Source organism: Streptomyces sp. NPDC020917, from assembly GCF_044333795.1.
Taxonomy (GTDB): Bacteria; Actinomycetota; Actinomycetes; order Streptomycetales; family Streptomycetaceae; genus Actinacidiphila.
On sequence record NZ_JBIRRR010000012.1, the window covers coordinates 1 to 114,343 of the forward strand.

The window sequence follows — 114,343 nt, forward strand, 5'->3', positions numbered from 1 at the left end:
GCCCCGGAGGGGCGATGCTCCAGGAGCGCGGGGAACTCCGCGCCCAGCCATGCACGCACGTCGCAGACGGCAAAGCACCCCCGGGGGCAGCCCGGTTGCCGCAGGGGTGCGGGGAACTACGCGACAAGCAACGGTGGACCGCTGGGCGGGAAGGGGTCCCGGGGGTGGTCAGGTGGGGGTGGGGGCGGAAGCCCAGAGGTGGTGGGTGGCGTAGGAACTCCAGGGGCGCCAAAAAGCGGCACTGGGAGCGTCAGGGAAGGGCAGGACATCGGGATCGCCCAGCGCCCGCATGCGGATGACCGCGGCAACCCCCGGGCTCACCCCGGGCAAAGCCAGCAACTCCCGTTCCGCTTCCTCCCGATCGGCGCCCGGGTCCAGCCGGACCGCGCCAGCGGCAAGGGCGCCGGCCAACGCGCGGACGGCCGCCGCGCGTTCCGGCGGAAGGCCCAGGCGCCTGAGATCCGCCTCGGCCAACTCGCAGGGGCGGGGGAAGAGATGGGTGAGGCCGCCACCTGCCTCGGAGACCGGCGGGCCGAAGGCCGCGACCAGTTCCGCGGCCAGCCGGCGCGTCCCGGCGGGGTCGGCGCCCGCGCCGAGGACCTCCCGGACGGCCAGTTCCTCCGGGTCCGCCGCGCCCGGCGACCGCAGCCCCGGCCGCGCCGCGACGAGCGCCGCCAGACTGGGATCGGCGCCGAGCCGTTCCGCGACCGCGTACGGATCCGCGTCCAGATCGAACAGACGCCGGATCCGCTGCGTCGCCGTCGTCAGGTCCCGCAGGTCGCCCAGGTGCAGCCGGCATTCCAACCAGGCGCCGGCGCCGCGCCGTTCGGCCACCTCGGCCACGCCCGGGGCGTGCGGCAGCCGCAGGGTGCGGCGGTAGATGCGGGCGCCGGCGTCACCCGTCACCTCCTCCACCCCGGGCACGGCCCGGGCGGCGAGGAAGTCGAAGACCTGGCCGCGGTCGTAGGGTCCGCGGTACGCCAGCCGCAGCGGCACCCCCGACGCGCCGTCCGCGCCGGCCTGCCCGCTCCGCCCGGGGCGCGCCGCGCGCAACTGGGTCGGGGTCGCCGCGTAGATCTCCCGGATCGTCTCGTTGAACTGCCGCACGCTGGCGAATCCGGCCGCGAAGGCCACCTCCGCCGCCTGCATCGTGGTGGTCTGCAGCAGCACCCGCGCGGTGTGGCCGCGCTGGGCGCGGGCGAGCGCGATCGGCCCGGCGCCCAGCTCCGCGTTGAGCTGCCGCTGGACCTGGCGGGCGCTGTACCCGAGGCGGGAGGCGAGTCCGGCGACCCCCTCGCGGTCCACCACGCCGTCGCCGATCAGCCGGACCGCACGCCCCACCACGTCGGCCCGCACGTTCCAGTCCGCCGAGCCCGGCACCGCGTCCGGCCGGCAGCGCCGGCACGCCCGGAACCCGGCGCCCTGGGCCGCCGCGGCGGTCGGGAAGAACGACACGTTGGGCCGCTTCGGGGTGACCGCGGGGCAGCTCGGGCGGCAGTAGATCCCGGTCGTCGCGACGGCGAAGAAGAAGACCCCGTCGAACCGCGCGTCACGGCTCCGCACCGCCTCGTACCTGCTGTCCTCGCTCATCATGTGTTCCAGTATGTGCACCCACCTCCCCGATCGCTGGCGGATTTCGGACGCCACATCCGCAGGGCCCGCCAGGCCGTCTCGGCCCCGCGCCGACGCCGCGCCGCGGCCCCGGCGGGGTGGCCGGAGACGACCCGCCGGTCCGCCGGCGGAAGGTGAGGCCCGAGGGCGCTCAGCGCGGGCGGACCGTGCGCGGGCCCGCGCAGACCGCCCCGGTCGCCACGACCCGCTCGCGCAGCCCGCGGTCGGCGGTGACGACCAGGCAGGGGCGGTCCGGACGGCTGTCCCGCGCCGCGGCGGCAAGCCGGGCGATCAGGTCGTCGCCGCTGCCGGAGGCCGACTCCACGCACACTCCCGGCACGGGCGCCACGCCGCGGGCCGCGCCCTCCACCACCAGCACGATCTCGATCGGGGTGCCCACGGCCCAGGGCGGGATGCCGGAGCCCGCGGGCAGTCCCGTGGCGGCCAGCGGCACCAAGGCGTCCCGCAGCCGCTCCGCGGCCCCGCGGCGGTCGCGCCACCAGCCGTCCGGCACGGACCCGACGACGTTCGCGCCGTCCACGATCAGCAACGGCCGGTCCGCCACCTGCCCGCCTCCACACGTCGCCGCCTGAGGCGCGTCCTGCCGGACCCGGCCGTCCGGCGCGCCGTGCGCCAGTCTGCCGGAAGGCCGGGGCGGCCCGCAGCCGGGCGCGCCCCGTGACACGCCGGGGCGGGCCACGCGCCCACCCGGCCCGTTGCGGTCCGTCCGCCTCGCGGGCGAACCGCAGGCACCCCGCCCTGACCCCGACTTTTCAACGTTATAAGAGCACGCGCCGCGCCGACAAGAGCCCCGGCGTGATCGCGTTCGCCGGGCGACACAGCGTCAGGGATCGCTCCTAGCCTGGCGCCCACCCGATTCTGCGGAACTTCGGTCCAAGCTCTGGACATGCCTGCCCGGCCATGCTGTCATGCCGGTTGGCATCATTCTTACAACGTTGGAACGGCGATCGAGGCGCCAGGAGGCCACCCCCCATGCCCCTGAACCGCAGGCACTTCGTCGGCACCGCGGTCACCGCCGCGGCCGCCGGCGCACTTCCGCTGTCCGTTGCCGCACCGGCCCAGGCGGCGGGCGGGCGCGGGCGTACCCGCAGCACCGTGCTGCCCCGGGTCGCTCCGGCCGCCGGCGGTCTGTACACGCCGAACGCCGCACCGCTGGCCCCCACCGCCTTCCTGCGGCTGCCGCCCGGCGCGGTCACCGCCCGCGGCTGGCTCGACGGGCAGTTGCGCCGCCAACTGGCCGGACTCTGCGGCCAGTACGCCTCCCTGTCGCACTTCCTCGTGATGGACACCACTGGCTGGGTGCACCCGGACCGCACCGGCTGGGAGGAAGTGCCCTACTGGCTGCGCGGCTACGTCGACCTGGCCGTGCTCACCCAGGACGCGACCGCGCTCGCCGCCGTGCGCCGCTGGGTCGACGCGATCGTCGCCACCCAGCAGTCCGACGGCTTCTTCGGACCCACCGCGCTGCGCACCTCGCTGGGCGGCGGCCCGGACTTCTGGCCGTTCCTCCCGCTGACCTGGGCGCTGCGCAACTGGCAGGAGTACAGCGGCGACACCCGCATCGTCCCGCTGCTCAGCGCCTTCCTGCGGTACATGAACGCGCAGGGGCCGAGCGCCTTCAACCAGAGCTGGGTCTCGGTGCGTTGGGGCGACGGGCTGGACACCGTCTTCTGGGTCTACAACCGCACCGGCGACGCCTTCCTGCTCGACCTCGCCGACAAGATCCACGCCAACGGCGCCAACTGGGTCGACAACCTGCCGACGCTGCACAACGTCAACGTCGCCCAGGGCTTCCGCGAGCCCGCGCAGTACGCGCTGCGCTCGCCGTCCAGCACCCTCACGCAGGCCGCGTACCGCAACTACACGTCGGTGATGACGAGTTACGGCCAGTTCCCGGGCGGCGGATTCGCCGGCGACGAGAACGCACGGCCCGGGTTCGGCGACCCCCGGCAGGGCTTCGAGACGTGCGGCATCGTCGAGTTCATGGCCAGCCACCAGCTGCTCACCCGGATCACCGGCGACCCGCTGTGGGCCGACCGCTGCGAGGACCTGGCCTTCAACTCGCTCCCCGCGGCCCTGGACCCGGAGGGCAAGGGGGTGCACTACATCACCAGCGCCAACAGCATCGACCTGGACGACACCGTCAAGTCGCAGGGGCAGTTCCAGAACAACTTCGCGATGCAGGCGTACATGCCCGGCGTCGACCAGTACCGCTGCTGCCCGCACAACTACGGCATGGGCTGGCCCTACTTCACCGAGGAACTCTGGCTCGCCACCTCCGGCAACGGGCTCGCCGCCGCGATGTACGCACCCAGCACGGTGACGGCCGCGGTCGGCGACGGCACCGAGGTCACGGTCACCGAGACCACCGACTACCCGTTCGACGACACCGTCACCCTCACCCTGAGCGCCCCGCACTCCGTGACGTTCCCGCTGCTGCTGCGCATCCCCGGGTGGTGCTCCGCGCCCCAACTGACCGTCAACGGGCAGGCGGTGAGCGCCGCCGCCGGGCCGGCGTTCGTGACGCTGCAACGCACCTGGCACGACGGCGACGTCGTCGTCCTGCACCTGCCGCAGAACATCGCGCTGCGCACCTGGCAGGGCAACAACGGCGCGACCGCGGTCGACCGCGGCCCGCTCACCTACGCCCTGTCGATCGGCGAGAACTACGCGCAGTACGCCGGGACTTCGCAGTTCCCCGAGTACGCGGTGCACGCCACCACGCCATGGAACTACGGACTGGCCCCGAACGACGGCAGCTGGACGTTCCGCAAGGCCGGCGGACCGCTCGCGGACAACCCGTTCACCCACACCGGCACGCCCTTCACCATCAGCGCGCCGGTCCGGCAGATCGCCGAGTGGCAGTCCGACAGCCAGCACGTGGTGAGCCCGCTGCAGGCCGCGCCCGCGCTCAGCACGGCCGCGGTGCAGAACGTCGACCTCATCCCGATGGGCGCCGCGCGGCTGCGCATCTCGGCCTTCCCCACCGCGGGCCCCGGCGGCCACCGCTGGACCCGCACCCTGGACTACCTGAAGATCCGCAACAAGAACTCCGGCAAGCTGATGGGCGTCGACCTGATGTCGACCGCGAACAGCGCCCATGTGGTGCAGTTCGACGACAACGGGACCGACGACCACCTCTGGCAGTTCGTGCCGAACGGCGACGGCTGGTACCGGATCCGCAACCTCAACTCCCAGAAGATGCTGGGCGTCGACCTGATGTCGACCGCCAACAGCGCCCAGGTCGTGCAGTTCGACGACAACGGCACCGCCGACCACCTGTGGCAGCTGGTCGACAACGGCGACGGCTGGTACCGGATCCGCAACAAGAACTCCGGCAAGGTGCTCGGCGTCGACCTGATGTCCACCGCGAACAGCGCGCCCGTCGTGCAGTTCGACGACAACGGGACGGCCGACCATCTCTGGCAGTTGATCTGACGTGCCGTCCGGCCGCCCTCGGGCGGCCGGACGGCGGCAAGCTCCGCGGGCGGTGCGAGTGGGCGCGCGCCGCCCGCGGAAGAGGCGTGGCGGTGGACCTGACGGCTTCAGCAGGTCCGCCGCCACGCCCGTTCCTGGCCGGCGGTCACCCGCGGGCGGCGTCGGTCACGAGGTGAGGGCCGCCCGGGTGCACGGCCCGTACACGCCCCGCGGGTCGCAGGTCAGCCCGCGGTCCTGCTGGACCTGCGTCACCCCGCGCACGGTCGCCGCGTCGTACACGCCGGTGACCGACACATAGGTGAACCCCTGTGTGAACAGCAGCTGTTGGAGCTCCCGGACGTCGCTTCCGGCGTCTCCGGCCCGCAGCGTGCGCGGCGCGGTGGCGGTGGGGGCAGGCGGGCCGGACGGGGAGGCGGTGGGGGTGGCCGGTGCGGTGCGCGGCGGGGTGCCGGACGGCGCCGCGGGCGGGGGAGCGGCGCCGGTGCCGTCCAGGTCGGACGGCGGTTGCGAGGTGGTGCGACGGGGTGTCCCGGCGGGTGTGGCGGCACGTTTCTGCACCGGCGTCGCCGTGTGCGGCAGGGGCAGCGGGGCGTAGGAGGGCGCCGGCAGCGGCCGGTACACGTCCTGCGCGGCCGGATACCGCGGCCACACATCCCACGCCAGCAGCACCGCCAGCGCGACCCCGACGAGGGCCAGCCCGCCCAACAGCAAGGGGAGCAGAGGCCGTTCACGGGACTCCTCGCGACGGGAGCGGTGGGACGGCACCGGGCCCCGGGCCGCCGGCGGGCCCGGCGCCGGATCGGGCGCCGGGGCCGCGGGCCCGGAGGGGAACACCACCTCGATCACGTCGGGCGGCTCGTCGCCCGCGGCATGCGGCGCCCGTATGACCTCCATACGCGGCGTCCCCGTGTCCTCACGCCTGTCCCTCACCGCAGCACCGCTCCCGCCCGCGTCCGCCCCGTCAGTCCCCGTCAGTCCGCCGATCCCGTCCTACCACCGGCGGAACGATCTCCCGCGACCATCGGCGTTCGCCCCGCACCCCGGCCCCGGACAGGGCAGACTGGCGCGTTCGGACCGCGTGCCGGATGCGGTCTTGCGCCGGGGCGCGTGCTGACGGGACGTCATGCGACGGAGGATCGGCGGGCGCCGGCCTTCGGTGTGCGGCCGCCGCCCGCGGCGGTCCCGGTGCGGTCAGTACAGCGGCGGCGTGGGCGGGACCGGCGACGGCGTCGGCGAGGGCGGGATGGGATCCGGCGCGGGACCCGGAGGCGCGGGTTCGGGACCGGGCGGCGACGGCGGGACCGGGCTGGGCGCCGGGCCCGGGACCGGCCGCGGTTCCGGCGGCGGCATCGGATCCGGGCCCGGCGAGGGCTCGCCCGGCGGGCTGAGGGGAAGGGGACTGGGGAAGGGCTCGGTCATCGTGACCTCCGTCGGTCGGGCGGGAACGGGCCTGCGATCCCGCGGCTGGACGCCCCCACACGTACCCGTTGGCCGCCGCGACATGCCGTGGGCGGGCGGAGTGCGCCCCGGCGCGCGCTCCCGTGCGGGTGAACCGTGCTCCGAACGGCAACCGCGCCCCGGCGCACCCCAGTCCCTCGGATCAGCAGCCACCACGCGACGCGGAAGGAGCCTGCCGTGGCCGAGGAGTGGGATCACCGGCAGACGTCCGGCCTGGTGCACGTCCTGATCACCGCCGGGGACGAGGCCAGCGCGTACCGGGTCTTCGACGCCCTGGTCGAACGCTTCCCGGGGATGGACCCGCCGACCCCGCAGCCCGCGCGGCCCGGCACCGTGGTCCTGGCGGTGCTGGCGCCCACTTGGGACGCGATCCCGGGACAGCGCCGGCGTCACCCGGGCGGCGCATCCGGGCGGCCGTGATCGCGGTGGCGCCGGGACCCGGCCAACGCGGCCCCCCCGCGAGGAGAGTTGAGGGTGGCCGGTGGCCGGGGAGGCACCCGCCTGCGTGCCCGGCGGGGCTGACCTGGCCGCGCGGACGGGTCCACGGGGGCGTTGGATACCGAGCGTGCCGGTCAACCCACGAGCGGTCACCGGGCCGCCCCGGCACGCGGAGAACGCCATGCGTCCCCTGCGTATATCCGCCGCCGCGCTCCTCGCCTCCCCCGTACTGGCCCTCACCGCCCCGGTTGCGGTCGCCGACTCGGTCACCGCCCCCGGCGTGCTGGGCGGACCGGTCGCCTCGTTCGGCTTCAGCGTCACTCCCAGCTCGGCCGCGCCGGGTGCCACGATCACCCTCCGCGCCACCGGTTGCGCGGCCCGGCCCACCGCCGGGGCCTCGGCGCTGTTCGCCACCGCGCCCCTGACCGTGGCCGACGGCCCCGGCCAGTCCGCGAAGGTCACCCTTCCCGCAGGGGCCAGACCCGGCACCCGCTACGACATCACCTTCACCTGCGGCAACGAGCAGGGCACCACGCCCCTCACCGTCATCCCCCCGAGCACCCCCGCCACCACGGTGCGCACCAGCCTCGGCAGCGGCCTCTCCGGCCCGGACGCCGCCGAGGTCATCCTCGGCGCCGGCCTCGTCGGCACCGCCGGCGTCCTCATCTTCCGTCGCGCCCGCACCCACCCCTGACCTTCGCCCGCCGCCGACCCTTCCGCCCCACGCCCCCTCGCCGTCCTCGCCGTCCTCGCCGCCCGGCCACCCGCAGAGGCGACAGCGCCCACCGCCCGGAACTCCGCGGCCACCCACCGCGGACTCCGCCCCCGGCGGTCTCGACGGCCGCGGCGGTGGGAAAGGGAGAGTAAAGGGATAATGTCAGGATGTGCATGAAATGCGGTGAGATCGTGGCCTTCGTTCGCCGGGTGGACCGGGCGGGTCCTGCGGGCGGGCGGGGGGCCGGAGCGCCTGGATGACGGACGAGGGGCGGCAGGGGCGCGACTGGTACGACCCCCGGGTGGGGCGGCCCGGGTCGCGGCGCCGGGTGCCGCCACCCGAGATCGGCCCGGGCGAGCGGCTGGCCATCAACGGGATGGGCAGCTTCGACTGGGACCTCGACCAGGGCGTCTTCGACCTGGACGCCACCGGCCTCGCCGTCTTCGACCTGCGCCCCGAGGAGTACGACGGGCGGCCCGACTCGCTGGTGCTGCGGGTGACCCCGCAGGAGGGCGCGCGGCTGGACATCGCCCTGCGGCGCGCCCTGCTGTCCGGGAAGCGCAGCTACAGCGGGTACTTCGAGATCACCCGGCGCGACGGCGTCAAGCAGTGGATCCACACGCAGGGCACGATCCTGCGTGACGCGTCCGGCACCGCGCACCGCGTGGTCGGCATCGTCCGCGACGCCACCGACGAGCTGGAGCAGCTCCCGCCCCGGCTCGGCGGGGAAAGCGGCCGGCAGTCCGCGGGGCAGGGCACCGGCGGGCGCCCGGGTCCCCGCACCTCCGTCGAGCCGGCCCCGGAGATGGACGGCCGCAGCCTGTCCGCCCTGGTGCGCCGCACCACCGAAGCCCTCTCCCACGCGGTCACCGTCGACGACGTGACCGCGGTCCTCACCGGCGCCGGCGCCCTGGAGCGCTTCGGCGCCGACGGGCTGATCCTGGGCCTGCTGGAAGGCGGCAGCCTGCGGATCGGCGCGGTCGGCGGCGAGCCCATGGCCGCGTTCCGCAGCCTTGCGGTGCGGCGCCTGGACGACTCCCTGCCGCTGTCGGAGGCCGTGCTGACGCAGCAGCCCCGGTTCGTGACCTCCTCCGAGGAACTCTTCGGCCGCTTCCCGCTGCTGCGCCCCTTCCTGGAGCGGGTCGGCCCGGAGGCCGCCGCGTTCCTCCCGCTGGTCGCGCAGGCCCGCGCGATCGGCGCGCTCGGCCTGTACTTCCGCCGGCGCGAGCGGTTCACGCAGGAGGACCGCGAGACGTACGGGGCGCTGGCCGGCGTCCTGGCCCAGTCGCTGCAGCGGGCCATCCTCTTCGACCAGGAACGCGAGTTCGCCACCGACCTTCAGGCGTCCATGCTGCCGCGGCACATCCCGCGGTTCGACGGCGCCGAGATCGCCGTGCGCTACCACAGCGCGTGGAGCGGGCGGGAGGTCGGCGGCGACTGGTACGACGTGGTGGCGCTGCCGCAGAACCGGGTGGGGCTGGTCGTCGGCGACGTCCAGGGGCACGACACCCACGCCGCCGCCGTGATGGGCCAGTTGCGCATCGCGCTGCGCGCGTACGCGGCCGAGGGGCACCCGCCGTCGACCGTGCTGGCCCGCGGCTCCCAGTTCCTCGCGGAACTCGACACCGAGCGGTTCGCCACCTGCGCCTACGCCGAGGTCGACCTGGTGACCGGCACGGTGCGCACGGTGCGCGCCGGGCATCTCGGCCCGCTCATCCGGCACACCGACGGCCGCACCGGCTGGCCCAACGTCCGCGGCGGCCTGCCGCTCGGCCTGGCCACCGCGCTGGACCTGCACGAGTTCCCGGAGACCCGGCTGGACCTGGTGCCGGGCGAGACCCTGGTGTTCTGCACCGACGGCCTGGTCGAGGAGCGCGGCACGGACATCACCATCGGCATGGAGGCGCTCGCGGAGTCCGTGCACCACGGACCGGAGCGCGCCGAGGAACTCGCCGACCACCTCGCGGACGCGCTCTGGCAGCGCTGGGGCTCCAACGACGACGTGGCGCTGCTGATCCTGCGCCGCGCCCCCGATCCCGGGCCCCGGCACGCCCCGCGCATCCACCAGTACGTGCACCAGGCGGACCCCGAGGGCCTGGCCGACGCCCGCGGCGCGCTGCGCCAGGCGCTCACCGCCTGGGGCCTGGCCGGGCTCGCCGACGATGTCGAACTCGCCGCCGGCGAACTGCTCGTGAACGTGCTGCTGCACACCGAGGGCGGCGCGGTGCTCACCCTGGAGGTGCTGCCGGAGCCGGTGCGGCGGGTGCGCCTGTCGGTGCAGGACCGCTCCAGCGTGTGGCCGCGCCGCCGGTCGCCCGGCGAGGCGGCCACGTCCGGCCGCGGGCTGCTGATGATCGACGCGCTCGCCGCCCGGTGGGGCGTCGAGCCGCGGGGCGACGGCAAGGCGGTGTGGTGCGAGTTCGCCCCCGCCGAGGCCGCCGCGCCCGCGGCCGGCGCCGGTTCGCCCGCGGTCAGCTGACGTTGAGCGCGGTGTCGTCGACCACGAACGACGTCTGCAGCTTCGAGCCCTCGACGCCGTTGAACTTCAGCGTCACCGTCTGCCCTGCGTACGCGCTCAGGTCCACGGTGTGCTGCGCGTAACCGGAGTTGGCGTTGACGTTGGAGTACGACCCGATCGTGCCGAGCACCGTGCCCGAGGAGTTGAGCACCTGGACCTTCAGCGTGTCGTACGCCGTCGAGCCGGTCTCCGCGGTGTCGATGTGCAGCCAGTACGAGAACGTCGCGGCGCAGCCGGCCGGTATCGTCACCGACTGCGACAGGGTGTTGGTGGTCGCGGTGCCGTAGCCGTCGAGCCACGCCTTGTACGAGCCGCTGTGCGCCGGTTCTGCCGACGCGTTGGTGATGACGCTGGCGGACGCCGACCACGAGGTGTTGCCGGACTCGAACCCGGGGTTGAGCAGCAGCTGGCCCGGGGTGCAGCCGCCGGTGGGCGGCGTGGTGGGCGGCGTGGTGGGCGGGGTGGTCGGCGGGGTCGTGGTGCCCGAGCCGCTGCCGGCCAGCCAGGCCGTGGCGTTCAGCGCGAGCGCCGCGTCCGTGCCCGCCGGGTCGTCCCAGCCGTTGTACAGGGTGTTGCCGGACTGGCCGGTGCCGTCGTCGACCGGGGAGCTGTCACCCCAGATCGCGACGTGGCCGCTGCCGAAGGAGCTGGTGACGAAGAACGCGCCGGTGTTGCCGGAGTAACCGGTGCGGTACAGCAGCCCCTTGACGGCCGGGTTGTCGGCCGGCTTGAGGGTGAAGGTGGTGCCGTCCCGCAGGATGCTGCCGGTCACCGTGCCGAACGGGCCGTGCAGCACCGGGTCCGAACTGTCGCTGATCGCCCGCGGGTTGTCGGTGCTGATGTCGAGCAGGTCGACGGAGAAGCCGAACGGGTCGGTGTTGTCGACGCCGTTGTTGGTCAGCAGGTCGTTGATGACGCACGGCGAGTCGCAACCGTCGTTGTTGCGGTCGCTGTTGTTGTGGTCGGAGATCAGGAACAGGCCGCCGCCGTTCTTCACGAAGTTCATCACCGCGGTCTTCTCCGCGGCGGTGAGCTTCACGTTCGGCTCGTCGACGACGAACTCGTCGAAGTTGCTGAGGTCCTGGGGGTTCGAGGAGTTGCCGTAGGTGATGGTCTTCCCCGACGGCAGTGTGTTGAGGCTGTAGCCGCCGGCCTTCTGCAGCGCTACGCCCCAGGCCGACAGGGCGCCGGTCCAGTCGGTCTCCTTGGTGGGCGACGGGTTCTGGGCGAGCGGGTCGGGCTGGCTGGTGCTGATGATCCAGTCCGCGTTGCCTGCCGTCTCGGCCTTGGTGTTGTCGAACAGCACGCGGTGGGTGGTCGCGGCGGCCGGCGCGGCGGAACCGGCCGGGGCGGCCTGAGCGTTGCCGGCCGCGACGCCGGCTGCCGCCAGGCCGATCGTGCCGGCCGCGGCGAGCGCGGCGATCAGCACGCGGCGGGGGGAACGGGATCCAGGCATCCGTCAACCTCCAGGTGAGGGTGGGGGAGTGGTGAGGGGGGTGAGTGGGGGGACAGGGACGGTGCTCGAACGAGTCTGCGCGCGTAGAACCTGACATGTATGTGCCAGGAGTTAAGGATGGATGAACGGTACCGGTCAAGGACAGTCCTGTGACAGCGGTGGCGAGAGCGCGCGGGAGTGCCCGATTCGGGTGGGTGTGCGCCGAGCGGGTGCCCTGACCTGGCACCCGGGCGCGCGCCCTCGCGGGAGCAGGCCGCGGGGAGCAGGATGGAGCGGGGCGCGTGAGCCGCCGCACGTCCTGGAGCGCCGGGCGTGTCGGCGCGCCGGGACGCCCGCCGGCCCGGTGCGTCGGTCCGCCGTGTCACTCGCCGCAAGGCATCCGCCCGAGGAGGAGCAGCAGCATGCCCATCGCCACCGTCAACCCCGTGACGGGGGAGACCGTCAAGACCTTCGAACCGCTGGGACCCGACGGGATCGAGGAGCGTGTCGCCCGGGCCGAGCGCACCTTCCGCAGCTACCGCGGCACCGACTTCGCCTCCCGGGCCGCCCTCCTCGCGGCCGCCGCCGATCTGCTGGACAAGGAGCGCGAGGACATCGCGCGCATCATGACCCTGGAGATGGGCAAGACGCTGGCGGCCGCCCGCGCCGAGGCGGCCAAGTGCGCCAAGGCGATGCGCTGGTACGCCGCCAACGGTGAGCGACTGCTCGCCGACGAGCACCCCGCCGACGCCGACGTGCAGGACAGCGGCGCCCACCGCGCCCTGGTGCGGTACCGCCCGCTGGGCGTCGTCCTCGCGGTGATGCCGTGGAACTTCCCGCTGTGGCAGGTCGTCAGGTTCGCCGCCCCCGCGCTGATGGCGGGCAACACCGGGCTGCTCAAGCACGCCTCCAACGTGCCGCAGACCGCGCTGTACCTCGGCGACCTGTTCCACCGCGCGGGCTTCCCCGAGGGCTGCTTCCAGACGCTGCTGATCGCCTCCGGTGCCGTCGAGTCGGTGCTGCGCGACCCGCGGGTGGCCGCGGCCACCCTCACCGGCAGCGAGGGCGCCGGCCGCTCGGTCGCCGCGGTCGCCGGCGACGAGATCAAGCCCACGGTCCTCGAACTCGGCGGCAGCGACCCGTTCGTGGTGATGCCGTCGGCCGCCGGCGAGCTGGACCACGCGGTCGCGACCGCGGTGACCGCCCGGGTGCAGAACAACGGCCAGTCCTGCATCGCGGCCAAGCGCTTCATCGTCCACGAGGACGTCTACGACGCGTTCGCGCAGCGCTTCACCCGCGCCATGGGCGACCTCGTCGTCGGCGACCCGATGGAGGAGTCCACGGACATCGGCCCGCTCTCCACCGAGCAGGGCCGGGCGGACCTCGAGGAACTGGTGGACGAGGCACTCTCCCGGGGCGCCCAGGCGCTGTGCGGGGCCCGGCGTCCCGAGTCGCGGCCGGCCGGCTGGTTCTACGAGCCGACCGTGCTGGCCGGGGTCACCCCGCAGATGCGGATCCACCGCGAGGAGGCGTTCGGCCCGGTCGCCACCCTCTACCGGGTCCGCGACCTGGACGCCGCCGTGGACCTCGCCAACGACACGTCGTTCGGCCTGAGTTCCAACGTCTGGACCCGCGACGAGGACGAGCAGCGCCGGTTCGCCGACGATCTGCAGGCCGGCGGTGTGTACTTCAACGGCATGACCGCCTCGCACCCCGCGTTCCCGTTCGGCGGGGTCAAGCGCTCCGGCTACGGCCGCGAGCTGTCCGGCCAGGGCATCCGGGCGTTCTGCAACGTGACCACGCTCTGGTACGGCCGCTGAGCCGGCGACCGGATCGGCCCGGGAGGGGGCGGCGGCGGGAGCCCGCCGCCGCCTCTCCCGCGGCGTCAGCCGCAGGTGAGGACCGGGCCGGCCCAGTCCGCGTGGTCGTAGGTGTTGCCGTCGCCCGCGTCGGTGACCACCAGCCGCAGCTCGGCCCCGCCGGCCAGGTTCGCCGTCAGACGCCGCGGACCGTCGTTCCCGGTCACCACGCCGCTGTCCGCCGCGAGCGTCCCGTCGCGGTAGATCTGGAAGTCCACCGAGCCGTTGGCGCCGACCTCGTCGTCGACCCCGACGTCGGTCGACAGCGAGGAGCAGCCGCCGCCGAGGTAGTACGTGATGTCGCTGGCTGCGTGCACGCCGAGGCCCTTGGCGTAGGTGGTGCCGCCGATGGTGAGGGTCTTCCCGTCGCTGGCGGCCTGCTCGCCGTTGCTGCGGTCGTGTTCGACCGGGCCCCAGGCGCTGACCGCCGACTCCCACGCGAGGTCGCTGAGCGCGTGGGTGCCCGCCGAGGGGCCGGAGCCGCAGGACAGCTTGGCCTCGGCCCAGTCCGCGTGGTCGTAGTTGATGCCGTCGCCGGCGTCGGTGACCACCAGCCGGAGCGCGCTGCCGCCGCCGAGGGCGGCCGTCAGGTGCAGCGCCGGGTCGTTGCCGGTCCTGGTGCCGCTGTCGGCGACCTTGGTGCCGTCGCGGTAGATCTGGAAGTCCACCGAGCCGTTGGCGCCGACCTCGTCGTCCACCCCGACGTCCACCGACAGCGAGGAGCACTGGCCGCCGAGGTAGTAGCCGATGTCGCTGGCGGCGTGCACGCCGAGGCCCTTGGCGTAGGTGGTGCCGCCGATGGTGAGGGTCTTCCCGTCACCCGCGGCCTGCTCGCCGTTGCTGCGGTCGCGTTCGACCGGGCCCCAGGCGCTGACCGCCGAGGTCCAGGGCAGGTTGCTCAGCTCGTTGACGCCGGTGGGCGGCGGCACCGGGCTGCCCGGCGTGACGCGGAACATCACGGTGCCGTGGGCGGGCACCGAGGCGCTGATGCCGCCGCTGGTCGATGAGGTCGCCTTGGACCACAGGTCCTTGAGCGCGTACGAGGCGGCGCCGCCGAGGCCGACCGCGTCCGCCGTGGTGCTGATCGTGGCCGTCGAGGCGTTCTCGTTCGTGAGGGTGACCGCCCGGCCGCCGTCGGCCAGCGGCTTGGACATCACCACCAGGCCGCCGGAGGAGGACACCACGCTGCCCTGGCGGCCCAGCGAGTCCTGGTCGACGGCGATCACGTCGGTGTTCTTCAGGATGGCCAGCGTCGCCGCGGTCGCCGACCTGAGGTCGGTGCCGATCAGCAGCGGCGAGGCCATCTCCGCCCAGAGGCTGAAGTGGGTGCGGTACTCGGTGTCGGTCATGCCGCCGTTGCCGACCTCCAGCATGTCCGGGTCGTTCCACGCCCCGGTGCCGGCGTAGGGGGCCAGCGGCTGGTTCTGGTGCGCGATGCCGATCATGCTGGACCAGCTGTCGCTGATGTCGCCGGTGGTGCGCCAGGAGTTGCCGATGCTCCCGGCCCACTCCCAGGGGTTGTTGACGCCCCACTCGCACAGCGAGTAGACGATCGGGCGCCCGGTGGCCTTCAGCGCGTTGCCCATGGCCGTGTAGCGGTTGACGTAGTCCTGGCGGGTGCCGTCGCTGTTGTTGTTGCAGTTGTCGTATTTCAGGTAGTCCACGCCCCAGTCGGCGAAGGTCTGGGCGTCGGTGGTCTCGTGGCCGAGGCTGCCCGGGTAGCCGGCGCACGTGGAGGTGCCGGCGTCCTCGTAGATGCCGAGCTTGAGGCCCTTGGAGTGGACGTAGTCGGCCGTGCCCTTGATGCCGTCGGGGAACTTGGCGGGGTCGGGGACCAGACGTCCCTGGCTGTCGCGGGAGTGCGTCATCCAGCAGTCGTCGATGTTGACATAGGTGTAGCCGGCGTCCTTCAGGCCCGAGCTGACGAAGGTGTCCGCGGTCTGCTCGATCAGCTGCTCGCTGACGTTGCAGCCGAAGGCGTTCCAGTCGTTGAAGCCCATCGGCGGGGTGGCGGCCAGCCCGTTGGCGACGGCGGCCGCCGGTGGCGCCGCGGCGATCTGCAGGGCGAGCGCGCCGGCTCCGGTGAGCCCGGTGGCGGCGAGCGCCAGGGAGGCGAGCGCGGCCAGCGGCCTGGTGAGGCGGCGCGGACGGGCTGCGCTGACGGTGTGTCCGATCCTGTCGCGTGGGTGCGGCATCTGCGGCTCCAGATTCGTGGTGGGGGGCGCACAACCAAACGAATTCGAACGAAAGCAACCACATGACAGCGTCGCCCTGGCGACCTGTCAAGGGTCCCCGTGAGGTGAAGGTGTGAACCCGCCAAGCCCCGCCGCGCCGCCGCAGGTCGCCGGGCCCGGCCGAACCTAGGCTGACCGCAGCGCCGAGCCGGGACGTGCGACGCCCGGGCCGTGAGATCGCCGAGAGCGGGAAAGGGCACGGGATGCCCGACGTACCAGAGCCCATGGTCAAGCTGGTCCGGTGGAGCACCGAACCGGCCGCCGTCCAGATCCTGCGGTCGACCGCCGCCGCCGTCATCTCCTATGCCGTCGCCCTGGGACTGACCCCGCAGCCGGCTCCGCTGACGGCGCCGCTGACCGCCCTGCTGGTGGTCCAGGTGACGCTGTACTCCACGCTCACCACCGGGATCCGCCGGGTCAACTCGGTGGTCAGCGGCGTCATCATCGCGATCGGCTTCAGCGCCCTGGTGGGCCTGACGTGGTGGAGTCTGGGCCTGATCATCTTCACCGCGCTGCTGGTCGGGCGGGTGGTCTACGTCGGGGACTTCCAGGTCGAGGTGGCGATCAGCGCGATGCTGGTGCTCGGTGTGACCCGGGTGGCGAACACCGCCTGGGACCGGGTGCTGGAGACGCTGATCGGCGCGGCCGTCGGGCTGCTGTTCAACCTGCTCTTCGCGCCTCCCGTGTGGGTGCAGACGGCCGGCAGCTCGATCGAGGCGCTGTCGCGCCGGATGGCCGCGCTGTTCCGCGACATGGCCGGCGAGGTCGGCGGCCACCTGCCGGTCGAGCGGGCCGCCGACCGGCTGCACGAGGCGCGCCGGGTCGACCACGACATCGCCGAGGTCGACGCCTCGCTGCGCCAGGCCGAGGACAGCCTGCGGTGGAACCCGCGGGTGCGGGAGGGACTCCTGTCCCGGATCGTGCTGCGCACGGGGCTGGACACCCTGGAGATCTGCGCCGTGGTGATGCGGGTGCTCTCCCGCACCCTGACGGATCTCGCCAAGCACCGCACCGAGGAGGAGCTGTTCCCGGCGGAGACCGCCCGGGCGCTGGAGGAGCTTCTCGGCCATGTCGCCAACGCGATCGAGAGCTTCGCGGTGCTGATCACCACGCAGGTCGCGGCCAGCGCCGACGCCGCGGAGGAGCGGCTGACGCAGGCGCTCGCGGACAGCGCCGTCAGCCGCGACCGCACCGCCGACCTGCTGCTGCACGGCGTGCAGCAGCACCCGCGGCAGTGGCAGTTGCACGGCGCCCTGCTGGCCGAGGTGGACCGGATCCTGGACGAACTGGCGGTGGAGAAGCGCTCGGAGCGGCTGGTGGAGGAGCTGGACCGCAGCTCGTCCGGGTTCGGCGAGCGGCACCCCCGGCTGCAGATGATCCGGCGCAGGCTCAGCGGCAGCACCGTGGTCCAGCGGACCGCGGCCCCGGTGCGCGCGGCCTTCCGCGGCCTCGACGACGAGGACTGAATCCGAACCGCCGCGCGCGGTGGCCGGATTCCGCCGGCCGGTCGCGGGGCGACCGGCGCCGTGGCCTGGCCGGGCGCCGGCTGCTGTGCGGCGCATGTGAATCCGTGCCGTCACAGGCATAGACGCCGCCGTAGCCCGTCTGTAACACTGCGCCAACACGCGCGCAAATTCTGAGCAGATCGACGACGGATCTGCATGGAAGAGGCGCAACTTACCCAGTTGAATGCGCACGTTTCGGATTGTCGAGTGAAGCGCCACCAGAGATCGCCTCAGATCACCTGGTCCTCCTGACCCCACGACATCGAGGGACGCTATGAGATCGAAGCGCTCCATCCCGCGCCTGATAGCGGGGGTGATCGCGACCAGCCTGCTGTTCCTCGGCGGGCAGGTCCTCCCCGCGTCCGCCGCGGGAGGCCCGAAAGCGGACACCGACCGAGCGGCGTCGGCCAGCTCCGCCGACTCAGGGCACTCCGCCTCCCGGCTCGACGACGGCGACCAGAACTCCTACTGGCAGAGCAAGAGCGGCGCGCTGCCGCAGTGGGCCCAGATCGACCTGGGCGAGACCACCCGCATCGACCAGGTCAACCTCAAGGTGCCGGCCTCCTGGACGTCCCGCACCGAGACCCTCGCGCTGCAGACCAGCGCCGACGGCAAGGGCTTCGACACCCTGGTCCCCTCGAAGGCGTACACCTTCAAGCCCTCCGCCAAGAACACCGTGACCGTCTCCTTCCCGGCCACCCTCGCCCGCTACGTCCGGGCCCAGGTCACCGGGAACTCCGCCGCGTCGACCGCGCAGCTGTCCGAGCTGACCGTGCACGCGGCCGCCGCCTCGACCGTCAACCTGGCCGCCGGCAAGCCGACCGCCGAGTCCGGCCACGCCGACGTGTACCCGTCCGGCAACGCGGTCGACGGGAACGCCGGCACGTACTGGGAGAGCACCGACAACGCGTTCCCGCAGTGGCTGCGGGTCGACCTGGGCAGCGCCGTCGCGGTCAACCAGGTGGTGCTGAAGCTCCCGCCGTCCTCTTCGTGGGCGACCCGCACCCAGACCCTGGCGGTCCAGGGCAGCACCGACGGGTCGACGTTCAGCGACCTCGTCGCGTCGGCCGGGTACACCTTCAACCCGGACACCGGCAACACCGTCACCATCAACTTCAACCAGGCGACGACCCGGTACGTCCGGCTGTACTTCACGGCCAACACCGGCTGGCCGGCCGGCCAGATCTCCGAGTTCGAGGTGTACGGGCCCACCACCGGCGACACCCAGGCGCCCACCGCGCCGGCCAACCTGGCGTACACGCAGCCGGCTTCGGGCCAGGTCAAGCTGACCTGGTCCGCCGCCACCGACAACGTCGGCGTCACCGGGTACGACGTCTACGCCAACGGCACCCTGCGCACCTCGGTCGCCGGCAACGTGCTGACGTACACCGACAGCCAGCCCGACACCGCGACCGTGACGTACTACGTCAAGGCCAAGGACGCGGCCGGCAACCAGTCTCCGGCGAGCAACAGCGTGACCCGCACCGGGACGTCGGGCGACACCCAGGCGCCCACCGCACCGGCCAACCTGGCGTACACGCAGCCCGGTTCGGGCCAGGTCAAGCTGACCTGGTCGGCCGCGAGCGACAACGTCGGCGTCACCGGCTACGAGGTGTTCGCCAACGGCACCCAGGTCGGCACCACCGCCGGCAACGTGCTCACCTACACCGACAACCAGCCCGACAGCGCGACGGTGTCCTACTTCGTCCGGGCCAAGGACGCGGCCGGCAACGAGTCGGCCAACAGCAACACCGTGACCCGCACCGGCAGCACGCCCACCGGCACCAACCTGGCGCTGGGCAAGCCGATCACGGCCACCTCCACCGTGCAGAACTTCGTCGCCGCCAACGCCGACGACGGCGACGTGACCACGTACTGGGAGGGCACCGGCACCAGCTCGCTCACCGTCCAGCTGGGCTCCAACGTCGACACCAGCTCCGTGGTCGTCAAGCTCAACCCGGACGCGGCCTGGGGCGCGCGCACCCAGACCATCGAGGTCCAGGGGCGCGAGCAGAGCGCGTCCGGCTTCACCCAGCTGGTGGCGCCCAAGAGCTACTCCTTCGACCCGGCCACCGGCAACTCGGTGACCATCCCGGTCACCGCGCGGGTCGCCGACGTGCGACTGGTGTTCTCCGCCAACTCCGGTGCCGGCGGCGGCCAGGCCGCCGAGCTGCAGGTGATCGGCGTGCCGGGGCCCAACCCCGACCTGACCGTCAGTAGCCTGACCACCACCCCCGCGGCCCCCGTGGAGACCGACCCGATCACCGTCAACGCCACCGTGAAGAACATCGGCACCAGCGCCTCCGGCGCGACCGACGTCAACTTCTACCTGGGCACCACCAAGGTCGGCACCGCCAGTGTCGGCGCCCTGGCGGCAGGCGCGAGCACCACGGTCTCGGCGAGCATCGGCGCCAAGGACGCGGCCACCTACCAGCTCACCGCCAAGGTCGACGAGTCCAACGCGGTGATCGAGCAGAACGAGAGCAACAACAGCACCACCACCTCGCTGGTGGTCAAGCCGGTCGACACCTCCGACCTGGTCGCCTCCCCGGTCGCCTGGTCGCCCGGCAACCCGTCCGCCGGGCAGAACGTCACCTTCACGGTCGCGCTGAAGAACCAGGGCACGGTCGCCTCGGCCGCCGGCGCGCACGGCATCACCCTGTCCGTCCTGGACGCCACCTCCGGCAGCGTCGTCAAGACGTTCACCGGCTCCTACAGCGGCACCATCGCGCCGGGGGCCACCACCGCCCCGGTCACCCTGGGCAGTTGGACCGCGGCCAACGGCAAGTACACCGTCAAGACGGTGATCGCGGTGGACGGCAACGAGGTGGCCACCAAGCAGGCCAACAACACCACCAGCCAGCCGTTCTTCGTGGGCCGCGGCGCCAACATGCCGTACGACACCTACGAGGCCGAGGACGGCGCGCTCGGCGGCGGGGCCACCGTGCTCGGGCCGAACCGCACCATCGGCGACCCCGCCGGTGAGGCGTCCGGCCGCAAGGCGGTGCACCTGGCCGCCAACGGCGACAAGGTCTCCTTCACCACCCGGTCCAGCACCAACACCCTGGTCGTGCGGTTCAACATCCCGGACGGCCCGGACACCACGCTGGACGTCTACGTCGACGGCACCTTCCTCAAGGCGGTCCCGCTCACGGCCCGTTACGCGTGGCTGTACGGAGCCGAGGCCAGCCCGAGCAACTCGCCCGGATCCGGCGCCCCGCGGCACATCTACGACGAGGCGAACCTGATGCTGGGCACGACCGTCGCGGCCGGCCACACCATCACCCTGCAGAAGGACTCCGCCAACTCGGCCGCCTACTACAACATCGACTACATCAACCTGGAGCAGGTCACCGCGGTCCCGAACCCGGACCCGACGAAGTACGTGGTGCCGGCCGGCTTCACCCAGCAGGACGTGCAGAACGCCCTGGACGCCGCGCGCCAGGACACCACCAAGCTCGGCGTCTACCTGCCCGCGGGCGACTACCAGACGTCGAACAAGTTCACCGTCTACCTCCGCCCGATCAAGGTGATCGGAGCAGGCCCGTGGTTCACCCGGTTCGTCACCCCGCAGGGCCAGGAGAACACCGACGGCGGGTTCAGCGTCCAGTCCACCGCCAACGGCTCGACGTTCAGCGGGTTCGGCTTCTTCGGGAACTACACCAGCCGGATCGACGGTCCCGGCAAGGTCTTCGACCTCAACGGGGTCGCGAACCTGACGGTCGACAACCTGTGGATCGAGCACACCATCTGCGCGGTGTGGGCGACCAACGTCGACAACTCCACCTTCACCAACATGCGGATCCGCGACACCTTCGCGGACGGCATCAACCTCACCAACGGCAGCACCGGCAACCTGATCAGCAACGACGAGGCCAGGAGCACCGGCGACGACAGCTTCGCGCTGTTCCCGGCCATCGACAACCACAACGAGCAGGAGACCGGCAACACCTTCCAGAACCTGACCGTGCAGACCACCTGGCGCGCCGCCGGGCTCGCGGTCTACGGCGGTGGCGGCAACTCGTTCAGCAACCTGTACATCGCCGACACCCTCACCTACCCGGGCATCACCATCGGCTCGCTGCAGTTCGGCGGCATCCCGGCGCTCGGGTTCGAGTCCTCGCCCCAGACGACCTTCGACAACATCTCGCTGGTCAGGGACGGCGGCCACTTCTGGGGGGCGCAGACCTTCCCGGCGCTGTGGATCTTCTCCGCCGAGTTCACGCTCCAGGGCCTGCGGATCAGCAACGTCGACATCACCGGCCCGACCTACTCCGGGATCATGTTCCAGACCAAGTGGAACGGCTCCACCTCGCTCAACCCGATCCAGGACACGGTCTTCACCAACATCAGCGTCAGCGGCGCCCACAAGAGCGGCGACGACTACGACGCCAAGTCCGGATTCGGTCTGTGGGCCAACCCGCAGCCGGAGTCCGGCCAGGGACCGGCGGTCGGTTCCGTGACCTTCAACGGACTGCAGGAGAGTGACAACGCGGTCGACATCCAGAACACCACGTCGACCTTCACCATCACCGTGAAGTAGGCATGATCGGCCCGCCGCGCGGGCGGGTATCGGTGTGGGTGGTCCGTCGACCACCCACACCGAGTCATGTCTGGAGCCCTGATGAACACCGCGGAACTGCTCGCCGACGCCTTCGACCGGATCCGGCAGGACGTGCACGGCGCCGTCGACTCGCTGACCACCGCCGAACTGGCCGAGCAGATCGAGCCGGGCGCGAACACCGTCGCCTGGCTGGTCTGGCACCTCACCCGGGTGCAGGACGACCATGTGGCGGACGTCGCCGGCCGCGAGCAGGTGTGGACCGCCGGCGGCTGGCACGAGCGCCTCGGGCTGCCGTTCCGGCCCCCGGCCACCGGCTACGGCCACCGCCCCCGCCAGGTCGCGCAGGTCACCGTGGACGACCCAGGCCTGCTCACCGGCTACTACGACGCGGTGCACGCGGCCACCCTGGAGTACGTGCGCGGGCTGCGGGACGCCGACCTGGACCGGATCGTCGACGACCGCTGGGACCCGCCGGTGACCCTCGGCGTCCGGCTGGTCAGCGTGGTCAACGACGACACCCAGCACGCCGGGCAGGCCGCCTTCGTCCGCGGGGTCCTGCTGCGCCGCCGCTGAACGCGCCCCTCGCACGCCTGTGCGCCACCGTGCCCGCCTGCCGCCGGAATGCGGCCGGTGATAGAGTTACTTAGCCTAAGTTAAGTAATGACCGCCTCGGGTGGGGAGCACCGGCCACATGGCTACTGAAGAAGACGCGGCGACACGAATACAGCGGAAGACACCGCGTTTCTCCACAGACCACCCCGCCTACAAGTGGGTGGCGCTGTCCAACACCACGCTCGGCATGCTGATCGCCACGATCAACTCCTCGATCGTGCTGATCTCGCTGCCGGCGATCTTCAACGGCATCGGACTCGACCCCCTCCAGCCCGGCAACGTCAGCTACCTGCTCTGGATGCTGATGGGGTACATGCTGGTCACCGCGGTGCTCGTGGTGACCCTCGGCCGCCTCGGCGACATCCTCGGCCGGGTCAAGATCTACAACCTCGGCTTCCTGATCTTCACGGTCACCTCGGTGATCCTGTCCGTCGACCCGATGCACGGCGGCGGCGGCGCGCTCTGGCTGATCGGCTGGCGCGTCGCCCAGGCCGTCGGCGGGTCGATGCTGATGGCCAACTCCGCCGCGATCATCACCGACGCCTTCCCGGCCCGGCAGCGCGGCATGGCGCTCGGCGTCAACATGGTCGCCGGCATCGCCGGCTCCTTCATCGGCCTGGTCCTCGGCGGCCTGCTCGCCGAGTGGAACTGGCGCTCCATCTTCTGGGTGAACGTGCCCATCGGCCTGATCGGCACCGTCTGGGCGTACCGGTCCCTGCACGACACCGGCGTGCGCCGCCCGGCCAAGATGGACTGGTGGGGCAACATCACTTTCGCCGTCGGCCTGACCGCCCTGCTGGCCGGCATCACCTACGGCATCCAGCCCTACGGCGGCCACACCATGGGATGGACCAACCCCTGGGTGCTCGCCGGACTCATCGGCGGCGTCGCCATGCTCGTCACCTTCTGCCTGATCGAGGCGCGGGTCGCCGAACCCATGTTCCCGCTCAAGCTGTTCCGCAACGCCGCGTTCGCCGGCGGCAACGCCGCCACCCTGCTCGGCTCGATCGCCCGCGGCGGCCTGCAGTTCATGCTGATCATCTGGCTGCAGGGCATCTGGCTGCCGCTGCACGGCTACAACTACGCCGACACCCCGCTGTGGGCCGGCATCTACCTGCTGCCGCTGACCGTCGGCTTCCTCGCCGCCGGCCCGATCGCCGGCGCCCTGTCCGACCGCTACGGCGCCCGGCTGTTCGCGGCCGCCGGCTTCGTGGTGATGGCCGGGTCCTTCGCCGGACTGCTGCTGATCCCGACGAACTTCAGCTACTGGGTGTTCGCCCTGGTGGTCTTCCTCAACGGGCTCGGCGGCGGCCTGTTCGCCGCGCCCAACACCTCGATCATCATGGCGAGCGTGCCGGCGGAGTCCCGCGGCGCCGCGTCGGGCATGCGCGCCACCTTCCAGAACGCCGGCATGGTGCTGTCCATCGGCGTGTTCTTCTCGCTGATGGTGGCCGGCCTCGCCGGCTCGCTGCCCGGCACCCTCAGCTCCGGCCTCACCGCCCAGGGCGTGCCGGCCGCCAACGCCCACCAGATCGCGCAACTGCCGCCGGTCGGCACGCTCTTCGCGGCCTTCCTCGGCTACAACCCGATCCAGCAACTGCTCGGCCCGGACCTGCTGGGCCAGCTGCCGGCCGCCAACGCGCACCGGCTCATCGGGCGGGAGTTCTTCCCGCACCTGATCTCCGGGCCCTTCCACGACGGACTGGTCGTGGTGTTCACCCTCGCGATCGTGATGTCCTTGGTCGCGGCCGCGGCCTCGCTGATCCGCAGCCGCACGTCCCGTACCGTGCGGGACTGACACCGACGGACGAGGAGGCGCCCCGCCATGAACCACTCCGACGGGCGCGGGGCGCCCACCGAGCAGCCCGCGCCACCGTCCTTCGCGGCGGTGGGCCGGCTGCGGCTCGTCGTGGCGCGGCTCTACCGCCAGATGGCCCAGGCGTCCGGCGACGACCTCAACCTCACCTACGCCCAGCTCTCGGCGCTCGCCCGGGTGCAGGAGTTCGGGCCGCTGCGGCTGGGCGAACTGGCCGCGCGCGAGCAGGTCGCGGCGCCGACGCTGACCCGCACGCTGCGGCCGCTGGCCGCGGCCGGCCTGCTCACCAAGGAGGCCGACCCGTCCGACGGCCGGTCGCTGCTGGTCAGCGTCACCTCCGACGGCGCCGAGCTGCTGAGCCGGATCCGCCGCGAGCGCTCCGAGCTGCTGGCCCGCCGGATGGCCGGGCTCACCGCCGAGCAGACCGAGGCGCTGATGGCCGCGCTGCCGGTGCTGGAACTGCTGCTCACCGAGCCGCAACCGCCGGCGCACCACCGGGACTGAACCACCGCGCAGGGCCCGGCAGTCAGCTCGCGGCCGTCTCGCGGCCCGGGCCCGGCTCCAGCGGCGGAGCCGGGAACCCGCAGTTGGTGAGGCACTCCGGCCGGGCGTTCCGCGGCTGGTCCTCCTCCTGCTGCAGCGCCCCGGTCGGCACCAGCAGGTAGGCCGTCAACCCGGCCAGGACGCACAGGACCGCGCAGATCACCATGGACTTGCCGAACGCCGCGTTCAGCTGGTGCGCGTTCTGGTACGCGGTCCCGGACAGGCCCACCGCCAGCGGCAGCGCGGCCACGATCAGCAGTTGCGCGACCCGGGCCGCCGCGTTGTTCACGCCGCTGGCGACCCCCGCGTGGTCCACGTCCACCGACGCCAGCACGGTCGCGGTCAGCGGCGCCACGAACAGGCTCATCCCCAGGCCCTGCACCACCACCGCGGGCAGCACGTCGAGCAGGTACGAGGACGAGCCGGGGGAGATCCGGGTGAGGAGCAGGATGCCGCCCCCGGCGACGAGCGGCCCCACGGTCAGCGGCAGCCGCGGTCCGATCTTCTGCGCCAGCGCGCCCGCCGGCGCCGACAGCAGCAGCATCAGCACCGTCACCGGCAGCGTCGCCAGACCCGCGCGCACCGCGCTGTACCCGGCGGCCACCTGCAGCTGGGTCGGCAGCAGGAAGAAGACCCCGCCGATCGCCGCGTACAGGCACAGCGTCACGATGTTCATCGACGTGAACAGCCGGGAGGAGAACACCGACAGCGGCAGCATCGGGTTGGGCCGGCGCCTCTCGGTACGCACGAACGCGACACCGCAGACCAGCCCGACCGCCGCCGCCACCACCACGGACGGCCATGCGGCATGCCCGGAGGCGGCGATCAGCGCGTAGGTGACCCCCGCCAGCGACAGCGCGGCCAGCGCGGCACCGGGCACGTCGAACCGGCCCGAGGCGGTCCGGTCCCGGCTCTCCGGCACGTGGCGCAGCGCGATGGCGACGACCACCGCGGCGACCGGCAGGTTGACGTAGAAGATCCACCGCCAGCCCGGCCCGTCGACCAGGTACCCGCCGAGGAACGGCCCGACCGCGCCCGCCACACCTCCCAGGCCCGACCACGCGCCGACCGCCTTCGCCCGGTCCTCCTGGCGGAACGTCGACTGCACCAGCGCCAGCGAGCCGGGGGTGAGCAGGGCGCCGCCGACGCCCTGCAGCGCGCGGGCGGCGATCAGCAGGCCCGGGTCCCGCGCCGCGCCGCACGCCGCGGACGCCAGCGCGAACCACACCACGCCGATCACGAACACCCGGCGCCGCCCGTACCGGTCGCCGAGGCTGCCGCCCAGCAGGATCAGGCCCGCCAGGGTGAGGAGGTAGCCGTTCACCGTCCACTGCAACTCGGCCAGCGACGCGCCGAGGTCCTTGCCGAGTCGCGGCAGCGCGATGTTGACGGCGGTGCCGTCCAGCAGCGCCATCCCGGAGCCCAGGACCGAGCAGGCGAGCACCCACCGGCCCGTCGCGGACGCGAGCGGCACACCCTGCGGCTCGGGCGGTCCGGGGGCAGTGGTGGTCATCGCAAGGCCTCCCCTGAGGGCGGTGCGCCGTGCCGCGCACCGGCGAAGCGCCCTCACCCTATCGCCGCCGGGCCGCCGCCACCCCCGGCGGCCGCGCCGCCGGGCGGCTCCGTTCCGCTTCGCGTCACCCGCGCGCCCGTTGACGGCCCGCCGCCCGCGGCACGCACGCTGCGGGCAGGGAGAATGGCCCCAGCGACACAGCAGCCCCAGCACCAGCGAAGGAGACGCGGATGCCGCACGAGCGTGCCGGAACACCGGCCGGGCCCGAGGACCTGGTGGACGTACCCCGCCTGGTGACCGCCTACTACGCTCTGCACCCCGATCCCGGCGACCCCGCCCAGGCGGTCGCCTTCGGCACCTCAGGACACCGCGGCTCCTCGCTGGCCACGGCGTTCAACGAGGACCACATCGCCGCCACCAGCCAGGCCATCTGCGAGTACCGGGCCCGGCGGGGGACGACCGGCCCGCTGTTCCTCGGCGTGGACACCCACGCCCTGTCCGAGCCCGCACGGGTCACCGCGCTCGAGGTGTTCGCCGCCAACGGCGTGACGGTGCTGATCGACGAGCACGACGGGTTCACCCCGACGCCCGCGGTCTCGCACGCGATCCTGACCCACAACCGCGGGCGCACCGAGCGCCTCGCGGACGGCGTGGTCGTCACTCCCTCGCACAACCCGCCCACCGACGGCGGCTTCAAGTACAACCCGCCGACCGGCGGCCCGGCCGGCTCCGACGCCACCGGCTGGATCCAGGACCGCGCCAACGTCCTCATCGCCGAGGGCCTGAAGGGCGTACGCCGGATCCCCTACCAGCGGGCGCTGGCCGCCGACACCACCGGGCGGTACGACTTCCTCGGGACCTACGTCGGCGACCTGCCGTCGGTGCTCGACCTGGACGCGGTGCGGCGCGCCGGGGTGTCCATCGGCGCCGACCCGCTCGGCGGCGCCTCGGTCGACTACTGGGGCCGCATCGGCGAGACCCACGGCCTCGACCTCACCGTGGTGAACCCGCACACCGACCCCACCTGGCGGTTCATGACCCTGGACTGGGACGGCAAGATCCGGATGGACTGCTCGTCGCCGTACGCGATGGCGTCGCTGATCGCCCGCAAGGACGAGTACCGCATCGCCACCGGCAACGACGCCGACGCCGACCGGCACGGCATCGTCACCCCCGACGGCGGCCTGATGAACCCCAACCACTACCTGGCGGTGGCCATTTCCTACCTCGCGCGGCACCGCCCGCAGTGGGGGCCGGAGTTGGCCGTCGGCAAGACCCTGGTGTCCTCGTCGATGATCGACAAGGTGGTCGCCGGACTCGGCCGCCCGCTCACCGAAGTGCCGGTCGGCTTCAAGTGGTTCGTCGACGGGCTGCTCGGCGGCACGCTCGCCTTCGGCGGCGAGGAGTCCGCGGGCGCCTCCTTCCTGCGGCGCGACGGCAGCGTGTGGACCACCGACAAGGACGGCATCCTGCTGGCGCTGCTGGCCGCCGAGATCACCGCGGTCACCGGCCGCACCCCGTCGGAGCACTACGCCGACCTGACCGCCGAGTTCGGCGCGCCCGCCTACGCCCGCATCGACGCGCCGGCCGACCGCGAGCAGAAGGCCGTGCTCGCCAAGCTGTCCCCGGACCAGGTGCCGGCCCGCGAGCTGGCCGGGGAGCAGGTCACCGCGATCCTCACCGAGGCGCCCGGCAACGGCGCGCCGATCGGCGGGATCAAGGTGTGCACCGACAACTCCTGGTTCGCCGCGCGGCCTTCGGGCACCGAGGACGTCTACAAGGTCTACGCCGAGTCCTTCCTCGGCGCCGACCACCTCACCCGGGTCCAGGAGGAGGCCAAGGCGATCGTGGCCGGCGCCCTCGGCGGCAGCTGACCGCGTCGCGCGGCCGGGACCCCGGCCGGGCGCCGGGGGAGACCGCGGGACCCGCCGCACCCGGCGCCGCTGAGGCGCGGGGGGCGGCGGGCCGGCGGCCTCAGGCCAGTTGCGCGGACTGCAGGCCCGCGTACGCCCCGCCGCGGCACAGCAGTTCGGCGTGCGAGCCCACCTCCATGATCCGGCCCTCGTCCATGACCACGATCCGGTCGGCGTTCCTGATCGTGGACAGCCGGTGCGCGACGACGAACACCGTGCGCCCGCGCACCAGCCGGGCCAGCGCCTGCTGCACCAGCGCCTCGGAGCGGGAGTCCAGCGCGGACGTGGCCTCGTCGAGCACCAGCACCCGCGGATCGCGGATCAGCGCGCGGGCGATCGCCAGGCGCTGCTTCTGCCCGCCCGACAGCCGCGCGCCGCGCTCACCGACCACCGTGTCCAGTCCCTGCGGCATCCGGTCGATGAACTCCAGCGCGTTGGCGTCCCGCAGGGCCGCCCGCACGGTCTCCTCGGGCACGTCGTTCATGCCGTAGGTGACGTTCTCCCGCACGCTGCCCTCGAACAGGATCGACTCCTGCGGCACCACCGACAGCCAGGTGCGGTAGTCGCGCAGGTCCAGCGTCTCCATGTCGACGCCGTCCAGGAGAATCCGGCCGCTGGTCGGCCGCAGGAAGCCGATCACCAGGTTGAGCACCGTGGACTTGCCGGCGCCCGAACCGCCGACCAGCGCGATCGTCTCGCCGGGCCGCACGTCCAGGTCGAAGCCGTCCACCGACGGGTGGTTGCTCTCGGGGTAGACGTGGCCGACCCCGCGGAACTCGAAGCGGCCCACCACGCCGGCCACCGGCGCCTTGCCGTCGTTCTGCTCCAGGTCCGGCGCCTGGAGCACCTCGCCGATGGAGCGCACCGACTCCAGGCCCTTGCCGATCTGCGGGGTGAGGGTCAGCAGCGTGGTGACCGAGGCGGTGAGGCTGGAGAAGTACGCGCTGAGCATCACCACCGTCCCCGGTGTGACGCTCAGCCAGCCGTAGTAGGCCACCATCGCCGAACCCGCCAGGCAGGCCACGCCGATCGCGTTGAGCAGCACCCAGGCCAGCGAACCGAACCAGCCGTTGAGCCGGTCCAGCCGCAGGCCGGCGTGCAGGACCTCGCCCAGGGTGCGGTCCACCCGCAACAGGGCGGTGTTCTCCAGGCCGTGGGCCCGGGTGATGGGGATCAGGGTCGTCATCTCGCTGACCCGGGAGGACAGTTGCTCGATCTGCTGGCGGAAGTCCTCGTTGCGGCTGCGCAGCCGGCGCCGCAACTTGACCACGAGCAGGGCGGACGCCGGCACCACGACCAGGTACACCGGCAGGAACGCGGTCGCCTGCAGGCCGATGACGACCAGCCCGCCGGAGAGCGTGGCGACGGCGCCGAGTCCGTTGTCCGCGGTCTGCTGGGCCGCGGTCTCGATGGTCTCGACATCCCGGATCACCTTGGCCTGCAGCACCCCGGCGCTGACCCGGGAGTGGTAGCCGAGGGACAGCTGCTGCATCCGGTGGCACAGGGCGCTGCGCAGCCGGGTGCCGGTCCGGCGGATCGAGCCCTGCATGCACCGCACGTACGCCAGGTGCAGCGGCAGGTTGAGGGACAGGATGACCAGCAGCACCGCCGCGTTCCACCACAGCACCGATATCGGCTTGTGCTGGACGACGACGTCGACGACGTTCGCGGTGATCAGCGGCAGCAGCCACACGGGGGTGTGCTTGCCGAAGAAGGCCAGGACGGCCAGGCCGACCCGGCCCCGGTCGGGATGGAAGAGGTAGAGGAGGGTTCGTACAGGGTGCTCGCCACGGTAGCGGTGGCTGAGCGTGCCTTGCGGCAACGCCATTGCGGGGCTCCTCGAATCGCGTCTTGGCGTAGAGCGGTGGAGAGCGCACCGCGGCCCCCTCGGCGCTGAGTCGAGCCGCTGCCCATGCGCCCGCATGAATCCTAGGGGCGACGGCGGCGCCGATGACACTTCGTTTCCGGGCGGTCGGGGGACCGGCACCTGCGTCGGGATGCGGACCCTGCACGTCACCTGGCGCGCTGGACGGTGGAGCGCGGCCTGGCCCGCGCGTCCGGCGCGATCCGGTGGGCCCCGGGTCAACGGCCGCCGCCGGACAGGCGAGAGGGGCCGGGCGCTCCGCGGCACCCGGCCCCTCCATGGCGATGTCAGCCGCGAACGGGCCGGAACCTCCGGTACAGCGACGCGCCAGCGATCAGCGTGCTGACGCTGCCCGCACCGGCCCAGCCCAGACCGTCCGCGCCGGTGTGCGCCAGCGTCGGGGCCGACTGCGCGACCGACGCGGGCGGCGCCGGGATCGGCAGGTGCGCCGGCGGGGCGTTGTGCTGCGGCGGCGTCGACTCGCTGGTGACGCCCGTGTTGCCGGACGCGGGGTTGCCCACGCCCACCACGTTCACCGAGTTGCCCACGACGTTGACCGGCACGTCGATCGGGAGTTGCAGCGTGTTGCCCGACAGCAGGCCGGGGGAGCGCTGCGCGGCTGCGGAGGCGTGCGCGCCGCCACCCGACCGGGTCCCGGACTCATCGGCCGCCGCGCCCGCGTGCCGCCCCTTGCGGGGGGCGTCCGCCTGCTGGTCCTGGTGGGCCTGGTCCGGCGAGCCGGGCGGGCACGCGGCGGTGTCCGACGTGTTCGCGCACGCGTTGCCCGACGCGGGGTTGAGCAGGCCGATCACGTCGATCGTGTTGCCGCACACGTTGACCGGGATGTCCACCGGCACCTGCACCGAGTTGCCCGACAGGACTCCCGGCGAGCCCGCCGTGCCGCCATCGGCCGCCGCGTCCGCCTGGGCGTAGCCTGCCGAGGCCAGTACGCCACCGGCGACCATCGCGGTGACGAGCCCCTTTCGGGCGAGCCTGTCCATACGCTTCCTGCCTTCCGGAAAACCTCAACGGACCGGACGTCCGCACCGGGGACAACGCGGCACAGGGCCATTCGGGTCATGCCGCCCGGGCATTTCATCCCAACGGGTGACTCTCCGTCGACTGCCGGCCACACGCCCCTCAGGCAGGGGCGACCCCGTACCCGGCGAGCCACTCCAGCAGGTCCGCGCGGGTCGCGGTGGCCAGCCGCCCGCCGGTGAACAGCGGGTCACCGGTCACCTCGGCGACGGCGAAGGACGGGACCGCGAACGCCCGTGCGGCCGCGTCGGAGTCGAACTCCGCCTCGGCGAGCACGAGTCCGCGCAGCGGCGCCTCGAACACGTCGACGCCCAGCGGCGGCATGCTGTACCGGGTCTTGGCGAGCACCGCGGCCGGAAGGCCGGCGAACACCTGGTACTCGGCGGGCGACAGGTAGGCGGTGGTGATCAGTCCCTGCACCGCGCCCGGACGGTCCGCCGGGATCTTCTGGGTGAGCTTGAACTCCAGCTCGGCGCCCGGGCGTTCGACCCTGCGCAGCCGCATGCGGGTGCCGGTGAGATAGCGGTCGGTGATCCGCCGGGCCTCCGTGTAGGGCAACGTGGGCGGGGCGGCGAGCAGGAAGCGCCGCTCCCGCTCCACCCGCGCGTACTTGCCTGCTGCAGGTTCCTCCATGCCGCCCACGGTACGGGCCCGCGGGCGGCGGTGAGGGGGCCGGGGCGTCAGGCCGCCGACTCGCCCAGCTCCTCCGCGTCCGCGAAGGTGTGGCCCTCGATGTGCGCGCGGGCCGCCGCCAGGGCCGGGCCGATCTCCCGGGTGCCCGTCGACACGCACAACGTGTAGACGGTGTCGAGCAGTTGCTGCCGCACCTCCGGATCGACCCCGTCGACCACCTCGCCGCCCTGTGCCGTCTTCGATTGCCGGCGCCCGGTGAGTGCGCTGAGTGTCTCGTAGCGCTGCACCAGGGTTCGCAGTACGGTCGGGTGGGCCATCAACATGCTTGTACTCCTCGGTTCTCCGGCGAGTCCAGGCGCGTCTGCCCGCTTTCGGGACACCCATGCCCCGGAGAACGCGAACCATGGTGTGGTCTCCAACACACTGGCGGAGAAAGCCTCTTGACGGACGCTCTCGTTCGGCGGCGGTGACTGGCCGCTGACTGCGCGTCCGGGACCGGAACGGCGGCACTCCAGGGAGGCACGGCACACCATGGGGACACGGGCCGGGGGTGCAGGAGGCCCGCCCGGACGGAATCCGGACGGGCCCGCTCGCACCTGGTGGAGCCGCGCCCCGCGATGACCGGTCGGGGTCAGTCGATGCCGCGCAGGATGTGGGTCTCGTTCGGATCGTCCTCGTAGCCGGCGAGCCTGATCGGTGCGCACCGCGACCAGGCGTCCAGCGCGCGTTCCTCGTCCGCGAGCGAGGCGCCGTCACTGCCGCGCTCGCCCCACTTCTCCCGTGGCTTGACGTTCTCTCCTGACACCGGGCACTCCTTAGCGTCGCGTGGACCGGATACGCCGGACGCGGCCATGACACTCGCGTCGGCGCCCGGCATGAGGGGTCCTTCGGGCGGTACGGACGCGGTGGCGCCTTGGTGTTGCCCTGCCGCGAGGCGGGGCAGAACCGGAAGCGCGGCCGAGGTGGCGACTCGTTCCGGGACGGGCTTCGGGGCCAGGTACTTCCCCGGGGAGCCTGCTCGTCCCGCTCAGCGTATGCGGCCGCGCCCCTTGCCACCAGCCGGTTTTCCTCACATCCGGTCCGGCCGGAACCGACCCGGCACCGCCGTGCACAGGCGGGATTGCTACGGTTTCCCGTGCTCAACAGTGACAAGGTCCGCCGCGACCGGGTTCGGCCATCCGGGTCAGCGCCCGTGCCCCAGGCGGATGCGCAGCCCCGCTCCCGGCTCACCCGGATGCTCGCCGACATCACCCCGCTACGGGTGAACCCCGACTTCCGCCGGCTGTGGTTCGGCAACACGGTGTCCTACATAGGCCAGCAGATGACGGCGATGGCCGTGGCCCTGCAGGTCTACGCGATCACCGGCTCCAGCTTCTACGTCGGCCTGGTGGGCCTGTGCTCGCTCGTCCCGCTCATCGTCTTCGGCCTGTACGGCGGGGCGGTCGCCGACGTCGTGGACCGCCGCCGGCTCGGCCTGATCACCGCGTGCGGTGCGACCGTGCTGTCCGCGGCGCTGGCCGCGGTGGCCATCGCCGGCCTGCGCTCGGTCGGCGTGCTCTACGCGATCGTCGCCCTCCAGGCGGTCTGCTTCGCCATGAACTCCCCGGCCCGCTCCTCGATGATCCCGCGGCTGCTGCCCGCCGAGCAGCTACCGGCGGCCAACGCGCTGGCCTCGCTGGCCGGCGGGGTCGGGCAGATGGCCGGACCGATGCTCGGCGGCGTGTTCGTCGGCCTGTGGGGCTACCAGGCCGCGTACCTCATCGACGTCGCCGCGTTCACCGCGTCCCTGTACGCGATGTGGCGGCTGCCGGCGATGCTTCCGGGTGATCCGTCGCGGGAGGGGGAGGCGCCGGCGGCTGCCCGGCGCCGGCCCTCGGTCGTGGAGGGCCTGCGGTACCTCGCTTCCCGGCCGAACCTGCGCACCACGTTCGTCTCCGACCTGTGCGCGATGGTGCTGGCGCAGCCGCGGGTCCTGTTCCCGGCGATCGCCGGGCTCTGGTACGGCGGCGACACCCGCACGGTCGGCCTGCTCGCCGCGGCGCCCGCGGCGGGGGCCCTGCTCGGCAGCGTCTTCTCCGGCTGGCTCGGCCGGGTGCAGCGGCAGGGCATGGCCGTGCTGATCGCCGTCGCGTCCTGGGGTGCGGCCGTGGCCGTCTTCGGGCTCACGCGGAACCTCTGGCTCGGCCTGTTCTTCCTGGCGCTCGCCGGGTGCGCGGACACGGTCAGCATGGTGTTCCGCAACACGATGGTCCAGGCGGCCGCGCCGGACGACATGAGGGGACGGCTCCAGGGCGTCTTCCTCGTGGTCGTCGTCGGCGGGCCGCGCCTCGGGGACTTCCTGGCGGGGTCCGCAGCCGACGTCTTCACGCCTGCGGGGGCGGTGATCGGTGGGGGGCTGGCGTGCATCGTGGCGATCTCCCTGATCGCTCTCCTTCAGCGGTCCTTCCTCACGTATGACGCGAGGCGGCCGGTCGCCTGAGGCCTCGCCTCCCGCTGGGGTTCCCTCGCCTCCACCTACCCCTTCTCCCTCGCGCCGTTCCCCGCGCCCCTGCGGGGTTCGGGGTGCCCCGGGGGGGCTTTGCCGTCGTGTGGCGTCGTTGTGGCTTGTGGCGCAGTTCCTCGCGCCCCTGGCGGTGCACCTTCGGTGGGTGGGGTCGGGGCCGCCACGGGAGTATCTCCTCGGAACTGTGCGTGCGGGTTCTTTCGCGAAGTGGGCCGGGTGTGTGCACAGTTCCTGCGGGGACACTCCCGCACCGTCCCCTCCCGGGCCGGCCCCCGTCTGCGGGAGGCATTTGGGCGGGGGTCACCCTGCGGGGAAACTGCGCGACCAGCCACCGCCGGTCCGCACCCGGCAATGCACCTCCGGGGCAGCCCGGATGCCCGCCCCGGAGGGGCGATGCTCCAGGAGCGCGGGGAACTCCGCGCCCAAGCAGCCACGCACGTGGTGGACGGCAACGCACCCTCAGGGGCTGCCCGGTTGCCGAAGGGGCGCGGGGAACTGCGCGACAAGCCACCCAGGCACGGCTTACCCGGCAACGTACTCCTGGGGGCACCCCGGAGACCCGACCCGGCGGGGTGGCTGGGGGGAGTTAGGGGAGGAGGGTGAGGAGGCGGGTGGCGAAAAGGGATTGGGTGGGGTCGAGGGTGGTGGCCGCGGCGGCGAGGAGGGGGAGGTCGGTGGCGAGGGTGCCGCCGGGGGGACGGGTGGCCCCGACACGGGGGAAGGCCCGGTCGAGGAGAGCCCCGGCCAGGTCCTCGCGGCCGCGCCGTGCCCATTTGACCGCAGCGACGCCGTTGGCCAGGGCGCTGGCGGCGGGGGGCCAGGGAAGGGTGGTGGAGGGGCGGGTGGAGCCCGCGGCCGGCTCGCCGCGGACGTCGAGGTCGAGCCGCCAGAAGAGCGGAACGTCCGCGAAGGAGGCGAAGAGCAGCCGGTGCCCCGGGGCGTCGGCGAACTCGGGGTCGGACCGCAGCGAGGCCACCGGCCGGACCCGGCCCAGGACGTCCGCGACCTCGTCCACGCACGTCCCGAAGCGGTCGCCCGGAACGGTCCAGGCGATGTCGATGTCGCTGTAGGCGTCCGCGGTCCCCGCGGCCATGGAGCCGCGCAGTTCCGCGCGCGCTCCGGGACAGGCGGCGGTCAGTGCGGCCAGGACGCGGCGGGCGAGACCGGCCCGCGTCTCCGCGTCGTTCATCCGGCGGCGTCCAGGTAGACCCAGCTCCCGGCCTCGCGGACGAAGCGGCTGTTCTCGTGCTGCTCCCCGGTCTCCCCGCCGATCCGGTAGTGCGCGGTGAACTCCACCGTGCCCTCGGTGTGGAAGGCGGAGCCGCCGGTGGTGGCGAGCACGTCGAGGCCGGTCCAGCGCACGGCGCCGTCCAGGTCGAGGTCCGCGGGCCTGGTCGAGGAGTGCCAGGTGCGCAACAGGTAGCCGGTGTCCCCGACGGCGAACGCGCTGTACCGCGACCGCATCAGGCGTTCCGCGGTGGGCGCGGCGGTGGTGCCCGCGTGGAAGGGGCCGCAGCAGCCGGCGTAGGACGTGCCGAGCCCGCACGGGCATGCGGCGGGGGCGGCAGGGCGGGGGGAGCGTCGGGCCATACCCAGATGGTAAAGATCCACCGGGCGGCCCGCGTCCATCCGGGTCACCGGGTGTTTCCCCGGCCGCCTGCCGGAAATGCGCAGAGCGTAGTGATACGTCAGCCCGACCGGAACCGATGAGTCCGCACCGGCGCCCGGCCCGATCCGGAAGGAACCATCGTGAGCACCCAGCAGGATCTGCCCGCCGGCACCGCCGCGGAGGTCGCGGTCACCCTCGACAGCTGCTGCAAGGAGGACGCGCGCGCCGTGCTCGCCGCCCTCCAGGCCAGCTTCTCCTCGGACCGCGCGCCCGAGGACGCGCCGGCCGACGCGCCGAACGGCCGTCCCATCGTGTGGGCCGCGACGTTCGACGTGTCCCGCACGCTCGGCCTGCCCGGGCCGAGCCGGCTCACCGAACCCGTCGTCGTCACCGCGCAGGGCGGCTACCGGGCCGTGGACCGGCTGCGCGCGGGCCTGGCGGAGGCCTTCTCCGTCCGGGTGATCGGCACCGCCTCGGGCGACCAGGAGGAAGAGGTACGGCTGCGGGTGGAGACGGCCGCCGGGTAGTGCGGGGTCCCGGGCGGCCGGTCAGCCCCCGCCGTGCGCGGACCGCACGGCCGCCACGGTGTCCGCTTCCGCCGCCGGCTTGTCCTCGCGGTAGCGCACCACGCGCGCGAACCGCAGCGTCAGCCCGGCCGGGTAGCGCGGCGACGTCTGCACGCCGTCGTAGGCGATCTCCACCACCAGTTCGGGCCGCACCGTGACGGTGTAGCCGTCGTCGTCCACCGCGAGGGCGCCGAGGTGCTCGGTCTGCCAGTCGAGCATCGCGTCGGTGAGGCCCTTGAACGTCTTGCCGAGCATCACGAACGAGCCGTCCTCGCCGCGCGCCCCCAGGTGGAGGTTGGAGAGCTTGCCGGTGCGGCGGCCGTGGCCGCGTTCCACCGCGAGCACGACCAGGTCGAGCGTGTGCACCGGCTTGACCTTCAGCCAGGACGCGCCGCGCCGTCCCGCCGCGTAGGGGGCGTCGGCGGACTTCACGACGACGCCCTCGTGACCGCGGTCCAGCGCGTGCCGGAAGAATTCGGTCGCGGCCCGCACCTGCGCCGGGTCGGCGGGATCGGCGACCACCGCACGCCGTACCCGCAGCCCCTCGGGGACCAGCGCCTCGAGTGCCGTGTGCCGCTCGGCGTACGGCAGGTCCAGCAGGTCCCGGCCGTCCACGGACAGCACGTCGAAGAAGACGGCGTGCACCGGCATCGCCGCGGCGGCGGCCGCCACGTCGACACGGGAGCCGACCCGGCCGGCGGTCTCCTGGAACGGGCGGGGCCGACCGGCGGCGTCGAACGCCAGCACCTCGCCGTCGAGGATGAACCGGTCGGCGGGTAGGCCGGCCGCGACCGCGGCGATCTCCGGCAGCCGCTCCGTCACGTCGTCCAGGGTGCGGGTGTAGACGCCGACCGAGCCGTGGTCGGCGTGCACCTGCACGCGGATGCCGTCGAGCTTCTCCTCGACGGCGCAGGGCCCGGCCTTGGCCACCGCCTCCTCCACGGACTTGGCGCTCGCGGCCAGCATGGGGAGCAGCGGCTGTCCGACGGTCAGCGCGAAGCCGGCGAGGGCCGCGGGCCCGCGGGCCAGCAGCGCCTGGGCCACCGGTTCCAGCGCGCCGGCCAGCATCACCGCTCGCCGCACGGCCGCCGGCGGTGCGTCCGTGGCCGCGGCCAGCCCCTCGGCGGCGACGGCGTCCAGCGCCCCCTGGCGCACCTCGCCGGTCACCAGGCCCAGCAGGTACTGCTGCTCGCGCTCGGTCGCCGCCCCGAACAGGTCCTGCAGCAGGGCCCGTCGCCCCGCCTGCGCCCCGGTGCCGGACACCTCGGCGACCGCGGTGAGCGCCGCGTCCACGTCCCGCACGGTCAAAGTGGCCTCCGCGGTTGGCGCGGCGCGGTCCCGCAGCGCCGCCCAGCCGACGCCGAGCCGGCCCTGCGGCAGCCGGCCGGCCAGGTACGCGATGGCGATCGGCACGTCGTCGGGTTCCGCGGCCCGGAAGAACTCGGCGAGCAGCGCCGTCTTGCGGGACCGCGCGGACGTCCGCGCGATCTCCCCTGACACCCGGGCGACATCCGCGAAGAGCATGACCCCATCGTGCGTCCCGGCGCCCGTTCCCGCCCCCGACACGGCCGGAACCGCGCGGATCGAGGGGACGGGAGCCGGGGAGCCGTTCCGCGTCAGGCGCCGACGTACTCCGCGAGGTGCTCGCCGGTCAGCGTGGCGCGGGAGGCGACGAGGTCGGCGGGCGTGCCCTCGAAGACGATCCGGCCGCCGTCGTGGCCCGCCCCGGGACCCAGGTCCACGATCCAGTCCGCGTGCGCCATGACCGCCTGGTGGTGCTCGATGACGATCACCGACTTCCCGGAGTCCACCAGCCGGTCGAGCAGCTCCAGCAGCTGCTCGACGTCGGCGAGGTGGAGGCCCGTGGTGGGCTCGTCGAGGATGTAGACGCCGCCCTTCTCGCCCATGTGGGTGGCCAGCTTCAGCCGCTGCCGCTCGCCCCCGGACAGCGTGGTGAGCGGCTGCCCGAGGGTGAGGTAGCCGAGCCCGACGTCGGCGAGCCGGGCGAGGATCCGCTGCGCGGCGGGGGTGTGCGCCTCGCCGTCGGCGAAGAACTCCCGGGCCTCGTCGACCGGCATCGCCAGCACCTCGCTGATGTCCCGCCCGCCGAGGCGGTACTCCAGCACCGACGCGTCGAACCGCTTCCCGTCGCACACCTCGCAGGTCGTGGCGACCCCGGCCATCATCGCCAGGTCGGTGTAGACGACGCCGGCGCCGTTGCAGTTCGGGCAGGCACCCTCGGAGTTGGCGCTGAACAGGGCCGGCTTGACCCCGTTGGCCTTGGCGAACGCCTTGCGGATCGGGTCGAGCAGCCCGGTGTAGGTCGCCGGGTTGCTCCGCCGGGAGCCGCGGATCGGGGCCTGGTCGACCGTGACCACGCCCTCCCGGCCGGACACCGAGCCCCGGATCAGCGAACTCTTCCCCGACCCCGCCACGCCGGTGAGCACGGTGAGCACGCCCAGCGGAAGGTCCACGTCGACGTCCTGCAGGTTGTTGGTGCTCGCGCCGCGGACCTCCAGCGCACCCGACGGTTTGCGCACCGCCCCCTTGACCGCGGCCCGGTCGTCCAGGTGCCGGCCGGTGAGCGTCCCGGCCGCCCGCAGTGCCTCGACGGTGCCCTCGAAGCACACCGCGCCGCCGGCCGTGCCCGCGCCCGGCCCGAGGTCCACCACATGGTCGGCGATGGCGATGGTCTCCGGCTTGTGCTCCACGACCAGCACGGTGTTGCCCTTGTCCCGCAGTTGCAGCAGCAGGCGGTTCATCCGCTGGATGTCGTGCGGGTGCAGGCCGACGGTCGGTTCGTCGAAGACGTAGGTGACGTCGGTGAGCGAGGAGCCGAGGTGGCGGATCATCTTGGTGCGCTGCGCCTCACCGCCGGACAGGGTGCCGGCCGGCCGGTCCAGCGACAGGTAGCCGAGGCCGATCTCCACGAACGAGTCGAGGCTCTGCTGGAGGGCGGTCAGCAGCGGTGCGACCGAGGGTTCGTCGAGGCCGCGCACCCACGCGGCCAGGTCGCTTATCTGCAGGGCGCACGCGTCGGCGATGCTGATGCCCTTGATCTTCGACGACCGGGCGCCCTCGCTGAGCCGGGTGCCGTCGCACTCCGGGCAGGCGGTGAAGGTGACCGCGCGGGACACGAACTCCCGGATGTGCGGCTGCATCGCCTCGGGGTCCTTGGACAGCATCGACTTCTGGATGCGCGGGATCAGGCCCTCGTAGGTCATGTTGATGCCGGCGATCTTCATCCGCACCGGCTCGTGGTACAGGAAGTCGTGCAGTTCCTTCTCGGTGAAGTCGCGGATCGGCTTGTCCGGGTCGTAGAAGCCGGACTCGGTGAAGAGGCGGTAGTTCCAGCCGCCGCCCTTGTAGCCGGGGACGGTGATCGCGTCCTCGTTGAGCGACCTCGACTCGTCGTAGAACTGGCTGAGGTCGACGTCGGAGACGCTGCCGCGGCCCTCGCAGCGCGTGCACATGCCGCCGGTGCGGGTGAAGGTGGCGCGCACCGCCTTCTTGTCGCCGCGCTCGACGGTGATGGCGCCGCTCGCCTTCACCGACGGGACGTTGAACGCGTACGCGCTGGGCGGGCCGATGTGCGGGGTGCCCAGCCGGCTGAAGAGGATGCGCAGCATCGCGTTGGCGTCGGTGGCGGTGCCGACGGTGGACCGCGGGTCGCCGCCCATCCGCTGCTGGTCGACGGCGATCGCGGTGGTCAGGCCGTCGAGGACGTCGACCTCGGGACGTGCCAGGGTGGGCATGAAGCCCTGCACGAAGGCGCTGTACGTCTCGTTGATCAGCCGCTGCGACTCGGCGGCGATGGTGTCGAACACCAGCGAGCTCTTGCCCGAGCCGGACACACCGGTGAACACGGTCAGCCGGCGCTTGGGGAGTTCGATGCTGACGTCCTTGAGGTTGTTCTCCCGCGCGCCGTGCACGCGGATGACGTCGTGGGCGTCGGCGTCGTGCCGTACCGGGGACTGCGGGTCCGCGGACGTCTTCCGGGCGTTGCTCATGATGTCTCCTGTCGGGCCGAGCCGCCGGCGGACGGCATCACCTGCACTGATCCAACCACCCCTGAGGGGCCCGGAACGGTTGTCCACAGGGAAAAGAATCGAATGGGTGTACGAGAGTGCGTTAGGCTGACGTCATGCACCACCAGCAGGCGTCCCTCTTCGACACCGGGCAGACCGGTCTCGGCGACCTCGCGGCCGTGCGCCGCACGCCGCTGTCCCACGGCGCCTGGATCGACACCCTGCCCGGCTGGCTGGGCGGTGCCGACGACCTCTTCCAGGACCTCGCCGAGAGCGTGCCCTGGCGGGAGGAGCGCCGCCGGATGTACGAGAACGTGGTCGCCGTCCCGCGCCTGCTCGCCCACTACGACGCCGGCGACCCGCTGCCGGACCCGGTGCTCGACGAGGCCCGGGAGATGCTCAGTGCGCACTACGCCGCCGAACTCGGCGAGCCCTTCGTCACCGCGGGGCTCTGCTACTACCGCGACGGCAGGGACAGCGTGGCCTGGCACGGCGACCGGTTCGGGCGCGGCCGCACGCAGGACACGATGGTGGCGATCCTCTCGCTCGGCGAGCCGCGGGCGCTGATGCTGCGCCCGCGCGACGGACACGGGGCGACCGTCCGTCAGCCGCTCGGCCACGGCGACCTGATCGTGATGGGCGGCTCCTGCCAGCGCACCTGGGACCACGCCGTCCCCAAGACCCGGGCCGGGGTCGGCGGCCGGATCAGCGTGCAGTTCCGGCCGCGCGGGGTGCGCTGAGACCCCCGGCGCCGGTCGTGCCGCCTCGGCCGGATCCTCAGCCGTCCCCTCAGGGCCCGTCAGCTCGGGCCGGCGCCGGCGCCCTCCTGCGCCACGGGCACGGCGACCGGCTCCGGGGCCCGGCGGCCGCGGATGTCGGCCAGCGCCACCACCAGCGCGAGCGCGGCCAGCGCGGTCGCGCTGAGCAGCCCCGCCTGGAATCCGCCGGACCAGTCGGGGTGCGCGCCGGTGCCGACCCCGTCGAAGAACACCGAGCCGACCGCGGCGATGCCGGCCGCCGACCCGATGCGCTGCGCGGTCTGCAGCACGCCGCCGGCGCTGCCCGCCCTGGCCACCGGGACCTGGCTGAGCGTGAGCGTCTGGTTCGGTGCGACGACCAGGCCGCTGCCCAGGCCCGCGAGCAGCAGCGGGGCCGCGGTCGCCCAGCCTGCCGAGCGGCCCGTGTCCAGGTGTACGGCGAGCGCGGTCGCCAGCAGCCCGACCAGCACGGTCGCCAGGCCGGCCGCCACCAGCGGGCGCCCGTACCGGCCCACGATCCGGCCGCCGACCGCGGCCGTGGCGACCGAGCCGAGCGCGAACGGCACGATCGACAGGCCCGCCTGCAGCGCGCTGTAGTGCAGGCCGTTCTGCAGGTAGAGCGTGAGGATGAAGAACACCGCGGTGAACCCGGCGAAGTACAGCAAGGACAGCAGGACCCCCAGGCCGTACGCCCGCTGCCGGAACAGCCGCAGGTCCACCAGCGGGTCGCGGCTGCGGGCGTAGCGCCGCTCCCACGCCGTGAAGCCGGCCAGCACGAGCAGCGCGAGCGGGACCAGCAGCCACTTCTGCGAGCCGTGCCACTCCTCCTGCTCCATGAACGGCAGCAGCAGCACCGCGGTGCCGGTGCCGAGCAGCACCACGCCGACCGGGTCGAGGTCGCTGCGCCGCCCGGCGCCCCGCGCCGCGGCCTTCGCGCCGTCCGGCGCGTCCGCAGGCCCCGGCAGCAGGCGCCGGGCCAGTGGCAGCGCGACCAGCCCGATCGGCAGGTTCACGTAGAACACCCAGCGCCAGCCCTCCTGCGGGCCGAACGCCTCGATGAGCAGGCCGCCCAGCAGCGGGCCGACCGCGGTGGACACCCCGATGGTGGCGCCGAGCAGGCCGAAGGCCCGGCCGCGCTCCGGGCCGCGGAACATCTGCTGGATGAAGCCGGAGACCTGGGGGACCAGGATGCCGCCCGCGACGCCCTGGACCAGGCGCGTGGCGACCAGCCACGTCTCGTTCTGCGCCGCCCCCGCGAGCGCGCTCATCGCCGTGAACAGCGCGAGTCCGGTGAGGAAGACGGCGCGGCGGCTGCGGACGTCGCCCAGCCGCCCGGCCGGCACCAGCAGCAGGCCGCACATCAGGGCGTAGCCGGACAGCACCCACTGCAGCCCGCTCTGCGAGGCGTGCAGACCCGTCCGGATGGACGGGACGGCCACGTTGACGATGCTGACGTCCAGCAGGGTCATGAAGCCGGCGGCCAGGCAGACGGCCAGCGCGGGCCAGCGGTGGTCGTGGCCGCGGTCCGGGGGCGGCGGGGCCGCGGAGGCTGAGGTCACCCCGTCTCCCTTCCCTGCGCCGCCCGGTTTGTACCGGTCCGCATGCTTCGGCGCCCTTGGCGGCCCAGTCGCCGCCAAAGGAGCGCGGCGGCCACGAAGGGAGTACGGCCGCCTGTACGGCCTACGGCCGCGCGGTTCCGTGTGTCCCGCCGCCACCGGGGGTGTGGGCCGCAGGAGTGCGGGGAGGCGCACAGGGGGAGGCCGCGCGCATGATGGAGATGTGCGCGATCCGCTACGGAAGAGGGCGAGATGTCCGTACGTATCGAAAATCGGGCAGAGCGCTGTGAAGCGGGTGTGCGGCGATGACGCACCCCGGTGAGGAGGGCGGCATGGGAGACGACGTCTACCAGCCCGACGGCAGCGAGATCCGCGAGGACACCGGACCGCTCGACCCCGAGGACACCCTGCTGGACCGCGGCCTGAAGGAGGCGCTGGACGAGGGCTACTCGCCGCCCGACCGGCCCCTGGCCGTCGAGGACACCGGCACCACCGCCCGCGAGCAGCGCACCGGCGAGTCCCTCGAACGGCGGCTGCGCCGCGAGCGGCCCGACGACGGCCCCTCGCCGGGTGACGGACTCGGCGACACCAGCGACACCGACGGCGAACTGCTGGACGCCGAGACCGGCGACCGCAGGTCCGGCCGGCTGGTGGCGCCTGACGAGGGCGCGCACTCCCGGCACAGCGGGCTGATCGGCGACGACATCGGCATCGACGGCGGAGCCGCGTCGGCCGAGGAGGCCGCCGTGCACCTGGTGCCCGACGAGGACGACCCGTGGCTGACCGGGGCCGAACCGCCACCCGACGCCGGCGAGCGTCCCTGAGAGCACACGACCTGGACCCCAGCGAGGAGAGGAGCGGGTGGCATGAGCGAAGCCAGCGACCCCAGAAAGTCCGGCGGGGGACCGGGCCCCGACCGCACCGCGGCGTTCCCGGAGGCGGCCGCGCCACCGGACGCGGCGGCTCCCGGCGGCTCCCGCCACGGCCGGTTCCACTGGCCGCACCGCGGCCGGACCGACCGCGCCCCCGACGGCGGCGGCCCGGCGGCGACCGCTCCCGGTCCCGGCGGTTCCACCGAGGCGGGCGTGGCGCGCGCCGCCCGTGACGCGCGCAGAGTCCCCACCGGGCTCGGCGCCAGCCTGGCCACCTCCGGCGGGGTGCTGCTGGCGATGGTCGAGGACGTGCGGATGCGCGAGGCGAACCAGCCCGAGGACCTCCGCCCGCTCGCCGACGCCTTCGCCCGACACAACGCGGCCAAGGAGGCCACCGTCCGCAAGGTGCTGCTCCGGCACGGCGCGCCGGAGAACGTCGTGGAGCGGGACCGGCAGGAGGGCGACCTGATCCAGGGGATCCTGGACCGGGCGCTGGTGGGCCGGCACCCCTCGGACACCCATGTGCTGACCGTCGACGGCGCGCTCGCGCAGGCGTACCAGTACCTCTTCCACGAGCGGCGCGACCTGGTCCCGGCGATCGAGCGCTGGGTGCCGGCCGACGAGAGCGAGACCCTGTCCGCGGCTTTCGAGGCCATCGCCGACAACTGATCCCGGGCGCGAGTCCCGCTTCATCTCCTGCGGTTGCCGCACCGGGTCGGCCGCGCGCCCGATGTGCGCGCGTTCGGATTCCGACACCGGGTGAGGGGAGTGGCGCGTCCGCGCGATCGCGGGAAGGCGCCGTGCGCCGCCGTGCTGCGCCCGGTCACGGCCTTTTGCCTGGTACGGGCCCCTGTCGGCGGGCTGCTGCCGCCCCTGGCGGGCGGCGTTCACCTCATGAAGGCGACGCGGAGTCTTGACGCCGCGTGGACGCCCTGGCTTCATGTGTTGCGGCGTCGCATGGGAGCGCTCCCACTGACTCCTGTGGACCGGCCCATCCCCCCACACGCACGGTGAAGGGACCACGCAGTGAAACGCCTTCTCGCCCGCCCCCGACTGCCGCGCCTGCGACTGCGCTCGGCCGCCGCGGCCCTGACCGCGGCGGCCGCGATGCTGCTGCCGCTGACGGTGTCGCAGTCCGCGCACGCGGCCACCACCACGTGCGAGCCGCAGGGCACCGTCTCCGCCGGGGACTACACGATCCAGGCGAACGAGTGGAACTCCACGGCCCAGCAGTGCCTCACGTACAACGGCGGCACCGCCTGGTCGCTCGACACGGCGAACTTCAACCTGCCGACGAACGGCGCGCCCGCCACCTACCCGTCGATCTTCAAGGGCTGCCACTGGGGCGACTGCACCCCGAACAGCGGACTGCCCATCCAGATCAGCCAGTTGGGCAGCGCGACCAGTTCCTGGGACACCACCCAGGTCGGATCGGGGGCGTACGACGTCGCCTACGACCTGTGGATCAACTCGACGCCGACCACCAAGGGCCAGCCGGACGGCACCGAGATCATGATCTGGCTCAACAGCCGCGGCGGCGTCCAGCCGTTCGGCGGCAAGACCGGCACCTCGTCGGCGGCCGGGCACAACTGGGACGTCTGGACCGGCAACCAGACCTCCTGGAAGATCATCTCCTATGTGCTGCAGGGCGGTTCGACGTCGGTCAGCGCGCTCGACGTCAAGGCGCTCATCGACGACGCGGTGAGCCGCGGCTCGGTCAATCCCGCGCACTACCTCATCGACGCCGAAGCCGGGTTCGAGGTCTGGCAGGGCGGCCAGGGGCTGGCCACCAAGAGCTTCTCGTTCAGCGCGTCCACCGGGGGCGGCTCCACCGGCGACACCCAGGCGCCGACGGCCCCCGGCGGCCTGACCGTCACCGGTACCACGGCGTCCTCGGCTTCGCTGTCGTGGTCGCCGGCCTCGGACAACGTCGGCGTGACCGGCTACGACGTGTACCGGGGAAGCCAGTTGGCCGGTTCGGTCACCGGCACCTCGTTCACCGACAGCGGGCTCAGCGCCTCGACGGCCTACAGCTACACCGTCAAGGCCCGTGACGCGGCGGGCAACGTCTCGCCGGCCTCCGCGGCCGTGTCCGCCACCACCGCCTCCGGCGGCGGCAACCCGCCCCCGAGCGGCGGATGTTCGGCCACCTACACGGTGTCCAACGACTGGGGCAGCGGCTTCACCGCGGACGTCACCGTGACCAGCGGCAGTGCGGCCATCCACGGCTGGACCGTCGGCTGGACCTACGGCGGCAGCCAGAAGATCACCAACGCGTGGAACGCCACCGTCACCCAGTCCGGCGCGTCGGTGGCCGCCGCCAACGCGTCGTACAACGGCTCCCTGGGGGCCTCCGCCAGTACCAGCTTCGGCTTCCAGGGCACGGGTTCGGGCGCCGTTCCGACGCTGACCTGCACCGCGAGCTGACCGACCGCTGAGAGCGCCGGCCCGGCCGGCGGGGGACGCCCCCGTCCGCCGGGCCCGCGTGCGTGCGGATGCGGGCGTGCACCGGTCCGGCGCCGAGCCGGGGGCTCAGGCGGGGCGCGGGCTGTAGTACGAGAGGAACATGTCGACGCCCGAGGTGATCAGCCGGTCGGCCAGCGCGTCGTCCACGCCCGTGCCGTAGGCGTGGAACACCAGGTGCGGGAAGACCAGCAGCGAGTACAGCTGGAGGATCGCCACCTCGGGGTCCGGGATGGCGAGCTGGCCCGAGGCGGTCAGCTTCGCCAGGGCGTCGCGGGCGGCCGGGTGGTGCAGCGACGGTCCTCCCCGCCGCCACGCCTGCTCCAGCTCCGGGACGCGGTGGGCCTCGCGGGCCATCAGGGTGCGCAGGGCCAGGACGTCCGGGTCGGAGCGGATCTCCCGGACCCAGGCCCGGGCCGCCTCGGTCACCGCGGACCGCAGGTCGCCGCCGCCCTCGAGGCGGTCGACGGCACCGAGCAGGGTGTCGCCGAGCGGCGCGTCCAGGCCCGCCTTGACGATCTCCACGAACAGCGCCTGCTTGGTGCCGAAGTGGTTGTAGACGGTCACCTTCGAGACGCCCGCCTCGGCCGCGATCTGGTCCACGCTCGCGTCGAAGCCGTCGCGCAGGAACAGGGTGCGGGCAGCGGCCACGATCGCCTGCCGCTTGCGCTCGGCGCGCGGGCCCGAGGGGGCGCCCCGCCGCTCGCCGTCGGTTGCGGTGTCGTTCATGGACAGCAGTCTAGCGGGCGAACTGAACTGAACCGTTGAGTTCATCTGTACTGTGCCGTACAGTTCAGTTATGACCGACTCAACGCTCAGCGCAAGCCATGCTCCGCAGTACGCCGCGCCGCCGGACCCGCGCCGCTGGGCGGCGCTGACCGTGCTGTGCCTGGCCCAGTTCATGCTGATCCTGGACGTGACGGTGGTGAACGTGGCGCTGCCCGACATCGGCGCCGACCTGCATCTCAGCCGCTCGGCGCTCACCTGGGTGGTGACGTCCTACACGCTCGCCTTCGGCGGCCTGATGCTGCTCGGCGGCCGGCTGGCCGACGCCCTCGGCGCACGCCGCACCTTCCTCGCCGGACTCGTCCTGTTCACCGGGGCCTCGCTGGCCGCCGGCCTCGCGGGCGGGGCCGGCACCCTGCTCACCGCGCGCGTTGCGCAGGGCGTGGGCGCGGCGCTGCTCTCGCCCGCCGCCCTGTCCCTGGTCACCTCCACCTTCGAGGGTGAGGAACGCCGCCGCGCGCTCGGCGTGTGGGCGGGCATCGGCGGGGGCGGCGCGGCCGTCGGCGTGCTGCTCGGCGGGCTGCTCACCAGCGGTCCCGGCTGGCACTGGATCTTCTACGTCAACGTTCCGGTGGGGGGCGCGGTGCTGGCCGTACTGCCGTCGCTGGTGGCCGCGCGCCCGCCCCGGCCCGCGCGGCTGGACCTGAAGGGCGCCGTGCTCGTCACGGGCGGCACCGTCGCCCTGATCAAGGGCGTGGTCGCGGCGGGCGACCAGGGCTGGTCCTCGGCGCAGACGCTGATCCCGCTCGCCCTGGCCGCGGTCCTCTACGCCGCCTTCGCCGTCGCCGAGCGGGCCGCGGGCGCGCCGCTGATCGACGTCCGCCTGCTCGCGCGGCGGCCGGTGCTGGCCGGCGCCTTCCTCATCCTGGTGGCCACCGCCCTGCTCATCTCGACGTTCTTCCTCACCTCGGTGCACCTCCAGCAGGACCGCGGCTACAGCGCGCTGCGCACCGGACTGGCCTTCCTGCCGGTCGCCGTCGCCACCGGCGCGGGCGCGCACATCGCCGGGCGCCTGCTCGGCACGGTCGGCGCGCGGCAACTGGCCGCGGCAGGCATGACCGTCGCGGCCCTCGGCCTCGTCCCGGTGGCATGGACACACCTGGGCACCGGGGTCTGGTCGACGGTGGTCCCGGCACTGTCGGTGGCCACCTTCGGCATCGGCGCGGTCTTCGTCACCGCCTTCACCACCGGGCTGGCCATGGTGCCGGCGGCCGAGTCGGGCCTGGCGTCCGGCGCCCTCAACACCTTCCACGAGGTGGGCGGTTCGATCGGCGTCGCCGTCGTCTCGACGATCGCCGCGAGCGGTATCCAGGGCGGCGTCCCGAGCGCCTTCGCCCACGCCTACGCCGCCTGCGCGATCGCGGCCGGCGCCGCGGCCCTGGTCGCCCTCGTCGTGGTGCCGCCCGGCAAGCCGCGGATGGCGGGCGGAGCGCACGCCCACTGACGCCCGCGGCCGGAGGCGGTCGCGCGTGCCGGCTTCCGGCCCGGACACCGCGAGCCGTGGCGCCGCTGCCGGGAACGGCGGGGCCGCGGCCGTCGCGGAGGCGGGGCACCGGGCGAGGTCCCGTCCCGGACCGCCGGCGCGCAGGGGCCGCCGCCCTGCTCGTGCAGGACGGCGGCCCCTGGGTTCACGCTCGCGGCCGCGGCCGCGGCACCCTCACCGTCATCACGACGGTCACGGGTACGACGTCACCGTCGACGGCACCGTGGAGGTACCCGACGTCGGCGAACCGGTGTTGTTGATGACATGGGCGTACTGGCCCATGCCGCCGAGCGACACCACGAGCAGGTCGTGGAACTTCACCCCTGGCGTGGCCGGCGACTCGAACCCGTGGTCCTGGACGATCGACGGATCCGCGGTGAAGTTGCAGTAGCTGCCGAGCCCCCAGCCCTCGTGCGTGGTCACGTTGTCGTCGACCTTGTACGCCGCGAAGCCCCGGATGCTGCCGTTCTGGATCGCCGCCTGGTTCGGCGGATCGTAGGCGATCTCGTTCTGGAAGAAGATCGTCCTGCCGTTCTGGCCGGCCCACTCGACGTCGTACTTCTCGAAGTGCTCCACGAACAGGCCGGTGGCCAGGACGTTGTTGCCGTTGACCTTCAGGCCCTCGTCCGCTGGGTTGGTGGTCCACCCCACGCCCGCCCCGTGGTCGGCGCGCCACAGCCACGTGTGGTCGATGATCACGTCGTTGCTGTTGATCTCGAAGGCCGTGCTGGCCTGGCCCGGGCCCGCGCCCCCGATCCGGGCGAACACGTCCTGGATCGTGGTCGGGTTGCCGGAATGGCTCGCCGACGAGCCGGGCGCGCCCACCTGCAGCAGCTGCGGAGACTTGCCGGCGCCCGCGTCGATCAGGAAGCCGGCCAACCGCACGCCGTCGACGTCGGCGACCTTCATCGCGTCCACGCCGTTGTCCGGCACGACGGTGGCGTAACCCAGGCCGAGCACAACGGTGTTGGCGCGGGTCACGTTGATCGGCTGGTCGACGTGGTAGATGCCGGGCGTGAACAGCAGGTTGAGGCCCTGGGCGAGAGCCGCGTTGATGGTCGCCGCGGACACGCCGGGCTTGGCCACGTAGAACTGGCTCAGCGGGATCGAGGTGCCGGGCGTGTTCGGCCAGGAGACGCCGCTGGCGTTGGTGCGCAGGTTCGGCACGAACACCGCGTAGTTGCCGCTGTCGTCGAGGTACATGTACGGCTTCTCGCGCGACTCCGGAGTGGTGCTGAGCGTGGTGTACACCGGGTTCGGGAAGCCCTGCGCGGGCGCGCCCTGGACACCGGAGAAGACCATGTTCCACACGCCGTTGGTCCAGCCGCCGACGGAGCTGTCACGGGTGTACCACTGCTGCTGCGAGTACGGGCCCACCGTGCCGTCGATCTTGCTGTCGGCGATGTAGCCGCCGCTCGCCCAGCCGTAGCCGTTCGGCGCCAGGTTCAGCCCGCCCTTGACGTGGATCCGGCGGAACGGCGCGGCCTGCGCGACCGCCCACCGGTCGGTGCCGTTGGACGGCGTGATGGCCAGGTTCTCCACCGAACGCCAGAAGTTCTGCGTGGCGTTGCCGTTGAACCAGCCCGCGTCGACGGTGATGTCACCGTTGATCTGCACGTCGTCCGGGTTCTTGCCGAGGCCGGAGACCGACGTGTAGAAGCCCACCTGGTCGTTGAGCCCGTTGTAGGTGCCCGGCTTGAAGAAGACCTGGTAGCGGGCGTCGCCGAACTGGTTGCTCTCCTGCTGCGAGAACATCTGGTCCAGCTGCGCCTGGATGTTCGGTGTCGAGGGGTCGAAGACCTTGACGTTCGGGCCGAGGTCGCCGCCGCCCTGGATCGGGCCGGTGCCGCCGCCGTTGTTGCCGGTGGTGCCGTAGACCTGGAACTCCCAGAGGGAGTAGCCGTATTGGGTGGCGCGGGTGGTGCCGTACATGCGGACATAGCGCCCGGAACCGTTTACGGCGAGTGTCTGTGTGCCGCCGGTTCCGGTGGTGGTGGAGTAGGCGTCGGTCCAGGTGGTGCCGTCGGCCGAGGTCTGGATCTTGAAGGCGGTGGCGTAGGCGGTTTCCCAGTTGAGGGTGACGGAGCTGATGGTCGAGGTGCTGCCCAGGTCGACCTGGAGCCACTGGGGGTCGGAGGCGGCGCTGGACCAGCGGGTGCCGGTGTTGCCGTCGACCGCGGCCGATGCCGGGGTGCCGGCGTTCTCGGTCGAGGACGCGGTCGCCGTCTTGCCCTGCGAGAGCAGCGAGCCCTGTGGGGGCGTGCCGCCGTCGCTGCCGGTGGTGCCGTAGACCTGGAACTCCCAGAGGGAGTAGCCGTATTGGGTGGCGCGGGTGGTGCCGTACATGCGGACATAGCGCCCGGAACCGTTTACGGCGAGTGTCTGTGTGCCGCCGGTTCCGGTGGTGGTGGAGTAGGCGTCGGTCCAGGTGGTGCCGTCGGCCGAGGTCTGGATCTTGAAGGCGGTGGCGTAGGCGGTCTCCCAGTTGAGGGTGACGGAGCTGATGGTCGAGGTGCTGCCCAGGTCGACCTGGAGCCACTGGGGGTCGGAGGCGGCGCTGGACCAGCGGGTGCCGGTGTTGCCGTCCACGGCCGCCGATGCCGGGGTGCCGGCGTTCTCGGTCGAGGACGCGGTCGCCGTCTTGCCCTGCGAGAGCAGGGTGTCGGCGGCGTGGGCCGAGCGCATCGGCACGACGAGGAGCAGTGAGGCGAGGAGCGCGGTGACCACCGCGGCGACGGTGTTGCGCCGGCGCCACGGAGCCGCTGATCTCAGCGCCGTCGTGCCGGTGGGGGGAGCGAGCATGAGCAACTCTCCTGGTTCCACGGGTGGGGGGCAGGGTGCGGGTCGCCCGGCCGCGGGGCGGCCGGGCGGTGAGATGCCGTGAACAACGCGAAGTCCGGTCGGGTGCCTGTCGATTGACGACTGAGAGCGCTCTCCCGGTGCACTCCGGAATGTTTCTCCCTGTGTTTCATCCATGTCAAGAGTTGTGCACAGGGCCGGTTGACCGAACGGCCGCAGCGGTGGCCGGGCGCCGCCGGGCCGGAATTGCCTTCAATTCATGGAGGCAGCAAGGGTCTTGACAACCCGGCAGTGTTCAAGTCCGAATCGGTGGACGGGTGGCGCGAACAGCGAAGGGGGCCGCCCCGGCGTCGTGCCGGAGCGGCCCCCTCAGGGCCTCACGTCAGGCCGCCCGAAGGGCGGCAGGCGTGTGACGGGTCAGGCGGTGGCGGCCACCTGCCGGCGGTGCCGGCGGGCGTAGTAGAGCGCACCGGCGCCGAAGACGAGCGCGGCCCCGGTGATGCCGACCGGGAGGGCCGGGGACGTGCCGCCGGTCTCCGCCAGGGTCTGCGTGGTGGGGTTGTTGCCGGAACCCGAGCCGGTGCCGCCGCTGGTCGCGTTGCTCGCGGGCGCGGCCGGGTTGGTGTGCTTGTTGATGTGCTTGACCGACTTCACCGAACCGTTGTCGTTCAGCAGCACCTGGAGGTTGTTCGGGTGCTTGAAGTCGAAGGCGCCGTTGAGGGAGTTGGCCCGCTGGTCGAACGAGGCGTCGCCGACGCGGCCGGTCTTCCAGTTGTCCTCGATGAACTTGGTGACCGACGCCTGCTCGGTGCGGGTGTGGTCGACCGAGTTCACCTTGCTGTAGGGCGAGATGACCAGCAGCGGCTGGCGGGTGCCCGGGCCGCAGCGGTCGGCGTAGCCGCCGGCCGAGGCCGGACCGGCCTGGCACGCCGGGCTGTCGGTGGCCTTGCCGTTGGAGCCGACGGTGCTGTCCTTCGAGCCGTTCTGCGGCGCGGCGTAGGCGTGGTCGTACCAGCCGTCCGAGTCGTCGTAGGCCACGACGACCGCGGTGTCCTTCCAGGAGGACGAGGACTGGATCGCGTTGATCTCCTTGACCAGGAAGTCCTGCTCGTCCTTCGGGTCCGAGTAGGCGGCGTGGCCGTCCTGGAACTCCGCGGCCTTCAGGAAGCTGACGGCCGGCAGGCTGCCCGCCTTGAGGGCGGAGTCGAAGTCGGTCAGGTCGTAGTTGTGGTTCGCCTGGCCGTTGTGCCCGATCTCGGCCGTGTTCTTCGGCGCGAGGTGGTGCGGGTTCGACGTGGACTTGTAGTACTGGAACGGCGAGTGGTGGGGGCTGTAGTCCACCGAGGAGGCGCCGCCGATGTTGGTGTGGGTGCTGCCGGCGCAGCTGGCGTAGTCACCCTGCTTGCCGTCCCACGCGGTGGAGGGACGGAAGCCGCCCTGGAACCAGCCCCACGTGACGTTCTTGGAGTTGAGCAGGTCGCCGATGTTCTTGCCCTGCATGACGGCCAGGGCGTTGCTGCTGGAGTGGCTGTTGTCCGAGCAGTCGTCGAACGCCGGGTCGGGGTCGTTGATGACCGTGCCGACGCCCTGCGCGTCCGGGGACAGGACCGTGTACGGGTCCGGGGTCGCCGTCTGCTTCGGGTTCTCGGTGCCGGTCTTCGGGTCGACCGAGATCACGCCGTGCGTCTGGCCCGCGATCAGGTTCAGCGCGCCCGGGGTGGAGGGACCGTAGGTGCTGCTCCACGAGTTGTCGCCGAGCGAGTAGTGCTGGGCGTAGTTCCACAGGCCCGTGACGGTGTTGCCGTCGTAGTAGTCCATGACCAGGCCCGGCTCGCCGAACAGGCCGCCGGAGCACTTGCTGGTCTCGGTGTTCTGCACGTACGCGTCGGCCTTGCCGCCGTTGGCCGCGTACTGCTCGGGACCGTAGCCGTGGTTCTGGTCGCAGGTGAGGGCCTGCGAGGGGGTCAGCCGCTTGGGGGCGTACTGGTTCGGGTTGGTCTTCAGCAGACCGGCGTGGCCGAGGGTGTCGATGTCCTTCGGCGTCTTCTTGTCGGCCGTGAACGTCGTGCCGTCGGTGTTCGCCGCCACCGGGTAGCTGCCGAAGTAGTGGTCGAACGACACGTTCTCGTCGTAGATGACGACCAGGTGCTTGATCGGGGTCGAGGTGCTGTCGCCCCCGTGCGCGGGGGAGTCGGCGTAGGCCGGCGCCGTGCCGCCCAGCAGTACGAGCGCCGCCGTGCCGGCGTACGCCCCCCAGCGTGCCGCACGCAGGCGTGCGCCCGCCCGCCTTCTCCTGCCCGTACCGCTCGTGGTGCTCATGCTGTGTCAGCCTCCGCTAACTGGTGCTTTCCGGCGTGCTGTGTGGATCTCGTGCACGTGTCGAACGCGATCGTCTTGGGGGTCAACTACGTGGCATCGGCCCCATGGTGGCGTCCGGGTGAACAGCGGGTCAGATAATCATGGGAAATGCTTGACCATCCCTTTGCTTGCCATCGGGGCCGGTCGGAGAGGTCTCAGGCCAGCAGGGTGCGCCCCAGCCAGTCGCTGCGGTCGCGCACGCCCGGTAGCGCGAAGAAGTAGCCGCCGCCGAACGGGGTGATGTAGTCGACCAGGGGCTCCCCGGCGAGCCGCTTCTGCACCGTCTCGAACTGCCGTGTGAGGTCCTGCTGGTAGCAGACGAAGATCAGCCCGACGTCCAGGTTCCCGTTCGCGTCCATGCCGCGGTCGTAGTTGTAGCCGCGGCGCAGCAGCCGGGAGCCGTCGGTCTTCGCGGTGCGCGGGTTGGCCATCCGTATGTGGCTGTCCAGCGGGATGACGTCGCCCATCGGGTCGTCGGCGAACTTCGGGATGTCGAACTCCCGCGAGCCGTCCAGCGGCGCGCCGGTGTCCTTCGCCCGGCCGAACATCCGCTCCTGCTCGGTGATCGAGACCCGGTCCCAGAACTCCACCAGCATCCTGATCAGCCGCACCACCTGGTACGTGCCGCCGGTCGTCCAGGTGGGCTCGCCGCCGCCGTCCACCCACAGCAGGCGCTGCGCGGTCGCGGCGTCCCCGACGTCCGGGTTGGCGGTGCCGTCCTTGAACCCCAGGTGGTTGCGCGGGGTTCCGCTGGGCCGCGGCGGGCTGGTGAAGCCGTCGAGCCGCCAGCGGACCTGCAGGCCGCCCCGGGTGTGCCGGGCGATGTCGCGCAGCGCGTGCAGCACCGCGTCCTGGTGCGGCGCGCTCAGCTGCAGGCTCAGGTCGCCGTGGCACCAGGCCGGGTCCAGGTCGTCGTCGGGGAACGCCGGCATCGTGCCCAGCCGCAGCGGCTTGCGGTCCGTGAGGCCGAACCGGCCGTCGAACAGCGAGGCGCCGACCCCGGCGGTGACGGTCAGCCCGTCGCCGGGCACCTGCGGGCCGAGGGTGCCGCTGTCCGAGGGCGGGGCGGTGATGCCGAACGCCTGCGGGGTGCCGCCCGCGGTCAGGAACCGGGCCCGCTCGGTGAGGGTGCGCAGCAGCTCGGTCAGCTCGCGCCGGTCGGCGGCCGTCACGTCGAACGAGACGAAGGCCGTGGCCTGCTGGACGGTCCGGGTGATGCCGGCCTGGTGCTCGCCGTGGAAGGCGGCATCCTGCCCGCCGGCCTGCCCGCCGGATGCGCCGTCGCTCCCGGTGGCGGACGGCGCCGGCGTGGCCGCGTGCGCGCTCTGGCCGGTGAGTGCCGCGGCCGCGGCTCCCGCCCCGGCCACCGCGCCCACGGTCCCGACACCGAGCGCCGCCCCGCGCAGGAATCCGCGCCTGCGCAGCTCTCCTGCCGCGTCACGGGTGTCGCTCATGCCGTCCTCCGTACGTCGAAGATCGCCGCCACCGGGGCGAGTTGTTCCAGGAGTGCGCCGGTGTCGGCGTTGATCTGCTCGCGCCGGGCCTGGCCGAGCCGGTCCAGCGGGGTCCAGCTGCCGCCGTGGTCGGCGGCGTCCAGCGCGTGCTGCAGCCGGTCGAGGGCCGCGTCGAGCTGCGGCAGCGCCGGGTCGCGCGGGGCGAGCAGGGAGCGCAGCCGGGTGAGGATCTCGCGCGTGCCGTCGAGGTTGGCGCGTGCGGTCGCCAGGTTGGTGCCGCTGCCGTAGTCGGTGCGCCCGGTCAGCTCGAACTGCTCGGTGTTCTCCATGATCTCGTGGGCCCGCAGGCCCATGTCGGCCGGATCCATCCGGGCCTGCGACCAGCTGTCGCGCAACGCCCGTACGTCGCTGTCGAGTTTCGTCGCCGGCGCCTTCAGCGACGAGGCCGCGGCGCCGTGCCACAGCCCGTACTCCACCCGGTGGAAGCCGGTGAAGGACGGGTCGTCCACCGCGCCCTGCGTGCGGGCCGCGGTGCCGTTGATCGCGCCGTCGGCGTCGCCGAACGTCCCGTACGCCGCGCCCATCCGCTCGTACACCAGGTGCGCGGTGAGCCAGTCCTGCTTGGCGGCGGTGAGGTCGCCGCGGTCGATGTCCGCCTTGAGGACGGCCGTGCCGCGGGCCAGTTCGGACATCCGGGCGCCGATCCACTGCTGGTAGCCCAGGGTCGGCGGGATCATGTCGTGCTGCGTCACCGGCAGCGTCGCCGGGCCCTGCGGGACGGTGCCGGGCACGGTGACCGAAGGGCCGGTCACCGCGTCGGTGTCCTCCTGAAGGCACTTGAACGCGTACGTGCCGCTGCCCAGGTCCACCAGCATCGACCGGGTGGTCCCGGGAGCCAGCCCCTCCAGCTCGCCGTACAGCTTCCCCGACTTGGGATCGGCGAGGTACACCTCGCTCGCGCTGCCACCGGAGTTGTGCAGGTCGAAGACCTGGGTCCCGGTGCGGGGGCGGGTCCAGCCCTTGCCGCAGCTTCCGGTCGACACGTCGACCGCCGTGTGCGGCAGCCCGTCGGCGGCCGGGGTGGGCGTGCCGCCCTTGCCGTCGGCGCCGTCGGCGGAGTCCGTGCCGTGCCCGCCGCCGGCGAGCACCGCGACGGTGACCACCGCCGCGACCGCCACCACCGCGCCGGCGGCGAGGACGAGGGTGCGCGGCCTGCGGGAGAGCGGCGGCGGGGGATCGGCGGTTATGCCGCCCGGTTCGGCGTCCGGCTCCGCGACCTGCTCGGGGTCGGGCTCCGCGGCTGCGGGCGCGGGTTCGCTGTCGGATTCGGCGGGCACGCCGGCCTCCGGTGATGTTGCAGTGGGTTCGTGGCGCCGCTCATGCTAGGCACGCGGTGCCGTGCGCACCCACCCGCTCAAGGGGCGGCGGCCCATAATTCCCGCGCAGTTCACCCGCTCGACACTGTTAGGGCACCCTAACCTGGGTTTCGGGGCCGGTCCGCCCGTCAGCCGGCGGTTCCCGCCGATCCGCTGGCCGGCGCGTCGCCGCCGTCCGGAACCGAGGGCGCCGGCGGCTCCCCAACCGCGGCTCCGTGCCCCGGCTCCGCCCCTTCCGCGTCCAGGAGTTCGGCGGCGAGAAGCGCGTCGATCCGGCGCCACGCGTCGGCCGCCCGGTCCAGCCGGTTGAGCAGCGCGTAGCCCTGGGCCCGTCCCGCCTCGTCCGCGACGCCCGAGAACCCCGGGGCCGTGCGGTGGTGGAAGTCTGGCACGATCGCCAGGAAGCCGCGGGCGGCGAGGCGGTCGGCGGTGCGCCGGATGTAGCCGGTGAGCCCGAACATCTCGAAGCCGACGACGACCGCCGGGCGGCGGCGAGTCCGCGGGCGCGCCGGCCGAACGCGCGCCGCGCCCCGGGGTCAGCCGCAGCTGAGCAGCCCGGCCGAGTGCTTCTCGTTGAGGACGCGGAGGACGGCGTTCTGCACGTCCTTGGCGAACGTGCTGTTCTGCGGGATGCGGTTGATGACCGCGGCCGTCATCGGGGCGATGTCGCTGGGCTTGACGGTCAGGACGATGTCGCCGCCCGCGGTGATGAAGTCGATCGCGCGCTGGGCGGGGGTGTGGTCCTGGACCGCGACCGCGTTGCCGAGGTCGTCGGAGATGACCACGCCCTTGAAGCCCAGCGAGCCGCGCAGCAGGCCCTGGATCACCTTGGAGGAGAAGGCCGCCTGGCTGGCCGGGTCGATCCTGGTGTAGATCGCGGACGACACCATGATGAACGGGCTGCCGGCCTGCACCGCGCTGCGGAAGGGCGCCAGGTACGGGTCGGTGGTGGTGGTGACGGTGTCCTTGACGTTCGCCGTCGTGTCCGTGTTGCCGGTGACCCGGCCCAGCCCCGGGAAGTGCTTGGCCGTGGGCAGCACGCCGCCCTGCTGCATCCCGCGCAGGAACGCGGTGCTGTGCGTGGCGACGACGGCGGGGTCGGTGCTGTAGTAGCGCTGGAGCCGGCCGATCGGCTGGTTGACGTTCACCAGGTTCGGCGGCACGGTGTCCGCGACCGGCGCCAGGTTCATGTTGACGCCGGCGGCCTTCAACTGCCGGGCCCAGGTCGCGGCGTTCGACTGCAGCGTCGAGGTGGTCCAGGTGCCCTGCGTCGTCGCGCTGGGGATGGTGCTGAAGCCCGGTCCGCTGAGGACCTGGACCTTGCCGCCCTCCTGGTCGGTGGAGACCAGCATGTGCACGGCGACACCGCGCACCGTCGGCGAGAACCGCTGGGCCTGGTTGGTCACCGTCTTGAACGCCGAGGCTCCGGCGGCACTGTGGCCCATCAGGAAGACGGAGCCGACCCTGCCCTGGGTGATCGCCGTCGACTCCGACGACGTCATCCCGGACGAGGTCACCGCCGTCATGAAGAGCTGGCCCACCCGCTGGGCCTGGGTCATCCCGTCGTAGACCCGGCTCACGCAGCTCTGCACCGCCGGGGGCGTCGGCGAGGTGTGCGGGGGCGGGGGCACGGGCTTGTGCGTGCTGCCGCTGGCGGCCGGCGTGGTGGGGGAGGTGGTCGCCGGCGTCGTGGTGGTCGGCGACGGTGAGGTGGGGGAGGCGCTGGTGACGCCGGCGGCGGACGAGGTGCCCGGCGCGGAGGTGGTGCCGTTGCCGCAGGCGGCGACGGCGACGAGCACTCCGAGGGCTATCGCTGCCTGGCCCCCGCGGGCCACGGCTCGGGGCCTGGCGGCACGGCGCCGTGAGGCGGTGGCGTGGACGGTCGGCTTGCGCACGGCGGAACCTCGCACCTCGTCGAAGGGTAGGGACGTCGGGGCCAGGGGCGGAACCTGGATGCGGCCCCTGCTCTCCGCGGCACATGAGGCAGCTGTCACCTCCTGTGACACGGAGAAACCCCCGTGAGATGGCCAGGATGCCCCCTGGGTACCCCCTCGCGCATCCCCAGAGGATGATTTCCGTACTGATGGGACGGTATTCCGGGTCCCATCACCCCCGCTGCGACCTGCGTGTACGTGGAGGCACGGGGATGCGGGGGCGGGCAGGCCGCCGGACGGGTCAGGGACGCCGGGTACCCGGGGCGGGCGGGCCTTCCACCTCGGACAGCCGGCGCAGCAGGAAGCGGCGCTCCGCCTCGGTCGGGGCCAGCGCCAGCGCCTCCCGGTAGGCGGACGCGGCCGGATGCCGCTCGCCGAGCCGGCGCAGGAGGTCCGCCCGGGTCGCGGGCAGCAGGTGGTAGCCGGTGAGTTCGCCGGACGCGGCCAGCGCCTCGACGAGTTCCAGCCCGCGGGCCGGCCCCTCGTCCATCGCCACCGCCACGGCGCGGTTCAGCTCCACCACCGGGCCCGGCGCCCTCCGGGCCAGCTCCGCGTACAGCAGGGCGATCTGCTTCCAGTCGGTCTCCCGCGGGCCGGGCGCGTCTGCATGGCAGGCGGCGATCGCGGCCTGCACCTGGTACGGCCCCGGCCGGCGGAGCGCCAGCGCACCGTCCAGCACGGCCACGCCCTCGGCGATCCGCGCGCGGTCCCACAGCGTGCGGTCCTGCTCCTCCAGCGGAACCAGGTCGCCGGCCTCGTCGGTACGTGCCGCGGCCCGGGCGTCGTGCAGCAGCATGAGCGCCAGCAGCCCGGCGGCCTCCGGCTCCCGCGGCATCAGGCGGGCCACCAGGCGGGCCAGGCGGATCGCCTCGGCGGTCACCCGCCGCTGGTCGGGGCCGGCCGCGCCGGGCGCGTACCCCGCGTTGAACAGCAGGTACAGCACGGCCAGGACCGCCGACGTCCGCTCCGGCAGCACCTCGCGGCGCGGCACCCGGAACGGGATGCCGGCGTTGCGGATCTTGCTCTTCGCGCGCGTCAGCCGCTGCGCCATCGTCTTCTCGGGCACCAGGAAGGCCCGCGCGATCTCCGCGGTGCCGAGCCCCGTCAGCGTCCGCAGGGTCAGCGCGACCTGGGCGGGCAGCGGGAGTGCCGGGTGGCAGCAGGTGAAGATCAGCCGCAGCCGGTCGTCGGGCAGCGCGTCCCCGCCGGCGTCCGCGGGGACGAGATCGCCGGTCGCCACCGGTTCCGGGGCGAGGCGGGCGGCCTGGCGCAGTTTCAGCGCCTCGTTGGCGGCGCGGCGCAGCCGGTCCACGGCGCGGTTGCGGGCGGTCGTGGTCAGCCAGGCGCCCGGGCTGCGCGGCACGCCGTCCCGCGGCCAGCGCTCCAGGGCCCGCTCGAACGCGTCCTGCGCGCACTCCTCGGCCAGGTCCCAGTCTCCGGTCACGGCGATGACGGCCGCCACCACCCGCCCCCACTCCTCGGACCAGGCCGCGGCGACCGCCTCCTTGACCCGGCCGTCGGGCGCCCCCTCGGGCCGGGCGCCGCCCGGAGCGCCGGGCCGCGGGGCGGCGTCCCCGCCGCCCCGCGCGCCCCCGGCACTCCCGTCGCTCATCGGGCGCTCACTCCGTCCAGAACGGCCGCACCTCGACCATCCCGTACTTGGCGACCGGGTGCTTCGAGGCGACCTCGATGGCCTCGTCGAGGTCGGCGCACTCGATGATGTCGAAGCCGCCCATCTGCTCCTTGGTCTCGGCGTACGGCCCGTCGGTGGTGAGCACCGCGCCCTCCCTGACCCGCACGGTCGTGGCGTCCTCGGCGTCGCGGGTGCGGCTGCCGGTCAGCCGCACGCCGCGCCCGGTCATCTCGTCGACCCACGGCTGCGCGTCCAGCTCCTGCGGGGTGGCGTCGAAGCCCTGGCCCTCGCTGCAGATCAACAGCAGGTACTTCATGGCCCGTCTCCTTGTCTCGGTGCCGCCGCGGGTCCTTCACCCGCGCGGTCACCCCTACGACGATCGGGATCCGGCCGGGACGACACTTCGGCCGGAGGAATTTTCGTCCCCCTCAGGAAGCCTGCGCCCATCGGGCCGTCGCCGAGCGGAACGGCATCAGCGCGCCGGCGACGACCACCAGCGCGACCACCGCGCACAGCAGCGTGGCGTCCGGGTGGCCGTGCCCGATCAGCGCGGCCCCGGCCAGCGCCCCGAGGAACATCGCCGCCGCGGACAGCAGCCGCGCGCCCACCTTGCCGGACCGGCCGCCGCCGAGCGCCGAGTCCGCGGCCATGCCGGTGATCGTCAACGTCAGCACCGTCGTGGTCAGATCGGGCACCCCCAGCCGGCGCACCACCGCGTTCTGGCCGCCCATCGCCAGCCCCAGCAGCACGATCAGGCCCCCACGCGCCGCGCCCTGGGCCGGCAGGTCCACCGTCGCGCCCAGCACGCTCGCCCCGGCGACCAGCACCACCTGCACGGTGGTGACGGCCAGCAGCAGCCGCGCCCGCTGACCCGGCATCACCAGGACGAGCCGCCCGCCCGCCGCCGCCCCCACCACGAACGCGGCGAGCGCCAGCACCGAGGCGCTCACCGAGAACCCGCTCGACCCGGCGAGGGAGAAGGCGAGGAAGACCACGTTGCCGGTCATGTTCGCCACGAAGACCCGGCCCAGGGCCAGATAGCTGAACGCGTCGACCAGACCGGTGACGACGGTCAGCACGAGCAGCAGCGGCGGGAGCGGGCCGTGCGGCCCTGAGAGGTCGGGGACGAGCGTGGCACGGGCTTCGCGGAGCGTGGTCTGCACGGCTCCATGATGGGGGACGGCCGGCGCGCCGGAGCCCCCGTGCCGCGCGAGAATCCCGAGCCGTGCCGAGCCGGGCCGAGCCGGGCGCACGCCCCGCGGCGGGACGCGTCGGCGGGGCCGGGGGCCGGGGGGGGGGGGGCCCCGGCCCCCCGGGGGGGGGGGGGGGGGGGGGGGGGCCGGGGGGGGGGGGGCCCCGCCCCCCCCCGGGCGGGGGAGCGGGCCCTGCGGGCCCGCGGGTAGGTCAGGCCTGGGTGAGCAGGCCGGCCCGCAGTCTGCCCAGCGTCCGGCTGAGCAGCCGCGACACGTGCATCTGCGAGTAGCCGAGCCGCTCACCGATCTGTGCCTGGGTGAGCTCCTCGCCGAACCGCAGCTGGAGCAGCACCCGGTCGCGTTCCGGAAGCTCCTCGATCAGCGGGGCCAGGCTGTGGAAGTCCTCCACCAGTTCCAACGCCGGATCGCACTCGCCGATCGCGTCCGCGAGGGTGCGGCCCTCGCCCTCGGCGCTGCTCTCCGCGTCGTTGTACGGGGTGTCGAGCGAGCCGGCGGTGTAGCCGTTGGCCGCGACCAGCCCCTCCAGCACCTCCTCCTCGGTCAGCTCCAGGTGCTCGGCCAGCTCGGGCACCGTCGGCTCGCGGTCGAGCAGCACCGACAGGTGCTCCTTGGCCTTGCTCAACTCGACCCGCAACTCCTGCAGCCGGCGCGGCACATGGACCGCCCACGAGGTGTCGCGGAAGAAGCGCTTCATCTCGCCCACGATGTACGGGATCGCGAACGTGGTGAACTCCGTCTCGCGGGACAGGTCGAACCGGTCGATCGCCTTGATCAGCCCGATCGTGCCGACCTGCACGATCTCCTCGTGGTCGGTGGCGGGCCTGTTGCGGTACCGGGCGGCGGCGAAGTGCACCAGCGCCAGGTTCATCTCGATCAGGGTGTTGCGCGCATAGGCATAGGCATGGGTGCCCTCCTCCAGTTCCTGGAGCCTGTCGAAGAAGAGCCTCGACAGTTCCCGGGCGTCCTTGGGAGCCACTCCTGTTGCATCGTCGATCCAGGGGAGGCCGCCTGTGGCGTCGTCCACCGGCGCGGGCCGGGGGACGACAGCGGTCGTTCCGTCCGTGCTCTCCGACTGCTCAACCTTTGCGGTCACGTCATCGCCTCGCACTCTTCCGACTGTTCGACGCCCGCCTGCCCCCGAAGCCGCGCCTTATGCCTGGGTGGTTGCCGAACTGCCGTCCGCGGAGGCCGCACCGAGCCGCTCCGCGAACCACTTCAGCTGGCTGACCTGCTGGAACGGGCCGCCGCCGTCATGGCCGTTGAAGTCGTACACCTCGATCTGCTTGCTGCTGCCGGCGTAGGCGTTGTACGCCGCGAACACCGTCGACGGCGGGCACACGTCGTCCTCCAGAGCGGTGGAGAACAGCGCGGGCGCGGTGGCGCGGGCGGCGAAGTGCACGCCGTCGAAGTACGACAGCGTCTCGAACGCGCGTGCCCTGCGGTCCCGGTGGACCGCCAGGTAGCGGCCGATCTCGCGGTACGGGTTCTTGTCCGTGAGGGTGGCGGCACGCGGGAAGTCGCACAGGAACGGCACGTCGGGCGCGACCGCCACGAGGTCCGGCACCAGCCCGGCCACCGCCAGCGTGATGCCGCCGCCCTGGCTGATCCCGGTCACCGCGGTGCGCGTCCCGTCGGCCAGCGGGTGCGAGCGGGCGGCCTCGACGGCCCGCACGGCGTCGGTGAACACCCGCCGGTAGTAGAACTCCCGCGGGTCCTCTATACCGCGGGTCAGGAAGCCGGGGGAGGACGGCGCGCTGCCCACCGGGTCGGGGGTGTCGCCGGACGACCAGCCGCTGCCCTGGCCGCGGGTGTCCATCACGAAGTGCGCGAAGCCCGCCGACGCCCACAGCAGATGGCTGTGCGCGTGCCCCCGGCCGCCGCCGTAGCCGACGAACTCGACCAGCAGCGGCAGCGGTTCGGTGGATCCGGCGGGCAGCACCAGCCAGCCCTTGACCCGGTGGCCGCCGAACCCGGAGTACGTCACGTCGTACGTCTCCAGCGTGGTGAGCCCGGTCGGCACGCGGGTGAACACCGCGTCCAGGTCGTGCCCGCGCGTCTCGGCGAGCGTCTGCGCCCAGAACGGGTCGAAGCCGTCCGGCTCGGCGGCGGCGCTGCGGTAGGCACGGAGCTTGTCCAGGGGCAGGTCGAACAGGGCCATCGGGATCCTTCGCGGGTGAGCCGGCTGGTGATCGCCCTCACCGTACGACCGCGGCTGCCGCCTCCAGCAGGGGAGTCTCACGAGGTGGGACCGGCCGGGCGCGCCTCGCGCCCGCCCGAGCCCGGGCGCGGCCCGGCGGGATCAGGCGGCGGGTCCCGGGTGCCGGCGCAGTCCGGCCACCAGCAGGTCGAGCAGGCGCCCCGCCTGCTCCCGCTGCTCGGGCGTGCCGGCGGCCATGCCGATGCCGCCGAGGCCGGTCACCACGTCGGCGGCGCTCACGTCGTCGCGCAGCGACCCTTCGGCGGCGCCGGCGGCCAGCAGTGCGCCCACCGCGCCGGTCAGCCGATCGCGGCTGTGGGCGAACGGGTTTCCGCCGGAGGCGATCACGGCCTTGAGCGCGTCACCCATCCCCCGTTTGGCCGCCATGTAGTCGATGAAGTGATCCATCCACGTCCGCAGCGCCTGGACGGCGGTGCCGGTCTCCAGCAGTTCGGGTGCCGAGTCGCACAGCCGGTCCAGCTCGTTGCGGTAGGCGGCGTCGACGAGCGCCTCCCGCGTGGGGAAGTGACGGTAGAGGGTGCCGATGCCGACGCCCGCCTCCTTGGCGATGGCGTCGAGTGTGACGTCCGCGCCGTCCTCGGAGAACGCGCGCACCGCCACGGCCAGCAGCCGGTCCCGGTTGCGCTGGGCGTCCGCGCGCAGCGGACGGGGTGCGGTGTCCGCCACGTGTGCCTCCTCGCCGTCCCGCCGTCACGGAACGTGCCGTGCCTGGCGGAGCCTGTGCCATCGATACGGAGCTGGCTCCGCTTGCAACCGGAGTTGCCTCCGTTTACCCTGGCGGGCGTAGCGGAGGAACCTCCGGATATCCATCGTACCCGGCCGCGTCCCCGCCGCGCACGCCCCGGCCGCGTCAGGTGCCGGGGCCTTGGAGGAACGGAACGACATGACTGACAGCACGCGCATCACCACGCCCTTCGACCGGACGTCCACGGCTGCCGAGGTCGTGGCGGGCATCCCGCTGTCCGGGAAGAAGGCGGTCGTGACCGGCGGGGGCTCGGGTATCGGTGTGGAGACCGCCCGTGCGCTGGCCGGCGCCGGCGCCGAGGTGACCCTCGCGGTGCGCTCGGCCCAGGCGGGCGAGGAGGCCGCCCGCGACATCACGGCCACCACCGGCAACCAGCAGGTACGGGTCGCGCTGGTGGACCTGGCCGACCCGGCCTCGGTCGCCGCCTTCGCGGCCGCCTGGTACGGGCCGCTGGACATCCTCGTCAACAACGCGGGCGTGATGGCGGCCCCCGAGACCCGCACCGCGCGGGGGTGGGAGCTGCAGTTCGCCACCAACCACCTGGGGCACTTCGCCCTGGCGCGCGGCCTGCACCGGGCGCTCGCCCTGGCCGGCGGCGCGCGGGTCGTCTCGGTCAGTTCCAGCGGCCACCTGCAGTCGCCGGTGGTCTTCGAGGACATCCAGTTCGCCCACCGCCCCTATGACCCCTGGCTCGCCTACGGCCAGTCCAAGACGGCGAACGTCTTGTTCGGGGTCGAGGGCAGCAAGCGCTGGGCGTCGGACGGCATCACCGTCAACTCCCTGATGCCGGGGGCCATCCAGACCAACCTGCAGCGGCATGTGTCGACCGGCGAGCTGGACGCCCTGCGCGCCCGGGTGGGCGGCGGCGGGCCCAGCTGGAAGACCCCGGAGCAGGGCGCCGCGACGTCCGTGCTGGTCGCGACGTCCCCGCTGCTGGAGGGCGTGGGCGGCCGGTACTTCGAGGACTGCGCGGAGGCCGGCCCGCACGAGGAGGGCGGTCCGCGCCGCGGCTATGCCGCGTACGCGGTCGACCCGGAGGCGGCGGCCCGGCTGTGGCAGGTCTCCGAGGACCTGCTGGACGGCTGACCGGGCGCGGGCCGGGGACGGAGCCGGGCCGCCCACGTGGGCCTGCCGGGACCGCCGGCGGCCCTGCGCCGCCGGCCGTCCCGCGCCGCGCGCGGGAGCGCTCCCGCGTGAGCGCGCTACTTGCCCTTGGCGCCGCCGGCGGGCCGGCCGCGGCCCGGGTCGGTGGTGCAGCCGCCCTTGCGGCAGTTCACATCGGGGCAGGACATGTTGATCACCTCTTCTGAGCCGGATGTCGTTCGGGAGGGCGTGCGGTCACCGAGTCGTCGGGGCGGGCGGACCCGGTGGACCCGGTGGGACGGCCGGGCCGTGCGGACTCCGCGGTGTCACGGAGGTGGGGCAGGTCGGCGGGGACGCAGTCCATCAGGAGCTTGTCGACACGCCGGCCCTGCCACAGGCCGGCGCTGCGCAGCCGGCCCGCGGTGCGGAAGCCGGCCTTGAGATAGGCGGTCACCGCCGCGGTGTGCGGGGCGAGGACCTCGAGCCACACCGAGTTGAGCGACGCGATGGTGAAGGCCCAGTCGAGGGTGAGTGCGGTTGCTTCGGTGGCGTAGCCCCGGCCGCGCTGCTCCGGAGCGATGACGACGGTGAACTCGGCGCTGTTGACGGCCTGGTCGACACTCAGCGACGTGGTCCCGACCGGGACCGCGCCGTCGGCGGTGACGACTTCGAAGAGCTGGTAGTGGGCGGAGGTGTGACTGCTGCGGAAGCGTGCCCGGAACACGTCCCAGGACACCGGCCAGCGGGCCCCGAAGCCGACGACGGTCGCCGGATCGGTCTCCCACCGGTGGTAGTCCTGCATCATCTCTTCCCTCGCGAGCGCCAGTGCCAACCGCTCTCCGGCACGCAGCGGGAGGGGCGCGGTGGGGCGCGGGTCGGTCATCACACTCGGTCTCTCCTCCGTGTGCCCGGACGGGGCGCGGTGCAGCCGTCCACAAAGCGTCAATCCCCGATGGCCCGCAGGGCACGGGAACGGCGGTTTCTGCCCGGTGCCGTCAGGTGTGTGCTTAGCGGGTGCGCGGGCCGGGCCGTGTCGCGCTCGGCACCAGCAGCCCCGTGCATACGCTGACACCCCACGGGTGACGACGACTTGAGAGGCGCCGGAGCCGCGGGGGGCCGGGAACGGGACGCCCGGGAAGTGGCCGGATCCGGCCCGACCGTCGCCTGCCCGGCTGCCGTTCCCGCCCTACGCCCCAAGGTGTGAAGGCCGCACGGACTCTTGACGGCCCGTTCAGTTCAGCAGTTGAATCCCTGCGTACCTCGAACCACCTTTCCTCATCTCCTCGGCGTGGTGCCGGTCAGCGGCGTGTCAGCTGATTTTGTGCACCTTCCCCCACCGCTGACGGGTGCAAATGGAGCGGAATTCACCTGCGGGCCGTGCCGTGCGGCGGGCCCGCCGTGGGGGCGCTGGGTTCACCTGCTGAACATCGGAGTCTTCCATGGGAGTGTCACGTCGCACGTTCGTCGGCGCCGCCGCAGGCGCCTCGGCCGCCGGGGGCCTCGCCGCCCTGGGCATGGCGAGCACCGCACGGGCGTCCACCGCCGTCCCGGCCGCGAGCGGCCCGGGGGACGTGGTCGGCAAGACCACGGTCGGCTACCAGGGCTGGTTCGCGTGCATCGGCGACGGAGCGCCGATCAACGCGTGGTGGCACTGGAGCCCCGACTCGGCCCAGCCGCCGTCCCCGTCCAACACCGGCATCGTCGCCTGGCCGGACGTCCGGGACTTCACCCGCACCTACCGGACGTCGTACGCGAATCTGGGCAACGGGCAGCCGGCGACGCTGTTCTCGTCGTACGACCAGCAGACGGTGGACACGCACTTCCAGTGGATGCAGCAGTACGGCATCGACACCGCGGCGCTGCAGCGGTTCAACCCCACGGGCGGGGAGGGGCCGACGCGGGACGCGATGGCGGCGAAGGTGCGCAGCGCGGCCGAGTCGCACGGCGTGAAGTTCTACGTCATGTACGACGTCACCGACTGGACGGCCATGCAGTCCGAGATCAAGACGGACTGGACGAACAAGATGTCGGCGCACACGGCGAGTTCGGCGTACGCACGGCAGAACGGCAAGCCGGTGGTCTGCATCTGGGGCTTCGGCTTCAACGACGACAAGCGGCCGTGGGCACCCGCCCCGTGCCTGGACGTCGTCAACTGGTTCAAGTCCCAGGGCTGCTACGTCATCGGCGGCGTGCCGACCTGGTGGCGGACCGGCGACCGGGACTCGCGCCCGGGCTTCAGCGACGTCTACCACGCCTTCCACATGCTCTCGCCGTGGATGGTCGGCAGGATCGGAAACGTTTCCGACGCGGACAACTTCTTCAACGTCGCCACCGTCCCCGATCTCGCGGAGTGCGCCGCGCACGGCATCGACTACCAGCCGTGCGTGCTGCCCGGCGCGGTCACCCTGCGCCAGCGGGCGCACGGCGACTTCATGTGGCGGCAGTTCTACAACATGTGCCGGGCCGGGGTGCAGGGCGTCTACATCTCGATGTTCGACGAGTACAACGAGGGCAACCAGATCGCCAAGACCGCCGAGTCCCAGGCCTGGGTGCCCACCGACTCCGGTTTCCTGGCGCTGGACGAGGACGGCACCGCCTGCTCCTCGGACTACTACCTGCGGCTGACCGGCGACGGCGGCCTCATGCTCAAGGGCCAGATCGCGCTCACCGCCACCCGCCCCACCCAGCCGACCACCGGCGGCAACACCGGTACCGGCACCGTCGTCTCGCTGCGGGCCCGGGCGAACGGCGACTACGTCACCGCCGAGAACGCCGGCGCCTCGCCGCTGATCGCCAACCGCACCTCCGTCGGCCCGTGGGAGCAGTTCGACCTCATCGACCGGGGCAGCGGCAACGTCGCGCTGCGCGCCCACGCCAACAACCAGTACGTGACGGCCGAGAACGCCGGCGCGTCCCCGCTGATCGCCAACCGCACGTCCGCCGGCCAGTGGGAGACCTTCCAACTGGTGCACAACGCCAACGGCACCGTCAGCCTCCTCGCGCTGGCCGACAACCAGTACGTCACCGCGGAGAACGGCGGGGCCGCGGCGCTGATCGCCAACCGCGCGGCGATCGGCACCTGGGAGCAGTTCGACCTGATCACCAACTGACGGGGTAGGGCTCCCGCCAACCGGGGAAGGCAACAGGCACGCGTTGTCGACGGCGGGAGGTCTCGGTGAAGGTCGGGCTGCTGACCCGGGAGTACCCGCCGGACGTCTACGGCGGGGCCGGCGTCCACGTGGAGTTCCTCGCCCGCGAACTGCGCGCGCTGGTCGACCTGGAGGTGCACTGCTGGGGCGAGGGCGCGGAGGACGGAGTGGTCCGCCACCGCGCCCCCGCCACGCTCGACGGCGCCAACGACGCGCTGCGCACCTTCGCCGTCGACCTGGCGATGGCCGCCGCCCTCCAGGGCCGGGACCTGGTGCACTCCCACACCTGGTACGCCAACCTCGGCGGCCACGTCGGCAAGATGCTGCACGGCATGCCGCACGTGCTCACCGCGCACTCGCTGGAGCCGCTGCGCCCCTGGAAGGCCGAGCAACTGGGCGGCGGCTACGCCCTGTCCTCCTGGGCCGAGCGCACCGCGATGGAGTCCGCGGACGCCGTGGTCGCGGTGTCCGACGGCATGCGCCGCGACATCCTCGGCTGCTACCCGGAACTCGACCCCGACCGGGTGCACGTCATCCGCAACGGCATCGACACCGCGGCCTACCGGCCCGACCCGCGCACCGACGCCCTCGCCCGCATCGGCGTGGATCCGGAACGCCCCTACGTGCTGTTCGTCGGCCGCATCACCCGCCAGAAGGGCGTGCCGCACCTGCTGCGCGCCGCCCGCGGGATCGACCCGTCGATCCAGCTCGTGCTGTGCGCCGGCGCCCCCGACACGCCGGCCCTGGACCGGGAGTTCCGCGGCCTGTTCGACGAGCTGAACGCGGTCCGCCAGGGCGTGCACTGGATCCCGGCGATGCTGCCGCGCCCGGTGGTGGTCCAACTCCTCACGCACGCGGCGGTGTTCGTCTGCCCCTCGGTGTACGAGCCGCTCGGCATCGTCAACCTGGAGGCGATGGCCTGTGGCACCGCCGTGGTGGCTTCGGCCGTCGGCGGCATCCCCGAGGTCGTCGACGACGGCGTGACCGGGCTGCTGGTGCCGTACGACGAGCAGCGGCCGGAGGCGTTCGAGAGCGGGCTCGCGGCGGCGATCGACCGGCTGGCCGGCGACCCGGACGGCGCCGCGCGGATGGGTGCGGCGGGACGCGACCGGGCCGTGCGGGAGTTCGGCTGGGACGCCGTCGCGCGCCGCACCGCCGACCTGTACTCCGCGGTCCTCGATGGCAGCTGAGGGCGGCGGCGCCGTGCGGAAGCGGCCGTACGGCGGGCACAGACGGACACGATGGAGGGGGCCCTGATGCGCGGTGGACCTTCGGTACTGGGCATAGTGCTGGCCGGGGGCGCGGGAAAGCGGCTGATGCCGCTCACCGCCGACCGGGCCAAACCGGCGGTGACCTTCGGCGGCACCTACCGCCTGGTGGACTTCGTGCTGTCCAACCTGGTCAACGGCGACGTGATGAAGGTGTGCGTGCTCACCCAGTACAAGTCGCACTCGCTCGACCGGCACATCACCACCACCTGGCGGATGTCCAGCCTGCTCGGCAACTACGTGACGCCGGTGCCGGCCCAGCAGCGGCTCGGCCCGCGCTGGTACCTCGGCAGCGCCGACGCGATCCTGCAGTCGCTGAACCTCGTCCACGACGAACAGCCGGACTACATCGCCGTGTTCGGCGCGGACCACGTCTACCGGATGGACCCGCGGCAGATGCTCGCCCAGCACATCGAGCACGGCGCGGGGGTCACCGTCGCCGGCATCAAGGTACCCAGGGCCGACGCGTCCTCGTTCGGGATCATCACGCCGGCCGGGGACGGCCTGCGGGTCGAGCGGTTCCTGGAGAAGCCCTCCGACCCGCCGGGCCTGCCGAACGACCCGCACCGGGTCTTCGCCTCCATGGGGAACTACCTGTTCAGCACCAAGACCCTGCTGGACGCGCTGCACGAGGACGCCGAGGACAGCCAGTCGCTGCACGACATGGGCGGCAGCATCCTGCCGCGGCTCACCGACAAGGGCGTCGCCCAGGTCTACGACTTCGACACCAACCACGTGCCCGGTGAGACGGCCCGCGACCACGGCTACTGGCGGGACGTCGGCACCCTGGAGGCGTACTACGAGGCGCACATGGACCTGGTGTCCGACCAGCCGGCGTTCAACCTGGACAACCGCCGCTGGCCGATCTACACCCACCCAGGCCAGCTGCCGCCCGCCAAGATCGCGGCGGGCGGGATCGTCGGCGAGTCGGTGATCAGCCCCGGGTGCGTGGTCCGCGGCCAGGTCACCAGGTCGGTGCTCTCGCCGGGCGTGGTGGTGGACTCCGGCGCCGTCGTCCAGGGCTCGGTGCTGCACGACAACGTTCGCGTGGGACGCGGCGCGATCGTGCGCGGCGCAGTGCTCGACAAGAACGTGGACGTGCCGCCCGGCGCCACGATCGGCGTCAGCCCGGAGCGGGACCGCGAGCTGTACACCGTCTCGCCCGGCGGGGTGATCGCGCTGGGCAAGGGCCAGCGGGTGGAGTGACGCCCGCTGCCCGCTGCCCGCCGCGCGGAGGGCTCCCGGCGTGCCCGCCCCGGCACGGCACGGCGGCCGCCCCGGCTAGGGGGACGGCCGCCGTCGCGCACGGCGTGGACCCGCCCGGGCACGGCGCCGTCGTCGGCTTCGTCGAGTGCGGCTCCGGGCGGCGCCGGGGCACGTAGCCGCGTCAGGGCACCCAGTTGAAGGTGTCGGGGTCGGGGCCGGTGCGCTCGTCGCGGTTCAGCGCGGTGATCGCGGCCACGTCGTCGGGCGCCAGCTCGAAGTCGAACAGGCGGAAGTTCTCCGCCACCCGCTCCGGCGTCACCGACTTCGGGAAGACGATGTCACCGCGTTGCAGGTGCCAGCGCAGCACGACCTGGGCCGGCGTCCGCTGCACCCGGTCCGCGATCGCGGTGATCACCGGGACGTCCAGCACCTTGCCCTGCGCGATGGGCGACCACGCCTCGGTGGCGATGCCGTGCTCCCGGCCGAACTCCCGCAGCGGATCCTGGACCAGGTAGGGGTGGATCTCGATCTGGTTCACCGCCGGCACCACGTCGGTCTCCCGGAACAGCCGCTCCAGATGGGCCTGCTGGAAGTTGGACACGCCGATCGCCTTGACCCGGCCCGAGCGGTAGATCTCCTCCATCGCCCTCCAGGTCTCGACGTAGTCGCCCACCCCGGGCAGCGGCCAGTGCACCAGGAACAGGTCGAGGTACTCCAGGCCCAGGTCGTCCATGGTGCGGGCGAACGCGGCGAGCGCGTCCTCGTACGCGTGGTAGCCGTTGTTCAGCTTGCTGGTCACGAACACGTCCCCGCGCGGCAGGCCGGAGTCCCGGACCGCCTGGCCGACCCCTTTCTCGTTGCCGTACATCTCGGCGGTGTCAACGTGCCGGTAGCCGGTCTCCAGGGCCACGCGCACCGCTTCCCGGGTGCGGTCCGGCGGGATCTGGAACACCCCGAAGCCCAGCTGAGGGATGGTGACGCCGTTGTTGAGGGTGACGGTGGGAACTGAGGTCATGAGCGCGACTTCCTTGCTCGGATCCCCCCTGTGCCTGCCGGTCCGGATCCCCCGCGGGCGCCCCCGGCGCGCTCCTGCGCGTCCGGCTCTCCCGCCACCGTAATCCCGCCGCGCCACCGGGGCCCGCCGGGGCCGGCCGGACGCGCCCGCCCCGCCGCCGGGTGCCGCGCTCCCGGCCGGGCGCCCCCGGGCGCCCGTCCACCGTGCCCGCCGCAGCCCGGGGAGCGATGATCAGAGGATGACGCGGACCGGTGGCGGGGGTGTGCCCGAGCTGGAGCCGGAGGTCTTCGACGACGCCATCGTGGCGGTCGCGCTCACCTCCGGTGCCGAGCACCGCCTCGTCTACTACAACGACGCCTTCCGCAATCTCTTCGGGCCCCGCAAGATGGGCGCCCGCGCCGCCGACGCGTTCCCCGAGGAGCGGGCCGTCCGCTACGTGCGGATGCTCGACGAGGTCTTCCACGACGGCCTGGGCCGCCAGGTCACCGGGCCGCGCACCACCGAGGGCCTCTTTCCCGGCGCCCCCGGACGCCGCCACTTCATCTACAGCTGCTCCCCGGTCCTGTCCCGCTTCGGCCGCGGCGTGCTCACCGTCTGCGTCGACACCACCGCGCAGGTGGAGGCCGTGGAGCGGGCCGAGCGGCTCTCCACCGAGCGGCACCAGGCGCTGCACCGGTACGAGGCTCTGATGGGCGCGGTGACGCAGACCGTGTGGCTGATGCAGCCCGACGGCTCCATCTCCGAGCTGGTCGGCGACTTCGAGGACTTCACCGGCAAGCGGTGGCGGCCGGTGATCGACGAGCAGTGGCTGACCCTCGTCCACCCCCACGATCGCGGCCACCTCGTCCGCACCTGGCAGGAGGCGGCCGAGGGCACCCCCTCCATGTTCGTCTGCACCTTCCGGCTGCGCACCACCGCGCACGACTACCGCCACGTCCAGTCCCGGGCCGTGCCCATCGTGCGCGACGGCGAGATCGTCGAGTGGATCGGCGCGACCGCCGACATCGAGGACCAGTGGCGCAACCGGCTGCGCGAGCGGCTGCTGGCCAGGGTCGCCACCGTCACCGCTGCCGACGACGTGCCCCAGGCGTTCGGCGCCGTCGCCGGCGCCGTCGTCCCGGAACTGACCGACGCCTGCGCCGTCTTCCTGCTGCCGTCGTCCGGGGCGACCGGCAGCGGCGAGCCGCTCACCGCCGTACGCGTCGCCTCCACCGCCCGCCCCGGCCTGCCCGACCTGCCGCCGCTGATCGACCAGAGCTACGCGGTCGGGCCGATCGCCCGCCAGGTCATCGAGAGCCGCCGGCCGAAACTGCTGGTCTTCCCGGCCGGCAGCCCGCCGGCCGGCATCCTGCCGGAGGTGTCGCTGGACTGGCTGCGGGCCGCCCGCGCCACCAGCCTGACCGTGGTGCCGCTCATCATCGACTCGGCGGTCGTCGCCTTCGCCTGCGCGGCCGGCTGCGCCGACAGCCCGCCGCCGGGCCCCCGCGACCTGGCGCTCCTGGGCGAGGTGCTGCACGAGGTGCGCGACCCGCTGCGGCAGGCGCTGGAGCTGCAGCGCACCCGGCACACCGCGCTCACCCTTCAACGCGCCCTGCTCACCCCCACCCCGAGCGTGCCCGGCGCGGAGATGGCCGCGCACTACCAGCCGGCCAGCAAGACCGCCGAGGTCGGCGGCGACTGGTACGACGCGCTGCTGCTCCCGGACGGCTCGGTCACCCTCAGCATCGGCGACATCGCCGGTCACGACCTCGACGCGGCGACGTCGATGAGCCAGCTGCGCAGCATGCTGCGGGTCATCGCCTACGACCAGTCGCGGCCGCACGACCCGGCCGAGAGCCTGGCCCGGCTCGACCGGGTCGTGGACGGCCTCGCCATCGCGCCGCTGGTCACCGCCGTGCACGTGCGGTTGCGGCGGCGCGCCGGCGGCGGCTGGCACGCGGCGTGGTCCAACGCCGGCCATCCGCCCCCGCTGCTGCTGCCCGCCGAGGGCCGCCCCCGCTTCCTCGAGGGCGCGGGCCCCGACCTCCCCCTGTGCGTCGCCCCCGCGCTGCCCCGCACCACGTGGCACTACGACCTGGACCTCGGCGACACGCTGCTCCTCTACACCGACGGCCTGATCGAGGTCCCCGGCACCGACCTCGCCGACGGCATGGCCGGCCTCGCCGAAGCGGCCGCCTCCGCCACCCGCAGAGGCATGCCCCTCGCCGACATCTGCGCCCTGCTCCTCGCCGGAGTCACCGACCGCCGCGACGACGCCGCCCTCATCGCCTTCCGCCCCACCCCCCACCTCTAGCCGAACATTGCGGGGTGCGCCCGGACTGCCCGAGCGTTGTTGTGGGTGCGCGGGTCTGGCCGAGCGTTGTGGTTGCGCGGGGACTGGCCGAGCACTGTGGGTCCGTTGGACTGCCCGAGCGCTGCGGGGGCGCGGGGAACTGCGCGGCCGGCCACGGTCGGGCGGGTGGTCCGGTGCGGCGGGGCCGGCCCCTCCGGGGCGGGGGTGCGCGGGGACTGCCCGAGCGCTGCGGGGGCGCGGGGTCTGCTCGTGCGCTGCGGGGGCGCGGGGTCTGCCCGAGCGTTGTGGGGGCGCGGGGAACTGCGCGGCTGGCCACGGTCGGGCGGGTGGTCCGGTGCGGCGGGGCCGGCCCCTTCGGGGCGGGGGTGCGCGGGGACTGCCCGAGCGCGAGGGCTGCCGGGGGCGAAACGCAGTGGCTACGTGCGGGAAAGCATGACCAGGCCCAGCGTGACCATGGTGGCCGCAATGCACGCGTCGAGGACGCGCCAGGCTGCCGGCCTGGAGAAGGGGCGCCGCAGCAGCCGCGCCCCGAAGCCGAGGCCGCTGAACCAGACGACGCTGCCGGTCGCGGCACCGACACCGAAGGGCCACCGGCCACCGCCGTACCCGTTGGCCACGGACCCGAGCAGCAGCAGCGTATCCAGGTACACGTGCGGGTTCAGCCACGTCATCGCGAGACACGTGAGCACCGCGCCCCGCAGCGACGTCCCCACCGCGCCGCCGTCCGCCGTCAGCGCGGCGGCCGGACGCAGCGCCCGGCGCGCGGCCAGCGCCCCGTACCCGATCAGGAACGCCCCGCCGGCCCAGGCGATGACCGTCACCGCCGAGGGGAAGTGCCTGAGGACGGTGCCCACCCCGCCGATGCCCGCGGCGATGAGCACCGCGTCCGAGACCGCGCAGATCGCCACGACCGCGGGCACGTGCTCGCGCCGGATGCCCTGCCGCAGCACGAACGCGTTCTGGGCGCCGATGGCGACGATGAGCGACAGCCCGGTGCCGAGCCCGGCCAGGGCCGCGATGAGTACCTCACGCATGCCTTGAGGCTAGGAGCCGCATGGCGATCAGACCAGCTAATGATTCTTAGGCGGCATCAGCATCACTTAAGATTCCGTCAAGGCGGCCACCGCGGCGCGGTCCCGCGCCGCACGTCACCGATGAGGGGCCCGCGATGATCGACCTTCCTCTGGACCAGGTACGGACCCTGCTCGCCGCGGTCGACGAAGGGACCTTCGAGGCCGCAGCCGAGACCCTGCACCTGACGCCGTCCGCGGTCAGCCAGCGGATCAAGGGCCTGGAGCAGCGCACCGGGCGGGTGCTGCTGCTGCGCACCAAGCCGGTCAGGCCGACGCCGTCGGGCGAGATCGTGGTGCGGTTCGGCCGCCAACTGGCCCGGCTGGAACGGGACGCCGGCGCCGAACTCGGGCTCAGCGCCGCCGCCGGCCCCACCGCCCTGCCGGTCGCGGTCAACGCCGACTCGCTCGCCACGTGGTTCCTGCCCGCCCTCACCGAGGTCGCCGGCCGGTACGACGTCACGTTCGACCTGCACCGCGAGGACCAGGACCACACCACCGTGCTGCTGCGGCAGGGGCTCGTCATGGCGGCGGTGACCTCCTCGCCGGAGGCGGTGCAGGGCTGCACGGTGCGCCCGCTGGGCACCATGCGGTACCGGGCGATGGCGAGCCCGGCGTTCACCGCCCGCCACCTGCCGGGCGGCCCACTGGCACAACTGCTGGCCGCGGCGCCCGTCGTGGTCTTCGACCGCAAGGACGACCTTCAGGACCGCTTCCTGCGCGCGCTCGCCACGCCCGGCACCACCGGGCGCGGCGGCGCCGGCCGGATCCGGCACCACGTGCCGTCGTCCGAGGCGTTCGTCGGGGCCGTCGTCGCGGGCCTGGGCTGGGGCATGATCCCGGACGCGCAGTCCGGGCCGCACCGCGCGGCGGGCACGCTGCTCGACGTGCCGGAGGGCCCGCCCGTGGACGTGCCGCTGTACTGGCAGCAGTGGAAGCTCGACTCGCCCGCCCTGGCCGCGGTCGCCGACGCCGTGGCGGGCGCCGCCCACGGCGCGCTGATCCCGCCGGCCTGATCCGCCGCCCCGATTCCGCGGGGCGGCGCACGCCGGCGGTCAGCCCAGCGACGCGGCCCAGGCGTCGATCGTCGTCACCTCGGCCTGGCGCGGGAAGACCCTCTCAGTCGGGCATGGCGATGCGGCCGACGATGTTCTCCTGGACGTCCATCACGAGCAGTGCGGACTTGGACATGCTGGTGTACCTCTCGGGGGCGGGTGCCGCGGCCGGACCACCGCGGCGGGCCGGGGGCGGACGGCGGTCACGCAATCGAGACTGCGTAGCTGTACCTGTACATCTGCCAGGGTTCTTCGGGCGGGGAAGCGGGCGCGGACGGGACGGCGGACACGCGAGCGCCCCGCGGGCCGGGTGGCGTCGCGGGGCGCTGCGGTTCTCGTCAGGGGTGTTCGGGAGGCGGGACGGTGGAGGACGGGCGGGACCTGCGTCAGGCGGGGGACCCGCCGTGCTCGTCCCCGTCGGAGCTGCCGTCCTCGTGGACGTCGTCGGGTCCGGTGAAGTCCGGGCTGGAGAAGCCGGGGCTGGAGAAGCCCGCCTCGTCGGGCACCAGCTCGTCCGCGTCCCCGGCCTCGTAGTCGGGGCCCTCGAAGGGCGGGACGACGAAGTCCGGCACGGTGAAGCCGTCCGCGGAGTCGTCGGGTCCGGTGAAGTCCGGGCTCGAGAAGTCGGGGCTGGAGAACCCGGGACTGGAGAAGTCCGGGCCGTCGTCCTGCGCTCCGCCGTCCGGCCGCCGCGGTTCCTCGCCCATGCCTGGCCCCTCCGCCCCATCAGGAATGAACGCGGCAGTGCCGCGGTTGTCGTGCCTGCACGAACAGTACGGCCTGGAACGCTCGTACGGGGCGTGCACCGGCAGATACCGGCCGCTACGACGAGAAAGGCAACCCGATGAAGGTACGCAACTCGCTCCGCTCCCTGAAGAACCGTCCGGGAGCCCAGATCGTGCGGCGCCGCGGGAAGGTCTACGTGATCAACCGCAAGGACCCGCGCTCCAAGGCCCGCCAGGGCTGACCCCGCATGCCGCGCGGACCCCGCCCGTGGGCGGGGTCCGCGGCGTGCCGACCGGCCGCCGGCCCGCGCAACGGCGCGGGACGGCGGGCCTACTTCGCCGCGACGGCGCGGGCGGCGCCGTCCTCGGGATCGGAATGCGTCCCGTTGATCTGCTCCAGCTGCGCCCGGGAGACGGCAGGACCGGAGGCCGGCGTGCCGGGGGAGCGCAGGCCGGCCAGGTGGATGTCGAGGTAGCGCTGCCACGCGTCGGGGACCACCTCGCCGCTGGTCTCCACGACCCCGCGCAGGCCCCAGAACAGCGCCATCACGTCGCCGAGCTCGACCCCCGGCGCGACCCGGCCCGCCTCCTGGGCGCGTACCAGCAGATCCGTGATCAGATCCCGCAGCTGCTCCACGCACGCGGCCTTGGAGTGGCCGACGAGCTTGTCGGCGTAGCCGCGGTGCGCGCTCAGCGAGCGGCCGACGACCCGCATGAACGTGTCCAGCCCGGCGCCGTCGGGCAGTTCGAGGGCGTTGCGCGCCTCGACGACCAGCTCGCGCAGCATCTCGCCGGCGATCTCGTCCACCAGCGCCTGCTTGTTGGGGAACCGGCGGTAGACCGTGCCGACGCCGACCCCGGCCCGGGAGGCGATCAGCTCCATGCTCGCGTCGGTGCCGAACTCGGCCAGCACCTCCCGGGCGGCCGCCATCACCAGTTGGTGGTTGCGTACCGCGTCCCGGCGCAGCGGCCGGGTCTGCGAGTCGGCGGCTGCCATGGTCACTCCGCTCGTCCGTGCTTGCTCCCGTGCGGGGGTGCGGGTCCCCGGCCCGCACTCCCGCACGCCGTCATTCGGCGCTGTCGCCCCCGACCGTACCGCGCACGGCCGCGACCGCAGCCGTGCCGGCGGCCTCGGCCTGCGGCGCCGCCGCGTGCTCCGGCTCGCCGGAGACCGCGATCCGGCTGGTGTGCCGGGTCACCGGGATGAGTACGGCGGCGAGCGCGGCGACCAGCAGCGCCCCGCCGAGCATCGCGAAGCCGTGGGTGTAGCCCGCCTCGCGGGGCAGGCCGTCGGCCGCCGGGCTCGCGGTGACCACGCTGGCCATCAGCGCGGCACCGATCGAGCCGCCGATCGTCCGGATGTTGGCGTTCATGCCGCTGGCCACGCCGGTCTGCTCGGCCGGCACCGCGCTCACGATGAGGCTGGACATCGCGGCGAACGCCAGGCCGAAGCCGGCGCCCATGATCGCGGTGGCCAGGTACAGCTCCCAGGTCTGGCTGTGCGCGAAGGCCAGCAGCGCCATCGAGACCGTGCCGACGAGGGCGCCCAGCAGCACCACGACCTTGCCGCCGACGCGCGCAGCGAAGCGGCTGGAGACCATGCCCACCAGGAACATGGCGATGCTCATCGGCAGCAGGATCAGCCCGGACTGGGTGATGCTCGCGCCGAAGCCGTAGCCGGTGGACTTGGGCGACTGCACGAACTCCGGGAGGAACGCGAAGACCGCGTACATCCCGACGCCGAACAGCAGCGCCACCAGGTTGTTGGTCCACACCGCGGGGCGGCGCATCATCGTCATGTCGATCAGCGGCATCGCCGACCTGCGCTCGACCTCCACCCAGCCGACGGCCAGCACCGCAGCAGCGGTGAACAGCCCGATGACCTTGCCGGACCCCCAGCCCCAGACCGGGGCCTGGCTCAGGGCGACCAGCAGTGCCACCAGCCACGCGGACAGCAGCACCGCGGGTGCCCAGCTGATCCGGCCGGGCGTGCGCACCGGCGAGCGGGGGATGAACACGGCCGCGGCGACGGCCGCCGCCACGGTGACGATCATCGGCAGCCAGAACAGCCAGTGGTAGTCGAGGGCGTTCACGATCGGGCCGGCGAGGACGATGCCCAGCCCCGCGCCCACCGCGCTCAGCGAGGCGATCGCACCGATGGCGCCGTTGAGCTTCTCCCGCGGGAACTCGTCGCGCACGATGCCGAAGGCCAGCGGCAGCACGCCGCCGCCGATGCCCTGGATCACCCGCGCGATGATCATGACCTGCACGTTCGTGGCGAGCGCGGCCAGCAGCGAACCCGCCGCCAGCGCGCCGAGGGTCGCGACGAAGACGCGTTCCTTGCCGACCATGTCGCCGATCCGGCCCATGATCGGGGTGAATATCGAAGCGGACAGCAGATAGGCGGTCAGCACCCACGTGACGGTGTTCTGAGTGGTGTGCAGATCGGCCTGGATGGTCGGAAGCACCGGGGTGACCAGGGACTGCAACAGCGCGTACGCGGTGACGCTGGCCGCCAGGACCACGAAGGTGACCTGGTGGTGCGTGCGCCGTGTCTCGGACGCCATGGAACTCCTTCCCAGCAAAGCCAGAAGCGGAACTGTGATTCCGGTAGGTGATCCAGGCTAGCCCATCTGGAATGCCAATTCCGTTTCCTTCCGGTTGCGGAGGGTGCGGGAAAGAGCACATCGGGAGCGGGAACAAATCGGGGTCGCGCGCCGGCGGACCGGCGGCCGCTGCTCACGCCGGGGGCCGGGCACGGCTGCGGGGCCGGCGCCGGGCCCGCGGCGGCGGCCGTGCCGGGGTGCGGCTCGAACCGTTGTCGAGCGCGCGTCGAGGAGTTCTGTGGCGGCTACCCGATCCCGCACGTGTTCCCGCCGGTGGTCCCGCCTGCGGTCCGTGCGACGGTAACGGCCCCCTGCAGGGAAGGGACGTGCCCCGGAGGGGCGCGGGGAACTGCGTGCCCAGCCAGTGCGGCGCCGCACTCCGCCACCTGCCCCGAAGGGCAGCTCGGTCCGTCCCGGACCCCGGCCGGTGCCGTGCTCGCGCTGGGGGCACCTCCCAGTCGCTCTGGGGGACCCCGCGCCCCTGGTGGGCACACCGCCGGCGTCCTCGTCGACGTCCCCCTAGCCGAGGTCCTCGCGTGCCCGCGCGGCCGACTCGCGGCGCCTGGCGCGCAGGAAGTCCTGCTCGGCGGCGTTGCCGGTGCGGGCCAGTGCCGCCTCGTAGGCGTCGGCGGCCTCCGCGTCCCGGCCCAGGCGGCGCAGCAGGTCGGCCCGCACCGCGTGCAGCAGGTAGTAGCCGGCCGGCTCCCCGGCCAGCGCGTCGACCAGTTCCAGGCCCGCGGCCGGGCCCTCGACCTCCGCGACCGCCACCGCGCGGTGCAGTGCCACGACCGGGCCGGGGTCGATCGCGGCCAGCTGGTCGTACAGCGCGACGACCTGCCGCCAGTCGGTCGCGGCGGCCGACGGGGCGTCGCTGTGCACCGCGTTGATCGCGGCCTGGATCTGGTACGGGCCGGGCCGGCCCCGGCGCAGGCAGCGCCGCACCAGGTCCTGTCCCTCGGCGACCTCGGCCGCGTCCCAGCGGCTGCGGTCCTGGTCCGCGAGCAGCACCAGGCCGCCGTCCGGGGCGACTCGGGCGGGCCGCCGCGCGTCCGCGAGCAGCATCAGCGCCAGCAGGCCCAGCGCCTCCGGCTCGTCCGGCATCAGCGCCACGAGCAGCCGGCCCAGCCGGATCGCCTCCGCGCACAGCGGTTCGCGGACCAGCCGGTCGCCCGAACTGGCCGCGTACCCCTCGTTGAAGACCAGGTACACCACCGCCAGGACCGCCCGCAGCCGGTCGGGCAGGTCCGCCTCGCGCGGCACGCGGTACGGGATCCCGGCCTTGCGGATCTTGCCCTTGGCCCGCACCAGCCGCTGGGCCATGGTCGGTTCCGGCACCAGGAACGCGCGGGCGATCTCGGCGGTGGTCAGCCCGCCCAGCAGTCGCAGGGTCAGGGCCACCCGGGCACTGGTGGACAGCGCCGGGTGGCAGCAGGTGAAGATCAGTCGCAGCCGGTCGTCCTGCACGGCGCCCTCACCCTCCGCGTCGTCCCGGTCCGCGCCGTCCGCGGCCCGGGCGGCCATCAGTGCGGCGGCCCTGGCCTGCCGCTCGTCCCGGCCGGCCTCGCGGCGCAGCCGGTCGATCGCGCGGTTGCGCGCGGTGGTGATGATCCAGCCGGCCGGGCTGGGGGGCGGGCCGGCCGCCGGCCAGCGCTCCAGGGCCACCGCGAACGCGTCCTGGACCGCCTCCTCGGCGAGGTCGATGTCCCCGAACACACCGACCAGCACCGACACCGCGCGCCCGTACTCCGCCCGGAAGACCTCCTCGACCTCCCGGCCCGGCTCGTGCGTTCGCATGCCGCTCAGCTGCCGGACTCCTCGTCCACGAAGGGCCGGACCTCGATCGGCAGCGGGATGGCGGTGGCGGCCTTGCGGCCCCACTCCAGGGCGGCGTCCAGGTCCGGCGCCTTCACGATGCAGATGCCGCCCAGGTACTCCTTGCCCTCGATGAAGGGGCCGTCCGTCATGACCGTCTCGCCGCCGTCCACCCGCACCACCGTCGCCGTGTCCGGCGCGTGCAGGCCACCCGCGAAGACCCAGGCGCCCGCGGCCTTCAGCTCGTCGTGGAACGCGGCGACGTCCGTCATGATCTCCTTGAGCGCCTCGGGGGAGGGCGGCTCGGCGCCGGTGGGGGTGACCACGCTCAGCAGGTACTGCTTCATGGTGTGCTCCTCGGTTCGGCCACCGGCCGGTCGCCGGTGTCCCACCTTCTACACGAACGGGGGGCCGCCGGATCGACACCGAGCGCCCCGGCGATTTCCCCCGAGGTTTACACCCGTTCCCGCGCACGCTAACTTTCAGGTGTGGGAGCGCTCCCACGCCTGTGGCTACCCGGCCTGCCGCCTCAATCCCTTTCCCCGCATCGGCGGCAGGCCGGGTACCGCCTTTTCCGGGCCGGGGAACCGTAAGCTCGGACCAGGCGAAAGGAGCCTGGCATGCGGATCTCCGACCCCCTGTACTCCCTGTACGCCCGCCGCCTGCGACGGCAGGTCCAGGGGGGAGGGCTGCCCCGGCACGTCGGCCTGATCATGGACGGAAACCGGCGCTGGGCACGGCAGATGAAGATGGCCAACCCCAGCCTCGGGCACAAGTACGGTGCCGAGCACGTCGACGAGGTCCTCTCCTGGTGCGAGTCGCTGGGCATCCAGCACGTGACCGTCTTCGTCTGCTCCACGGAGAACCTGCAGCGCCGCGGGGACAACGAGGTCACCTTCCTGATGCAGCTGATCGAACAGGTCGTCACCGACAAGCTGGCGCGGCCCGACGCGCAGTGGCAGGTGCACATCGCCGGCACCCTGGACGTGCTGCCGGACTCCACCGCGCACGCCCTCAAGGGCGCGGTCGACGCCACCCGGGACTGCGCCACCGGATGCCACGTCACCCTGGCCATCGGCTACGGCGGCCGGCAGGAGGTGATCGACGCGCTGCGCGAGCTGATGACCGAGCGCGCCGAGGCGGGGGAGACCCTCGCCGACCTCGCGGCCTCGCTGGACGTCGACGACATCGCCCGGCACCTGTACACCGCCGGCCGCCCCGACCCCGACCTGGTCATCCGCACCAGCGGCGAGCAGCGCATGTCCAACTTCCTGCTGTGGCAGAGCGCCTACTCCGAGCTGTACTTCTGCGACGCCTACTGGCCGGCGTTCCGCGAGATCGACTTCCTGCGCGCGCTGCGCAGTTACTCGGCCCGCGAGCGGCGGTACGGCAGCTGACCGGGCCGGTCCGCCTATCCTGAGCCGGTGTTCTCCCCCCAGGGCCCCTCGCTCCGTGAACTCGCCGTGCAGGCGCTGTCGTCCGTCGAGCACGGATACGACCTGCTGGCACCGAAGTTCGACCAGACGCCGTTCCGTACCCCGGACCGCGTGCTGGACGCCGTCGCCGAAGCGCTGGCCCCGCTCGGGCCGTTCGGCGACGGGCTCGACGTGTGCTGCGGCACCGGCGCCGGACTGCGGGTCCTGGAGCCGCTGTGCCGGACCGTCACCGGCGTGGACTTCAGCGCCGGGATGATGGCCGCCGCCCGCAACGCGGGCCGGGCGCCGGGGGGTTCGGGCGGCGCGGACGTGCGCTGGGTGCAGGCGGACGTGCGGGCGATGCCGTTCACCGCGGCCTTCGACCTCGCGTTAAGCTTCGGCGCGTTCGGGCACTTCCTGCCGGCCGAGCGGCCCGGCCTGTTCGCCGGCGTGCTGCGGAGCCTGCGTCCCGGCGGCCTGTTCGCCTTCCCGGTCGGCGCGCCGCCGCCGGTCACCTCGCCGTGGCACTGGGCGCTCGCCGGGTTCGACGCGGGCATGCGGGTGCGCAACCTGCTGTGGCGGCCGCCGTTCGTGATGTACTACCGGACCTTCCCGCTCGCCGCGGTGCGGGACGACCTGCGGCGGGCCGGCTTCCTCGTGGGATCGGTGCCGCTGGAGGAGTTCGGCCGCCGGGCCGACGGCAGCCCGCGCTGCCGCCTGGTGCTGGCCCGGCGGCCGGACTCCCCGGCGGCGGACGCCCGTTGACGGCCCGGCCGGTGCAGGGGCCGCGGGTGCGGGGCGCCGCCGCCGGGCGGGTTCAGCAGGTACCGTCGGCGATCACGTAGGAGTCCGAGCCGGTCTGCTTCAGGGTGTGGACGATGAAGACGTTCCACAGGCCCATGTTCTGGTCGGACCCGTCGGCGTAGGCGTAGCCGCCGCTCTGGTGGGCGCGGCCCGCGGCCACCTGGTTGTAGTTGTTGTCGGTGAAGCACCCCCCGCTGCCGCCACCGCCACCGGTGGTGGTGGCCGTCACGGCGGCCGAGGCCGGCCCTGGCGTCCCCGAGGAGTCGACGGCGGCGACCGTGTAGGTGTACGAAGTGCCCGCCGTCAGGCCGGTGTCGGTGAAGGTGGTGCCGGTCGCGGAACCGGCGGCCGTGCCGTTGCGGTACACCGTGTACGAGGCGGCGCCGCCGACCGCGGTCCAGCTCAGCGAGGCGCTGGTGCCCGTGGTCCCGGTCACCGCAAGACCGGTCGGCGCGGGCAGCGTTCCGGTGCCGCCACCGCCGCCGGAGCCGTCCAGGCCCCAGAAGCGCGCCGTGTAGTAGCTGGAGCAGATCGTGGCGAGGTAGTAGCTGCCGGTGCTGCCGCACTGCTCGGTGCCGGAGCCCGGATCGACCGCCAGGCCGTGGCTCATCCCCGAGATCTGGTACAGCTCCACCGCGGGGTTGCCCTGGGGGTCGTTGTAGATGCTGAGTGTGGTGCTGCCCGGCAGCGACTGGGTGCTGGACGCGCTCTGGCTGATGCCCCAGGCGTTGGTCCACTGGTCGCGCAACTCGGTGCCGTTGACCGGCTGCACGGTGGTGTCCGAGGTGCCCTGCCAGATCGCGACCCGCGGCCACGGCCCCGAGTAACCGGCGTCGGAGGAGCGGACCTTGTCGCCCCACTGCGCGGGCGTCAGGTTCATGCTGCCGTATTGGCACTGCGAGGCGGCGGTCTGCGTGGTGGCGCACTGGGCGGGGAGCCCGGAGTCGACGGCGCCGCCCGCGAACACGTCCGGGTAGTCGGCGAGCAGGTCGGCGGTCATCCCGCCACCGGCCGACAGGCCCGTCACGAACACCCGGTGGGTGTCCGAACCGTACTGGGACGCGGCCGCATCGACCATCGAGACCACCGAGGCGGCCTCGCCCTTGCCGCGGGTGTCCTTGGCGGAGTCGAACCAGCTGAAGCAGGACAGGGAGTTGTTCGTGGCGCTGGTCTGCGGGAAGACCAGCGCGAAGCCCCACAGGTCGGCGTACTTCTGCCAGCCGGAGTGGGTGAAGTAGTCGCCGGCGCTCTGCGTGCAGCCGTGCAGCGCGACGACCAGCGGCGCGCCGGCCGGCAGGTTCGCCGGGGCGTACTCGTACATCGCCAGGTTGCCCGGGTTGGACCCGAAGGAGGTGACCTGGGTCAGCCCGGCAGCGCTCGCCGGGGCGGCGGAGGCGACCACGCCGAGTCCCGCGGCGAGCAGCGCGAGCACGGAGAGCAGCGCCGCCAGCGCGGGGTGCCGCCGCGATCGGCGGGCGGGCGCGGCGGTGGTGGTGGCGGTGTCGGGAGGGGGAGCTTCATCAGGGGGGACGGGTGTCACGGGTGGCGTCGGGGGAGTGGCGGGCAGGTGCATGGTCGGCTCCATGGGGGGATCCGTTCGTCCGGCTGGCGAGGACGGTAGAACCGGGCCGCGACGCCGGACACGTGACGGAACGCCACCTCGCCGCCCGCCGAGTGGCGGCCGGCGCCATTGCGGGACGGTGCGCGCGGTGGGACCGCCGCCCGGCGCCGCTGCCCGCGCCCGCGTGGTCCGGTGGGCGGCCGTCGCGACATGGGGTCCGCCGCCATGGTTTCCCGGGGAAGTATGGCCGCCGCCCACGTGTGCGCCTTCCCGCAACGTTCCTAGCGTGGCGGCCATGGAGAGCACTCAGAGCCCAGGTCCCGCCGGTGCGTCCGCGGACGCACCGGACGGCGCGCGCTTCCTGGCCGGGCGCACGGCGATGGTCACCGGGGCCGCCAGCGGTATCGGGCGGGCCTGCGCGGTGGCCTTCGCCCAGGCCGGCGCCACCGTGTACGTGGTCGACCGGGCCGCCGACGCCGCCAAGGAGGTGGCCGCCGAGATCGGCGGGACCTGCCTGGTCACCGACCTGTCCGACCCGGAGGCGGTGGACGCGCTGCCGGCGGACGCCGACATCGTCGTCAACAACGCGGGGCTCCAGCACGTCGCCCCGGTCCACGAGTTCCCGCCGGAGCGGTTCGCGCTGATCCAGCGGGTGATGGTCGAGGCGCCCTTCCGTATCCTGCGCCGCACCCTGCCGCACATGTACACCCGGGGCTGGGGACGGGTGGTCAACATCTCCTCCGTGCACGGGCTGCGCGCCAGCCCGTACAAGGCGGCCTACATCGTGGCCAAGCACGGGCTCGAAGGACTCAGCAAGACCGTCGCGCTGGAAGGCGCCGCGCACGGCGTGACCAGCAACTGCATCAACCCCGGATACGTCCGCACGCCGCTGGTCGAGGACCAGATCGCCGGGCAGGCCGCCACCCACGGCATCCCCGAGACCGAGGTGGTGGCGCGCGTGATGCTCGAACGGACCGCGATCAAGCGGCTGATCGAGCCGTCCGAGGTCGCGGCCGCGGCCCTGTGGCTGTGCTCCCCGCACACCGGTTACATCACCGGCGCCTCCCTCCCCGTGGACGGCGGCTGGACCGCTCACTAGCCGCCGCCCCGCTCCCCTCCTCAGCCGCCCCGCCCCCCGAGCTTCCTGTTTCCGTCCCCCCGCTCCCTCCCTCAGAGATCGGTGACACCATGGCCCCTCACACCGGCGTGAACGGACCGCAGCCCGCCGGACCGCCCGGCGCCGCAGGCCCCGCCCGCACCCGCCCCGCCGACCTGCGCCGCGTCGTGGCCGCCAGCCTCATCGGCACCACGGTCGAGTGGTACGACTACTTCCTGTACGGCTCCGCCGCCGCGCTCGTCTTCGGCAAGGTCTTCTTCCCGGACTCCGACCCGCTGACCGGCACCCTGCTGTCGTTCCTCACCTACGCCATCGGGTTCGCCGCGCGGCCCATCGGCGCCATGGTGTTCGGGCACTTCGGCGACCGGATCGGCCGCAAGAAACTGCTGGTGGTCAGCCTGCTGATGATGGGCGGCGCGACCACCCTGATCGGCTGCGTGCCCAGCTACGCCAGCATCGGCGTCGCCGCCCCGGTCCTGCTCACCACCCTCCGCGTGTTCCAGGGCTTCGCCCTCGGCGGGGAATGGGGCGGCGCCGTCCTGCTGGTGTCCGAACACGGCGACGTCCGGCGCCGCGGGTTCTGGGCCTCCTGGCCCCAGGGCGGCGCCCCCGCGGGCAACCTCATCGCGGTCGGCGTGCTGTCCCTGATGACCACCCTGCAGAGCGACGCGACGTTCACCGCCTGGGGCTGGCGCATCCCGTTCCTGTTCTCCGCCGTCCTGGTCGGCATCGGCCTGTGGATCCGGCTGTCGGTCGACGAGTCCCCGCTGTTCAAGGACGCGCTGGCGAAGGCCGAGCAGCGCAAGGCGGAGGAGCGCGAGCAGCAGGGCGCCGTCGACCGGATACCGGGCCTGGCGGTGCTGCGCGACCACTGGCGGGACGTCCTGGTCGCGATGGGCGCGCGCATGGCGGAGAACATCTCCTACTACGTCATCACCACCTTCGTCCTCGCCTACTGCGTCGACCACCTCGACCTCGGCAAGCAGACCGCGCTCAACGCGGTGCTGATCGGCTCGGGCATCCAGTTCTGCCTCATCCCGCTGTTCGGCGCGCTCTCCGACCGGGTCGGACGCAAGCCGGTGTACCTGGTGGGCGCGGTCGGCACCGGCGCGTGGGCCTGGGCCTTCTTCACGCTGCTCGACACCCGGGACTTCCCGTCCCTGGTGCTGGCCGTCACCGTCGGCCTGGTCTTCCACAGCGCGATGTACGCGCCTCAGGCGGCCTTCTTCTCCGAGCTGTTCGCGACCCGGATGCGCTACTCCGGCGCCTCGTTCGGCGCCCAGTTCGCCTCGGTGGCGGCCGGCGCGCCCGCACCGCTGATCGCGGTGGCGCTGCTCAAGTCGTACGGCGACGCCACCCCGGTGTCGGTGTACGTCTCGCTGGCGGCGATCGTCACCGTCGTGGCGCTGCTGTTCGCCCGCGAGACCAGGGGCCGCGACCTGACGGACCTGCGCGACCCCGCGGACGACGCGGCCGGCGACGCGGCCGGGTCCTCCTCGGTAGTCTCTGCGTCCACGGAAGTCCCCGCCCCACCCGCGTGACGTGGGACGACCGCCCGCAACCCCCGGTGAGGGGCCGCAACCGCGGCCCCTCACCGGCCCGTTCCTACCCGCCACGGTGGCCCCGATGTCAGAACCCCCCGCCCCCATCGCCCCCTACCTGCGCCGGCTGCTCGAACTCATCGCCGAGGACGCGCCCGCCGAGGAGTACGGGGCCGTCGCGGTGCAGGCCAGGGCCGCCGGCGCGGGTCCGGCCGACCTGGCCGAACTCGAACGGGCCGTCGGGACCGCACTGCGGGTGCGGCGCGTGCTGCGCCAGCACCGGCGCCGCGAGACCGAACTGGCCGCGCTCTTCGACACCGCGGGCGACCTGGCCGCGCTGCGCGACCTCGACGCGGTGCTGCAGTCCATCGTGCGCAGGGCGCGCATGCTGCTCGGCACGGACACCGCCTACCTGACCCTGCGGGACGACGAGGCCGGCGACACCTACATGCGGGTCACCGACGGATCGGTGTCGCCGCTGTTCCAGACGCTGCGGCTGAGCTACGGCGACGGGCTCGGCGGGCTCGTCGCCCAGACCGCCCGGCCCTACGCCACCCCCGACTACCGCACCGACCAGCGCTTCCGGCACACCGGCTCGATCGACGAGGGCGTGCTCGACGAGGGCCTGGTCGGCATCCTCGGCGTGCCGCTGCTGCTCGGCGGGCGCGGCGGCGCCCGCAACGGCCAGGCCGGGCAGGCTCCGGCCGCCAACGGCGCCCGGTCCGGCGGCGGCGCCGCGGGGGCGGCAGAAGGCGACGTGATCGGCGTGCTGTTCGCCGCCGACCGCACGCCGCGCCCCTTCACCCCGGAGGAGGTGGCGCTGCTGTGCTCGCTGGCCGCGCACGCCGCCATCGCCATCGACACCGCCAAGTCCATCACCGAACTCGCCGAGGCCGGTGCGGTGATCCGCGAGCACGCCGCCGCCATGCAGCGCGCGGAGGAGGCCCACGACCGGCTCACCGACCTGGTGCTGCGCGGCGGGGACCTGTCGGAGGTGGCGGCCGCGGTGGCCGGCCTGCTCGACGGGCCGATCACCATCCACGACCCCGAGGGCCGCACCCTTGCCGCGGTCGGACGGCGCGGCGAGGACTTCGACGGCCCCGTGCCCGAGCCCGCGTCCCTGGTCAGGCACGCCGCCGACTCGCACGCCGCGGCCCGGGCGGTCTTCCGCGACAGCCGCTGGACCTGCGCGGTGCTCGCCGGGCAGGAACTGCTGGGCAGCCTCGTGCTGTACGGGCGCGGCCGGCTCGACGACTCCGACCGGCGGCTGTTCGAGCGCGCCGGCGTGGTCACCGCGCTCCTGCTGCTGCTCAGCCGCTCCGTCGCCGAGACCGAGAACCGGGTCCGCGGCGAGCTGGTCGCCGACCTGCTGACCGCGCCCGACCGCGACCCGGCCGGACTCGTGGTCCGCGGCCGGCGGCTCGGCATCGACCTCGGGCGCCCCTGCCTGCTGCTGGTCGCCGAGACCGCCGCGGGACACCACGACAAGCTGGCCGCAGCCGCGGGCCGCTACCTGTTCGGCAGCAACGGCATCAGCGCCGAGCAGTCCGGCACGGTCGTGCTGCTGCTCCCGCACGACGGCACCCGGCCCGGCGACGCGGCCCGCACCGCCGTCGGCCAGCTGACCCCGCTCGTCGGCGCGGACGTCACCGTGGCCGCGGGCGGTCCCGCCGCGGGGCCGCGGGCCATCGCCGACGCGCACGAGGAGGCGCTCCGCTGCCTGCGGGCGCTGCAGTCGCTCGGCCGGACCGGCGACGGCGCCAGCGCCGCCGAACTCGGCTTCCTCGGTGTGCTGCTGGGCAACGACCGCGACGTGGAGTCGTTCGTCACCGCGACGCTCGGGCCGCTGCTGGAGTACGACGCCCGGCGCGGCACCGAACTCGTACGCACCCTCGGCGCCTACTTCGCCTGCGGCGGCACCCTGACCCGGACCAAGGACGAACTCCACCTGCACGTCAACACGGTCGTGCAGCGCCTGGACCGGATCCAGGCGCTGCTGGGGGCCGGCTGGAACGACCCGGAGCGCGCGCTGGAACTCCAGCTCGCGCTCCGGCTGCACCTGCTGTCCGGCTCCGGCTAGGCGCGGCTTTGGGCCGCGCGCCCGTCAAGCGAGCCGGCACTGGTTCAGGCCGCGGCCCCGGCGCTCCGCGCCCGTGCCGCACGCAGTCGCTGCGGAAGCCGCGCCACACCGCCCGGCAGGACGTAGACCACGACCACGAACAGGGTGCCGAGCAGGAACAACGGCTGGGACAGGGGCACCCGCAGCACCGAGGGCAGCCCGGCGACCGTCCCGGAGCCGGCGAGGTCGCCGAGCCGCTGGTCGGCCCACGTGTACACCACCCCGCCGAGCAACGGGCCCCAGCGGGAGCCGGAACCGCCGAGCACCACCATCACCAGCAGCGACAGGGTGAAGTCGGAGGTGGTGGTCTGCGGGGTCGCGCCGCCGGTGAGAAGCAGGTGCACCACACCGCCGGCCGCCGCGAGCGCTCCCGCGAGCACGAACGCGGTCAGCTTGAAGCCGTACGGGCGCAGGCCCAGCACCTCCACCCGCCGCTCGTTCTCCTTGATGCCCTCCCACACCCGGCCGGTGGGCGAGCGCACCGCCCAGTGCACCACGGCCAGGGTCACGACCAGGTAGGCCAGCGCGATCCAGTACAGGTTGGCGGTGTTGCCGATGCCGGCCAGCGACGACGGCAACCGGTCCGCCGGGATCGCCCGGCCCTCCTCGCCGCCGGTCACCCCGCCCGGGTCGCGCTCCACCAGCAGCGAGCCCGCCTGCGCGAAGGCCAGGGTGACCATCGAGAACGCGATGCCCGACACCCGCAGCGACACCGACCCGAGCAGCGCGGCAAGCGCCGTGCCCGACAGCAGGCCCAGCACGACCGAGGGCACGAACGGCAGCCCCGCCTCGGTCATGAAGGCGTTGGTCAGATAGCTGCCCGCGGCGAAGTACAGGGCGTGCCCGAACGACAGCAGGCCGGTCCGGCCGAGCAGCAGGTCGTAGCCGGTGGCGAGGGCGCCGAACACCAGGCAGAGCGCCAGGAGTTGCAGGCTGCCGGCGGAGCCGATCGGGCCGTCGAGCAGCCCCGGCAGCGGCAGTGCGCTGTACGGGACCGCGATCAGGGCCAGCAGGACCGCGCCCGGCCACCAGCGCGTCCAGCGGCGGGCGCCGGGCGGCGCCACCGGCTCGTCACGGGCGGCCTCGCGGACCGGAGTGGCGGTGGTCATGCGAGCCTCCCGGTGAGTCCGCTCGGCCGCAGGAGCAGCAGAACGGCGAGCAGCACGACCACGGCGAGGTCGCCGAGGCCGGACGCGGCGTAGTAGTTGGCGAACTGCTGGACGAGACCGACACCCGCGGCGGCCAGGGCCGCCCCGGCGACCGAGCCCATGCCGCCCATCACCACGACCACGAACGCGAAGATGAGCAGCGACGTGCCCTGACCCGGATCGACCGAGCCGTAGTAGAGCCCGCCGAGCGCGCCGCCCAGTGCGGCCGCCGCCCCGCCGATGGCGAAGACCAGGGTGAACGCCCTGCGGACGTCGATGCCGAGCGCGGTGACCATCGCCCGGTCCTCCACCCCGGCCCGCACGACCAGGCCGTGCCGGGTCCGGCCGAGGAACAGCCGCAGCGCGGCCAGCACCACCAGCGCGGCCCCCACCAGCACCAGCCGGTTGACCGGGATCCGCGCCCCCAGCAGCCCGAACGTGCCGGACAGGGCGTGCGGCCCGGGGAAGGGACGCGCGTCGGAGCCCCAGATCGCGGACAGCAGCGCCGGCACGGCCAGGCCCACGCCGACCGTGGCCAGCACCTGCTCCCTCGGCCGCTCGTACAGCGGCCTGATCAGGGCGAGTTCGAGCACCACCGCGGCCAGCGTGCCGACCGCGGTGCCGAACGCGACGGCCAGCACGAAGCCCGCGCCCGAGAAGCCGGCCCCCGGCACGTGCCCGGAGGCCGCCCACCAGCTGCCGTACGCGCCGATCGACAGCAGCGCGCCGTGCGCGAAGTTGAGCACGTCCATCAGGCCGAAGATCAGCGAAAGGCCGGAGGCCACCAGGAAGTACAGGGCGCCCAGGCCGAGTCCGGTGACGGCGAGCAGTACGACGGTGGACATCAGGCGTCCGCCTCCTCGGGCGCGGGGGAGTCCGCGGTTCGCGGTGGCACGGTCGGTCCTTCCGGGCTGTCGGGACGGGGGCGGCGCGCGGCGGTGGCCGCGGCCGTTGCCTCTGCGCCTGCGTCGGGCGCGCCTGCGTCGGGCGCGCCGGCGTTCGCGGTGCCGCGCGCCGAGCCGACACCCAGCAGCAGGCGGGTCGCCTCCGCGTCGGCCAGCAGCTCGGCGGCCGGGCCGCGGTGGGCCGTCCGGCCGTCGGCCAGCACCACGCAGGACGTCGCGAGCCGCCGCACCAGGGCGAGGTTCTGCTCGACCAGCAGCACCGGCACGGCCTGCGCCGCGCGCTCCAGCACCTGGGCGACCTCGGTGACCACCCGCGGGGCCAGGCCCTTGGTCGGCTCGTCGGCGATGATCAGCCGGTTCCCGTTCAGCAGGGTGCGGCCGATGGCCACCATCTGCTGCTGGCCGCCGGACAGCGTGCCCGCCAACTGCCGGGCCCGTTGCTTGAGTTCGGGGAACAGCTCGTGCACCAGGGGGTAGTCCGGCGCGCCCGCGCCCGGCCGCTCGGCCAGCCGCAGGTTCTCCGCCACGGTCAGCCCGGCGAACACCCCGCGGTCCTCCGGCGCGTAGCCGATGCCGCGGCGCACCAGCGTGTGGGTGGCCAGGCCCGCGGTCTCCTCGCTGCGGAACCGGACGCTTCCGGTGCGCGGCACCAGGCCGAGCACCCCGCGGACCGTGGTGGTCTTGCCCGCGCCGTTGCGGCCGAGCAGCGCGGTGACGCCGGCCGGCGCCACGTCCAGGTCCACGCCGTGCAGGATGTGCCGGCCGCCCAGCACGACCCGCAACCCCCGTACCGCCAGCAGCGGTTCGGCCCCTGCGCCGGCCGCCTGCGATGCCGTGCTCACAACGCCTCCCCGAGGTACGCCGACTGCACCGTCGCGTCGGCCATGACCGCCTGCGGGGTGTCCAGCGCCAGCAGCGTGCCGTGGTGCATCACCGCGAGCCGGTCCGCCAGGCCCAGCAGCACGTCCATGTGGTGCTCGACCATCAGCACCGTGCGGCCCTCGTCGCGGTGCAGCGAGCGGATCAGCGCGGTGAGCGCCGGCACCTCCTCGGCGCTCACCCCCGCCATCGGCTCGTCGAGCAGCATCAGCCGCGGCTCGCCGACCAGCAGCACGGCCAGTTCGAGCTTGCGCTTCTCGCCGTGCGACAGGGACCCGGCGACGGCGTCCGCCCGGTGCGCGAGCCCGGTGCGGTCCAGCACCCGGGCCACCTGGCCGGAGTACGACGACGCCCGCCGCCACAGCCGGTACGAGCCGCCGCCCGCGGCCTGCGCCGCCAGCCGCACGTGGTCGGCGACCGTCATCGCCGGCCACAGGCTGGACGTCTGGAACGTGCGGCCCAGGCCGCGGCGGGCCCTGGCCGCCACGCCCTCGGCCGTGATGTCGGCGCCGTCCAGCGCCAGGGACCCCCGGTCCGCCGGGACGAGGCCGCTGATCAGGTTGAACAGGGAGGTCTTGCCGGCGCCGTTGGGACCGATGAAGGCCAGGAACTCGCCCTCATGCACGTCGAAGGAGACGTCCTCGACGATGGTCGCGCCGCCGACCGACCAGCCCAGGTCGTGCAGGTGCAGTACCGGGGTCACCGCTCAGCCCTTCATCGGCTGCTGCGGCGGCGTCACCGAGGCCATCGGCAGCCGGCCGATCAGCTGGGGCTTGGCCGCCGCGCCGGTGCCGGCGAGCTTCGCGGTGAACATCGGCTGCAGCAGCGCGTGGTCGGCGGCGCGGATCTGCTCGTCGCCCTTCGGGCCCTGGAACGACCAGCCCTCCAGCGCCTTGGCCATGGCCGTCGGGTCGGTCGCGCTGCCCGCCTCGATGGCGTGCACGATCATCTGCGCCGCGGTGAAGCCGTCCGGGCTGAACAGGTCGGGCGTCCCGCCGGCCGCGGTGATGCCGTCCAGCATCGCCTTCTCCACCGGGGTGCCGGCCGCGCCGGGGAAGTAGTGCGCCAGGAAAGACACCTTGGAGCCCGCCGATCCGAACAGCGGGTACGAGGCGACCCCGGCCAGGCCCGTGACGACCTTGGTGGACGTCACCACGCCCTGCTGGTCCAGCGCCGTCCACAGCGCCGGCGCGCTCGCGCCGGCCCACGCGACGAACACCAGGTCCGGCTTCTTCGACTTCACGGCTTGCGCGAACGGCGTCAGGTCGCCCGCGCTGGGCGGCGCGAGCACCGAGTCGACCCGCGCGCCCTGACCGCCCAGGACCTGCTTGACCGCGGCCACGTTCGCCTGCCCGAACGCCGAGTTCTGGCTGAGGACGACGACCTTCCTGCCCTTGGAGTCGCCGAGCAGCGACCCCGCGGTCAGGATGTCCTGGTAGGACTGCCGGCCCGAGCGGAACGTGTACGCGTTCACTCCGGTCAGCGCGTCCGTCGCGGCCGGGCCCGCGATGTACAGCACCTTGTTCTGCGCGGCCAGCGGCGCGAGTTGCAGCGCCACACCCGAGTCGGTGGTGCCGGCGATGATCCGGGTGCCCTTGCCGATCAGCGACTTGGTCTCGGCCACGGCCTTCGCCGGGTCGCCCGCGTCGTCCTGCTCGGTGACCTCCACCTTGTGCCCCGCCACCTTGCCGGTGTTGTGCGTGGCGTACGCCAGCCCGGCGTCGAAGCCCTGGAGGTACTGCTTGCCGTAGGCGGCCAGCGGGCCGCTGCGCGAGTAGACCAGGCCCACCTTGACCGGTGCGGAGGCGGTGCTGCCGCCGCCGTCGTCGGAGGACGAACTGCCGGCCTGGCCGGCCTTGCTGCAGCCGGCCAGCATGACTCCGGCCGCCAGCAGCGCGAGTGCGGTGAGGGATCTGCTCCTGGACGGGCCCGAAGGCCCCGGCGTGGTGGACGTACGGATGCGACGCATGGCGGACGGCTCCCGGGGAGGTGGATGGTTGGGTGAACCGTAGAAGCGCCCCGGCGAACCGGACATGTGGGCGGCACACGCACTGTGCCCGCGAGCGGTGTCGGCGGGGACCATGGCGGGCGCGGTGCGGGCTCGGAAAAGGTGGCAGGACCGGGCACCGTCGCCACAGACGGGCCCGCGGCCCCGGACCAGGCGCGCCACGTGCGGTCCGGCTCTCGCACCCTCATTTCGACAACGCACCCTCGCTTCGGCACACCCTCGCTTCGACGGCACACCCTCACTTCGATCCCCACGGGGAAGGCGGACGCATGGACAAGGTGGTGGCCTCGGCCGGCCACGCGGTGGCGGACATCCCGGACGGCGCGACGCTCGCCGTCGGCGGCTTCGGGCTCTGCGGCATCCCCTCGACGCTCATCGCCGCACTGGTGGGCGCCGGTTGCGGGGACCTGCGGGTGGTGTCCAACAACTGCGGCGTCGACGACTGGGGGCTGGGACTGCTGCTCGGCCTCGGCCGGATCAGCCGCATGACCTCCTCGTACGTCGGCGAGAACAAGGAGTTCGCACGCCGGTACCTGTCCGGCGAGCTGGAGGTCGAACTCACCCCGCAGGGCACCCTCGCCGAGCGGCTGCGGGCCGGCGGCGCCGGCATCCCGGCCTTCTACACCCCGGCGGGCGCGGGCACCCAGGTGGAGGAGGGCGGGCTGCCGTGGCGGTACGCCGCGGACGGCTCCGTCGCGCTGGCCTCACCGCCCAAGGAGGTACGGGAGTTCGGCGGCGTCCGGCACCTGATGGAGGAGGCGATCACCGCCGACTTCGCCCTGGTGCGGGCCGCCGTCGCCGACCGGCACGGCAACTGCGCCTTCCACGCCGCCGCCCGCAACTTCAACCCGCTGTGCGCGGCCGCCGCGCGGACCACCCTGGTCGAGGCCGAACGCATCGTGGAACCCGGTGAGTTGCCGCCCGACGCGGTCCATCTGCCCGGGGTGTACGTGGACCGGGTCGTGGCCGCGGACCCGCAGGACAAGCGCATCGAGCGCCGGACCGTCAGCACCCCGCAGGAGGAGAAGTGACCGTGCCCCTGGACCGCGACCGGCTCGCCGCCCGGGCCGCCCGCGAACTGCGCGACGGCGAGTACGTGAACCTCGGCATCGGCCTGCCCACGCTCATCCCCGACCACCTGCCCGAGGGCGTGCACGTGGTGCTGCACTCCGAGAACGGCATCCTCGGCACCGGCCCCTACCCGGTCGCCGGCGAGGAGCACCCCGACCTGATCAACGCGGGCAAGGAGACGGTCACCGTGGCGCCCGGCGCCGCGTACTTCGACTCGGCCCAGTCCTTCGGCATGGTGCGCTCCGGGCGGATCGACGTCAGCGTCCTCGGTGCCATGCAGGTCTCGGCGCACGGCGACCTCGCCAACTGGATGATCCCCGGCAGGATGGTCAAGGGCATGGGCGGCGCCATGGACCTGGTGCACGGCGCGCGCCGGCTGATCGTGGTGATGGAGCACGTCGCCAAGGACGGCTCGCCGAAGATCGTGAAGGAGCTGACGCTGCCCGCGACGGGGCGGGGGGTGGTCGACCGCATCGTCACCGACCTCGCCGTCATCGACGTGGCCCCGGGCGGCCTGCGCCTGGCCGAACTCGCCCCCGGCGTCAGCGTGGAGCAGGTGCGGGCGGCCACCGAAGCCGACCTGCTGGTGCCGCAGCGGCTCGTGGAGGCGGCCTGACCAGACAGGTGACTGGAGAGCCGCGGCGTCCGGTGGTCGAGTGCCCGGTGGTCGAGTGTCCGGAGGTGCGGCGTCCGGACGCCCGACGTGCCGGCGGCCGGGCGCGGGAGGCCGACTCCCGTGCCCGGCCGCGGAGTCCGGCCCGGTGCGCCCGGCCGGGTCAGCCGCCGGCCGGCGTGGAAGCGGCGGCCAGCGCCTCCCGGACGTGCCCGGCGACGACCTGCGCGCCGCCGTGGCCCAGCACCACCGAGTAGTGGTTCACCCCGGGGACGAAGTGCAGCGCCACGCCCTCGTCCCGCAGACCGCTCGCCTCGACCACCGCGGGCGCGTACAGGCCCACCGGCTCGTCCTGCAGGCCGCGTTCCGCCCACAACAGCCGGGCCGGCACGGTCAGTTCGTGGACGGCCGCGAACACGTCGGGGTTGCGCAGCTCGTCCTCCGCGTCCTCGCGGATGGCCGCGGCCCGGCACGCGGACCTCAACTTCGGTGCGGTGCCGGTCAGATCGCGGTCCAGGTAGGCGGCGACGTCCGGGCCCCGGAGCTCCGTGAACGCCGGGTGCGCGGCCCAGAAGGCGTGGTAGGCGGCCCGGTCCTCGAACGTCATCTCCAGCTTGCGCATCGCGGGCCCGATCACCGCGTGCAGCACCGCGTCGATGTCCGCGTCGGGCGGGACGGGGAAGCCCAACCCGCCGTCGACCAGGATGAGTTCGCTGTAGCGCCCGGGGTCGCGGCGGCCGGCGACGCAGGCCACGAACCCGCCCATCGAGTGCCCGGCGAGCACCGCCCGGTCCACCCCGAAGTGATCGAGCACCGCGCGCAGGTCGTCGGCGTGGCGCGCCATCGTGCACGTCCCGGCGACCTCACGGCTCAGACCGCGCCCGCGCAGGTCGGGGGCGATCACCTCCACGCCGTCGAGCTGCTCCGCGACGCGCGTCCAGGCCAGCCCGTTGCTGGCGATGCCGTGCACGGCCAGCAGGGTGCCGGCACCCGGCCGCCCCGGCCAGCGCCGCACCGCGAGGCGCCCGCCGGCCACCTCGACACCCGTGTCCTCGTACTCCCGGTACTCCTGCTGCTCCGGCATCTGCCGCCCGCCCTTTCCGCCGTCCGCACGGCCCGAGCAGGATAGGCACCCCTGCCTTCCTGGGGCATGGGTTCGTCCCACACACCGCGGCACCGCGGTGTGTGGGCCCGGGGCAGCGCGCGCCTGCCACGCGGTGCGTCGCGCGGAATGGCGGCGTGACGTCCTTCCTTTCCCGCGCGGCGGACGCCGGCTCCGACCGGCCCTGCCAAGGGAGTTGGACGAGTCCCTGCCGGTGGGCGTGCGATCAGGCCGTGGGCCCGTCCGCGCCGCGGGCGGCGCCGGCGAAGCCCGGAGTGCACCACGTCGTGCCGTCCGGGCGGATCGCGAACGCCTCGGTCGCCCGCAGGCCGCGCAGCCAGGACGGGGCCGCCGCGCCCATCGCGCAGGCCGCGGTGGCCAGCACGTCGGCGTCCGCGAGGCCGGCGCACACCACCGTCACCGAGGCGAACTCCGGATCGGCGGCTTCGTGCGTGCGCGGGTCCAGGATGTGCGCGCCGCGCTCCGCCGGGCCCGACGTGGCCACGGCCACGTCGCCGTCCGCGTGCACGACCGTGGCGAGCGTCCCGGGCCGCAGCGGGTCGGTGACGCCGATCCGCCAGGGCCCGCCGTGGACCTGGACGTCACCTCCGCCGTTGACGCAGACCGCGTCGGCACCGGCCGACCGCAGCATCGCGGCGGCCCGCTCCACCGCCCAGCCCTTGACCAGACCCGTCGGGTCGAAGCCGCCCGCGTACTCCGCGTCGAACCAGCCGTCGGTGCGGCGGCGCGCCACGTCGCACAGCCGGTGCACCTCCCACACCTCCGGCGAGCAGGCCGACAGCGCCAGCGTGCCGGCCGCCAGCCGGCTGATCTGGCTCTCCGGCCGGTAGGTGGAGAACACCGCGTCCACGTGCCGCAGCCACTCCACCGCCGCGTCCAGGGCGGCGGCGACGCGCGGGCGGCCGCCGCCGCGGACGTGGAAGGAGAAGACCGTGCCCATGGTGTGCTCGACGCGCCGCAGCCGGTCGTCCGCGGGCGAGGCCGGCAGCGGTTCGGGCGCGCGCACCGGCACCCGAGCCCGGGCGGGCGCCCGTGTCACCGCGGCCGCGCCCTCACGAGGGGTGTCCGGCGCCATCTCAGCTCCCCGCCTTGTCCAGCGCGCTCTGCAGCGACTGCACGTAGCCGTCGCTGGTGTAGGTCGCACCGGACACGGAGTCGATGTGCGCGCTCTGCGCCGCCAGCGCCTCCTGGGTGAGCTGCGGCACCGCGAAGCCGGAGATCTCGGTGTCGCGCGGATTGTCCTGCGGAAGCTGGATCGCGGTCACCGCGGTGAGCTTCCCGCCGGTGAGGGTGATCCGCAGTTGGACCGGGCCGTAGCGGGTCTGCACCGCGTCGCCGTCCACGGTCTTCGTCGTGGACGTGCCCGAGCCGCCGCTCTTGCCGCTGCCGCCGCTTCCCGAGGCGGACGGGGACGTGGAGGGACTGGCGGAGGACGTGCCGGAAGGCGCGGGGGACGGCGAGGCCGTCGAGGCGGGCCCGGTCGCCGGGGCCCCGCCGTCCGTCGGCGCCGCGGCGCTCGCGGTGGTGTGGGGCTTGAGGGACAGCAGCAGCAGGCCGCCGGCGACCGTGGAGACGGCCGTCAGCAGGATGCGCCGCAGCGGGCGGGACGGGAGTGCGCTCATGGACCGGGCCTCACAGCTCGAAGGACTCGTGGTGGATGTGCGCGGCGGGGACCCCCGCCTCGCGAAGCGCCGTGTACGAGGCGCGCATCAGGCCCGGCGGCCCGCACAGGTACACGTCGTGGTGGGCGATGTCCGGCAGCGCGGCCCGCAGCCCGCGCGCGGTGAGCACAGGGCGCCGGCCGTCGGGCGCGTTCAGCGCGAACTGCAGCCGCGCCCCGCGGGCCGCGGCGATCGCCTCCAGCTCGCTCCGCAGCGCCAGGTCGGACTCCGAACGGGCCCGGTACAGCAGCGTGAGGTCGCCGGGCTTCGCCGGCAGCGACTCGAACAGCGCCCGCAGCGGCGTGACTCCCACACCGCCCGCGAGCAGCAGCACCTTCTGCCGGGTCCGGCGTTCCGCGGTCAGCGCCCCGTACGGGCCCTCCGCCCAGATCCGCGTCCCGGGCCGCAGCCGGGCGAGGGCGGCGCTGTGCCCGCCGACCTCCTTCACCGTGATCCGCAGCAGGTCCGGGCGGGGCGCCGCCGACAGCGAGTACGGGCTCGCCGTCCACCACAGTCCGGGCGCCAGGAACCGCCAGCGGAAGAACTGGCCGGGACGCGCCGCCAGCTCCGGCAGCCGCTGCCCGCTCACCACCACCGACACCACGTCCGGCGCCTCCCGCACCACGGCGTGCACCCGCAGCCGGTGCCGCAGGTTCTGCCGCAGCGGCACGAGCAGCCGGTACCAGACCACGGCCGCGGCCGACCCCAGGTACAGCGCGTACCACAGCATCCGGGCCGCGGCGCCGCCCGCGAAGTCCGCGCCCAGGGCCAGTTGGTGCCAGAAGGCCAGGAAGATCGCCGCGTACGTCAGCAGGTGCAGGTAGTACCAGGTCTCGTAGCGGACCCGGCGCCGTACCGCCCCGGCCGACACCACGCCCACCACGAGCAGCGTCAGACCGCCGATCGAGCCCTTGACCATCTCGGGGTAGGTGAAGGCGACCGTCCACGCCTCATGGACCACGCCGGAGCGCGCCTGCACCGCGTAGCCCCACAGGATCAGCACGATGTGCGCGAGCAGCAGGCAGATGGTGTAGCGGCCCGCCATCGCGTGCCAGCGGGCCACCCGGTCGCTGCCCACGCCCCGCTCCAGCACCGGGATGCGTGCCATCAGCACAACGAGCAGCGCGCAGCAGTAGCCGGTCAGCAGCCCGGCGATCCGCCCCGCGCCGATCAGCCAGTCCGCCTGCCCGACCACGGCGGTCGTGTCGTGCCACCACAGGGCGATCACGGCCGCCGCCCCGAGCCAGCCCAGGGCCAGCACCGCCGCCGCGGGCGACCGCCGCCCGGGGTAGGTCGGGCCGACCGCGTGCCGGGCGGGACGCGGGGGAGAGGCGGTGCTCATGCGGTGGTTCCTTTCGTGGCCGTACGCCCGCCACTGTGCGCGGGAAACCTCTGAGCCAGCTCTGAATCGCCCGGTCAGCGCCACATTCACAGCTGATCCAGAGCGCCGGGTGTCCCGCGGCGGGCCCCGGTCGTGGATCCTGGAGGCACCATGGAGAGCACCGCACACCCCCTCGCCCATCCGGACGGCAGCCCGATCCGCGTCCTCGTCGTCGACGACGAGCCCGACCTCGCGGAAGTGCTGGCCGGCGTCCTCGCCTACGAGGGCTGGGAAGTGCGCACGGCCGGCGACGTCGCCTCCGCGGTCGCCGAGGCCCGGTCGTTCCGGCCCGACGCCGTGGTGCTCGACGTGATGCTGCCCGACGGGGACGGGCTCGCGGTGCTGCGCGAGCTGCGGGCCGGGCAGCCCGAGGTCTGTGTGCTGTTCCTCACCGCACGGGACTCGGTCGAGGACCGCATCGCCGGCATCACGGCCGGCGGCGACGACTACGTCACCAAGCCGTTCAGCCTGGAGGAGGTGCTCGCCCGGCTGCGCGGCCTGCTGCGCCGGGCCGGCATGACGCGGGCGCGCGGCGACGCGGCCGTCCTCTCCGTCGGCGACCTGGTGATGGACGAGGACGCCCGCGAGGTGACCCGCGCCGGCGAGGTCGTGGAGCTGTCGCCGACCGAGTTCGAGCTGCTGCGCTATCTGATGCGCAACCCGCGGCGCGTGCTCAGCAAGGCGCAGATACTCGACCGCGTCTGGTCGTACGACTTCGGCGGGCAGGCCCACATCGTCGAGCTGTACATCTCCTACCTGCGGCGCAAGATCGACGCCGGGCGGGAGCCGATGATCCACACCGTGCGGGGCGCGGGGTACCTGCTGAAGGCCGCCCCGTGGTGAAGCGGGCGTACGCGCCCGATGCGGAAGGGGCGGCCGGGCCGGACGATCCGCAGGCCAGTGCGGCGGCCGGGCCGAACGTGCCCGAGCCGGACGGCGCTTCCGGGCCGGGCACCTCCATGGCGGGCGCACCGGCGGCCGGCGCGTCCGGAAGGCGCGCGAGGTGGCCGCGGCTGCGCAGGGCCGTTCCCCGCACCCTCCTTCCGCGCACCCTGCGCGCCCGTCTGACCTGCGGCCTCGTGGTGCTGCTGGCGATCAGCTGCGCCGCGGTGGGCATCGCGGCGGTGCTGGGCCTGCGCGCGTTCCTCACCGAGCGCGTCGACCAGCAGCTCGCCGAGTCCGGCGGACGGTTCCCCGCGAGCCTGGAGCACGACGGCAAGGCCACGTCCGGCAAGGAACCGGACGCCGACAACGTCCACGCCGACACCCGCCGCCAGGCCCCCGGCACCTTCGGCGCCCGGCTCCTCAAAGGCAAGGTCACCGCGGCGGCGGTCGTACGGTCCGGCTCCGACACCTCGGTGACGCTGAGCGACGCGGACCGCGCGGCGATCGCGGCGATCCCGGTGGACGGCCACTGCCACGCGCTGGAACTGTCCGCGCTCGGCGACTACCGGGTGAGCGCCATCGCCGGGGACGACGGCGACGTGCTGGTCACCGGCATGTCGCTGCGCGGCGTCGAGGACGCGGCCAAGCGGCTGGTCGCCGTCGAGGCGGCGGTGTTCGGCGGCGCGCTCGTCGTGGCCGGCGCGGCCGGGGCGTTCTGGGTGCGGTGGTCGCTGCGCCCGCTGCGCCGGGTCGCCACCACCGCCTCGTCCGTCACCGCGCTGCCGCTCGACAGCGGCGCCGTGGCGCTGCCCGCCCGCGTGCCCGACGCCGACACCGACCCGCGCACCGAGGTCGGCCAGGTCGGCGCGTCCCTCAACCGGATGCTGGGGCACGTGGAGAGCGCGCTGGCCAAGCGGCAGGCCAGCGAGGAGCGGCTGCGCCGGTTCGCCGCGGACGCCAGCCACGAACTGCGCACCCCCGTCGCGGCGATCCGCGGCCACGCCGAGCTGGCGCTGCGGCACCCCGAGCCGGTCCCGGCCGGGGTCACCCGGGCGCTCGACCGGATCGCCGCGGAGTCGGCCCGGATGACCGGTATGGTCGACGACCTGCTGCTGCTGGCCCGGCTCGACGCCGGCCGCCCGCTGGCCCGCGAGAGCGTCGACCTGACCCGGCTGGTACTGGACGCCGTCGACGACGCGCGGGCCGCGGGACCCGGCCACCGCTGGAACCTCGATCTGCCCGAGGAGCCGGTCTCCGTCACCGGCGACGCCCACCGGCTGCACCAGATCGCCGCCAACCTGCTGGCCAACGCCCGCGCCCACACCCCGGAGGGCACCCGGGTCACCGTGCGGCTGCGCCAGACCGCGGCCACCACGGAACTCGCCGTCACCGACGACGGACCCGGCATCCCTGAACCGCTGCGCGCCAGCGTCTTCGAGCGCTTCACCCGCGCCCCGCAGACCCGGTCCGGGCACGGCGCGGGCCTCGGACTGTCCATCGTCACCGCCGTCGCCGACGCACACGGCGGCAGCGCCACGGTCAGCAGCCGTCCCGGCGCGACCACGTTCACCGTCATCCTCCCGAACGACCGCGCCCCGCAGGAGCCGTGACCGCGCGGGCCCCCGGTGGGTCTCACTCGCGGGCGGACCGGCTGCTCCTCACACCCCGGCAGCCTGGCGGATCGCCCGTACGCACGCGTCGACGTCGCACGCCGCCGTGTCGACCACCAGGTGGTCGCGGGCCCAGGGGGCGTAGTCGCGGCCGGTGATCTCCTCCCAGGTGGGCAGCGGCAGGCCGGGGATGTCGACGGTCCGCTCGGCCGAACGCCTGCGGTGCTCGGCCGTGTCCGAGCAGACGGTCTCGACCTCCAGCAGCCGCACCCCGGTCCGCAGCGCCACGTCGCGCCATGCGTCACGGGTGACAGCCAGCGGGTTCACCGACTCGGCGATCACCGTCAGCCCCTGGCGCAGATGGTCCTCCGCCAGGGCGTACCCCACCGCGTACCCGACCGGACCGACCGGGTGGTCCGCCAGCCCGGAGCGGACCACGGCCTGCTCGATGGTGTCCACCCGCAGATGGACCGCGCCGGTCTCGCGGGCCATGGCCCTGGCAAGCGTCGACTTTCCGGTGGCGGGCAGCCCGCCGAGACTGATCAGCACACCACCATCCTGCCCCCGGCCGCTGACAGCGCGGGCCTGTGTGCGGCCCCCGGCGACGGTCCGCCCGCCCCGACGAGGTGTCAGGACGGGCGAACGGCGGTGCCCAGGGCCGGAGTCACTCCATGAGCCTGCGGGCGATCGCCGCCGGCTCGCGGCCCGCGGCCAGCCAGCCGGCCGCCAGGGCGAGCAGGGGGACGCCCGGGATGGCCGTCGTCAGGGGCAGGTAGGGGACGTGCTTCAGCACGCCCAGGTCGCCGGCGTAGGCGCAGAGCAGGACGGCGTAGGCGCCGGCGGTCCCGAGGAGCGTTCCGGCCAGCGCCAGCGCGCCCGCGGTCGCCGCGGTCAGAGCCCGGCGGGTGCCGGAGCCCGCGCCGGTCGCCGTCAGCGTCCGCACGTCGTCGGCGGACTCGGCACGGATCGTTCCGACGGTCATCGCCAGGATGGCCAGGGCGAGGGCCGCGCCGGCGGCGACCGACGCCCAGCGCAGGGTGCCGAGACCGGCCTGCTGGTCCCGGGTCTCGCTCACCAGGCCGCTGGCGGCGGCGAGATCGCGGGCGGCCGCCCGCTGGGCCGCCGTCAGGTCGTGCGGCGCGGAGACGAACCAGCCGACCGTGACGGTCCGCCAGTGGCGCGCGGCCACCACCTTCGGCGACAGGAACGTGCCCGGTACGGAACCGTAGGAGGAGCCGCCCGCCACGTGCGCGGGACGGATCCGCACGTCCCGGCTCGACGCCCCCACCACGTCGATCTCCGCCTGCGACGGCTGCCGGGTGACGACGTCCGCGCCCGCCACGGTCGCCGGGTCGAGGCCGAACGCGTGGACCGTCGCGGGTGTGGCCACCCACAGGTTGACCGTGGCCCAGCTGTTCGGCCCGGTGCGACGACCCGCCTGGATCACCGGCTGGCCGGTGCCCCCGTCGATGCGCAGCGACCGCGGCACCGCGGGGTCGTATGCCGCCACCAGGGGCACGGCGGTCCCGCCGAGCCGGGCCGCGAAGCCGTCCACTGCGGCCTGCTGCCGGGCCCCGGCCGCCGCGGACGGCAGCGGCACGACCGACGGGTCCCTGCTGGTCCGCATCAGCGCGTCGTGCGCGGACAGGTTGCCGGTCGCCGGGGTGTACTCGTTGATTCCGGCGAGCACGCCGATCGCGACCGGCAATCCGATCGCCAGGGTGATCGCCGCCAGCGCCGCGCCCGACCTGGCCTGATGGCGGCCGAGGTCGCGCAGCACCAGCCGGGTGGTGAACGGCATCCGGCCGGCGGCGGTCGCCAGGCCCCGGACGGCGAGCGGGCAGAGCAGCAGGATGCCGCCGACCACGCCGACGATGCCCAGGGAGATCATCGCGCCGTTGGTGCGGTGCGACAGGACCAGGCTCACCGCGCCGCCGGCCAGCAGGACCGCGGCCGCCCACACCGACTGGCGGGCCTTCACTGGCCGCGGTGGCCGGGCCGACAGCGCCTGCACCGCGGGCACCTTGGCGACGGCACGGGCCGGCCACCACGCGGCCACGGTGGGGCAGAGCACCGCGACCACGAGCAGCAGCGCCAGCAGCGGCCACGGCACGTTCAGCGGATCGATGCGATGCCCTGCCGTGTGCTCCAGGCGCGGTGCCAGTGGCACCCAGGCGGCCACCCCGAGGACCGCGCCGGCCGCCGTGCCCATCAGCCCGGTCAGCAGCCCGTGCCCGACGAGGACCAGCCGCAGTTGGCGGTCCGTCGCCCCCATGGACGCGAGCATGCCGATCTGCCGCAGCCGCCGCTGGGCGACGACCGCGAATCCCGCGGTCGCCACCAGGGACACCAGCAGCAGGGCCACCGTCGCCATGGCGAAGATGAAGGCGTCGTTGGCGGACTGGTCGAGGCTCTGCCGGTACTGGATCCCCAGGGAGGCGTTGCCGCCCGGACGGAAGGTCTGGACGGCCTCCCTCGGGGCGTTGGTCAGCACGTCCACGGAGGTGGCCGGGGTTCCGGCCACGAGGGCGGAGGCGCTGCCGGCCGGTGCGGCCGGCACGGCCAGCGCGAAGGTGTCGTCCAGCTGCGCGGGGTTCTCGACCAGGCCCACCACCGCCAGCCGGCGGCCGCCGAGGTCGACCGTTCCGCCCAGCCGGGCGTGGAACTCCTGGGCCGCGGACGCGGTCAGCGCGATCTCGGTCGCGGAACCCGCCGCCGGATAGCGCCCGTCGACCAGCCGCAGCCGGGGGGAGCCGATCCGGCCCCGGGGGTCCTGACCGCGCACGTCCAGCGCGGACACCGATCCGGGGACCGGCACCTCGCGGTGGGTGATCACCTGGGCAGGAGCCAGCTTGCCGGTCGCGGCGGAGATCTGCGCGCCGAGCGCGGCGGCGTCGGAGGCGCCCACCATGTGGACCAGCGCCCGCGCCGTCCCGAACGTCCCCCGGGAGGTGGCGTTGTACGCGTGCGTCGCCGCCAGACCGCAGACCGCCGCTCCCACCGTGCAGGCCACCAGCGCCAGCATCAGCACCTGGCGCCGCCACTCCCGGCGCAGCATCCGCCACGACCACCGCACCACCGCGTGGCGCGCGGGCAGGCCCCCGTGCCGGCCGCGGCCCTCCAGGACCAGTTCCGCGGTCGCCATCAGCGCACCCCCCGTCCGCGACCGGGCCCGCCGCCGCGCTGCTGCCGGCAGCCGCCGGCCGCGCTCATCGGGTCTCCCCGCCGGCCGAGCCGGGCAGCAGCGACTCCGGGCCGGGCAGCGGGTCGGTGGAGTCGACCACCCGGCCGTCCCTGACGAAGACCACCCGGTCCGCCCAGGAGGCGAGTTGGGCGTCATGGGTGACCAGCACGGCCGCCGCGCCGGAGCGGCACGCGGACCGGATCAGGCGCATCACGCCCTCGCCGCTGTGCGAGTCGAGGGCGCCGGTGGGCTCGTCGGCCAGCAGCAGCCGGCGCTCACCCACCAGCGCGCGGGCCAGGGCGACGCGCTGGCGCTGGCCGCCGGAGAGCTCGTCGGGGAAGGAGTCGGCGCGGTCGGCCAGGCCCAGCTCCTCCAGGGCCCGCAACCCGGCCGCGCGGGCCTGCCGGGTGCGCACGCCGTCCAGCTCCAGCGGCATGGTGATGTTCTCCACCGCGGTGAGCCCGGCGAGCAGGTTGAAGTCCTGGAAGACATAGCCGATGTGACGGCGGCGCAGGCGGGCGCGGTCGTTGCGGCCCAGGCCCGACAGCGGCGTGCCCTCGATGAACACCTCCCCGCTGGACGGCTCCTCCAGGCTCCCCGCGATGGTCAGCAGTGTCGACTTGCCGGAGCCGCTCGGGCCCATGACGGCCACCAGCTGGCCGGCGTCGACGGTCAGATCCACCTCGTCGAGGGCCCGGACGGCCGCCTCGCCCTCGCCGTAGGTCTTGGAGACGCCCCGCAGTTCCAGGGGCGCGGCGCTCATCGGGTGCCCCGCTCGTGCGCGGCGGCGGTCCCGGCGGCCCGGGCGGCGGCACCGGCCCGGTCCGCAGCCGGGCCGCGGTCGGCCGGGTCGGCCGGGTTGCCGGTGGGCGCCACGTGGTCGCGCAGCCGGGCCTGGGCCGCGTCCAGCCAGCGCACCAGCGACTCCAAGCGGAACAGCTGCGCGTCGGCGACCAGCAGCAGCGACACGTCGTCCCCGGCGTGCTCCTTCAGCCGGGTGTACTGCTGCATCTGCACGATGGTGTGCCGGCGGTGTGCCTGCAGCAGCTCGGGCACGTCCACCCCCGGCAGCCGCAGCGCCACCAGCACCTTGATCAGCAGCTCGTCGCGCGGCGGAGCGTCGGCGCCCGGCGGCGTGCGCAGCCAGGCGGTCAGCTCGGCGCCGCCCGCGGGCGTGATGCGGTAGCGGCGCTGCGGGCCCGGCTGTGCGGCGTCGCCGGGGTCGGACTCGGCAAGGCCGTCGCGCTCCAGGCGCTGCACCGTCGAGTAGACCTGGCCGACGTTGAGCGGCCAGACGTCACCCGTTCTGGACTCGAACTCCTGGCGTAGCTGGAGGCCGTACTTGGGCCCCTCGCTCAGCAGTGCCAGCAGCGCATGGCGCACGCTCATGGAACCTCCCCGGTTTATGTATACCGGGTACAATACTCGGTATACATAAACCGGGAAGTGGTTCGGCGGAGAATTTTTCAGCCGCGGCCGTCCGACCGCTTGCGGTGCAGCGTGAACTGCTCGAACACGGTCAGGTCGCCGTTCGGCTTGTTCACGTTGTAGTACGTGACGTGCATACGGGTCGTGTCACCGGGGAAGCGGCCCGGGTCCACGGTGAACGCCGCGAAGCCGTACGGGTGGTCGACGTCGCGCACGGCCGACCAGACGGCCTGCTCCTTGACGTAGGTGGCGGCGCGCTTGCCGTTGGCGCCGGGCGTCGCCGAGACGGCCGTGATGACCTTGGCGCTGCCGTCCTTGTAGAACGTCTGGTTGCTGGTGCCGGAGACACCGCCGCCGCCGAGCACCATGTGCACGGTGCCCAGGCCCGTGTCGATGTCGTCGGTCCTGGTGGACGCCGGGTCGGGGGTCAGGGTCTCGCTGCCGCCGATCACCCCGCGCACCGCCAGCGACCGCTCGTAGTGGTGCTCGTGGCCGCAGACCACCAGGTCCACCCCGTACCGGTCGAACAGCGGGCCGTACGCGGCGCGCAGCCCGAGGTCGGCGCCGTTGAAGTCGGCCGAGGAGATCATCACCTGGTGCATGGCGACGACCACCCAGTCGATGTCGCGGTCCGCCCGCGCCGCCTTCAACTCCCGCTCCAGGAAGGCCAGCTGGCGCCCGCCGGAGTAGCCGTTGACGTAGACGTCTCCGCCGTCCTGCAGGCAGTTGTCGTCGTTCTGCAGCACGATCACCCGTACCGAGCCGGCGGTGAAGGCGTACCAGAGCCCCGCGAGTTCGTCGTCCGTCTCGGTCGACGGCAGGTCGAAGTACGTCTGGTAGGCGCCCAGGCCGATCGGGCCGTTGCCGCTCTCGATCTCGTGGTTGCCGGCGGCCGGCATCCACGGCCGGAAGCGCGCCGAACGGGTGTTGTTGGTGAAGAAGTTGTTCCAGGTCCGCACCCGGTCGACGTCCAGGTTGGCGTAGCACAGGTCGCCGTTGAGCAGGTGGAACAGCGGGGCGACCTGCTCCACGCCGGTGACGATGTCCTTGGTGGCGGGCGAGGAGTTGGCGTCCAGGCCCACCTTGCCGTCGCCCGTCCAGGACACCTGGGGCGCGGACTGGTCGCCGAAGCTGGTGAAGGTCAGCGGGCGGCGGCCGCGCGGCGCGGTCCGGAAGGTGCCGCTGTCCGGGGTGGCCCCGTCGTGGGCCACCAGGTACAGGTAGTCGGTGTCGGGCGACAGCCGGGGCAGCAGTGCGTGGTGCGCGTACACGGTGCGGCCGGACTTGCCGTCGCTGTAGCTGCGGGTCTGCGCCTGAGCGGACGAGCCCAGGCCGTGGCCCAGCGTCCCGTACAGCACCCGCGGGCGCTTGACCGGGCCGTCGGTGAGCCAGGAGACCACCATCTGGGTGGCGGGGTCCTTGCCGAAGGTCAGGTGCAGGCCCTGCACCGGGGGTGCGCCGCCGGTGTCCGGCGAGGGCAGGAACGCGGGCGCGGCCAGGGCCGGTGCCGCTGCGGCGGTGCCCGCCGTCAGCAGCGGCGCGGCGACCGCGCCCATGCCGGCCGTGCCGAGCAGGCCGACTGCCGTGCGGCGGCTCAGGCGGTCTCCCGGCTGCTGGTTCCCGGACGGCTCCGGGGTGTCCATCTGTGCGACCATCGGTGCTCCTTGGTGCAAGGCGGTGCAGGGCGTGAGAACCCGTGAAGGCTCCCGCCCTGCGGCGACGGCCAGTTGAACACCGGCTGTCCGCCCGGCGTCGGAACGCCACGGGCCGGTACGCGTTCGGTACGCGTTCCGCGGCGGTGAGCGGCGTCCGATCCAGGTGCCGGGTGTCCGGCGCCGCCGCCCGCCTGCCCGCCGCCCTGGGCGCCAAGCGCTGCTCGGGGCAGGGCAGTTCGCCAACCGCGCTGCGGGCCGGGGCTGTTCGCAACGCGTACCTCGGGCGGCCATGCTGCCGACACCGGGCCGTCGCCTGCTGTCGCTGCTCTTGGGACCACCGACTGCCACCGTCCCCACCACGCGAAGAGGCTGGTCAGACATGTCCGAACTCAACCGCCGGCGATTCCTCCAGATCGCCGGCGCCACCGCGGGCTTCTCGGCCCTGTCCCAGTCGATCGCCCGTGCCGCCGCCATCCCGGCCAGCCGCCGCACCGGCTCGCTGAAGGACGTCGAGCACATCGTCGTGCTGATGCAGGAGAACCGGTCCTTCGACCACTACTTCGGGGCGCTGCGCGGGGTCCGCGGCTTCGGCGACCCGCACCCGGTGCGGCTGGAGTCGGGCAAGCCGGTATGGAGCCAGAGCGACGGCAGCAGGGAGGTGCTGCCCTACCACCCGGACGCGGACGACCTCGGCATGCAGTTCATCGAGGGCCTCAACCACGACTGGATCGGCGGCCACCAGGCCTTCAACGGCGGCAAGTACGACCGGTGGATCCCCGCCAAGGGCGCCGGCACCATGGCCCACCTCACGCGCGACGACATCCCGTTCCACTACGCGCTGGCCGACGCCTTCACCATCTGCGACGCCTACCACTGCTCGTTCATCGGGGCCACCGACCCCAACCGCTACTACATGTGGACCGGTTGGACCGGCAACGACGGCAAGGGCAAGGGCCCCGTGCTCGGCAACGACGAGGCCGGCTACGCCTGGACCACCTACCCCGAGCGCCTGGAGAAGGCCGGCGTGTCCTGGAAGGTCTACCAGGACATCGGCGACGGCCTGGACGGGCCGCACTCCTGGGGCTGGATCGAGGACGCCTACCGCGGCAACTACGGTGACAACTCGCTGCTGTACTTCGACAACTACCGCAACGCCTCGCCCGGTGACGCCCTCTACGACAAGGCCCGCACCGGCACGAACGCGGCGGCCGGCGACGGCTTCTTCGACCGCCTGCGCGCCGACGTCGCGGCCGGCACGCTGCCGCAGATCTCCTGGATCGCCGCCCCCGAGGCGCTCTCCGAGCACCCCAACTGGCCCGCCAACTACGGCGCCTGGTACGTCTCGCAGGTGCTGGACGCGCTCACCTCCAACCCCGAGGTGTGGAGCAGGACCGCACTGTTCCTCACCTACGACGAGAACGACGGCTACTTCGACCATGTCGTCCCGCCGTACGCCCCCGCCCCCGGCCGCGGTGCGTCCACGGTGAGCACGGACGGCGAGCTGTTCGCCGGCAACTCCACCTACGCCGCGGGCCCCTACGGCCTCGGCCAGCGCGTGCCGATGATCGTCATCTCGCCCTGGAGCACCGGCGGTTACGTGTGCTCCGAGGTGTTCGACCACACTTCGATCCTGCGCTTCATGGAGCGCCGGTTCGGCGTGCGGGAGCCCAACATCACGGACTGGCGCCGGGCGGTGTGCGGCGACCTCACCTCCGCGTTCGACTTCGGCCTCCAGCACGACGGGCCGGCGCACCTGCCCGGCACCGACGGGTACCGGCCCACCGACGGCCGGCGGCACGACAGTTACGTGCCGGTGCCCCCGGCGAACCCCGTGCTGCCCGTGCAGGAGAAGGGCTCACGGCCGACCCGGCCGCTGCGCTACGCGCCGCTGGCCGACGCCGCGGTGAGCACCTCGGCCCGCACGGTGACGGTCACCTTCGGCGGCGGGGTCGGGGCCGGCGCCGCCTTCCACGTCACGTCCGGCAACCGGACCGACGGGCCCTGGACCTACACCACCGAGGCCGGCAAGAAGATCTCCGGCAGCTGGGACACCGCGGGCACCGGCGGCGCCTACGACCTGACCGTGCACGGCCCCAACGGCTTCCTGCGGGCCTTCGCCGGCTCCACCGCGCAGGCCGGGCCGGAGGTGACGGCCCGCCACGACGGCTCGGGGCGGCTCGAGTTGACCCTGGTCAACGCCGGCAGGAGCGATGTGCGGCTGACCTTCGGCAACGCCTACGACGGCCACCGGGAGACGATCCTGGTGCGGGCCGGGAAGCGCGCCGGCCGCACGCTCGACCTCGGCCGCAGCGGCCGCTGGTACGACCTGACCGTGACCGGGGACCACGACCCGGCGTTCGTGCGCCGGTTCGCGGGCCACGTGGAGGACGGCCGGCCGGGCGTCAGCGACCCGGCGCTCGTCACCGGCTGAGCCCGGCCCGGCCGGTCCTGGCGTAGCGGGCCGGCGGGACGCCCAGATGGCGGGTGAAGTGGCGGCTCAGGTGCGCCTGGTCGTAGAAGCCGACCGCGGCCGCCACGTCGGCCGGGCGCTCGCCGGCGAGCAGCAGCCGGCGCGCCCGGTCGATCCGCCGTCCGGTCAGGTACGTGTGCGGGGGCAGCCCGTAGGCCCGGCTGAAGCTGCGGATGAGATGGGTCGGGTGGGCGTGCAGGACCGCGGTGGCCTCGTCCAGCGTGAGGCCGCTGCGGACCCGCGCGTCCAGCAGCTCGCGCAGCCGGGCCGCGAGCCGGTCGGACTCCCGCCCGGGCCGGTGCACCCGGTAGCCGTCCAGGTGCACCAGGAGCCGCTCGCGGACGAACGCCAGCCGCGACTGCCCCTCCAGCAGGTCGTCGTCGTACTCCAGCGAGGTGTGCAACTGGTGCACCCGGCGGCGCAGCAGGGCGTCGCCCAGCAGCGGGCCGTCCACCGCGGAGCCGGCCAGCCGCTCGGGCAGCACGTCGGTGCTCAGGTACAGCACCCGCTTGCGGAACCCCGTGGCGTTGACCGTCCGGCCGTCGTGCGGCACCCCGGGCGGCAGCAGCACGACGCGGCTGGCGTCCGACGTGCCGTGCCGGCGGCGGTCCAGGGCGAAGTCGACCGCGCCGTCGTCGAGGATCATCAGGTCCCACGTCTCGTGGGTGTGCCGGGGGTAGGCGTGGTCGGTGAAGTGGGCGTGCAGCACCTCGGTGATGCCCGCCACGGCCGGCCGCCAGGCGTGCACCTCGTGGGTTGCGGAACGCGAGGCCGTCACATCAGGAATGTACAAGACGTGCCGGTGGCGGCAGCGGGACGATCGCGGCATGACCGACTCCGCGCAAGTCCAGCAAGCCGCCCACACCACGCCGTCCGCGGCCCCCTCGGCGCCCCCTCAGCCGCTGAACCTCCAAGCCTGCCTCGCGCGGTTCAGCGAGCAGTGGGCGCCGCGCAGGATCGCCCTCCTCAACGACTACGAGGTGAAGGTCGCCAAGCTGCAGGGCGAGTTCGTCTGGCACCGGCACGAGGACACTGACGAGCTGTTCCTGGTGGTCAGCGGCCGGCTGACCCTCCAGCTCAGGGACGGCGACGTGATCCTCGGGCCCGGCGACCTGTACGTGGTGCCCAAGGGCGTCGAGCACTGCCCGCTCGCCGAGGAGGAGACCTCGGTGGTACTCCTGGAGCCGGCCGGCACCGTCAACACCGGCAGCGCCGGCGGACCGCGCACCAAGGAGCCCGTCCCGCTGGACTGAGCGGCCCGGCGACGTCCTCACAGACCCGGGCGGCCGTCCTCGTCGTACACCCGGCGGGCCGCCTCCACCTCGCCGATGTGCTCCTGCGCCCAGGTCGCCATGGCGGCGAAGAGCGGTCCGAGCGTGCGGCCGAGCTCGCTGATCTCGTACTCCACCCGGGGCGGCACCTCCGGGTGGTAGGTACGGACGACCAGGCCGTCGCGCTCCAGCTGGCGCAGCCGCTGGGTGAGCACCTTCGGGGTGATGCCGCCCAGCCGCCGCTCCAGCTCCACGAAGCGCTGGCGGCCGAACTCGTTGAGCGTCCACAGCACCGGCGTGGTCCAGCGGCTGAACACCACGTCCAGCAGCGGCGTCACGGTGCACTCCACGGGCAGGATCCCGGCCGCGGCGGACCGGGTCGCGGTGGCGGACGATCCCATGCGGTACCTCCTGGTGAGTCACTATCCTCTAGGTACCTACTATATCCAGGCGACTAGCGTCGGCGGCATGACAGTCGTCGCAGATTCCCCGCGGGGCAGCGCGTCCCGCCGTCCGGCCGCCGGGCCGGGCCTGATCCTCGCCTTCCTGTGCATCGTCCAGTCGACGGTCTACCTCGACGTGACGATCGTGAACGTCGCCCTCCCCTCCCTGCAGAAGAGCCTGCACATGGCCGAGGGCGATCTGCAGTTCGTGGTCACCGCCTACGGCACCGTGCTCGGCGGGTTCCTGATGCTGGGCGGCCGGCTGGCCGACATCCTCGGCCGGCGCCGGCTGCTGCAGACCGGCATGGCGCTGTTCGGCGCCGCGTCCCTCGGGGCCGGACTCGCGCACAGCGCGGGCCTGCTCATCGCCTGCCGCGGCCTGCAGGGCCTCGGCGCGGCGCTGACCGCGCCCGCCGCGCTGTCCACCCTCACCACGACGTTCACCGAACCGGCCGCCCGCACCAGGGCGCTGGGCATCTGGGGCGGCCTGGCCGGCATCGCGTCCGTCCTCGGCGTGCTGCTCGGCGGCGTGATCACCCAGGGGCCCGGCTGGCGCTGGGTGTTCTTCATCAACGTGCCCATCGCCCTGTTCGCGGTGGCCGCCGCGCCCTTCGTCCTGCCGGAGAGCCGCGCGGCCGGCGCGCAGCGGCGGTTCGATGCCGCGGGCGCGGCGACCCTCACCGCCG

General features: G+C 73.5%; 90 protein-coding genes and 3 pseudogenes (1 of these 93 cut by a window edge). 37 read left to right on the plus strand and 56 right to left on the minus strand.

What is annotated here, in order from left to right; all coding sequences use genetic code 11:
• Positions 1–168: 168 nt before the first annotated feature.
• Together ACH4TG_RS24085 and ACH4TG_RS24090 are read right to left on the minus strand one after the other, a co-directional pair.
• Complete coding sequence (locus tag ACH4TG_RS24085; RefSeq protein ID WP_398244750.1) at positions 169–1,590, minus strand: bifunctional transcriptional activator/DNA repair enzyme AdaA; 1,422 nt, start codon at positions 1,588–1,590, stop codon at positions 169–171.
• 172 nt (positions 1,591–1,762) lie between these two features.
• Entirely contained in the window at positions 1,763–2,176 is a 414-nt protein-coding gene (locus tag ACH4TG_RS24090) for an NTP pyrophosphohydrolase (RefSeq protein ID WP_398244534.1), read from the minus strand.
• Positions 2,177–2,604: 428 nt separating this feature from the next.
• On the opposite strand from ACH4TG_RS24090, the gene ACH4TG_RS24095 reads away from it, so the two are divergent.
• On the plus strand, positions 2,605–5,070 hold the full coding sequence (locus tag ACH4TG_RS24095; RefSeq protein ID WP_398244536.1) for an RICIN domain-containing protein: 2,466 nt from the start codon (positions 2,605–2,607) through the stop codon (positions 5,068–5,070).
• Between the two features lie 165 nt (positions 5,071–5,235).
• Here ACH4TG_RS24095 and ACH4TG_RS24100 read toward each other — a convergent pair whose 3' ends face one another.
• Entirely contained in the window at positions 5,236–5,964 is a 729-nt protein-coding gene (locus tag ACH4TG_RS24100) for a peptidoglycan-binding protein (protein ID WP_398244537.1), read from the minus strand.
• Positions 5,965–6,705: 741 nt separating this feature from the next.
• Here ACH4TG_RS24100 and ACH4TG_RS24105 point away from each other — a divergent pair.
• The 3 genes from ACH4TG_RS24105 (at position 6,706) to ACH4TG_RS24115 (ending at position 10,160) form a co-directional block, all read left to right on the plus strand.
• Positions 6,706–6,948, plus strand: a complete 243-nt coding sequence (locus tag ACH4TG_RS24105; protein WP_398244538.1) for a hypothetical protein — start codon at positions 6,706–6,708, stop codon at positions 6,946–6,948.
• Positions 6,949–7,147: 199 nt separating this feature from the next.
• The gene (locus tag ACH4TG_RS24110) at positions 7,148–7,660 is read left to right on the plus strand and encodes a hypothetical protein (RefSeq protein ID WP_398244539.1); all 513 of its coding nucleotides are present in this window, start codon (positions 7,148–7,150) and stop codon (positions 7,658–7,660) included.
• 277 nt (positions 7,661–7,937) lie between these two features.
• Positions 7,938–10,160 (plus strand): SpoIIE family protein phosphatase, encoded by a 2,223-nt coding sequence (locus tag ACH4TG_RS24115; protein WP_398244541.1) that lies wholly within the window; start codon positions 7,938–7,940, stop codon positions 10,158–10,160.
• On the opposite strand, the gene ACH4TG_RS24120 is transcribed toward ACH4TG_RS24115, so the two are convergent.
• A complete protein-coding gene (locus ACH4TG_RS24120; RefSeq protein WP_398244543.1) occupies positions 10,153–11,655 on the minus strand; it encodes a hydrolase in 1,503 nt (500 codons plus the stop codon). The two genes, ACH4TG_RS24115 and ACH4TG_RS24120, sit on opposite strands and share 8 nt — an antisense overlap.
• A 401-nt stretch (positions 11,656–12,056) precedes the next feature.
• Between ACH4TG_RS24120 and ACH4TG_RS24125 the strand changes: the two genes are divergently transcribed.
• Positions 12,057–13,454: an NADP-dependent succinic semialdehyde dehydrogenase gene (locus ACH4TG_RS24125; RefSeq protein WP_398244544.1), complete on the plus strand. Its 1,398-nt coding sequence runs from the start codon at positions 12,057–12,059 to the stop codon at positions 13,452–13,454.
• Between the two features lie 65 nt (positions 13,455–13,519).
• Here the strand turns inward: ACH4TG_RS24125 and ACH4TG_RS24130 are convergent, their stop codons facing one another.
• Both ACH4TG_RS24130 and ACH4TG_RS24135 read right to left on the minus strand, forming a co-directional pair.
• Positions 13,520–13,984: an NPCBM/NEW2 domain-containing protein gene (locus ACH4TG_RS24130; protein WP_398244751.1), complete on the minus strand. Its 465-nt coding sequence runs from the start codon at positions 13,982–13,984 to the stop codon at positions 13,520–13,522.
• Positions 13,976–15,688: pseudogene (locus ACH4TG_RS24135) on the minus strand (NPCBM/NEW2 domain-containing protein); the annotation flags it as partial. The gene ACH4TG_RS24130 and the pseudogene ACH4TG_RS24135, both read right to left, overlap by 9 nt.
• A 242-nt stretch (positions 15,689–15,930) precedes the next feature.
• On the opposite strand from ACH4TG_RS24135, the gene ACH4TG_RS24140 reads away from it, so the two are divergent.
• The 5 genes from ACH4TG_RS24140 (at position 15,931) to ACH4TG_RS24160 (ending at position 24,728) form a co-directional block, all read left to right on the plus strand.
• On the plus strand, positions 15,931–17,193 hold the full coding sequence (locus ACH4TG_RS24140; protein ID WP_398244545.1) for an FUSC family protein: 1,263 nt from the start codon (positions 15,931–15,933) through the stop codon (positions 17,191–17,193).
• A gap of 313 nt (positions 17,194–17,506) precedes the next feature.
• On the plus strand, positions 17,507–21,775 hold the full coding sequence (locus ACH4TG_RS24145) for a discoidin domain-containing protein (protein WP_398244546.1): 4,269 nt from the start codon (positions 17,507–17,509) through the stop codon (positions 21,773–21,775).
• An 81-nt stretch (positions 21,776–21,856) separates the two neighbouring features.
• Positions 21,857–22,369 carry a DinB family protein gene (locus tag ACH4TG_RS24150; protein WP_398244547.1) on the plus strand — a complete coding sequence of 171 codons (513 nt, stop codon included), beginning with the start codon at positions 21,857–21,859 and terminating at the stop codon, positions 22,367–22,369.
• Between the two features lie 118 nt (positions 22,370–22,487).
• Positions 22,488–24,206, plus strand: a complete 1,719-nt coding sequence (locus ACH4TG_RS24155) for an MFS transporter (protein ID WP_398244548.1) — start codon at positions 22,488–22,490, stop codon at positions 24,204–24,206.
• A gap of 27 nt (positions 24,207–24,233) precedes the next feature.
• Positions 24,234–24,728 (plus strand): MarR family winged helix-turn-helix transcriptional regulator, encoded by a 495-nt coding sequence (locus ACH4TG_RS24160; RefSeq protein WP_398244549.1) that lies wholly within the window; start codon positions 24,234–24,236, stop codon positions 24,726–24,728.
• Positions 24,729–24,750: 22 nt separating this feature from the next.
• Here ACH4TG_RS24160 and ACH4TG_RS24165 read toward each other — a convergent pair whose 3' ends face one another.
• A complete protein-coding gene (locus ACH4TG_RS24165) occupies positions 24,751–26,280 on the minus strand; it encodes an MFS transporter (RefSeq protein WP_398244550.1) in 1,530 nt (509 codons plus the stop codon).
• Positions 26,281–26,510: 230 nt separating this feature from the next.
• Here ACH4TG_RS24165 and pgm point away from each other — a divergent pair, with 230 nt between their 5' ends.
• Positions 26,511–28,154 carry a phosphoglucomutase (alpha-D-glucose-1,6-bisphosphate-dependent) gene (gene pgm / locus ACH4TG_RS24170; protein WP_398244551.1) on the plus strand — a complete coding sequence of 548 codons (1,644 nt, stop codon included), beginning with the start codon at positions 26,511–26,513 and terminating at the stop codon, positions 28,152–28,154.
• A 100-nt stretch (positions 28,155–28,254) separates the two neighbouring features.
• On the opposite strand, the gene ACH4TG_RS24175 is transcribed toward pgm, so the two are convergent.
• From ACH4TG_RS24175 to ACH4TG_RS24195, 5 genes are all read right to left on the minus strand, one after another.
• A complete protein-coding gene (locus ACH4TG_RS24175) occupies positions 28,255–30,021 on the minus strand; it encodes an ABC transporter ATP-binding protein (RefSeq protein WP_398244552.1) in 1,767 nt (588 codons plus the stop codon).
• A 323-nt stretch (positions 30,022–30,344) separates the two neighbouring features.
• Complete coding sequence (locus ACH4TG_RS24180; RefSeq protein WP_398244553.1) at positions 30,345–31,058, minus strand: chaplin; 714 nt, start codon at positions 31,056–31,058, stop codon at positions 30,345–30,347.
• Positions 31,059–31,197: 139 nt separating this feature from the next.
• A complete protein-coding gene (locus tag ACH4TG_RS24185; RefSeq protein WP_398244554.1) occupies positions 31,198–31,728 on the minus strand; it encodes a hypothetical protein in 531 nt (176 codons plus the stop codon).
• A gap of 47 nt (positions 31,729–31,775) precedes the next feature.
• Positions 31,776–32,051 carry a DUF5133 domain-containing protein gene (locus tag ACH4TG_RS24190; RefSeq protein WP_398244555.1) on the minus strand — a complete coding sequence of 92 codons (276 nt, stop codon included), beginning with the start codon at positions 32,049–32,051 and terminating at the stop codon, positions 31,776–31,778.
• Between the two features lie 308 nt (positions 32,052–32,359).
• Positions 32,360–32,533 carry a hypothetical protein gene (locus tag ACH4TG_RS24195; protein ID WP_398244556.1) on the minus strand — a complete coding sequence of 58 codons (174 nt, stop codon included), beginning with the start codon at positions 32,531–32,533 and terminating at the stop codon, positions 32,360–32,362.
• 429 nt (positions 32,534–32,962) lie between these two features.
• Here ACH4TG_RS24195 and ACH4TG_RS24200 point away from each other — a divergent pair, with 429 nt between their 5' ends.
• A complete protein-coding gene (locus tag ACH4TG_RS24200) occupies positions 32,963–34,207 on the plus strand; it encodes an MFS transporter (protein WP_398244752.1) in 1,245 nt (414 codons plus the stop codon).
• A gap of 610 nt (positions 34,208–34,817) precedes the next feature.
• On the opposite strand, the gene ACH4TG_RS24205 is transcribed toward ACH4TG_RS24200, so the two are convergent.
• Together ACH4TG_RS24205 and ACH4TG_RS24210 are read right to left on the minus strand one after the other, a co-directional pair.
• A complete protein-coding gene (locus ACH4TG_RS24205) occupies positions 34,818–35,420 on the minus strand; it encodes a hypothetical protein (protein ID WP_398244557.1) in 603 nt (200 codons plus the stop codon).
• Positions 35,417–35,821: a YchJ family protein gene (locus ACH4TG_RS24210; protein ID WP_398244558.1), complete on the minus strand. Its 405-nt coding sequence runs from the start codon at positions 35,819–35,821 to the stop codon at positions 35,417–35,419. Before ACH4TG_RS24210 ends, ACH4TG_RS24205 begins: the two co-directional genes overlap by 4 nt.
• A gap of 159 nt (positions 35,822–35,980) precedes the next feature.
• Here ACH4TG_RS24210 and ACH4TG_RS24215 point away from each other — a divergent pair, with 159 nt between their 5' ends.
• Complete coding sequence (locus ACH4TG_RS24215; RefSeq protein WP_398244559.1) at positions 35,981–36,367, plus strand: hypothetical protein; 387 nt, start codon at positions 35,981–35,983, stop codon at positions 36,365–36,367.
• Positions 36,368–36,388: 21 nt separating this feature from the next.
• Here ACH4TG_RS24215 and ACH4TG_RS24220 read toward each other — a convergent pair whose 3' ends face one another.
• Together ACH4TG_RS24220 and ACH4TG_RS24225 are read right to left on the minus strand one after the other, a co-directional pair.
• Entirely contained in the window at positions 36,389–37,930 is a 1,542-nt protein-coding gene (locus ACH4TG_RS24220; RefSeq protein ID WP_398244560.1) for an ATP-dependent DNA ligase, read from the minus strand.
• A gap of 92 nt (positions 37,931–38,022) precedes the next feature.
• Positions 38,023–40,416, minus strand: coding sequence for an ATP-binding cassette domain-containing protein (locus tag ACH4TG_RS24225; protein ID WP_398244561.1), 2,394 nt, complete (start codon positions 40,414–40,416; stop codon positions 38,023–38,025).
• 134 nt (positions 40,417–40,550) lie between these two features.
• Between ACH4TG_RS24225 and ACH4TG_RS24230 the strand changes: the two genes are divergently transcribed.
• Positions 40,551–41,174 (plus strand): alpha-ketoglutarate-dependent dioxygenase AlkB, encoded by a 624-nt coding sequence (locus ACH4TG_RS24230; RefSeq protein ID WP_398244562.1) that lies wholly within the window; start codon positions 40,551–40,553, stop codon positions 41,172–41,174.
• A 59-nt stretch (positions 41,175–41,233) separates the two neighbouring features.
• On the opposite strand, the gene ACH4TG_RS24235 is transcribed toward ACH4TG_RS24230, so the two are convergent.
• On the minus strand, positions 41,234–42,751 hold the full coding sequence (locus tag ACH4TG_RS24235) for an MFS transporter (RefSeq protein ID WP_398244563.1): 1,518 nt from the start codon (positions 42,749–42,751) through the stop codon (positions 41,234–41,236).
• A 329-nt stretch (positions 42,752–43,080) separates the two neighbouring features.
• Here ACH4TG_RS24235 and ACH4TG_RS24240 point away from each other — a divergent pair, with 329 nt between their 5' ends.
• From ACH4TG_RS24240 to ACH4TG_RS24250, 3 genes are all read left to right on the plus strand, one after another.
• Positions 43,081–43,572, plus strand: a complete 492-nt coding sequence (locus ACH4TG_RS24240; protein ID WP_398244564.1) for a DUF5709 domain-containing protein — start codon at positions 43,081–43,083, stop codon at positions 43,570–43,572.
• A gap of 42 nt (positions 43,573–43,614) precedes the next feature.
• Positions 43,615–44,289: a hypothetical protein gene (locus ACH4TG_RS24245; protein WP_398244565.1), complete on the plus strand. Its 675-nt coding sequence runs from the start codon at positions 43,615–43,617 to the stop codon at positions 44,287–44,289.
• Positions 44,290–44,646: 357 nt separating this feature from the next.
• Entirely contained in the window at positions 44,647–46,047 is a 1,401-nt protein-coding gene (locus tag ACH4TG_RS24250; RefSeq protein WP_398244566.1) for a cellulose binding domain-containing protein, read from the plus strand.
• Between the two features lie 105 nt (positions 46,048–46,152).
• On the opposite strand, the gene ACH4TG_RS24255 is transcribed toward ACH4TG_RS24250, so the two are convergent.
• A complete protein-coding gene (locus ACH4TG_RS24255; protein ID WP_398244567.1) occupies positions 46,153–46,812 on the minus strand; it encodes a TetR/AcrR family transcriptional regulator in 660 nt (219 codons plus the stop codon).
• Between the two features lie 70 nt (positions 46,813–46,882).
• On the opposite strand from ACH4TG_RS24255, the gene ACH4TG_RS24260 reads away from it, so the two are divergent.
• The gene (locus tag ACH4TG_RS24260) at positions 46,883–48,313 is read left to right on the plus strand and encodes a DHA2 family efflux MFS transporter permease subunit (RefSeq protein ID WP_398244568.1); all 1,431 of its coding nucleotides are present in this window, start codon (positions 46,883–46,885) and stop codon (positions 48,311–48,313) included.
• A 231-nt stretch (positions 48,314–48,544) separates the two neighbouring features.
• Here ACH4TG_RS24260 and ACH4TG_RS24265 read toward each other — a convergent pair whose 3' ends face one another.
• From ACH4TG_RS24265 to ACH4TG_RS24320, 12 genes and pseudogenes are all read right to left on the minus strand, one after another.
• Positions 48,545–51,037, minus strand: coding sequence for a discoidin domain-containing protein (locus tag ACH4TG_RS24265; protein ID WP_398244753.1), 2,493 nt, complete (start codon positions 51,035–51,037; stop codon positions 48,545–48,547).
• A gap of 531 nt (positions 51,038–51,568) precedes the next feature.
• The gene (locus ACH4TG_RS24270; protein ID WP_398244569.1) at positions 51,569–53,470 is read right to left on the minus strand and encodes a phospholipase C; all 1,902 of its coding nucleotides are present in this window, start codon (positions 53,468–53,470) and stop codon (positions 51,569–51,571) included.
• Between the two features lie 194 nt (positions 53,471–53,664).
• Positions 53,665–54,963 carry an iron uptake transporter deferrochelatase/peroxidase subunit gene (gene efeB, locus ACH4TG_RS24275; protein WP_398244570.1) on the minus strand — a complete coding sequence of 433 codons (1,299 nt, stop codon included), beginning with the start codon at positions 54,961–54,963 and terminating at the stop codon, positions 53,665–53,667.
• Entirely contained in the window at positions 54,960–56,210 is a 1,251-nt protein-coding gene (locus ACH4TG_RS24280; protein WP_398244754.1) for an EfeM/EfeO family lipoprotein, read from the minus strand. Before ACH4TG_RS24280 ends, efeB begins: the two co-directional genes overlap by 4 nt.
• 257 nt (positions 56,211–56,467) lie before the next feature.
• Positions 56,468–56,836: pseudogene (locus ACH4TG_RS24285) on the minus strand (dienelactone hydrolase family protein); the annotation flags it as partial.
• A gap of 39 nt (positions 56,837–56,875) precedes the next feature.
• On the minus strand, positions 56,876–58,249 hold the full coding sequence (locus ACH4TG_RS24290; RefSeq protein WP_398244571.1) for a glycoside hydrolase family 3 N-terminal domain-containing protein: 1,374 nt from the start codon (positions 58,247–58,249) through the stop codon (positions 56,876–56,878).
• Between the two features lie 265 nt (positions 58,250–58,514).
• Positions 58,515–59,885, minus strand: coding sequence for an RNA polymerase sigma factor (locus ACH4TG_RS24295; protein WP_398244572.1), 1,371 nt, complete (start codon positions 59,883–59,885; stop codon positions 58,515–58,517).
• A 7-nt stretch (positions 59,886–59,892) separates the two neighbouring features.
• Positions 59,893–60,222, minus strand: a complete 330-nt coding sequence (locus tag ACH4TG_RS24300) for a YciI family protein (RefSeq protein ID WP_398244573.1) — start codon at positions 60,220–60,222, stop codon at positions 59,893–59,895.
• Positions 60,223–60,334: 112 nt separating this feature from the next.
• Positions 60,335–61,069 carry a YoaK family protein gene (locus tag ACH4TG_RS24305; RefSeq protein ID WP_398244574.1) on the minus strand — a complete coding sequence of 245 codons (735 nt, stop codon included), beginning with the start codon at positions 61,067–61,069 and terminating at the stop codon, positions 60,335–60,337.
• Positions 61,070–61,310: 241 nt separating this feature from the next.
• Complete coding sequence (locus ACH4TG_RS24310; protein WP_398244575.1) at positions 61,311–62,213, minus strand: SigB/SigF/SigG family RNA polymerase sigma factor; 903 nt, start codon at positions 62,211–62,213, stop codon at positions 61,311–61,313.
• 57 nt (positions 62,214–62,270) lie between these two features.
• Positions 62,271–63,278: an acetylxylan esterase gene (locus ACH4TG_RS24315; protein ID WP_398244576.1), complete on the minus strand. Its 1,008-nt coding sequence runs from the start codon at positions 63,276–63,278 to the stop codon at positions 62,271–62,273.
• Between the two features lie 141 nt (positions 63,279–63,419).
• Positions 63,420–64,004, minus strand: coding sequence for a TetR/AcrR family transcriptional regulator (locus ACH4TG_RS24320; protein ID WP_398244577.1), 585 nt, complete (start codon positions 64,002–64,004; stop codon positions 63,420–63,422).
• Between the two features lie 217 nt (positions 64,005–64,221).
• Here ACH4TG_RS24320 and ACH4TG_RS24325 point away from each other — a divergent pair, with 217 nt between their 5' ends.
• Positions 64,222–65,169: an SDR family NAD(P)-dependent oxidoreductase gene (locus ACH4TG_RS24325; protein ID WP_398244578.1), complete on the plus strand. Its 948-nt coding sequence runs from the start codon at positions 64,222–64,224 to the stop codon at positions 65,167–65,169.
• A 211-nt stretch (positions 65,170–65,380) separates the two neighbouring features.
• Here ACH4TG_RS24325 and ACH4TG_RS24330 read toward each other — a convergent pair whose 3' ends face one another.
• Complete coding sequence (locus ACH4TG_RS24330) at positions 65,381–66,049, minus strand: GNAT family N-acetyltransferase (protein WP_398244579.1); 669 nt, start codon at positions 66,047–66,049, stop codon at positions 65,381–65,383.
• Positions 66,050–66,605: 556 nt separating this feature from the next.
• Between ACH4TG_RS24330 and ACH4TG_RS24335 the strand changes: the two genes are divergently transcribed.
• The 3 genes from ACH4TG_RS24335 (at position 66,606) to glgC (ending at position 70,789) form a co-directional block, all read left to right on the plus strand.
• A complete protein-coding gene (locus tag ACH4TG_RS24335; RefSeq protein ID WP_398244580.1) occupies positions 66,606–68,276 on the plus strand; it encodes a xylosidase in 1,671 nt (556 codons plus the stop codon).
• Between the two features lie 65 nt (positions 68,277–68,341).
• The gene (glgA, locus tag ACH4TG_RS24340) at positions 68,342–69,505 is read left to right on the plus strand and encodes a glycogen synthase (protein ID WP_398244581.1); all 1,164 of its coding nucleotides are present in this window, start codon (positions 68,342–68,344) and stop codon (positions 69,503–69,505) included.
• Between the two features lie 63 nt (positions 69,506–69,568).
• Positions 69,569–70,789 (plus strand): glucose-1-phosphate adenylyltransferase, encoded by a 1,221-nt coding sequence (glgC, locus tag ACH4TG_RS24345; protein WP_398244755.1) that lies wholly within the window; start codon positions 69,569–69,571, stop codon positions 70,787–70,789.
• 181 nt (positions 70,790–70,970) lie between these two features.
• On the opposite strand, the gene ACH4TG_RS24350 is transcribed toward glgC, so the two are convergent.
• Positions 70,971–71,804 carry an aldo/keto reductase gene (locus ACH4TG_RS24350; RefSeq protein WP_398244582.1) on the minus strand — a complete coding sequence of 278 codons (834 nt, stop codon included), beginning with the start codon at positions 71,802–71,804 and terminating at the stop codon, positions 70,971–70,973.
• A gap of 238 nt (positions 71,805–72,042) precedes the next feature.
• On the opposite strand from ACH4TG_RS24350, the gene ACH4TG_RS24355 reads away from it, so the two are divergent.
• Entirely contained in the window at positions 72,043–74,097 is a 2,055-nt protein-coding gene (locus ACH4TG_RS24355) for a SpoIIE family protein phosphatase (protein WP_398244583.1), read from the plus strand.
• 416 nt (positions 74,098–74,513) lie between these two features.
• On the opposite strand, the gene ACH4TG_RS24360 is transcribed toward ACH4TG_RS24355, so the two are convergent.
• Positions 74,514–75,131, minus strand: coding sequence for a LysE/ArgO family amino acid transporter (locus ACH4TG_RS24360; protein ID WP_398244584.1), 618 nt, complete (start codon positions 75,129–75,131; stop codon positions 74,514–74,516).
• 134 nt (positions 75,132–75,265) lie between these two features.
• Between ACH4TG_RS24360 and ACH4TG_RS24365 the strand changes: the two genes are divergently transcribed.
• The gene (locus ACH4TG_RS24365; RefSeq protein WP_398244586.1) at positions 75,266–76,183 is read left to right on the plus strand and encodes a LysR family transcriptional regulator ArgP; all 918 of its coding nucleotides are present in this window, start codon (positions 75,266–75,268) and stop codon (positions 76,181–76,183) included.
• A 103-nt stretch (positions 76,184–76,286) separates the two neighbouring features.
• Here the strand turns inward: ACH4TG_RS24365 and ACH4TG_RS24370 are convergent, their stop codons facing one another.
• Both ACH4TG_RS24370 and ACH4TG_RS24375 read right to left on the minus strand, forming a co-directional pair.
• Positions 76,287–76,433 (minus strand): hypothetical protein, encoded by a 147-nt coding sequence (locus ACH4TG_RS24370; protein ID WP_398244588.1) that lies wholly within the window; start codon positions 76,431–76,433, stop codon positions 76,287–76,289.
• A gap of 175 nt (positions 76,434–76,608) precedes the next feature.
• Entirely contained in the window at positions 76,609–76,929 is a 321-nt protein-coding gene (locus ACH4TG_RS24375) for a hypothetical protein (RefSeq protein ID WP_398244589.1), read from the minus strand.
• Positions 76,930–77,066: 137 nt separating this feature from the next.
• Between ACH4TG_RS24375 and ykgO the strand changes: the two genes are divergently transcribed.
• Positions 77,067–77,189: a type B 50S ribosomal protein L36 gene (gene ykgO, locus ACH4TG_RS24380; RefSeq protein WP_033172643.1), complete on the plus strand. Its 123-nt coding sequence runs from the start codon at positions 77,067–77,069 to the stop codon at positions 77,187–77,189.
• 89 nt (positions 77,190–77,278) lie between these two features.
• Here ykgO and ACH4TG_RS24385 read toward each other — a convergent pair whose 3' ends face one another.
• The 4 genes from ACH4TG_RS24385 to ACH4TG_RS24400 form a co-directional block, all read right to left on the minus strand.
• Positions 77,279–77,944, minus strand: coding sequence for a TetR/AcrR family transcriptional regulator (locus ACH4TG_RS24385; protein ID WP_398244590.1), 666 nt, complete (start codon positions 77,942–77,944; stop codon positions 77,279–77,281).
• 70 nt (positions 77,945–78,014) lie between these two features.
• Positions 78,015–79,514, minus strand: a complete 1,500-nt coding sequence (locus ACH4TG_RS24390; protein ID WP_398244591.1) for an MFS transporter — start codon at positions 79,512–79,514, stop codon at positions 78,015–78,017.
• A gap of 558 nt (positions 79,515–80,072) precedes the next feature.
• Positions 80,073–81,347 (minus strand): RNA polymerase sigma factor, encoded by a 1,275-nt coding sequence (locus tag ACH4TG_RS24395; protein WP_398244592.1) that lies wholly within the window; start codon positions 81,345–81,347, stop codon positions 80,073–80,075.
• A gap of 5 nt (positions 81,348–81,352) precedes the next feature.
• Positions 81,353–81,712: a YciI family protein gene (locus ACH4TG_RS24400; RefSeq protein ID WP_398244593.1), complete on the minus strand. Its 360-nt coding sequence runs from the start codon at positions 81,710–81,712 to the stop codon at positions 81,353–81,355.
• A 273-nt stretch (positions 81,713–81,985) separates the two neighbouring features.
• Here ACH4TG_RS24400 and uppS point away from each other — a divergent pair, with 273 nt between their 5' ends.
• Together uppS and ACH4TG_RS24410 are read left to right on the plus strand one after the other, a co-directional pair.
• Positions 81,986–82,762 carry a polyprenyl diphosphate synthase gene (gene uppS / locus ACH4TG_RS24405; RefSeq protein ID WP_398244594.1) on the plus strand — a complete coding sequence of 259 codons (777 nt, stop codon included), beginning with the start codon at positions 81,986–81,988 and terminating at the stop codon, positions 82,760–82,762.
• 27 nt (positions 82,763–82,789) lie between these two features.
• On the plus strand, positions 82,790–83,545 hold the full coding sequence (locus ACH4TG_RS24410; protein ID WP_398244595.1) for a class I SAM-dependent DNA methyltransferase: 756 nt from the start codon (positions 82,790–82,792) through the stop codon (positions 83,543–83,545).
• 52 nt (positions 83,546–83,597) lie between these two features.
• Here ACH4TG_RS24410 and ACH4TG_RS24415 read toward each other — a convergent pair whose 3' ends face one another.
• Complete coding sequence (locus ACH4TG_RS24415; protein ID WP_398244596.1) at positions 83,598–85,169, minus strand: PHB depolymerase family esterase; 1,572 nt, start codon at positions 85,167–85,169, stop codon at positions 83,598–83,600.
• A 271-nt stretch (positions 85,170–85,440) separates the two neighbouring features.
• Between ACH4TG_RS24415 and ACH4TG_RS24420 the strand changes: the two genes are divergently transcribed.
• From ACH4TG_RS24420 to ACH4TG_RS24430, 3 genes are all read left to right on the plus strand, one after another.
• Complete coding sequence (locus ACH4TG_RS24420; protein WP_398244597.1) at positions 85,441–86,244, plus strand: 3-hydroxybutyrate dehydrogenase; 804 nt, start codon at positions 85,441–85,443, stop codon at positions 86,242–86,244.
• A gap of 89 nt (positions 86,245–86,333) precedes the next feature.
• Positions 86,334–87,803 carry an MFS transporter gene (locus ACH4TG_RS24425; RefSeq protein ID WP_398244598.1) on the plus strand — a complete coding sequence of 490 codons (1,470 nt, stop codon included), beginning with the start codon at positions 86,334–86,336 and terminating at the stop codon, positions 87,801–87,803.
• 85 nt (positions 87,804–87,888) lie between these two features.
• Positions 87,889–89,883 (plus strand): helix-turn-helix domain-containing protein, encoded by a 1,995-nt coding sequence (locus ACH4TG_RS24430; protein ID WP_398244599.1) that lies wholly within the window; start codon positions 87,889–87,891, stop codon positions 89,881–89,883.
• Positions 89,884–89,927: 44 nt separating this feature from the next.
• Here ACH4TG_RS24430 and ACH4TG_RS24435 read toward each other — a convergent pair whose 3' ends face one another.
• The 5 genes and pseudogenes from ACH4TG_RS24435 to ACH4TG_RS24455 all read right to left on the minus strand — a co-directional run bounded on the left by ACH4TG_RS24435 (position 89,928) and on the right by ACH4TG_RS24455 (position 94,823).
• Positions 89,928–91,031 carry a branched-chain amino acid ABC transporter permease gene (locus tag ACH4TG_RS24435; protein WP_398244600.1) on the minus strand — a complete coding sequence of 368 codons (1,104 nt, stop codon included), beginning with the start codon at positions 91,029–91,031 and terminating at the stop codon, positions 89,928–89,930.
• A complete protein-coding gene (locus ACH4TG_RS24440) occupies positions 91,028–91,915 on the minus strand; it encodes a branched-chain amino acid ABC transporter permease (protein WP_398244601.1) in 888 nt (295 codons plus the stop codon). The genes ACH4TG_RS24435 and ACH4TG_RS24440 overlap by 4 nt, the downstream gene beginning before the upstream one ends.
• A gap of 173 nt (positions 91,916–92,088) precedes the next feature.
• A pseudogene (locus ACH4TG_RS24445) lies at positions 92,089–92,817 on the minus strand (ABC transporter ATP-binding protein); the annotation flags it as partial.
• Positions 92,814–93,557 carry an ABC transporter ATP-binding protein gene (locus ACH4TG_RS24450; RefSeq protein ID WP_398244602.1) on the minus strand — a complete coding sequence of 248 codons (744 nt, stop codon included), beginning with the start codon at positions 93,555–93,557 and terminating at the stop codon, positions 92,814–92,816. The gene ACH4TG_RS24450 and the pseudogene ACH4TG_RS24445, both read right to left, overlap by 4 nt.
• A 3-nt stretch (positions 93,558–93,560) precedes the next feature.
• Entirely contained in the window at positions 93,561–94,823 is a 1,263-nt protein-coding gene (locus ACH4TG_RS24455) for a substrate-binding domain-containing protein (protein ID WP_398244603.1), read from the minus strand.
• A gap of 308 nt (positions 94,824–95,131) precedes the next feature.
• Between ACH4TG_RS24455 and ACH4TG_RS24460 the strand changes: the two genes are divergently transcribed.
• A complete protein-coding gene (locus ACH4TG_RS24460; RefSeq protein ID WP_398244604.1) occupies positions 95,132–95,893 on the plus strand; it encodes a CoA transferase subunit A in 762 nt (253 codons plus the stop codon).
• Between the two features lie 2 nt (positions 95,894–95,895).
• Positions 95,896–96,549 (plus strand): 3-oxoacid CoA-transferase subunit B, encoded by a 654-nt coding sequence (locus tag ACH4TG_RS24465; RefSeq protein WP_398244756.1) that lies wholly within the window; start codon positions 95,896–95,898, stop codon positions 96,547–96,549.
• 160 nt (positions 96,550–96,709) lie between these two features.
• Here the strand turns inward: ACH4TG_RS24465 and ACH4TG_RS24470 are convergent, their stop codons facing one another.
• From ACH4TG_RS24470 to ACH4TG_RS24485, 4 genes are all read right to left on the minus strand, one after another.
• Positions 96,710–97,630, minus strand: coding sequence for an alpha/beta fold hydrolase (locus tag ACH4TG_RS24470; RefSeq protein WP_398244605.1), 921 nt, complete (start codon positions 97,628–97,630; stop codon positions 96,710–96,712).
• Positions 97,631–97,874: 244 nt separating this feature from the next.
• Positions 97,875–98,609, minus strand: coding sequence for an FAD:protein FMN transferase (locus tag ACH4TG_RS24475; RefSeq protein ID WP_398244757.1), 735 nt, complete (start codon positions 98,607–98,609; stop codon positions 97,875–97,877).
• 136 nt (positions 98,610–98,745) lie between these two features.
• Positions 98,746–99,291, minus strand: coding sequence for an FMN-binding protein (locus ACH4TG_RS24480; RefSeq protein ID WP_398244606.1), 546 nt, complete (start codon positions 99,289–99,291; stop codon positions 98,746–98,748).
• Between the two features lie 10 nt (positions 99,292–99,301).
• A complete protein-coding gene (locus tag ACH4TG_RS24485; protein WP_398244607.1) occupies positions 99,302–100,672 on the minus strand; it encodes a ferric reductase-like transmembrane domain-containing protein in 1,371 nt (456 codons plus the stop codon).
• A 150-nt stretch (positions 100,673–100,822) separates the two neighbouring features.
• Between ACH4TG_RS24485 and ACH4TG_RS24490 the strand changes: the two genes are divergently transcribed.
• Together ACH4TG_RS24490 and ACH4TG_RS24495 are read left to right on the plus strand one after the other, a co-directional pair.
• Complete coding sequence (locus ACH4TG_RS24490; protein ID WP_398244608.1) at positions 100,823–101,554, plus strand: response regulator transcription factor; 732 nt, start codon at positions 100,823–100,825, stop codon at positions 101,552–101,554.
• 116 nt (positions 101,555–101,670) lie between these two features.
• Positions 101,671–103,206 (plus strand): sensor histidine kinase, encoded by a 1,536-nt coding sequence (locus tag ACH4TG_RS24495; protein ID WP_398244758.1) that lies wholly within the window; start codon positions 101,671–101,673, stop codon positions 103,204–103,206.
• Between the two features lie 48 nt (positions 103,207–103,254).
• Here ACH4TG_RS24495 and ACH4TG_RS24500 read toward each other — a convergent pair whose 3' ends face one another.
• The 5 genes from ACH4TG_RS24500 to ACH4TG_RS24520 form a co-directional block, all read right to left on the minus strand.
• Positions 103,255–103,755 (minus strand): AAA family ATPase, encoded by a 501-nt coding sequence (locus ACH4TG_RS24500; protein WP_398244609.1) that lies wholly within the window; start codon positions 103,753–103,755, stop codon positions 103,255–103,257.
• Between the two features lie 115 nt (positions 103,756–103,870).
• Complete coding sequence (locus tag ACH4TG_RS24505; RefSeq protein ID WP_398244610.1) at positions 103,871–106,351, minus strand: ABC transporter permease; 2,481 nt, start codon at positions 106,349–106,351, stop codon at positions 103,871–103,873.
• A gap of 64 nt (positions 106,352–106,415) precedes the next feature.
• Positions 106,416–107,153, minus strand: a complete 738-nt coding sequence (locus ACH4TG_RS24510; protein ID WP_398244611.1) for an ABC transporter ATP-binding protein — start codon at positions 107,151–107,153, stop codon at positions 106,416–106,418.
• A complete protein-coding gene (locus ACH4TG_RS24515; RefSeq protein WP_398244612.1) occupies positions 107,150–107,779 on the minus strand; it encodes a PadR family transcriptional regulator in 630 nt (209 codons plus the stop codon). The genes ACH4TG_RS24510 and ACH4TG_RS24515 overlap by 4 nt, the downstream gene beginning before the upstream one ends.
• A gap of 77 nt (positions 107,780–107,856) precedes the next feature.
• Positions 107,857–109,473 (minus strand): purple acid phosphatase family protein, encoded by a 1,617-nt coding sequence (locus tag ACH4TG_RS24520; RefSeq protein WP_398244613.1) that lies wholly within the window; start codon positions 109,471–109,473, stop codon positions 107,857–107,859.
• Positions 109,474–109,852: 379 nt separating this feature from the next.
• On the opposite strand from ACH4TG_RS24520, the gene ACH4TG_RS24525 reads away from it, so the two are divergent.
• Positions 109,853–111,904 carry a phosphocholine-specific phospholipase C gene (locus ACH4TG_RS24525; protein ID WP_398244614.1) on the plus strand — a complete coding sequence of 684 codons (2,052 nt, stop codon included), beginning with the start codon at positions 109,853–109,855 and terminating at the stop codon, positions 111,902–111,904.
• Here the strand turns inward: ACH4TG_RS24525 and ACH4TG_RS24530 are convergent.
• The gene (locus tag ACH4TG_RS24530; protein ID WP_398244615.1) at positions 111,894–112,721 is read right to left on the minus strand and encodes an AraC family transcriptional regulator; all 828 of its coding nucleotides are present in this window, start codon (positions 112,719–112,721) and stop codon (positions 111,894–111,896) included. The genes ACH4TG_RS24525 and ACH4TG_RS24530 overlap by 11 nt on opposite strands.
• A 49-nt stretch (positions 112,722–112,770) precedes the next feature.
• Between ACH4TG_RS24530 and ACH4TG_RS24535 the strand changes: the two genes are divergently transcribed.
• A complete protein-coding gene (locus ACH4TG_RS24535; RefSeq protein WP_398244616.1) occupies positions 112,771–113,196 on the plus strand; it encodes a cupin domain-containing protein in 426 nt (141 codons plus the stop codon).
• 17 nt (positions 113,197–113,213) lie between these two features.
• Here ACH4TG_RS24535 and ACH4TG_RS24540 read toward each other — a convergent pair whose 3' ends face one another.
• Positions 113,214–113,615, minus strand: coding sequence for a winged helix-turn-helix transcriptional regulator (locus ACH4TG_RS24540; RefSeq protein WP_398244617.1), 402 nt, complete (start codon positions 113,613–113,615; stop codon positions 113,214–113,216).
• Positions 113,616–113,682: 67 nt separating this feature from the next.
• Between ACH4TG_RS24540 and ACH4TG_RS24545 the strand changes: the two genes are divergently transcribed.
• Positions 113,683–114,343 carry the beginning of an MFS transporter gene (locus ACH4TG_RS24545; protein ID WP_398244618.1) on the plus strand. It continues 1,013 nt past the right edge of the window, so the window shows 661 of its 1,674 coding nt (coding positions 1–661); its start codon is at positions 113,683–113,685; its stop codon lies beyond the right edge, outside the window.

Excerpts from the sequence above, each read along its gene's own strand:
- ACH4TG_RS24315 (WP_398244576.1), bottom strand. The coding sequence starts at position 63,278 with ATGGCCCTGTTCGACCTGCCCCTGGACAAGCTCCGTGCCTACCGCAGC.
- ACH4TG_RS24495 (WP_398244758.1), top strand. The coding sequence starts at position 101,671 with ATGGCGGGCGCACCGGCGGCCGGCGCGTCCGGAAGGCGCGCGAGGTGG.
- ACH4TG_RS24505 (WP_398244610.1), bottom strand. The coding sequence starts at position 106,351 with ATGGCGACCGCGGAACTGGTCCTGGAGGGCCGCGGCCGGCACGGGGGC.
- ACH4TG_RS24270 (WP_398244569.1), bottom strand. The coding sequence starts at position 53,470 with ATGAGCACCACGAGCGGTACGGGCAGGAGAAGGCGGGCGGGCGCACGC.
- ACH4TG_RS24300 (WP_398244573.1), bottom strand. The coding sequence starts at position 60,222 with ATGAAGTACCTGCTGTTGATCTGCAGCGAGGGCCAGGGCTTCGACGCC.
- ACH4TG_RS24145 (WP_398244546.1), top strand. The coding sequence starts at position 17,507 with ATGAGATCGAAGCGCTCCATCCCGCGCCTGATAGCGGGGGTGATCGCG.
- ACH4TG_RS24385 (WP_398244590.1), bottom strand. The coding sequence starts at position 77,944 with ATGGCAGCCGCCGACTCGCAGACCCGGCCGCTGCGCCGGGACGCGGTA.
- ACH4TG_RS24150 (WP_398244547.1), top strand. The coding sequence starts at position 21,857 with ATGAACACCGCGGAACTGCTCGCCGACGCCTTCGACCGGATCCGGCAG.
- ACH4TG_RS24335 (WP_398244580.1), top strand. The coding sequence starts at position 66,606 with ATGGGAGTGTCACGTCGCACGTTCGTCGGCGCCGCCGCAGGCGCCTCG.
- ACH4TG_RS24480 (WP_398244606.1), bottom strand. The coding sequence starts at position 99,291 with ATGAGCGCACTCCCGTCCCGCCCGCTGCGGCGCATCCTGCTGACGGCC.
- ACH4TG_RS24165 (WP_398244550.1), bottom strand. The coding sequence starts at position 26,280 with ATGACCACCACTGCCCCCGGACCGCCCGAGCCGCAGGGTGTGCCGCTC.
- ACH4TG_RS24255 (WP_398244567.1), bottom strand. The coding sequence starts at position 46,812 with ATGAACGACACCGCAACCGACGGCGAGCGGCGGGGCGCCCCCTCGGGC.
- ACH4TG_RS24435 (WP_398244600.1), bottom strand. The coding sequence starts at position 91,031 with ATGACCACCGCCACTCCGGTCCGCGAGGCCGCCCGTGACGAGCCGGTG.
- uppS (WP_398244594.1), top strand. The coding sequence starts at position 81,986 with ATGCGGATCTCCGACCCCCTGTACTCCCTGTACGCCCGCCGCCTGCGA.
- ACH4TG_RS24415 (WP_398244596.1), bottom strand. The coding sequence starts at position 85,169 with ATGGAGCCGACCATGCACCTGCCCGCCACTCCCCCGACGCCACCCGTG.
- ACH4TG_RS24185 (WP_398244554.1), bottom strand. The coding sequence starts at position 31,728 with ATGGAGGAACCTGCAGCAGGCAAGTACGCGCGGGTGGAGCGGGAGCGG.
- ACH4TG_RS24350 (WP_398244582.1), bottom strand. The coding sequence starts at position 71,804 with ATGACCTCAGTTCCCACCGTCACCCTCAACAACGGCGTCACCATCCCT.
- ACH4TG_RS24100 (WP_398244537.1), bottom strand. The coding sequence starts at position 5,964 with ATGGAGGTCATACGGGCGCCGCATGCCGCGGGCGACGAGCCGCCCGAC.
- ACH4TG_RS24515 (WP_398244612.1), bottom strand. The coding sequence starts at position 107,779 with ATGAGCGTGCGCCATGCGCTGCTGGCACTGCTGAGCGAGGGGCCCAAG.
- ACH4TG_RS24110 (WP_398244539.1), top strand. The coding sequence starts at position 7,148 with ATGCGTCCCCTGCGTATATCCGCCGCCGCGCTCCTCGCCTCCCCCGTA.
- ACH4TG_RS24095 (WP_398244536.1), top strand. The coding sequence starts at position 2,605 with ATGCCCCTGAACCGCAGGCACTTCGTCGGCACCGCGGTCACCGCCGCG.
- ACH4TG_RS24535 (WP_398244616.1), top strand. The coding sequence starts at position 112,771 with ATGACCGACTCCGCGCAAGTCCAGCAAGCCGCCCACACCACGCCGTCC.
- ACH4TG_RS24365 (WP_398244586.1), top strand. The coding sequence starts at position 75,266 with ATGATCGACCTTCCTCTGGACCAGGTACGGACCCTGCTCGCCGCGGTC.
- ACH4TG_RS24490 (WP_398244608.1), top strand. The coding sequence starts at position 100,823 with ATGGAGAGCACCGCACACCCCCTCGCCCATCCGGACGGCAGCCCGATC.
- ACH4TG_RS24330 (WP_398244579.1), bottom strand. The coding sequence starts at position 66,049 with ATGACCGACCCGCGCCCCACCGCGCCCCTCCCGCTGCGTGCCGGAGAG.
- ACH4TG_RS24125 (WP_398244544.1), top strand. The coding sequence starts at position 12,057 with ATGCCCATCGCCACCGTCAACCCCGTGACGGGGGAGACCGTCAAGACC.
- ACH4TG_RS24230 (WP_398244562.1), top strand. The coding sequence starts at position 40,551 with ATGCACCACCAGCAGGCGTCCCTCTTCGACACCGGGCAGACCGGTCTC.
- ACH4TG_RS24200 (WP_398244752.1), top strand. The coding sequence starts at position 32,963 with ATGCTCGCCGACATCACCCCGCTACGGGTGAACCCCGACTTCCGCCGG.
- ACH4TG_RS24375 (WP_398244589.1), bottom strand. The coding sequence starts at position 76,929 with ATGGGCGAGGAACCGCGGCGGCCGGACGGCGGAGCGCAGGACGACGGC.
- ACH4TG_RS24460 (WP_398244604.1), top strand. The coding sequence starts at position 95,132 with ATGGACAAGGTGGTGGCCTCGGCCGGCCACGCGGTGGCGGACATCCCG.
- ACH4TG_RS24260 (WP_398244568.1), top strand. The coding sequence starts at position 46,883 with ATGACCGACTCAACGCTCAGCGCAAGCCATGCTCCGCAGTACGCCGCG.
- ACH4TG_RS24485 (WP_398244607.1), bottom strand. The coding sequence starts at position 100,672 with ATGAGCACCGCCTCTCCCCCGCGTCCCGCCCGGCACGCGGTCGGCCCG.
- ACH4TG_RS24180 (WP_398244553.1), bottom strand. The coding sequence starts at position 31,058 with ATGGACAGGCTCGCCCGAAAGGGGCTCGTCACCGCGATGGTCGCCGGT.
- ACH4TG_RS24175 (WP_398244552.1), bottom strand. The coding sequence starts at position 30,021 with ATGGCGTTGCCGCAAGGCACGCTCAGCCACCGCTACCGTGGCGAGCAC.
- ACH4TG_RS24475 (WP_398244757.1), bottom strand. The coding sequence starts at position 98,609 with ATGGGCACGGTCTTCTCCTTCCACGTCCGCGGCGGCGGCCGCCCGCGC.
- ACH4TG_RS24085 (WP_398244750.1), bottom strand. The coding sequence starts at position 1,590 with ATGAGCGAGGACAGCAGGTACGAGGCGGTGCGGAGCCGTGACGCGCGG.
- ACH4TG_RS24400 (WP_398244593.1), bottom strand. The coding sequence starts at position 81,712 with ATGAAGCAGTACCTGCTGAGCGTGGTCACCCCCACCGGCGCCGAGCCG.
- efeB (WP_398244570.1), bottom strand. The coding sequence starts at position 54,963 with ATGAGCGACACCCGTGACGCGGCAGGAGAGCTGCGCAGGCGCGGATTC.
- ACH4TG_RS24425 (WP_398244598.1), top strand. The coding sequence starts at position 86,334 with ATGGCCCCTCACACCGGCGTGAACGGACCGCAGCCCGCCGGACCGCCC.
- ACH4TG_RS24470 (WP_398244605.1), bottom strand. The coding sequence starts at position 97,630 with ATGCCGGAGCAGCAGGAGTACCGGGAGTACGAGGACACGGGTGTCGAG.
- ACH4TG_RS24240 (WP_398244564.1), top strand. The coding sequence starts at position 43,081 with ATGGGAGACGACGTCTACCAGCCCGACGGCAGCGAGATCCGCGAGGAC.
- ACH4TG_RS24420 (WP_398244597.1), top strand. The coding sequence starts at position 85,441 with ATGGAGAGCACTCAGAGCCCAGGTCCCGCCGGTGCGTCCGCGGACGCA.
- ACH4TG_RS24540 (WP_398244617.1), bottom strand. The coding sequence starts at position 113,615 with ATGGGATCGTCCGCCACCGCGACCCGGTCCGCCGCGGCCGGGATCCTG.
- ACH4TG_RS24115 (WP_398244541.1), top strand. The coding sequence starts at position 7,938 with ATGACGGACGAGGGGCGGCAGGGGCGCGACTGGTACGACCCCCGGGTG.
- ACH4TG_RS24205 (WP_398244557.1), bottom strand. The coding sequence starts at position 35,420 with ATGAACGACGCGGAGACGCGGGCCGGTCTCGCCCGCCGCGTCCTGGCC.
- ACH4TG_RS24295 (WP_398244572.1), bottom strand. The coding sequence starts at position 59,885 with ATGAGCGACGGGAGTGCCGGGGGCGCGCGGGGCGGCGGGGACGCCGCC.
- ACH4TG_RS24220 (WP_398244560.1), bottom strand. The coding sequence starts at position 37,930 with ATGCTCTTCGCGGATGTCGCCCGGGTGTCAGGGGAGATCGCGCGGACG.
- ACH4TG_RS24395 (WP_398244592.1), bottom strand. The coding sequence starts at position 81,347 with ATGCGAACGCACGAGCCGGGCCGGGAGGTCGAGGAGGTCTTCCGGGCG.
- ACH4TG_RS24360 (WP_398244584.1), bottom strand. The coding sequence starts at position 75,131 with ATGCGTGAGGTACTCATCGCGGCCCTGGCCGGGCTCGGCACCGGGCTG.
- ACH4TG_RS24510 (WP_398244611.1), bottom strand. The coding sequence starts at position 107,153 with ATGAGCGCCGCGCCCCTGGAACTGCGGGGCGTCTCCAAGACCTACGGC.
- ACH4TG_RS24225 (WP_398244561.1), bottom strand. The coding sequence starts at position 40,416 with ATGAGCAACGCCCGGAAGACGTCCGCGGACCCGCAGTCCCCGGTACGG.
- ACH4TG_RS24120 (WP_398244543.1), bottom strand. The coding sequence starts at position 11,655 with ATGCCTGGATCCCGTTCCCCCCGCCGCGTGCTGATCGCCGCGCTCGCC.
- ACH4TG_RS24390 (WP_398244591.1), bottom strand. The coding sequence starts at position 79,514 with ATGGCGTCCGAGACACGGCGCACGCACCACCAGGTCACCTTCGTGGTC.
- ACH4TG_RS24325 (WP_398244578.1), top strand. The coding sequence starts at position 64,222 with ATGACTGACAGCACGCGCATCACCACGCCCTTCGACCGGACGTCCACG.
- ACH4TG_RS24525 (WP_398244614.1), top strand. The coding sequence starts at position 109,853 with ATGTCCGAACTCAACCGCCGGCGATTCCTCCAGATCGCCGGCGCCACC.
- ACH4TG_RS24210 (WP_398244558.1), bottom strand. The coding sequence starts at position 35,821 with ATGGCCCGACGCTCCCCCCGCCCTGCCGCCCCCGCCGCATGCCCGTGC.
- pgm (WP_398244551.1), top strand. The coding sequence starts at position 26,511 with ATGCCGCACGAGCGTGCCGGAACACCGGCCGGGCCCGAGGACCTGGTG.
- ACH4TG_RS24140 (WP_398244545.1), top strand. The coding sequence starts at position 15,931 with ATGCCCGACGTACCAGAGCCCATGGTCAAGCTGGTCCGGTGGAGCACC.
- ACH4TG_RS24355 (WP_398244583.1), top strand. The coding sequence starts at position 72,043 with ATGACGCGGACCGGTGGCGGGGGTGTGCCCGAGCTGGAGCCGGAGGTC.
- ACH4TG_RS24155 (WP_398244548.1), top strand. The coding sequence starts at position 22,488 with ATGGCTACTGAAGAAGACGCGGCGACACGAATACAGCGGAAGACACCG.
- ACH4TG_RS24440 (WP_398244601.1), bottom strand. The coding sequence starts at position 91,915 with ATGTCCACCGTCGTACTGCTCGCCGTCACCGGACTCGGCCTGGGCGCC.
- ACH4TG_RS24160 (WP_398244549.1), top strand. The coding sequence starts at position 24,234 with ATGAACCACTCCGACGGGCGCGGGGCGCCCACCGAGCAGCCCGCGCCA.
- ACH4TG_RS24265 (WP_398244753.1), bottom strand. The coding sequence starts at position 51,037 with ATGCGCTCGGCCCACGCCGCCGACACCCTGCTCTCGCAGGGCAAGACG.
- ACH4TG_RS24245 (WP_398244565.1), top strand. The coding sequence starts at position 43,615 with ATGAGCGAAGCCAGCGACCCCAGAAAGTCCGGCGGGGGACCGGGCCCC.
- ACH4TG_RS24520 (WP_398244613.1), bottom strand. The coding sequence starts at position 109,473 with ATGGTCGCACAGATGGACACCCCGGAGCCGTCCGGGAACCAGCAGCCG.
- ACH4TG_RS24430 (WP_398244599.1), top strand. The coding sequence starts at position 87,889 with ATGTCAGAACCCCCCGCCCCCATCGCCCCCTACCTGCGCCGGCTGCTC.
- ykgO (WP_033172643.1), top strand. The coding sequence starts at position 77,067 with ATGAAGGTACGCAACTCGCTCCGCTCCCTGAAGAACCGTCCGGGAGCC.
- ACH4TG_RS24190 (WP_398244555.1), bottom strand. The coding sequence starts at position 32,051 with ATGTTGATGGCCCACCCGACCGTACTGCGAACCCTGGTGCAGCGCTAC.
- ACH4TG_RS24455 (WP_398244603.1), bottom strand. The coding sequence starts at position 94,823 with ATGCGTCGCATCCGTACGTCCACCACGCCGGGGCCTTCGGGCCCGTCC.